General features: G+C 37.6%; 112 protein-coding genes, 1 tRNA gene, 1 pseudogene and 1 other annotated feature (2 of these 115 running past the window's edge). Of the genes and pseudogenes, 88 read left to right on the top strand and 26 right to left on the bottom strand.

Annotated features, from left to right (window positions below; all coding sequences use genetic code 11):
• The 23 genes from IGL31_RS11010 to IGL31_RS10900 form a co-directional block, all read left to right on the top strand.
• Positions 1-90, top strand: the 3' end of a protein-coding gene (locus tag IGL31_RS11010; RefSeq protein WP_010723676.1) for a phage portal protein. The gene continues 1,410 nt to the left of window position 1, outside the view; 90 of the gene's 1,500 nt are visible here — the last part of the coding sequence; its start codon lies beyond the left edge, outside the window; it ends in the stop codon at positions 88-90.
• Positions 91-94: 4 nt separating this feature from the next.
• Positions 95-1,021: a minor capsid protein gene (locus tag IGL31_RS11005; RefSeq protein ID WP_010723677.1), complete on the top strand. Its 927-nt coding sequence runs from the start codon at positions 95-97 to the stop codon at positions 1,019-1,021.
• 126 nt (positions 1,022-1,147) lie between these two features.
• Entirely contained in the window at positions 1,148-1,750 is a 603-nt protein-coding gene (locus IGL31_RS11000; protein ID WP_010723678.1) for a DUF4355 domain-containing protein, read from the top strand.
• A 12-nt stretch (positions 1,751-1,762) separates the two neighbouring features.
• Positions 1,763-2,686, top strand: a complete 924-nt coding sequence (locus IGL31_RS10995; protein WP_002322711.1) for a phage major capsid protein — start codon at positions 1,763-1,765, stop codon at positions 2,684-2,686.
• A 17-nt stretch (positions 2,687-2,703) separates the two neighbouring features.
• Positions 2,704-2,967, top strand: a complete 264-nt coding sequence (locus IGL31_RS10990; protein ID WP_002323699.1) for a hypothetical protein — start codon at positions 2,704-2,706, stop codon at positions 2,965-2,967.
• Between the two features lie 11 nt (positions 2,968-2,978).
• Entirely contained in the window at positions 2,979-3,308 is a 330-nt protein-coding gene (locus IGL31_RS10985) for a phage head-tail connector protein (protein ID WP_010723680.1), read from the top strand.
• A complete protein-coding gene (locus IGL31_RS10980) occupies positions 3,305-3,631 on the top strand; it encodes a hypothetical protein (RefSeq protein WP_002293014.1) in 327 nt (108 codons plus the stop codon). The genes IGL31_RS10985 and IGL31_RS10980 overlap by 4 nt, the downstream gene beginning before the upstream one ends.
• On the top strand, positions 3,615-3,953 hold the full coding sequence (locus IGL31_RS10975) for an HK97-gp10 family putative phage morphogenesis protein (RefSeq protein WP_002318275.1): 339 nt from the start codon (positions 3,615-3,617) through the stop codon (positions 3,951-3,953). The genes IGL31_RS10980 and IGL31_RS10975 overlap by 17 nt, the downstream gene beginning before the upstream one ends.
• Entirely contained in the window at positions 3,953-4,345 is a 393-nt protein-coding gene (locus tag IGL31_RS10970) for a hypothetical protein (RefSeq protein WP_016631462.1), read from the top strand. The genes IGL31_RS10975 and IGL31_RS10970 overlap by 1 nt, the downstream gene beginning before the upstream one ends.
• 10 nt (positions 4,346-4,355) lie before the next feature.
• Positions 4,356-4,868: a phage major tail protein, TP901-1 family gene (locus IGL31_RS10965; RefSeq protein ID WP_002322707.1), complete on the top strand. Its 513-nt coding sequence runs from the start codon at positions 4,356-4,358 to the stop codon at positions 4,866-4,868.
• A 45-nt stretch (positions 4,869-4,913) separates the two neighbouring features.
• Positions 4,914-5,282, top strand: coding sequence for a tail assembly chaperone (locus tag IGL31_RS10960; RefSeq protein ID WP_002293018.1), 369 nt, complete (start codon positions 4,914-4,916; stop codon positions 5,280-5,282).
• Positions 5,283-5,335: 53 nt separating this feature from the next.
• On the top strand, positions 5,336-5,623 hold the full coding sequence (locus IGL31_RS10955; protein ID WP_010722883.1) for a hypothetical protein: 288 nt from the start codon (positions 5,336-5,338) through the stop codon (positions 5,621-5,623).
• A gap of 16 nt (positions 5,624-5,639) precedes the next feature.
• The gene (locus IGL31_RS10950) at positions 5,640-8,759 is read left to right on the top strand and encodes a phage tail tape measure protein (protein WP_010722884.1); all 3,120 of its coding nucleotides are present in this window, start codon (positions 5,640-5,642) and stop codon (positions 8,757-8,759) included.
• Between the two features lie 11 nt (positions 8,760-8,770).
• A complete protein-coding gene (locus IGL31_RS10945; protein ID WP_010723236.1) occupies positions 8,771-9,559 on the top strand; it encodes a distal tail protein Dit in 789 nt (262 codons plus the stop codon).
• The gene (locus IGL31_RS10940) at positions 9,556-12,387 is read left to right on the top strand and encodes a phage tail spike protein (RefSeq protein ID WP_086300262.1); all 2,832 of its coding nucleotides are present in this window, start codon (positions 9,556-9,558) and stop codon (positions 12,385-12,387) included. Before IGL31_RS10945 ends, IGL31_RS10940 begins: the two co-directional genes overlap by 4 nt.
• Positions 12,388-12,400: 13 nt before the next feature.
• Positions 12,401-14,146 (top strand): BppU family phage baseplate upper protein, encoded by a 1,746-nt coding sequence (locus tag IGL31_RS10935; RefSeq protein ID WP_002337189.1) that lies wholly within the window; start codon positions 12,401-12,403, stop codon positions 14,144-14,146.
• A 12-nt stretch (positions 14,147-14,158) separates the two neighbouring features.
• Entirely contained in the window at positions 14,159-14,917 is a 759-nt protein-coding gene (locus IGL31_RS10930; RefSeq protein WP_002323935.1) for a hypothetical protein, read from the top strand.
• 15 nt (positions 14,918-14,932) lie between these two features.
• The gene (locus IGL31_RS10925) at positions 14,933-17,101 is read left to right on the top strand and encodes a BppU family phage baseplate upper protein (RefSeq protein WP_086300263.1); all 2,169 of its coding nucleotides are present in this window, start codon (positions 14,933-14,935) and stop codon (positions 17,099-17,101) included.
• Between the two features lie 11 nt (positions 17,102-17,112).
• A complete protein-coding gene (locus IGL31_RS10920; RefSeq protein ID WP_086299722.1) occupies positions 17,113-17,559 on the top strand; it encodes a hypothetical protein in 447 nt (148 codons plus the stop codon).
• Position 17,560: 1 nt separating this feature from the next.
• Positions 17,561-17,689, top strand: a complete 129-nt coding sequence (locus IGL31_RS10915) for an XkdX family protein (protein ID WP_083314616.1) — start codon at positions 17,561-17,563, stop codon at positions 17,687-17,689.
• A gap of 61 nt (positions 17,690-17,750) precedes the next feature.
• Positions 17,751-18,164, top strand: a complete 414-nt coding sequence (locus tag IGL31_RS10910) for a phage holin family protein (RefSeq protein ID WP_002333628.1) — start codon at positions 17,751-17,753, stop codon at positions 18,162-18,164.
• Positions 18,164-19,138, top strand: a complete 975-nt coding sequence (locus IGL31_RS10905) for a peptidoglycan recognition protein family protein (RefSeq protein WP_086299721.1) — start codon at positions 18,164-18,166, stop codon at positions 19,136-19,138. Before IGL31_RS10910 ends, IGL31_RS10905 begins: the two co-directional genes overlap by 1 nt.
• Before the next feature lie 119 nt (positions 19,139-19,257).
• Complete coding sequence (locus IGL31_RS10900; RefSeq protein WP_086299720.1) at positions 19,258-19,953, top strand: DUF3800 domain-containing protein; 696 nt, start codon at positions 19,258-19,260, stop codon at positions 19,951-19,953.
• Between the two features lie 737 nt (positions 19,954-20,690).
• Here the strand turns inward: IGL31_RS10900 and IGL31_RS10895 are convergent.
• On the bottom strand, positions 20,691-20,948 hold the full coding sequence (locus tag IGL31_RS10895) for a hypothetical protein (protein WP_002295273.1): 258 nt from the start codon (positions 20,946-20,948) through the stop codon (positions 20,691-20,693).
• Positions 20,949-21,109: 161 nt separating this feature from the next.
• On the opposite strand from IGL31_RS10895, the gene bsh reads away from it, so the two are divergent.
• Positions 21,110-22,084: a choloylglycine hydrolase gene (gene bsh / locus IGL31_RS10890; protein ID WP_002287105.1), complete on the top strand. Its 975-nt coding sequence runs from the start codon at positions 21,110-21,112 to the stop codon at positions 22,082-22,084.
• Between the two features lie 538 nt (positions 22,085-22,622).
• Here bsh and IGL31_RS10885 read toward each other — a convergent pair.
• Both IGL31_RS10885 and IGL31_RS10880 read right to left on the bottom strand, forming a co-directional pair.
• Complete coding sequence (locus IGL31_RS10885) at positions 22,623-22,922, bottom strand: DUF5960 family protein (protein ID WP_104889143.1); 300 nt, start codon at positions 22,920-22,922, stop codon at positions 22,623-22,625.
• Between the two features lie 14 nt (positions 22,923-22,936).
• A complete protein-coding gene (locus IGL31_RS10880; RefSeq protein ID WP_002293622.1) occupies positions 22,937-23,158 on the bottom strand; it encodes a hypothetical protein in 222 nt (73 codons plus the stop codon).
• Between the two features lie 691 nt (positions 23,159-23,849).
• Between IGL31_RS10880 and IGL31_RS10875 the strand changes: the two genes are divergently transcribed.
• Positions 23,850-24,122 (top strand): hypothetical protein, encoded by a 273-nt coding sequence (locus tag IGL31_RS10875; RefSeq protein WP_002297679.1) that lies wholly within the window; start codon positions 23,850-23,852, stop codon positions 24,120-24,122.
• A gap of 14 nt (positions 24,123-24,136) precedes the next feature.
• The gene (locus IGL31_RS10870) at positions 24,137-25,060 is read left to right on the top strand and encodes a LacI family DNA-binding transcriptional regulator (protein WP_081156705.1); all 924 of its coding nucleotides are present in this window, start codon (positions 24,137-24,139) and stop codon (positions 25,058-25,060) included.
• A 139-nt stretch (positions 25,061-25,199) separates the two neighbouring features.
• On the opposite strand, the gene IGL31_RS10865 is transcribed toward IGL31_RS10870, so the two are convergent.
• The gene (locus IGL31_RS10865) at positions 25,200-25,952 is read right to left on the bottom strand and encodes a MerR family transcriptional regulator (RefSeq protein ID WP_002297683.1); all 753 of its coding nucleotides are present in this window, start codon (positions 25,950-25,952) and stop codon (positions 25,200-25,202) included.
• Between the two features lie 222 nt (positions 25,953-26,174).
• On the opposite strand from IGL31_RS10865, the gene IGL31_RS10860 reads away from it, so the two are divergent.
• The 3 genes from IGL31_RS10860 to nadE all read left to right on the top strand — a co-directional run bounded on the left by IGL31_RS10860 (position 26,175) and on the right by nadE (position 29,483).
• Entirely contained in the window at positions 26,175-26,537 is a 363-nt protein-coding gene (locus IGL31_RS10860; RefSeq protein ID WP_002287305.1) for a DUF1827 family protein, read from the top strand.
• A 637-nt stretch (positions 26,538-27,174) separates the two neighbouring features.
• Positions 27,175-28,647 carry a nicotinate phosphoribosyltransferase gene (locus IGL31_RS10855; protein ID WP_002287304.1) on the top strand — a complete coding sequence of 491 codons (1,473 nt, stop codon included), beginning with the start codon at positions 27,175-27,177 and terminating at the stop codon, positions 28,645-28,647.
• A gap of 11 nt (positions 28,648-28,658) precedes the next feature.
• Positions 28,659-29,483: an ammonia-dependent NAD(+) synthetase gene (gene nadE, locus IGL31_RS10850; protein WP_002307174.1), complete on the top strand. Its 825-nt coding sequence runs from the start codon at positions 28,659-28,661 to the stop codon at positions 29,481-29,483.
• 72 nt (positions 29,484-29,555) lie between these two features.
• Here the strand turns inward: nadE and IGL31_RS10845 are convergent, their stop codons facing one another.
• Positions 29,556-30,446 carry an ArsR/SmtB family transcription factor gene (locus IGL31_RS10845; RefSeq protein WP_002307176.1) on the bottom strand — a complete coding sequence of 297 codons (891 nt, stop codon included), beginning with the start codon at positions 30,444-30,446 and terminating at the stop codon, positions 29,556-29,558.
• A gap of 197 nt (positions 30,447-30,643) precedes the next feature.
• Between IGL31_RS10845 and IGL31_RS10840 the strand changes: the two genes are divergently transcribed.
• From IGL31_RS10840 to IGL31_RS10805, 8 genes are all read left to right on the top strand, one after another.
• The gene (locus IGL31_RS10840) at positions 30,644-32,161 is read left to right on the top strand and encodes an alpha-N-arabinofuranosidase (RefSeq protein ID WP_002324209.1); all 1,518 of its coding nucleotides are present in this window, start codon (positions 30,644-30,646) and stop codon (positions 32,159-32,161) included.
• On the top strand, positions 32,133-33,422 hold the full coding sequence (locus tag IGL31_RS10835; protein WP_002321046.1) for an ABC transporter substrate-binding protein: 1,290 nt from the start codon (positions 32,133-32,135) through the stop codon (positions 33,420-33,422). The genes IGL31_RS10840 and IGL31_RS10835 overlap by 29 nt, the downstream gene beginning before the upstream one ends.
• A 174-nt stretch (positions 33,423-33,596) precedes the next feature.
• Complete coding sequence (locus IGL31_RS10830; RefSeq protein ID WP_002287294.1) at positions 33,597-34,493, top strand: carbohydrate ABC transporter permease; 897 nt, start codon at positions 33,597-33,599, stop codon at positions 34,491-34,493.
• A gap of 13 nt (positions 34,494-34,506) precedes the next feature.
• Positions 34,507-35,370: a carbohydrate ABC transporter permease gene (locus tag IGL31_RS10825; protein WP_002287292.1), complete on the top strand. Its 864-nt coding sequence runs from the start codon at positions 34,507-34,509 to the stop codon at positions 35,368-35,370.
• Positions 35,371-35,375: 5 nt separating this feature from the next.
• Positions 35,376-35,939: a YesL family protein gene (locus IGL31_RS10820; RefSeq protein ID WP_002297690.1), complete on the top strand. Its 564-nt coding sequence runs from the start codon at positions 35,376-35,378 to the stop codon at positions 35,937-35,939.
• A 21-nt stretch (positions 35,940-35,960) separates the two neighbouring features.
• Positions 35,961-37,472 (top strand): alpha-N-arabinofuranosidase, encoded by a 1,512-nt coding sequence (locus IGL31_RS10815; protein ID WP_179189397.1) that lies wholly within the window; start codon positions 35,961-35,963, stop codon positions 37,470-37,472.
• Positions 37,473-37,483: 11 nt separating this feature from the next.
• Positions 37,484-38,443: a glycoside hydrolase family 43 protein gene (locus IGL31_RS10810; RefSeq protein WP_002297693.1), complete on the top strand. Its 960-nt coding sequence runs from the start codon at positions 37,484-37,486 to the stop codon at positions 38,441-38,443.
• An 85-nt stretch (positions 38,444-38,528) separates the two neighbouring features.
• Entirely contained in the window at positions 38,529-39,608 is a 1,080-nt protein-coding gene (locus tag IGL31_RS10805; RefSeq protein ID WP_002297695.1) for a GntR family transcriptional regulator, read from the top strand.
• A 469-nt stretch (positions 39,609-40,077) separates the two neighbouring features.
• On the opposite strand, the gene IGL31_RS10800 is transcribed toward IGL31_RS10805, so the two are convergent.
• Positions 40,078-41,478: a sugar porter family MFS transporter gene (locus IGL31_RS10800; RefSeq protein WP_086300266.1), complete on the bottom strand. Its 1,401-nt coding sequence runs from the start codon at positions 41,476-41,478 to the stop codon at positions 40,078-40,080.
• Positions 41,479-41,695: 217 nt separating this feature from the next.
• Here IGL31_RS10800 and IGL31_RS10795 point away from each other — a divergent pair, with 217 nt between their 5' ends.
• The 4 genes from IGL31_RS10795 to IGL31_RS10780 all read left to right on the top strand — a co-directional run bounded on the left by IGL31_RS10795 (position 41,696) and on the right by IGL31_RS10780 (position 46,919).
• A complete protein-coding gene (locus IGL31_RS10795) occupies positions 41,696-43,357 on the top strand; it encodes a xylulokinase (RefSeq protein ID WP_081156708.1) in 1,662 nt (553 codons plus the stop codon).
• A complete protein-coding gene (locus IGL31_RS10790) occupies positions 43,314-44,012 on the top strand; it encodes an L-ribulose-5-phosphate 4-epimerase (protein WP_002325392.1) in 699 nt (232 codons plus the stop codon). Before IGL31_RS10795 ends, IGL31_RS10790 begins: the two co-directional genes overlap by 44 nt.
• 15 nt (positions 44,013-44,027) lie before the next feature.
• Positions 44,028-45,452, top strand: a complete 1,425-nt coding sequence (gene araA / locus IGL31_RS10785; protein WP_002287282.1) for an L-arabinose isomerase — start codon at positions 44,028-44,030, stop codon at positions 45,450-45,452.
• A gap of 306 nt (positions 45,453-45,758) precedes the next feature.
• Positions 45,759-46,919 carry an NAD(P)-dependent oxidoreductase gene (locus tag IGL31_RS10780; RefSeq protein WP_002297699.1) on the top strand — a complete coding sequence of 387 codons (1,161 nt, stop codon included), beginning with the start codon at positions 45,759-45,761 and terminating at the stop codon, positions 46,917-46,919.
• Here IGL31_RS10780 and IGL31_RS10775 read toward each other — a convergent pair.
• Positions 46,896-47,036, bottom strand: a complete 141-nt coding sequence (locus tag IGL31_RS10775) for a 3-phosphoglycerate dehydrogenase (protein WP_086300267.1) — start codon at positions 47,034-47,036, stop codon at positions 46,896-46,898. The genes IGL31_RS10780 and IGL31_RS10775 overlap by 24 nt on opposite strands.
• Between IGL31_RS10775 and IGL31_RS10770 the strand changes: the two genes are divergently transcribed.
• Together IGL31_RS10770 and IGL31_RS10765 are read left to right on the top strand one after the other, a co-directional pair.
• On the top strand, positions 47,037-48,896 hold the full coding sequence (locus IGL31_RS10770; protein ID WP_086300268.1) for an LTA synthase family protein: 1,860 nt from the start codon (positions 47,037-47,039) through the stop codon (positions 48,894-48,896). It begins immediately after the preceding gene.
• Positions 48,897-49,005: 109 nt separating this feature from the next.
• Positions 49,006-49,440 carry a hypothetical protein gene (locus tag IGL31_RS10765; protein WP_002307190.1) on the top strand — a complete coding sequence of 145 codons (435 nt, stop codon included), beginning with the start codon at positions 49,006-49,008 and terminating at the stop codon, positions 49,438-49,440.
• A 258-nt stretch (positions 49,441-49,698) separates the two neighbouring features.
• Here IGL31_RS10765 and IGL31_RS10760 read toward each other — a convergent pair whose 3' ends face one another.
• Both IGL31_RS10760 and IGL31_RS10755 read right to left on the bottom strand, forming a co-directional pair.
• Positions 49,699-49,860: a hypothetical protein gene (locus IGL31_RS10760; protein WP_002287277.1), complete on the bottom strand. Its 162-nt coding sequence runs from the start codon at positions 49,858-49,860 to the stop codon at positions 49,699-49,701.
• An 18-nt stretch (positions 49,861-49,878) separates the two neighbouring features.
• The gene (locus IGL31_RS10755; RefSeq protein WP_002307191.1) at positions 49,879-50,901 is read right to left on the bottom strand and encodes a lactonase family protein; all 1,023 of its coding nucleotides are present in this window, start codon (positions 50,899-50,901) and stop codon (positions 49,879-49,881) included.
• A 127-nt stretch (positions 50,902-51,028) separates the two neighbouring features.
• Here IGL31_RS10755 and IGL31_RS10750 point away from each other — a divergent pair, with 127 nt between their 5' ends.
• Positions 51,029-51,382 (top strand): PTS glucitol/sorbitol transporter subunit IIA, encoded by a 354-nt coding sequence (locus IGL31_RS10750; protein WP_002294113.1) that lies wholly within the window; start codon positions 51,029-51,031, stop codon positions 51,380-51,382.
• Positions 51,383-51,393: 11 nt separating this feature from the next.
• A complete protein-coding gene (locus IGL31_RS10745) occupies positions 51,394-52,560 on the top strand; it encodes an AI-2E family transporter (RefSeq protein ID WP_002287273.1) in 1,167 nt (388 codons plus the stop codon).
• A gap of 91 nt (positions 52,561-52,651) precedes the next feature.
• Here the strand turns inward: IGL31_RS10745 and IGL31_RS10740 are convergent, their stop codons facing one another.
• Together IGL31_RS10740 and IGL31_RS10735 are read right to left on the bottom strand one after the other, a co-directional pair.
• Positions 52,652-53,272 carry an NAD(P)H-dependent oxidoreductase gene (locus IGL31_RS10740; RefSeq protein WP_002287272.1) on the bottom strand — a complete coding sequence of 207 codons (621 nt, stop codon included), beginning with the start codon at positions 53,270-53,272 and terminating at the stop codon, positions 52,652-52,654.
• A 191-nt stretch (positions 53,273-53,463) separates the two neighbouring features.
• Positions 53,464-53,760 (bottom strand): rhodanese-like domain-containing protein, encoded by a 297-nt coding sequence (locus IGL31_RS10735; RefSeq protein WP_002297707.1) that lies wholly within the window; start codon positions 53,758-53,760, stop codon positions 53,464-53,466.
• 203 nt (positions 53,761-53,963) lie between these two features.
• Between IGL31_RS10735 and IGL31_RS10730 the strand changes: the two genes are divergently transcribed.
• The 9 genes from IGL31_RS10730 (at position 53,964) to IGL31_RS10690 (ending at position 66,080) form a co-directional block, all read left to right on the top strand.
• A complete protein-coding gene (locus tag IGL31_RS10730; RefSeq protein ID WP_002287269.1) occupies positions 53,964-54,614 on the top strand; it encodes a TetR/AcrR family transcriptional regulator in 651 nt (216 codons plus the stop codon).
• A gap of 15 nt (positions 54,615-54,629) precedes the next feature.
• Positions 54,630-56,357, top strand: coding sequence for an ABC transporter ATP-binding protein (locus IGL31_RS10725; protein WP_002287267.1), 1,728 nt, complete (start codon positions 54,630-54,632; stop codon positions 56,355-56,357).
• Positions 56,354-58,246: an ABC transporter ATP-binding protein gene (locus IGL31_RS10720; RefSeq protein WP_002287265.1), complete on the top strand. Its 1,893-nt coding sequence runs from the start codon at positions 56,354-56,356 to the stop codon at positions 58,244-58,246. Before IGL31_RS10725 ends, IGL31_RS10720 begins: the two co-directional genes overlap by 4 nt.
• A gap of 458 nt (positions 58,247-58,704) precedes the next feature.
• Positions 58,705-59,574: a VOC family protein gene (locus tag IGL31_RS10715; protein ID WP_002325397.1), complete on the top strand. Its 870-nt coding sequence runs from the start codon at positions 58,705-58,707 to the stop codon at positions 59,572-59,574.
• A 208-nt stretch (positions 59,575-59,782) separates the two neighbouring features.
• Positions 59,783-60,808: a serine hydrolase domain-containing protein gene (locus IGL31_RS10710; protein WP_086300269.1), complete on the top strand. Its 1,026-nt coding sequence runs from the start codon at positions 59,783-59,785 to the stop codon at positions 60,806-60,808.
• A gap of 38 nt (positions 60,809-60,846) precedes the next feature.
• Positions 60,847-61,797: a mannose-6-phosphate isomerase, class I gene (gene manA / locus IGL31_RS10705; RefSeq protein WP_086300270.1), complete on the top strand. Its 951-nt coding sequence runs from the start codon at positions 60,847-60,849 to the stop codon at positions 61,795-61,797.
• Between the two features lie 93 nt (positions 61,798-61,890).
• Positions 61,891-63,594 (top strand): PTS transporter subunit EIIC, encoded by a 1,704-nt coding sequence (locus IGL31_RS10700; RefSeq protein ID WP_025476806.1) that lies wholly within the window; start codon positions 61,891-61,893, stop codon positions 63,592-63,594.
• Between the two features lies 1 nt (position 63,595).
• Positions 63,596-65,629, top strand: a complete 2,034-nt coding sequence (locus IGL31_RS10695; RefSeq protein ID WP_086300271.1) for a BglG family transcription antiterminator — start codon at positions 63,596-63,598, stop codon at positions 65,627-65,629.
• Between the two features lie 10 nt (positions 65,630-65,639).
• Positions 65,640-66,080: a PTS sugar transporter subunit IIA gene (locus IGL31_RS10690; protein ID WP_002287254.1), complete on the top strand. Its 441-nt coding sequence runs from the start codon at positions 65,640-65,642 to the stop codon at positions 66,078-66,080.
• 199 nt (positions 66,081-66,279) lie between these two features.
• Here IGL31_RS10690 and IGL31_RS10685 read toward each other — a convergent pair whose 3' ends face one another.
• Together IGL31_RS10685 and IGL31_RS10680 are read right to left on the bottom strand one after the other, a co-directional pair.
• On the bottom strand, positions 66,280-67,407 hold the full coding sequence (locus tag IGL31_RS10685; RefSeq protein ID WP_086300272.1) for an ABC transporter permease: 1,128 nt from the start codon (positions 67,405-67,407) through the stop codon (positions 66,280-66,282).
• A 2-nt stretch (positions 67,408-67,409) separates the two neighbouring features.
• Positions 67,410-68,087, bottom strand: a complete 678-nt coding sequence (locus IGL31_RS10680; RefSeq protein ID WP_086300273.1) for an ABC transporter ATP-binding protein — start codon at positions 68,085-68,087, stop codon at positions 67,410-67,412.
• Positions 68,088-68,350: 263 nt separating this feature from the next.
• Here IGL31_RS10680 and IGL31_RS10675 point away from each other — a divergent pair, with 263 nt between their 5' ends.
• From IGL31_RS10675 to IGL31_RS10665, 3 genes are read left to right on the top strand one after another with little or no spacing between them, the layout of a single operon-like run.
• Positions 68,351-70,117 carry a PTS mannitol-specific transporter subunit IIBC gene (locus IGL31_RS10675; protein WP_086300274.1) on the top strand — a complete coding sequence of 589 codons (1,767 nt, stop codon included), beginning with the start codon at positions 68,351-68,353 and terminating at the stop codon, positions 70,115-70,117.
• A gap of 14 nt (positions 70,118-70,131) precedes the next feature.
• Positions 70,132-70,569: a PTS sugar transporter subunit IIA gene (locus IGL31_RS10670; RefSeq protein ID WP_002287247.1), complete on the top strand. Its 438-nt coding sequence runs from the start codon at positions 70,132-70,134 to the stop codon at positions 70,567-70,569.
• Between the two features lie 12 nt (positions 70,570-70,581).
• On the top strand, positions 70,582-71,733 hold the full coding sequence (locus IGL31_RS10665) for a mannitol-1-phosphate 5-dehydrogenase (protein ID WP_002287246.1): 1,152 nt from the start codon (positions 70,582-70,584) through the stop codon (positions 71,731-71,733).
• A 61-nt stretch (positions 71,734-71,794) separates the two neighbouring features.
• Here the strand turns inward: IGL31_RS10665 and IGL31_RS10660 are convergent, their stop codons facing one another.
• The 3 genes from IGL31_RS10660 to IGL31_RS10650 all read right to left on the bottom strand — a co-directional run bounded on the left by IGL31_RS10660 (position 71,795) and on the right by IGL31_RS10650 (position 75,461).
• Positions 71,795-72,493: a type 1 glutamine amidotransferase gene (locus IGL31_RS10660; protein WP_002287245.1), complete on the bottom strand. Its 699-nt coding sequence runs from the start codon at positions 72,491-72,493 to the stop codon at positions 71,795-71,797.
• Entirely contained in the window at positions 72,486-73,838 is a 1,353-nt protein-coding gene (locus IGL31_RS10655) for a Mur ligase family protein (protein WP_002287244.1), read from the bottom strand. Before IGL31_RS10655 ends, IGL31_RS10660 begins: the two co-directional genes overlap by 8 nt.
• A 222-nt stretch (positions 73,839-74,060) precedes the next feature.
• The gene (locus IGL31_RS10650) at positions 74,061-75,461 is read right to left on the bottom strand and encodes a TrkH family potassium uptake protein (RefSeq protein ID WP_086300275.1); all 1,401 of its coding nucleotides are present in this window, start codon (positions 75,459-75,461) and stop codon (positions 74,061-74,063) included.
• Between the two features lie 160 nt (positions 75,462-75,621).
• Between IGL31_RS10650 and IGL31_RS10645 the strand changes: the two genes are divergently transcribed.
• The 4 genes from IGL31_RS10645 to lepB all read left to right on the top strand — a co-directional run bounded on the left by IGL31_RS10645 (position 75,622) and on the right by lepB (position 78,526).
• Positions 75,622-76,359 carry an epoxyqueuosine reductase QueH gene (locus tag IGL31_RS10645; RefSeq protein WP_002287242.1) on the top strand — a complete coding sequence of 246 codons (738 nt, stop codon included), beginning with the start codon at positions 75,622-75,624 and terminating at the stop codon, positions 76,357-76,359.
• 124 nt (positions 76,360-76,483) lie between these two features.
• Entirely contained in the window at positions 76,484-76,963 is a 480-nt protein-coding gene (locus IGL31_RS10640; RefSeq protein ID WP_002294107.1) for a hypothetical protein, read from the top strand.
• A complete protein-coding gene (locus IGL31_RS10635; RefSeq protein WP_086300276.1) occupies positions 76,960-77,727 on the top strand; it encodes a DUF6681 family protein in 768 nt (255 codons plus the stop codon). Before IGL31_RS10640 ends, IGL31_RS10635 begins: the two co-directional genes overlap by 4 nt.
• 229 nt (positions 77,728-77,956) lie before the next feature.
• Positions 77,957-78,526: a signal peptidase I gene (gene lepB, locus IGL31_RS10630; protein ID WP_002294105.1), complete on the top strand. Its 570-nt coding sequence runs from the start codon at positions 77,957-77,959 to the stop codon at positions 78,524-78,526.
• Positions 78,527-78,629: 103 nt separating this feature from the next.
• Here lepB and IGL31_RS10625 read toward each other — a convergent pair whose 3' ends face one another.
• The gene (locus IGL31_RS10625) at positions 78,630-79,232 is read right to left on the bottom strand and encodes a class I SAM-dependent methyltransferase (protein ID WP_086300277.1); all 603 of its coding nucleotides are present in this window, start codon (positions 79,230-79,232) and stop codon (positions 78,630-78,632) included.
• A 104-nt stretch (positions 79,233-79,336) separates the two neighbouring features.
• On the opposite strand from IGL31_RS10625, the gene IGL31_RS10620 reads away from it, so the two are divergent.
• The 9 genes from IGL31_RS10620 to upp all read left to right on the top strand — a co-directional run bounded on the left by IGL31_RS10620 (position 79,337) and on the right by upp (position 86,910).
• Complete coding sequence (locus IGL31_RS10620; RefSeq protein WP_002307216.1) at positions 79,337-79,801, top strand: GNAT family N-acetyltransferase; 465 nt, start codon at positions 79,337-79,339, stop codon at positions 79,799-79,801.
• Positions 79,802-79,906: 105 nt separating this feature from the next.
• A complete protein-coding gene (locus tag IGL31_RS10615; protein WP_002289675.1) occupies positions 79,907-80,491 on the top strand; it encodes a thymidine kinase in 585 nt (194 codons plus the stop codon).
• Positions 80,492-80,493: 2 nt separating this feature from the next.
• Positions 80,494-81,567 (top strand): peptide chain release factor 1, encoded by a 1,074-nt coding sequence (gene prfA / locus IGL31_RS10610; protein WP_002289676.1) that lies wholly within the window; start codon positions 80,494-80,496, stop codon positions 81,565-81,567.
• The gene (gene prmC, locus IGL31_RS10605; protein ID WP_002325410.1) at positions 81,560-82,399 is read left to right on the top strand and encodes a peptide chain release factor N(5)-glutamine methyltransferase; all 840 of its coding nucleotides are present in this window, start codon (positions 81,560-81,562) and stop codon (positions 82,397-82,399) included. Before prfA ends, prmC begins: the two co-directional genes overlap by 8 nt.
• Positions 82,392-82,571, top strand: coding sequence for a hypothetical protein (locus tag IGL31_RS10600; protein ID WP_002300130.1), 180 nt, complete (start codon positions 82,392-82,394; stop codon positions 82,569-82,571). The genes prmC and IGL31_RS10600 overlap by 8 nt, the downstream gene beginning before the upstream one ends.
• A gap of 21 nt (positions 82,572-82,592) precedes the next feature.
• The gene (locus IGL31_RS10595; protein WP_010727358.1) at positions 82,593-83,618 is read left to right on the top strand and encodes an L-threonylcarbamoyladenylate synthase; all 1,026 of its coding nucleotides are present in this window, start codon (positions 82,593-82,595) and stop codon (positions 83,616-83,618) included.
• Between the two features lie 174 nt (positions 83,619-83,792).
• Complete coding sequence (gene glyA, locus IGL31_RS10590) at positions 83,793-85,037, top strand: serine hydroxymethyltransferase (RefSeq protein WP_002294099.1); 1,245 nt, start codon at positions 83,793-83,795, stop codon at positions 85,035-85,037.
• 162 nt (positions 85,038-85,199) lie between these two features.
• Positions 85,200-86,147 (top strand): alpha/beta hydrolase, encoded by a 948-nt coding sequence (locus IGL31_RS10585; RefSeq protein WP_002300133.1) that lies wholly within the window; start codon positions 85,200-85,202, stop codon positions 86,145-86,147.
• A 133-nt stretch (positions 86,148-86,280) separates the two neighbouring features.
• Positions 86,281-86,910 carry a uracil phosphoribosyltransferase gene (upp, locus tag IGL31_RS10580; RefSeq protein ID WP_002294095.1) on the top strand — a complete coding sequence of 210 codons (630 nt, stop codon included), beginning with the start codon at positions 86,281-86,283 and terminating at the stop codon, positions 86,908-86,910.
• A gap of 138 nt (positions 86,911-87,048) precedes the next feature.
• Here the strand turns inward: upp and IGL31_RS10575 are convergent, their stop codons facing one another.
• Positions 87,049-87,291 carry a hypothetical protein gene (locus IGL31_RS10575; RefSeq protein ID WP_002294094.1) on the bottom strand — a complete coding sequence of 81 codons (243 nt, stop codon included), beginning with the start codon at positions 87,289-87,291 and terminating at the stop codon, positions 87,049-87,051.
• A gap of 120 nt (positions 87,292-87,411) precedes the next feature.
• On the opposite strand from IGL31_RS10575, the gene IGL31_RS10570 reads away from it, so the two are divergent.
• Positions 87,412-87,484, top strand: a tRNA-Thr gene (locus IGL31_RS10570).
• Between the two features lie 118 nt (positions 87,485-87,602).
• Here the strand turns inward: IGL31_RS10570 and IGL31_RS10565 are convergent.
• Together IGL31_RS10565 and IGL31_RS10560 are read right to left on the bottom strand one after the other, a co-directional pair.
• Positions 87,603-88,241, bottom strand: coding sequence for a CPBP family glutamic-type intramembrane protease (locus IGL31_RS10565; protein WP_086300278.1), 639 nt, complete (start codon positions 88,239-88,241; stop codon positions 87,603-87,605).
• 122 nt (positions 88,242-88,363) lie between these two features.
• Positions 88,364-88,996 carry a pentapeptide repeat-containing protein gene (locus IGL31_RS10560; protein WP_002300136.1) on the bottom strand — a complete coding sequence of 211 codons (633 nt, stop codon included), beginning with the start codon at positions 88,994-88,996 and terminating at the stop codon, positions 88,364-88,366.
• 350 nt (positions 88,997-89,346) lie between these two features.
• Here IGL31_RS10560 and IGL31_RS10555 point away from each other — a divergent pair, with 350 nt between their 5' ends.
• Positions 89,347-89,646 carry a bacteriocin immunity protein gene (locus IGL31_RS10555; protein ID WP_002289237.1) on the top strand — a complete coding sequence of 100 codons (300 nt, stop codon included), beginning with the start codon at positions 89,347-89,349 and terminating at the stop codon, positions 89,644-89,646.
• Between the two features lie 494 nt (positions 89,647-90,140).
• Positions 90,141-93,428 carry a Cna B-type domain-containing protein gene (locus IGL31_RS10550; RefSeq protein WP_430619397.1) on the top strand — a complete coding sequence of 1,096 codons (3,288 nt, stop codon included), beginning with the start codon at positions 90,141-90,143 and terminating at the stop codon, positions 93,426-93,428.
• Between the two features lie 271 nt (positions 93,429-93,699).
• Here the strand turns inward: IGL31_RS10550 and IGL31_RS10545 are convergent, their stop codons facing one another.
• Positions 93,700-94,185 carry a prolyl-tRNA synthetase associated domain-containing protein gene (locus IGL31_RS10545; protein WP_010728102.1) on the bottom strand — a complete coding sequence of 162 codons (486 nt, stop codon included), beginning with the start codon at positions 94,183-94,185 and terminating at the stop codon, positions 93,700-93,702.
• 89 nt (positions 94,186-94,274) lie between these two features.
• Positions 94,275-94,509 (top strand) — a binding site (T-box leader).
• Between the two features lie 155 nt (positions 94,510-94,664).
• Between IGL31_RS10545 and IGL31_RS10540 the strand changes: the two genes are divergently transcribed.
• From IGL31_RS10540 to IGL31_RS10510, 7 genes are all read left to right on the top strand, one after another.
• On the top strand, positions 94,665-95,306 hold the full coding sequence (locus IGL31_RS10540; RefSeq protein ID WP_002289240.1) for an amino acid ABC transporter permease: 642 nt from the start codon (positions 94,665-94,667) through the stop codon (positions 95,304-95,306).
• A gap of 18 nt (positions 95,307-95,324) precedes the next feature.
• Entirely contained in the window at positions 95,325-95,960 is a 636-nt protein-coding gene (locus tag IGL31_RS10535; protein WP_002299692.1) for an amino acid ABC transporter ATP-binding protein, read from the top strand.
• Positions 95,961-95,977: 17 nt separating this feature from the next.
• The gene (locus IGL31_RS10530; protein ID WP_002289242.1) at positions 95,978-96,793 is read left to right on the top strand and encodes an amino acid ABC transporter substrate-binding protein; all 816 of its coding nucleotides are present in this window, start codon (positions 95,978-95,980) and stop codon (positions 96,791-96,793) included.
• A 685-nt stretch (positions 96,794-97,478) separates the two neighbouring features.
• Positions 97,479-98,915 (top strand): glycoside hydrolase family 1 protein, encoded by a 1,437-nt coding sequence (locus IGL31_RS10525; RefSeq protein ID WP_086300279.1) that lies wholly within the window; start codon positions 97,479-97,481, stop codon positions 98,913-98,915.
• Positions 98,916-99,103: 188 nt separating this feature from the next.
• Complete coding sequence (locus tag IGL31_RS10520; RefSeq protein WP_086300280.1) at positions 99,104-101,551, top strand: DNA translocase FtsK; 2,448 nt, start codon at positions 99,104-99,106, stop codon at positions 101,549-101,551.
• Between the two features lie 229 nt (positions 101,552-101,780).
• The gene (gene rlmN, locus IGL31_RS10515; RefSeq protein WP_002293986.1) at positions 101,781-102,848 is read left to right on the top strand and encodes a 23S rRNA (adenine(2503)-C(2))-methyltransferase RlmN; all 1,068 of its coding nucleotides are present in this window, start codon (positions 101,781-101,783) and stop codon (positions 102,846-102,848) included.
• Complete coding sequence (locus IGL31_RS10510; protein WP_002307236.1) at positions 102,838-103,044, top strand: hypothetical protein; 207 nt, start codon at positions 102,838-102,840, stop codon at positions 103,042-103,044. The genes rlmN and IGL31_RS10510 overlap by 11 nt, the downstream gene beginning before the upstream one ends.
• On the opposite strand, the gene IGL31_RS10505 is transcribed toward IGL31_RS10510, so the two are convergent.
• Positions 103,041-104,144 carry an iron-containing alcohol dehydrogenase family protein gene (locus IGL31_RS10505; protein ID WP_002303623.1) on the bottom strand — a complete coding sequence of 368 codons (1,104 nt, stop codon included), beginning with the start codon at positions 104,142-104,144 and terminating at the stop codon, positions 103,041-103,043. The genes IGL31_RS10510 and IGL31_RS10505 overlap by 4 nt on opposite strands.
• Positions 104,145-104,696: 552 nt before the next feature.
• Between IGL31_RS10505 and aac(6') the strand changes: the two genes are divergently transcribed.
• On the top strand, positions 104,697-105,245 hold the full coding sequence (gene aac(6') / locus IGL31_RS10500) for an aminoglycoside N-acetyltransferase AAC(6')-Ii (protein ID WP_002293989.1): 549 nt from the start codon (positions 104,697-104,699) through the stop codon (positions 105,243-105,245).
• Between the two features lie 295 nt (positions 105,246-105,540).
• Here the strand turns inward: aac(6') and IGL31_RS10495 are convergent.
• Positions 105,541-105,615, bottom strand: a pseudogene (locus IGL31_RS10495) (ribonuclease P); the annotation flags it as partial.
• 179 nt (positions 105,616-105,794) lie between these two features.
• On the opposite strand from IGL31_RS10495, the gene IGL31_RS10490 reads away from it, so the two are divergent.
• Positions 105,795-107,459: a peptide ABC transporter substrate-binding protein gene (locus IGL31_RS10490; RefSeq protein WP_002299119.1), complete on the top strand. Its 1,665-nt coding sequence runs from the start codon at positions 105,795-105,797 to the stop codon at positions 107,457-107,459.
• A 69-nt stretch (positions 107,460-107,528) separates the two neighbouring features.
• Here IGL31_RS10490 and IGL31_RS10485 read toward each other — a convergent pair whose 3' ends face one another.
• Positions 107,529-107,876 (bottom strand): DUF3899 domain-containing protein, encoded by a 348-nt coding sequence (locus IGL31_RS10485; protein ID WP_002293992.1) that lies wholly within the window; start codon positions 107,874-107,876, stop codon positions 107,529-107,531.
• 83 nt (positions 107,877-107,959) lie between these two features.
• Here IGL31_RS10485 and opp3b point away from each other — a divergent pair, with 83 nt between their 5' ends.
• The 5 genes from opp3b to IGL31_RS10460 are packed head-to-tail and all read left to right on the top strand — an operon-like array spanning position 107,960 to position 112,986.
• The gene (gene opp3b / locus IGL31_RS10480) at positions 107,960-108,901 is read left to right on the top strand and encodes an oligopeptide ABC transporter permease (protein WP_002293573.1); all 942 of its coding nucleotides are present in this window, start codon (positions 107,960-107,962) and stop codon (positions 108,899-108,901) included.
• Positions 108,902-109,945: an ABC transporter permease gene (locus tag IGL31_RS10475; protein ID WP_002293994.1), complete on the top strand. Its 1,044-nt coding sequence runs from the start codon at positions 108,902-108,904 to the stop codon at positions 109,943-109,945.
• 5 nt (positions 109,946-109,950) lie between these two features.
• Positions 109,951-111,021, top strand: a complete 1,071-nt coding sequence (locus IGL31_RS10470; protein WP_086300281.1) for an ABC transporter ATP-binding protein — start codon at positions 109,951-109,953, stop codon at positions 111,019-111,021.
• On the top strand, positions 111,011-111,964 hold the full coding sequence (locus IGL31_RS10465; protein ID WP_002289330.1) for an ABC transporter ATP-binding protein: 954 nt from the start codon (positions 111,011-111,013) through the stop codon (positions 111,962-111,964). The genes IGL31_RS10470 and IGL31_RS10465 overlap by 11 nt, the downstream gene beginning before the upstream one ends.
• Before the next feature lie 11 nt (positions 111,965-111,975).
• Complete coding sequence (locus IGL31_RS10460) at positions 111,976-112,986, top strand: RNA-guided endonuclease TnpB family protein (RefSeq protein WP_086300282.1); 1,011 nt, start codon at positions 111,976-111,978, stop codon at positions 112,984-112,986.
• Positions 112,987-113,270: 284 nt separating this feature from the next.
• Here IGL31_RS10460 and IGL31_RS10455 read toward each other — a convergent pair whose 3' ends face one another.
• On the bottom strand, positions 113,271-114,092 hold the full coding sequence (locus tag IGL31_RS10455; RefSeq protein ID WP_002293995.1) for an NUDIX domain-containing protein: 822 nt from the start codon (positions 114,090-114,092) through the stop codon (positions 113,271-113,273).
• A gap of 96 nt (positions 114,093-114,188) precedes the next feature.
• The gene (locus IGL31_RS10450; RefSeq protein ID WP_002289337.1) at positions 114,189-114,467 is read right to left on the bottom strand and encodes a hypothetical protein; all 279 of its coding nucleotides are present in this window, start codon (positions 114,465-114,467) and stop codon (positions 114,189-114,191) included.
• Positions 114,468-114,734: 267 nt separating this feature from the next.
• Between IGL31_RS10450 and metG the strand changes: the two genes are divergently transcribed.
• Positions 114,735-115,343, top strand: the 5' portion of a protein-coding gene (gene metG, locus IGL31_RS10445) for a methionine--tRNA ligase (protein WP_002289325.1). The gene runs 1,401 nt beyond the window's last position; only the first 609 of its 2,010 coding nucleotides appear in the window; its start codon is at positions 114,735-114,737; its stop codon lies beyond the right edge, outside the window.

Raw genomic sequence — 115,343 nt, 5'->3', positions numbered from 1 at the left:
GTAAATAAAGAAACGCAAAAGCAGATTGGCATTTTTGATTCGGATGGTGAAGAAGTAATTAACAACAAAAAAGATGAAACAGGGGAGTGATTAAATGAACTCCCAAGAATACTGGATCAAACGGGAAAAGGAATGGCAAAAGCAACAAATTAAAGATGATAAAAAGCGCATGGCAGAAATTAAAAGTCGCATGCAATACGCACAAGATGCGATACAAAAAGAAATAGACGCGCAGTGGGACAGTTTCTCCAATGGTCAGAAAATCACTCGTAGCGAAGCGATGAAGCGTGCTAGTGAAATGGATGTCAAAGCATTCGCTCGCAAAGCAAAGAAGTATGTCAAAGAGAAAGATTTTTCTCCTACAGCAAACCAAGAATTAAAGCTATACAATCTTACGATGCGTGTAAATAGATTAGAGCTCTTAAAAGCTAATATCGGGCTTGAATTGATTTCACTGTTTAATGAATTGGATAAGTACTTTTCGAATGAATTAACAAAAGCTGGTTTAGCTGAATTGAAGAGACAAGCCGGTATTTTAGAAATGACTATTGCTTCAAGTGGATATGCAAAGCTGATAGAACTAGTAATAAACAGCTCCTTTTTGAGTGATGACGTGTCTTTTAGTGATCGCTTATGGATGTATCAATCTGAATTGAAATCAGAATTAGATAGGTTGTTAGTCAGAAGTATAACGATGGGGAAAAATCCCAAGCAACTTGCATCTAAATTGGCAGAATATTTAACAGCTGAAGGACGAGAAAACACTAAGTTCAACACTCAACGTTTGATGGTGACTGAAACGACTAGAGTTCAGGTAGGGATCCAAGAACGAAGTTACAGAGATGCAGGCATTACCCAGTACATCTATATAGCAGAACCAACAGCGTGCAAACTATGTATACCGTTAAATAATCAAGTTTTTGATGTTACCGATATGCAGCCGGGAAGTAACGCTCCTAATATGCATCCATTTTGTCGATGCAGTACAGCACCTTATATAGAACGAATATCAAGTCGTTAATACAAATTAACGGCTTTTTATTGTGCCTTCTTACAGCTTACAGGCGTTAAAGAGGAAGCTATTTTCGGCTGACCGGCGTAACTGGTCAAATTTATCGGGTAGCGGCGTAACCGTGGAGGATTAATCATGAAAAAACGTTTATTTATGCCAATGGACTTACAATTTTTTTCTGAACCAGGAGATGGTGGATCTGGTGATGAGGGACAACAAGGAAACCTACCAGCTGGCTCACAAGAGACACCGACCGAAGCAAAAGAAGAAAACAATACTGGCAAAACATTTTCTCGTGATGAAGTAGCGAAAATGATCGCTGCTGAGACGAATAAAGCAAAAGCAGCGTGGGAAAAAGAACTAGAAGCAAAAAAAGAAGAAGCTAAAAAGCTGGCAAAAATGAATGCGGAAGAAAAACTACAGCATGAGTTGGAACAAAAAGAAGCTGAAATCGCTGAATTAAAGCGTGGACAGGCACTATCTGAAATGACGAAAGAAGCTTCTAAAATGCTGACAGATGCAAATTTACCACACGATGATGATTTACTTGGTCTGATTGTTTCTGATGATGCAGATGCCACAAAACAAGCTGTAGCAGTCATCACTAACTTTGCTTCTTTGATTAAGAGAGAAAACGCAAGACAAACACCACCAAATGAAGGTGGACAATTTACAGCATCGAAAAATACTAAAGAAACAGTGGCTAAACTAGCTGCTAAAAATCGAATTATCAAATAGGAGGAAAACTTAATGAAAAAGAAACAACTTTTACCAATGAACTTGCAAATGTTTGCTCAAACATGGGATCCAGATAATGTCTTGGTATATGAAACGAAAGAGGGAAAAATTCCTGATAAATATAATACGCTCATTTTGAGTGAAGTTATGGAAAATTCTAAGATCATGCAGTTAGCAAAATACGAAGAAATGACTGACAAAGAAAAGAAATTTGAATACTTTGCAGAAGGACCAGGCGCATACTGGGTGGGTGAAGGTGAAAAAATTAAAACGTCTAAACCTAAATGGATGCAAGCTACGATGACTGCAAAAAAACTCGGTGTCATTCTTCCGGTTTCTCGTGAATATTTAAATTATAAATTATCAGATTTCTTTGAGGAGATGCAGCCAAAAATTGCTGAAGCATTCTATAAAAAATTTGATGCAGCTGCCTTATTAAATAAAGAAAACCCATTTCCTCAGTCACTAGACGGATCAGTTATTAGTGCGGGGAATGTGGTTGAAGGCGGATTGACTTATGATAATATCCTAGCCTTAGAAGACAAGTTAGCAGAAAATGAATTTGAACCTAATGCGTTTATTTCAAACCGAAAAAATCGTACAGAATTACGTTCTGCAGCTCAAACAGTCGGGTCAAATGTTGAGTTTATTTATGATCGCTCTGCTAATACAATTGACGGATTACCAGTAGTAGACCTTAAGTCTTTAGATAAAGGAACTCTTTACGCTGGAGACTTTAATTACATGTTTTATGGAATCCCATATAATATTTCATTTAAGATTTCTGAAGAAGCCCAATTGTCTACTTTAACTAATGAAGATGGAACCCCAGTTAATTTGTTTGAGCAAGAACTGATTGCTTTGCGTGCAACAATGGATGTTGGATTTATGATTGTAAAAGATGAAGCATTTGGGAAGATTTCCCCAAAAGCGTAACGCCTGCTACCGGTATTGTGCCAAATCAAAAGACATGGACCGGTAAAGTAGGCGATACTAAAACATTTACTATTTCAGCTGTGCCTGCAGATGCTAGCGATGCAGCTGCTGTTGTTGCAGCTACTACAGCAACTTCCAGTGATGGAGCTATCGCAACAGTGACCAAAAATGAAAATGGTGGTTTTGATGGAACGATTGCAGCAGAAGGGTCAGCAACATTCACATTTACTTCTGGAGAATTCACTACTTCAATCAATGTGACAGGTCAACCTGCTAGTTAGGAAGTAAAAATATGACGATTGCAGAGGATATTAAAAAACTTCTTAAAGGAACACTAGATGAAAAGCTTGAAGTTATTGAGCGAAGAACGAGTGAGCGTATGAAAACCTTGTTAAATACGCAAGAAGTTCCTAAAGAATTTGAAACAGTTGTATATGAAGTATCGTTGAAAAGATTCAATAGAATTGGTCAAGAAGGTATGCAGTCATATTCTCAAGAAGGTTTATCTATGGCTTTTCCTGATTCGGATTTTTCAGAGTATCAAAATGAGATTGACGAATTTAAGCGTAAAGATCAGGAAGAGTTGTACAAGCCAAAGCGAGGGAGGTTTAAATTTATATGAGATTTACAGATGAAATTATATTTGTTAAACGTTCATCTGACTCTAAATATGATCCAGATCTCGGTGAGTGGGTTGAAGGAAAACCAGAAAGAACAAGAACAGAGGCAAACGTGACAGATATTGGCACTGATAGAAGTGTGACTATTTTTGGTAGTGTGGAAGAAGGGGCGAAGGTCATTAGGACGCAGCCTCTTTTTTCTATCCCTACATTTGACTATATCGAGATTGAAGGAAAGACTTGGCAACAAAAAACAGCTAGAAATCCAGCATATAGAAATAGTTTAATTGTGCAAGAGGTGGTTCTTGATGAAGGCACAACTTGAATATAAAGGAATCGATCAGCTGATGCGACATCTGAAAAAAGCAGCAACGCTTAATGACGTTCAAAAAGTCGTGAAAAGTAATACTGCTGAAATGACTGAACGAATGCAAAAAGGTGCGCCAGTGGATACAGGTTACTTACGAAGATCAATAAACATGAATCTTTTAGAAGCTGGTTTAACTGGTATTGTAGGACCGACAGCAGACTATGCTCCTTATGTAGAATATGGAACTCGCTTTATGTCGGCCCAGCCTTATGTTAGACCAGCTTTTAATTATCAAAAAGTCAAATTTATGGCTGAAATGAAAGCCTTGGTGAAATGATGATTAAGACAAGAGATCAGTCGATTTTTGATGAACTTTTTAAAATATCCCAAAACAAACTTGGATATAAAACATACGATTACAAAACTTTAGAGGATGTTGGTTATCCCTTTGTGGAATTTGAGAACACTCAGACCATCCATGAAGTAAATAAAACTGACATTAAAGGGTCTGTGATTGTGGTTTTATCCGTTTGGGGATTACAGAAGAAACGAAAGCAGGTGTCAGATATGGCATCTGCTCTTTTTAATGAAGCTAGATTGATAGAAGCCACAGAAGGCTATTATTGGGCTTTAAATTATCAAGCAAGTGGAATTCAAGTGATGGACGACACAACAACCAATACGCCCCTAAAACGAGCGGTTGTCACACTTGAATTTAGAATTAGATAGGAGGAAGAACATGGAAGCATTAAAAGGTATTGATGTCATTTTGCTTTATCGCTTATTGAAAAAAGAAACTCAGGAAGCTGCTTGGAAAATGGCATTTCAAACAGAACATGAAAATGGTTTATCAAGAGATTCAGACTCTACAGTGACAAAAGACGGAAACGTTCAAAGTTTAAGCCCAGTTGAATATGATTTTTCGGCTACTTCAATAGTTGCCAAAGGCGATTCTCATGTAGATGAAATGAAACAAGCCTTATTAAATGGCGATATCATTGAAATTTGGGAAATCAACAAAGCAGAACAGGGCACAGATGATGATGCAAATAAGTACAAAGCTACTTATTACCAAGCATATGTGTCTGAATTTACTCCATCAGCTGCTGCAGAGGATAACGTTGAATTAAGTTTATCATTTGCAGTAAATGGTGTTGGTCAAGATGGTTATGCAACCTTGACAGAAGATCAAGCCGATGTTGTTCAATATGCATTCAAAGATACCGTGAAAGCAACTTCGACAGGAGCATAAGAGGGCTTAGATGCTCTCTTTTTTATTTTAGGAGGATGAAAAACATTGAAATTAAAAATTAAAGGTAAAGAATATTCGTTTAAATTTGGCACTAAATTTGTACGTGAATTAGACAAAGTGATGCCTTTCATCGATGGAAATATGGAATTCGGAATGGGACTCTCAGCAAAAGTCTTACCGGAATTACGTTCTTATAATGTCAACACGTTGTCACGAGTCTTAGAAATAGCAAATAGAACAGAAGAAGAAACTATTACGTTGGATGAAATGGATGATTACATCGATGAAGTTAAAGACATCGAAAAATTGTTTGATGAAGTCCTAAAAGAATTGGCGGAGTCGAACGCGGGAAAGTTAGCGGTCCGAAACCTGAATCAGAAATTGAAAGAAGCGGAAAAACAACAAGCGGAATAGATTCTGCACTGGCATACGAACAAATTCTTATCAATTCTTTTCGATATTTGGGAATGACCAATATCTCAGATATCGAAAGAATGACGTTATATGAATACAACATTCGTATGACTGCAGCCCAGTTATCTTGGCTTGACAAAGAAAAGTTGATTCACGAATTAGCGTGGGCAAATCAGCAAGTCCAAGCGGAGAAAAAAGTAGGCAAAAAGACAGTTCCTGTATATCGATCCTTTGAAGAATTCTTCAATTATCAAAAAATCGAAGATTCAATCATGGGAGTTTCCGAACTTTCAAAACAAGATAAAGAATTCCAAAGCTTACTAACTAAAGCTAACTCTTGAGGAAAGGAGGAAAATCATGGAACAATTTTCTGTTGAAGCCTTATTAAAAGCCACAGATAGTGGATTTGTAAAGACTTTTAAAGATGCACAAGATGCTGTTAAAACTTTTGAAAAGAAATCAAATAGTATGACAACCGCTGTTGGTAATGTGATGCGGAGTACTGGTGCTTCGATGACAAAGTACGTAACTGCGCCACTAATAGGTATAGGTGTAGCAGCTGGTAAAGTTGGTGGCGATTTTGAAGCACAAATGAGTCGTGTAAAAGCTATCTCTGGTGCGACGGGTGATGCTTTCGAACAAATGAAACAGCAAGCGATCGATTTGGGTGCTAAGACTGCTTTTAGTGCTAAAGAATCTGCTGATGGTATGGAAAACTTAGCTTCTGCTGGATTTAACGCGCAAGAAATCATGAAAGCAATGCCGGGTCTTTTAGACTTAGCAGCTGTATCTGGAGGGGATGTGGCTCTAGCTTCTGAAAATACTGCTACTGCTTTGAGAGGATTTGGTTTAGAAGCAAGTGAAGCAGGACATGTCGCTGATGTATTTGCTCGTGCTGCTGCGGATACCAATGCTGAAGTTGGAGACATGGGAGAGGCATTGAAGTATGTTGCTCCTGTAGCCAATTCAATGGGTATTTCTTTGGAAGAAACTGCAGCAGCTATTGGTATTATGAGTGACGCAGGCATTAAGGGTTCTCAAGCAGGTACAACGTTGCGAGGAGCATTGTCTAGGTTAGCAAGGCCAACAAAGGCTATGCAAGATACAATGGATAATTTAGGTGTTTCGTTTTATGATGCTGACGGTAAAATGAAACCTTTAAAAACTCAAGTAGAATTACTTAAAAAAGCTTTTGAAGGCCTGACGCCTGAACAACAACAAAATGCTTTAGTAACACTATATGGGCAAGAATCATTATCAGGGATGATGGCTTTGATTGATAAAGGACCTGATTCATTGGGCAAATTAACAAAATCTCTGAAAGATTCTGATGGTGCAGCTGACGATATGGCTCGGACCATGCAAGATAATATGAATTCTTCCATCGAGCAAATGTTTGGAGCTTTTGAGTCAGCAGCTATTGTAATTCAAAAGATTCTAGCACCATCCATCAAAAAAGTAGCAGATGCCATATCCGGCTTAGTAGAAAAATTTGTAAGTGCTCCAGAATCAACTCAAAGATTAGTAGTGGCCATAGGAGCAATCGCTATTGCAATTGGGCCAGTATTGTATGCATTAGGAATGCTGGTTAAAGCGTTTCAAACCATGAAAGTGGGGTTAGGTGTATTAGGTAACGGAATCTCTTTGTTCAAGAAATTAGGTTCCGCCATAGGTTTTCTTACCAGTCCAGTCGGATTGGTTATAGCTGCGGTAGCACTACTTGTTGTAGGTTTCATCTATCTTTGGAATACGAGTGAAGATTTTAGAAACTTTTGGATTGGCTTATGGGAGGGAATCAAGTCTGCTGTAAGCTCGGCAGTAGAATGGATTCAGAATGCATGGAAATCTACAGGAGAATGGTTTAACAATTTATGGAAGTCCATTAAAGAAGGTGCAGACAATGTTTGGACTACAATTCAAGAAGCTCCTGGAAAAGCGGCGGATTGGATCAAGAATAAATGGACTGAAACAAAAGAGTTCTTTTCAAATTTATGGTCAAATATTGCAAACTCTGCTTCAGAGATGTGGAATAGTTTAAAAGAAGGTGTTGTCTCAGTTATTGATGATTTAGTTTCAAGTGCTAGTGAAAAATGGGAAGGGTTTAAAAATACTATATCTACTTCATGGAAAACAATTACAAGTAAAATTAAATCTGGTTTTGATTTTATACTAAAATATATTGGTCCATTTGTAAGTAGCTTTTCAGACGTGTTCTCTAATATAGTGAAAGCAATAACAAGTATATTTGCTGAGGTTAAAAACATAATAGTAAATGCTTGGGAAATCATTAAGTCTTTAATAGCTGCGCCGCTACTGTTTATTATAGATTTAATTACTGGTGACTTCGAACAAATGAAAGAGGATTTAGATCTAATCTGGAACACACTTGTCCAATCAGTGGTAAATATTTGGACATCTGTAAAAAATATATTTACGGAATATATCGGTGCAATAGTAAATAGTGCCGTTAGTTTATGGACTGGATTCATACAAAGTATTTCTAATATTTGGAATGAAGTAGTTTATCAAGCGACTATGATTTGGATTGATTTGAAACTATTTTTTACTAATTTATGGATTGATATTAAATACAGTGCAATTCAAATGTGGATAAATCTAAAATTCTCCATAATTCAAACTTGGATTGATACAAAATATGGTGCAATTGAACTTTGGAATAATCTAAAACAATGGTTTTTCCAAACGGTTAATAATATCGTGCAAACTCTTATAAAAAGTTGGAACAGCTTAAAGCAAGGAACGATAGATTTATTTAACAATACAGTTCAAGGTGCTAAAGACATTTGGACTTCATTCAAATCTTGGATTGGTGATTTAATTACTGGAACCAAAGATAACGTTATTCAAGGTTGGGAAAACCTAAAACAAGGCACTATAGATACTTTCAACAATTTAGTAAGTGGCGCTCAAGAAGTGTGGGATAATTTAGTAAATGCTGTTAGTGATACTGTTGATAGAGTAACTGGCTGGTTTGATAACTTGAAAAATATCGATTTACTAGCAGCCGGAAAAGCCATCATGGATAGTTTTCTAGAAGGGTTACAAAATGCATGGAAATCTGTGCAAGATTTTGTTGGAGGTATTGGTGATTGGATTCGTGAACACAAAGGACCTATCCAATACGATAGAAAGCTATTGATTCCAGCTGGTCAGGCTATTATGAACGGTCTGAATAAAGGGCTGACAGGAGGATTCAATGACGTACAGAATACTGTTGGAAGTATGGCAGACTTTATCGCGGAACTTTTCAATGCAAATCCTGATGTAGATATAGCTGCAAATCTGAAAAATGCAAATAAAAACATTGGTGCACAAGTTGAACATAAAGTAAATATGGGTGGCTCTACTAAACCAGCTGTATTTAAATTCAATCTTGGAAGACAATCATTTAGATTGTTTGTGGACGATATTTCACAAGCTATGGGCGAAGGTGCAGACATTAATCTGGAATTTTAGGAGGGAATATTTTGGATCAACGAGAAAATAAAATGTACTCATTCAAAGATACAACCATTAATCTCACTAGTTCTAAACTATTCCTTCCGACGTCTGCCATGATGTACGATGGAATGTATTTAGAAGATTTGATTGAGGGTTATCAAACACTTACGGTGGAAGGTAGAGAAATGCTTTCTGTAGAAGTTGAACAGCAAGAGATACAAATTGGTTCAATCATTACAAATCAGAAAATACCTTCAAGAACACTAAAAATAACATATAAGCTGGAAGATAGAGATCCAGAAAAACTACAGTTTAAATTCAAAGAACTGTTGAATTATTTATACCGGAATGAAGACGTGGAAATTAGGTTTCATGATGAATTAGATTATTATTACTACGGTCGCTATACATCAACTGATACTGTTCCAGGAGACTCCAACTCGATTATTTCGAGTTTTAATGTATTCTGTGCGGATCCACTAAAGTATACGAAAGAGTGTGTTAGTGATGGCTATATTGGAAATCCGATACAGTTTCCTATAACACCAAGAAAAATTGAAGTTACTTTATCCATGAATAATTCAATCAAAATTACAAACGGAGAACAAAATATCACGATAACTGACGCGGCAATAAAAACAGGAGACGTGTTGGTTTTTGATTTTTCCGATGAGCAGGTAACTGTAAACGGAGAAGATTGTACTTCTATGATTGATTTAGAAAGTGATTTTGAGAACTTTTATCTTAAGCAAGGTCAGAAGATAACTAGCAATAATGGGAAGCTTAAAATATTTTATAGGGGGGCGACAATTTGAGTGAGACAGTTTATTTCTTTGATCACTTGCAAAAACTTATTAAAAGAAAAAATACAAGAAGTTTGATTGAAGTCTCCCAAGAAAAAGAAATTAGTTCTGATAAGAGTGATCTAATGAAAGATACTCTTTACGTTACGACAAAATATGATAAAGAAATAGAGGATGCAAGATATATGGCGATTCGTGAAAACGAGTCGTCTTTTTCGTTGTATCGAATTACTAAAGTTAGCGACCCATTTGAAACATTAGAGTTTACAGGGTTAGGATTTGCGACAAATGAATTAGATGCTTACATCATCAAAGATATTAGGCCGAGTGGGCAGCCCTTAAAAAATGTTCTTGATCGATTGATTGAATTTACTGAAGGAAATTGGCGCGTTGGTCACGTAGAAGCAATGTTACCAACAGTAACTGCAACTTTTTACTATGTCTCTGTAAAAGAAGCGTTGAAAGAATTGCAAACCTTAGGTATGGAATTTGTCTTTAGGTGTTCTTTGAATTCTGATGGAATAAAGGATAAATGGATCGAAGTATATGAACAAATTGGCGAAGAATCGAATACACGTTTCGTATATGGTAGTAAAGCATTAACAGTTGTAAGAGAGATAGATAGAAGCTCAATCTCAACTTCAATGATAGGTCGTGGGCGAGGCGAAGAGGTTGGTGACGGTTACGGTAGAAGAATTGAATTCACTGATGTTGAATGGAAAAAGTCGAATGGTGATCCTTTAGATAAGCCTAAAGGCCAAAATTGGCTTGAAGATCCGGAATCAACTCAAAAGTATGGGATACCACAAAAAGATGGATCAATGAGAAAACGAGAAACCGTAGTAGTGTTTGATGATATAGATGATCCAACAGATTTACTTAAAAATACTTATTCAACCTTAATCGATTCTGCTAGACCGTTAGTACAATTCAAAGCTGAAGTCACTGGAGGAGATGTGATAGGAAATACAGTGACTATTCACAGATACGATAAAGGTTATCACTATAAAACTCGTATTTATAAAACTACATTCAATCGGCTTACCGGTCAAACGAATATCGAACTAGGGGATAATTTAACACAAGATGTTAGAAAACAAACGGCTTCTATTGTCAATAATATTAATAGTTTAGAATCTAGCAAAATGACATTTTACGAATCGACAGAGATTGGAAAATACCAAGATGACATTATGCGAGGCGCAGGAGATAATGGCGGTTCTATTTATTGGGTAAATGGAATTGAAGCTGGTGTTAGTGATAGTAGAGAAATCTATGAAACTGTTTATATGGATGGACCTAACATTCCTGGATCACGTTTTTTTATGGTCCAAAATAACTCAGGAATATCTTTCAAACAGTGTAAAAAAGGTGAATGGAAAACAATCCAAGATGTACACAATGGCGATAGCACGACTGCGTGGACGTTGGATGGAACTTTCAATGCTAATTTTATTCAAGCAGGAATTCTTTCAGGTATTCTCGTGCAAGGGGTAGCTTTAAAGACATTGGATGATAAAGATTTCCAATTAGTGGCAGAAGGAGGACAACTTTCTTTTGAAAAAAAGGTCATTTCAACTGGGCTTGACGATGTTCACGGAGAATCGCTTGGATCCATCGTAGCAACTTATGGAGGCGGAAAAATAAATGGGTTTGCTGTATGGAAAGAACCAAACTATATTTTTTCCATTAACGCTGGGGACGGCGGCGATCGAGGGAATCCTGTTTTTCAAATTCCAGCAGACGTTACTGCTGATAAGCGCAAATATAATCTTTACGGTGATGGTAAATTTTCAGAAGGAAATATAACCATAGATGGCCGTCTAGATGTCAAAGAATTATATGTGAACGGCGTTAAAATCGATACAAACGGTGGAGACAATACTGGAGGAAACGACAACGGGTGGAATGGACAATATCCACCAGAAGTGACTAGTGACCGGGATAAACGTTATTGGCAGATTTGGGCAATGGCAATAGGTGCTGGCTTTACTAAACAAGCTGCTGCAGCCTTACTTGGAAATGCACAAGGAGAATCAGATGCTAATCCAACCGCCGATGAGGGCAATGGCGCACCAGGGTTCGGTTATGGTGTATGGCAATGGACCGATTCTTCTGGCGCAACTAGCGGACGTGTTTACATGATCAATTTAATGACAAAGGCTGGCATCAGTGATGATCCAGACACGATCACGGCGCAGTTCAAATTGTTGATGTGGCATGCACCGAATGGTCAATGGATCGCAACTAGTGCTTATCCTTACACATGGACACAATTCATGAATCTGACCGATATCAACACAGCAGCACAAGCATTCGTGGCTAACTTTGAACGTCCACGTGATCCACATCCAGAACGGACGACATGGGCACAAGAATGGTATGACAAGTTCAAAGATTTAGAAATTCCTGCATCGAAAGGGTATATAAAACCAATTGCGGATCCAATCACAGTGACGAGCGAATTTGGCTGGCGCACTTCTCCAATTACAGGCGCGCAAGAATTTCATAACGGTATTGACCTTGTAAATGGAAATCCTAATACACCTATTTTTGCATCAGCAGACGGCGAAGTGATTGTTGCAGGTGATGCAAATTACTTTGACTGGTATGGAAATTGGACAGTGATCAAACACGCTGATGGAATGTATACAGGCTATGCACATCAAAGCCGTGTGGATGTTGCAAAAGGTCAAAAAGTAACTGCTGGTCAGCAAATTGGGCTGATGGGGACAACAGGACCATCAACTGGAGAACATCTTCATTTCCAATTTATGGATGAATTTTATCCATCTTCTTCTGGTCATTTCCATAATGCAAGAGACTACATCGATTTCTAAAGGAGGGATAGTCGTGGCAGAAACGCAGCATAAAATGGTCCTATCCACCACCGAACCAAATAACGGAATAAATTTGGTTCGGATTAGGCAAGGGGATGTTTTAACTCAAAAATTCGTTGTTGAAGTAGTGGAACATGGAAAACTAAAAACATTCGATGGCCTAGTGCCATTTTTTATTAACACAACAAAATTTGGCGAAAATCAACCTGTTGAACAAAAAGTACAAGAATACAGTCCAGCACAAGCAAGGCTTGTTTATACGTTAAGTGAGCCTGACTGGCAATGGGGCGGTGAAAACACCGCACATTTCAGTTTCCGATCACTTAATGGTGATGGAACTTGGAGTGAACAATTTAGCACACAGGATTTTATCTATCGAGTCATTTCTGGAATATCTAGAAGCCAGTTACGTGACTCTGGATATGTGTGGACCTTTGAGGATTTGCTAAGAAAATTCAAAGATTACATGGATCAGGGCAAAAATGACTGGGAGCAGTGGTTAGAAGATAATCGTGAAATACTGGAAAATATCGATCCAGGTGGTACGATCATTAACATTTTGAATGAAGCAAAAGGAGATTATGACAGTTTAGCCGCTCGCTTAGACGACATTCAAAATAAAACATTCAATGTTCCTAAAGGTGCAGAACAAGTGCCAATCAAAAGAGACAAACTTTTCTACGACAGAGGCGCGTATAACTGGGTTCGTCCTACTAACTTAGATACAGTGATCGCGCAAGCGGATAAAACTAAGTTTAACATGGGATTCATGACGGATATCCACGTCGATTCACACGAGCAATTCTTAGATCACTTCGACCGGAAAGACAAAACAGAACGTCGTTGGAGCATTGTCGGACAATTTAGAACGCTAGAAACCTTTACGGACGCGATGGTATACGGCGGGGATAATATCGATGGATACAGTGGAGGAACAGCGTCGGGCATTTATCCTTATACCGAACAAGAAAGACGCGCGAAGAACTTACACGTGTTGAAACGCTTTGCTAGCGTAGCGACAGCAGGCGCAGAAGTTCCGATCATTCTTTGCCGTGGTAACCACGAAACAGGTAAAATCCCATACGCAAACGACGGACGTTCACGGCTCGATTCGTTGACAGGATCGGATATTGCCGTAGCATATGATAGCCGTTACGGCCCTAATTTGTTCCCTAACAAAAAAGTTGCGATTTACCGTATCGATACCGATGACTTCGAAGATCATACGAACTCACAAGGAAAATTCATCGAGTTTTCTGGATATTACAACGGTGCTGAGTTTCCTCATGGAAAACTAGGGCAAAACCAATTGCATGCCTTTGGACAATGGTTAGAACAACTTGATAGAAGCTATCACGTTGTAATTGTAGGACATGTACCTATGGAAAGAGAAAACGACGTAGCAAACGTGACGAAACTAGGAACCTTACTAGACGGCTTCAAACAAGGAGCAAGCGTAACTATTGATTACAATACAATGAACGGTTACAACCCGAGTCCTATGGGACAAAAGACTTACAACTTCGCAACAAAAGGACGCGGAACAGTTGCGGCAATCTTTGCGGGGCATTGGCATTATGAAACAGTGAAATATTTAGGTACAACGCAAATCATTGTAGGAACAAAAGCCTTCCCTTCCGAAGAGGAATACAACACAGCGAATGAAGCGGGTTTCGCAAATGTGCAAATTGATACGGCAAAACGTACGATCAAAGTACAAGGTGTGGGCCACTACACTAATCGCAATTTCACGTATTAGGAGGTTTAATCAGTGGAAAAAGAAATTAAAAAATTGCAAGAATCTGTCAAGTGGATTTTACAACAATTAGCAATTCATTTCGATGGTACGCCGCAACAAGCTCATGTCGATGCTACACCGTTAAATGCCGGTTTTTGTACGCCTGAAATCGCAATGAACGCGCGTGGTATTGCTTTGAAGGATAATGAGCTAGGCTGGAAGTATACTAACGTGTACGACGTTCCACCGGGCTTTTACGCTACCACTAATCAATGGTACAAAAACGGACAAATCACGATGTTTGGCGATGGTTCAATCATGTTACTAGGTGTTATGCAAGAACACAATAAACGGAAACTGCTTTGGGCTTCGGACGGTTACGGCGGAAATATCTATATCGCACGTACGCATAACAATGACAACGGTTATAATAGCCCGGGTTTCCGAAAAGTTGTGACAACCTTCGAGCTATTCAAAGGCGAAAAACATGGCGTGGGTACGACGATAGACTTAAAAGATAGCATGAAACACTACAGTTCCGTCCGCATTCATATTCAAGGTTGGGGCGGTCAGGTGTACGAAGCAAATAACGTGACTGGGCCAGTTGTCATGTTCACTAACTTATATGACGATGCAGGCGGTATGGAAATGTATGAGTTGAAATTAGAACGTGTGACGGATACAAGCTATAAGATCGTTCGTTCCGCCCAAGTAGCAATCACTGAAAATATGAATTACCACAAAAATACAAACGCAGAAATTCAAATCATCAAGATAGAAGGCGTTAAGTAGGAAGGAGGGATTGATTTGGTAGACAGAAAAGTTGGTGAGATCACCGTACCTACAGAACCAGTTAGTCGTGCCACCAAGATTACAGGCTTTACTTTTAAATCTTATGATAAAAATGCTGGTGTTTTACAATTTAATATTGAAAATCAAGACGGAAGTCCGACCGATTTAATCGATGCGACTGTTCGTCTTTTTATGCACATCTATCAAGGGGAAGAGAAAAAGGAGTTCCCAATTTTTGATAATCAGATCATTACTGAAAGCTACATGCAAGGGATTGTAAAATACCGGATTCCTGACATGTTACTTTCTTACGAGGGTAAAGTTGATGCCAATGTTTATATTGATTTTCCAGATGGTAGTCATACGGACAATTTGGCGTTTACTTTTAATATTGAGAAATCTATCATTGATGGCGATGTTCAATTGAATGGAGAATATTATTTTAAAGACTTTCAACAACTACTTGATGGGGTCAAACAAGAGGCGACAGATGCTGTTAACGCAGCATTAACAAATGTGGATTCTACGATTGAAAAGGCAAACCAACAAATAAATGAATTTGTAGAGGGAGCCACACAAGCAATTGATCAAACTGTTGACGAGGTAACAGAGCAACTACAAGCTACTCAAACTAAGATTGATACCGTTTCTCAAAACGTTACATCGGCACAAAACAATCTTAAAGCAGTTGAAGACAAAATGAATCAAACCAATCAGGAGATTGGCGATCTCGGCAAGCTGAAAAAGATGTACTCCAATAGCATCGACTTCGGGAACTATGATTATTCGGGGAATCCGAATTTAATGAGTGTAATTAAAGCTTCTGATTTTCATCTAGAAGGTGATACTGTTGTAACAGATGTTTCTACTAATGCTATACACGTAATCTCGAAAGGTGCTGAACGACTCAACGCATTTACTTCAAATAACGCACCTAGTTTAATTAGTGGTAAAACGTACACCATAAGTGCAAAAGTTAAAGTAGATGAAGGTACAACTGGAGATATTAATACAATAAGAATATCTTATCGTAAAACTAACAATGGTACTATTTTATTAAGTGTTACTGCTAAAGATATTGAAATAGGTAAAGAAATAACGGTAAAGGCTACAGGTGTAGTAAATTATGAACTCACAGATTTATCAAGGTTTTATTTAACTATTGATCTTGAAGGGTATAGTAGTCGGATAAATGGTGGGGTAATAGTCAGTGACATTAAGATTGAAGAAGGCTCAACAGCCACACCATATCAACCTAACTTACTTGATGACCCTTACTGGGTAGGTAAAACATCGTTGGGTAAGAATATTGCAAATAAAGGTACGACGTTCCCAATCAAATCTAGCGAGTACCAAATATATAAAGCTAACATGGAAGAAGAGTATATATTAGGTCAAACATATACTATCACGCTTAAAGGAACAAAACCCGCGAGTCAAACATTTGTAGCGTATAATGATGGGGTTATTAGTTTTGGAAACCTAAAGCCAGTTGAGGGATTGACAGACGTATGGTCACTAACATTCACACCAACGAAAATCGCTTCAAATGCGCCTAAAGAATTTCGTATTTTTCAGTATCCGCAATCAACAGCAGGCGCATGCCAAATTGACTGGCTAAAGATTGAAAAAGGCAACACCCGAACTCCCAATATTAGTGAGTATAAATACTTCGGTGAAGGATTGAAAGACAGCAACAATCCGAACGACTACAGCTGGGACATCACACCTGAATATACTGAAAAAGGCTTGAATGATTCTGTGAGCTTAACCGAGCCTGAAACTGTTTTAGGGCTTAAAAACTTTGAGGATGGTTTGCAAATAGCGGGAAAAGAAGTTGCTATAGTTCCAGAAGATACCGGATGGGTAAATCTAACAGCGATCAACGGCCACTCCTGGAATAAACAGGGACAAATTAGGAGAATTGGAAAACTAGTGATGTTCCGTGGATCATTAAAAGGTAGCACGCTAAGTACACAAGATTTTTGTACGATTCCAGAAGGATTTAGACCAAGTAATCCAACTGATAATTATGAGTATCAATTCTTGTTACCACCACAAAGTAGCAATACTTTAGACAATGGCGGGATGGCTTATATCCGACCGAACGGCGTTTGCGGTCTACCTTCATTTAGGGGAACAGTCAACTTGTTTTTAGCACCAATTCAATACTATATAGACTAGGAGTGAAATGAATGAAAAACATTTGGAAATACGGGCGTACTGGCGGAGAGTACGCAGGAAAAGTGTTGGACGACATGCTTGTATCCGTTCCTTACACAGATCAGCCACCACTTGAAGGGGTACGTGCTGATGGTGAACCACTAACGATTGCTGATCAGATGTTTGATCCTAAATTGAACCAATGGATTGTTTTAGCAAACGCACTAGATCACAACGATTTAAACAATCTCAAAGCGATGTACAAGGCTCTGGAACATGAAAATGACAACCTAAAACAGCTAAATGCCAAACTCATGCTAAACGATGTAGCAATTAAACAGGAAAATACTGCATTGAAAGAAAAAGCTGATAGTTTAGCACAAATCAATTCAAAGACAATGCTTGCTTCGCTTCAAAACAGCAAGGATATTGCAGAAATTAAAGAGCAATTAAATCCAGAGACAGAAGGAGGCGAGTAGTATGTTTAGTTTTAGCGATGTGAAAATGATGTTTGACTGGGGCTGTTTTACAGAAGAACAGGTTCGTGAATTTGTTCCATTATGTATTACGGATGAAGAAGCGGATGAGATTATTAATAGCGAAGAATAGAAGCGTGCTCAAACGAGTGCGCTTTTTGTATGGCCAAAAATAGAAAGTGAAGGGTGGAAACATGGTGATCATTGATAATTTAGTTTTGTTATCAGAGTTTAAAAATCTAGTAAGCAACGTTTATATTCAAATTTTTGTTTGGATTGTCATTGCGGATATCATTACAGGAGTTTGTAAAGGACTTGCTGGAAAAGAAACAAATAGTACTAAGGGACTAATGGGGGTAGTAAAGCATTTGCTGGTCGTGGCGCTTGTGCTGATTGCGTATCCCTATCTTAAAATCATGAACTTTGAAGGAGTCGCAACAGCTTTTGTGCTTTCATACATTGCTGTTTATGGAATCTCGGTGATCGAGAATTTAGGTCAGCTAGGAATCCCGATTCCAGATTTTGTGAAAGATCGATTCAGCAAATTAAAAGATTCATCTGAAGAACAAGGAAAAGACAAAAATAATACTTTAGGAGGAAAACAATAATGGTCAATATTATCAATAATTCAGTATGTCGTGGTGTAGCAGGTAAACGTGTAGGAGATGTGAAGGGTGTAGTCATCCATAATACTTGGACAAACACAACAGCAGAACAAGAAATGAATCGTTTAGCAGGAATGACAGATAAACAGTTAGAAGCAGGATTTGCTCATTATTACTGTGATGAAAACACGATTATTCGCACAGAAGATACTTATAATCGTGCTTGGCACGTCGCTAATTCTGACGGTAATAATAGCTATCTCGGATATGAAGTGCGTGGGAATCGGGAAACGCCAAAAGCAGTCTTCCTACAAGCGGAGCAAAATGCTTTCTGGCAAGCAGCGGAGGATCTTCGTTTTTACGGATTGCCAGTTAACCGAGATACAGTCAAATGCCATCATCAATTTTCAGCAACTGAATGCCCTAAGCGTTCACTGATGGAACATTGTGGCTATGATTCTACGTTAGCAGTTCCTGCAGCCATCACTGCTCAAATGCAAGATTACTTTATTTCACAAATCAAGAAATACCATGATAATCCCGCATTGAAACCTGATGGCAGTACAGAAGATCAGAATCATGATGATAAAGTATCAGCAAGTACGCCAACGCATCAAGGGAATGCCTATGGAAAACTAGATATTTTCAAGAAGGTATCAGACAAAACTGTTCGTGTGGCTGGTTGGTTGGTTCCTGATAAACCACAAGGTGCAATTGGAACTTATGCTTACGTACTTGTGATGGAACACGGGACACCTAAAGAATTAACACGTATCCAATCTCAAGGAATTGCTCGTCCAGATGTCAAAAAGGCATACGGCTATCAAGGTGGCGACGCGCTAGGTTTTGATGTTACTTTTGATTCTAGTTGGATGAAAGGAAAGAAAATTGATATCATCTTACGTCGATGCAATCAGTCTAATGGTGAAGGCGCAGTGAATGATGTGCGGATTTCTGATATCTATTTGACGCTATAAATAAAAATAGCCCCTCGTTGAGGGGCAGTACATATATTAATTATCAATGTATTCTCCTAGATAATGATAGGTTGACAGATAACATAGATATTCATATCCTTGTAATTAGGAGGTGCAAAATGGAAATTTCAATTTATATTGATGACTCAGGTCAATTACACTCAAACTATTATTCTGATTATTTTGTTTACGGTGGATTTTGGTGTTTGGATTCTGAGAAATCTAAGATAAAATCAGCTTTTTCAAAAACTAAAAGACAATTATTTCATACTAGTAAAGAAATAAAAAGCAGTAACATGGAACACTGGGAAAAGAAACGTTTTCTAAAAAAAATTGTTAAAGAAGATGTTCATCCGATTTATGTAGTTACTAAAGTATCAAGTTTAACTATTGATTTTTTTAATTGTGAAGCCGTTCAATTGCATAAAAATTATATTTTGAGAAGACTAGTAGAAGATGCCCTGAAACAAATAAAGAAATTAGGGTATGGACACATAAAAAAAGTTAATCTTTACATTGATAATCAAAGCCAAACTAATGTATGTAATCGTGATAGTTTTAAAAATTATATTAACAAAGTATTTAAAGGGTGCTATAAAAACAGTGAATACTTTCTAGAGTCTGATGTAGATTTTAAAGTCGAATACATGGATTCTAAGTCTGAGCCATTGATACAGGTAGCAGATTTACTTGCAAATTGTAAGTTCCAACGTTTCCAAAATAAATCTAAAGACCTAAAGATTTTGTTAGATAAAAAAACAGATACGTGTTGTAGAAAACACCCTAATTTTTTTTCTAGCGAAAGTATTGCGTAAAAAAAATATATATGCTATTATTCAATTGCAGCAGTGATAGCTGATAAACAAGATTATAGAGCTACTATTTAGTAAGTGATATGTATTGTCACCTCTTTCTTGTTGGCCGCCTTAGGCGGTTTTTTTTATTATATTGGTAGCTTTTTGAGCAAAATTTATGATCAGCCTATTAAATGTAGTTAAAAGCCTTAGCCAAGGATGGTTGAGGCTTTTTTGTTTCTATAGACATATTACTTTAATTCAAGTAAATTAAATACGTTGTCGCGGAAACCCTCTTTATTGTTCATTAACTTATGAATGATTCCTCCAATGGTACATTTAGCTCAGTTGGTCAGAGCAAACGGCTCATAACCGTCCGGTCGTAGGTTCGAGTTACATATAGTAATTAAGTTAGTTGTGTGTTAAAATTACTTAGAAGAGTATTCATGTAAATAAAAGCTTTCTTCAGCCACTTTCGGGTGGTTATTTTTTTATACACAATCTTATGTCTATTTCCTTCATAAGTTATGATGACATCTGTTCAGAGCTACTCGAAAGAGTAGCTTTTTTAGTATTGATTTTTTACAGGATGAGATTATAATAATAATCGTAATAGCTGATGAATCAATTTCCCAATCTTTTTACGTATTTAAACAGCGAAGCGTCTTCGGACGCTTCTTTTTTGTACCACAATCAATATTTATATTTGGATCACCTCTAGATAGTTTCTTTGGACTCATAATGAGTCGTTTAACAAATCAGAGTAATAAGTCATTGATTTCTTTAAATTCTTTATCAAGTTCTTTTTCATCATATTTTTCATATTTATCAGCTTCATGAAGAACTTTTTTAATTTCGTGAATAGCCTTTCGTTCAACTAACCATTTTTTTAGGTTATGTTTTTTTTCTGGATTTTCAGATAACGTATCAAGTTCGTCTAACTCTTTATCCAGTTTATTGACAACAGAAACAATTTTGTTTACAACTTTTTCTTCTTTGTTTTCTAAATTTGACATTTATCTTCACGTCCTTTTTATTTGATAATTTAAGTATAGAACTTTGATATAGTTTATACAAATAGAAACGCTTCTTCGTGTATTCTGTGCTTTTCTTTTGGAATGAGGAAAACTTTGGAGTAATATGAACGTGGACAGAACAATATTAGGAGGAATAAACTATGTGTACGTCTATTACTTATGTAACAAGTGATCATTATTTTGGAAGGAATTTTGATTATGAAATATCTTACAATGAAGTAGTCACTGTTACTCCAAGAAATTATAAGTTGAATTTTCGAAAGGTAAATGATTTGGATACTCATTATGCAATGATTGGTATTGCCGCTGGTATAGCTGACTACCCTCTTTATTACGATGCGACAAATGAAAAAGGATTGAGTATGGCTGGGCTAAATTTTTCTGGGTATGCTGATTATAAAGAAATACAAGAAGGGAAAGACAATGTATCTCCTTTTGAATTTATTCCTTGGATTTTAGGACAATGCTCAACAGTAGGAGAAGCTAAAAAATTGTTAAAAAATATCAATTTAGCAAATATAAATTATAGTGATGAACTTCCTTTATCCCCTTTACATTGGCTATTAGCTGATAAAGAAAAATCAATTGTCATTGAAAGTATGAAAGATGGACTTCATATATATGATAACCCTGTGGGTGTTCTTACCAATAATCCTTCATTTGACTATCAATTATTTAATTTAAACAATTATCGTGTCTTATCGAGTGAAACTCCTAAAAATAATTTTTCAAATCAAATAAGTTTGAATGCCTATAGCCGCGGTATGGGAGGGATAGGATTGCCTGGAGATTTGTCCTCAGTTTCTCGTTTTGTTAAAGCGACTTTTACGAAGCTGAACTCTGTATCTGGAGATTCAGAGTCAGAAAGTATTAGTCAATTTTTCCATATCTTAGGTTCAGTAGAACAACAAAAAGGTTTGTGTGATGTTGGTGATGGAAAATATGAATATACAATTTATTCTTCTTGTTGCAATGTTGACAAAGGAATCTATTATTATCGGACATATGAGGACAGCCAAATTACTGCAATTGATATGAATAAAGAAGACTTAGATAGTCATAAGTTAATTAGTTATCCAATTATAGAAAAACAACAAATTAAATATATAAATTAGTTAGTATGTTGTGGTTGAGTATTTAATATAGATATAATACAAAAAGGCAAAGATATTTTCAAAACATTTTTTCTTGATGTGATATCCTTGTCTTTTTTGTAATGTTTTTAACTTATTGCTTTTGCAAAATTTATTTACCTGTTTTCTGGATCAACGATAGTGTATATTATGCTATTCTTTTTTGGATTTTAGGACGTTTAAAGAGGCACTTTTTTACATAACTTAATCCATAGACCTTTTAAGTATGCTGTGAGATAATAATAAAGAAGAGTTTAAAGCGCACCCCAAACCACTTCCCCATAAGTGTATTACGCTTTAAACTCTTTTATATTTGAATTCACTAAGAAGCATACCATATTTTTGAAAAAAAGTGAGAAAAAAGGCTTATAATTAGGATTTAGAGTAATTAATTAGATGTTTATTTTATAGGACTGATACTATAGATTACAAATAGTATCGTATTTCGCAATCTTAAAATTATCTTCTTACTATAAATAAGATAATAAAATTTGTATTTGTCCTTTTTAGGTAACTTATTTTAATCTATATACCTTTCTGGATCAACGAAAGTATACTTTATATAGTCATAACGCCGATGATCGCTCCGTGCGTCTGGCACGTCAGTCACGATATCAAACAAAAAATATACGTCTTTCTTCATTCTAGTTTTTGCAGCAGGGATTTTAAAGTAGTTCTTATTAGAATAGTAGAGATTGATTAATAAGCTATCTTCGATTGCTAAAAAGAAAACTTCTGAATCCCATACTTTATAAAAGTCTTTGATAAATCTATTCGAAGGATCAAATTTAAACCATAATTGCGTCTCATTAAAAAGCATAACCATTACTCCAATCAGTTTTTAAACTTAGTTTCTACCTCTAATATATATCGAGTTTTTATTTTGCCTTCAGAGAATACCGTTTCTTTTTTTGCAGTTACAGGTTGTTTATTTTCGGAAAAAGCTAATATAGCTAAAATTGAAACATCCATCTGGAATTTATCTTTTTCGTTGCTTTGTTCATAAAAATCTGCATATTCATCACTGATATTTTTTCTAATAAATTCTTCCATCATAAAAATCACCTCAAAACGATTATACGAACTTATGTTCTGACTGTAAAGCGATATTTGAGGGGCAAAAAAGGGGCAAAAAACTCTTACTAGTCCGTTCTAGCCTAATAATTTTAAGTATTATCAACGTTGTTTTTTCTTGATATAATGGGATTTTTGTCCAGTACGTACAAGCTAAAAACGTTTGTCTTGATGGGCGGTATGATGTAAGAAAAAGCAACTTGCTTATCTACAACTGATCATTAGTGAAAGACAGATAAAAAGAGGCTGGAACAGAAGCGTTTAACTCCAAGAAATAAGAAGAAATTCACGAAAATTGCTTTTCAAATTTTTGTGAATTTCAGCTTATTTCCGAAGGAGTTGCTTCTGCTTCCGCCGTTTATACGTGTTTAGAGCGTGAGACAAAAGTGTTCTTTACTTTTGTCCCACGCTCTTTTTTGTGTGTAATTATAGTGAAAATAGTTATTTTTAATAGTTATAATATTTTATAGTTATTTATTTTATCTATTAAAAGTAAATATCCATTCACTAATAATAAAGATATATTTACAGTATCATTATAATGTATTCAATTTAAAATAAGAGACTTTGGTAATAATGAAAGAGGAATAAAACTTTTCTTTGGCAAAACAAACTCCTTGCTATGAGACGCGTTTCATACACTATACTCAAAGTATCAAAAGGAGGGCTTGCAATGAATACTTATGTAGAGATAACAGATGGCACAACGAACAATTATTTTTATGCGTTTGTCGAGTTCAAGGGATCCGTATTAACGTTGTACAGTTTTCAAGGGTTGAATAGGAATATAGTAAAAGAAATACCAATGAATGAAATCGAAACTTTGACAAAAGATATATATTGGGGCGGGCAGCGGATTAGTTTTTCGCATGAAGGAAAAATGTATCAGTTTTTTGAATGCGGTCCAGCTGTGGTAGACTATTTACAAGAAAATCTTTTTGTATAGGTGGCGAAGCAGTAGTGGCAAACATTCGAGATATCGCAAAGCTCACAGGTTATTCAGTTTCTACTATTTCACGTGTAATCAATGGACATCCATATGTAGATGAGGAAAAAAGGAAAGAAATACTTGCGGTCATGAAAGAAGTCGATTATATCCCTAATGCAAATGCCAGACAGTTAAGTTATGGAAAAACGAAAAGCATTGGAGTGATTCTGCCTTATACCAATCATCCGTATTTTGATCAGTTGATCAGTGGGATCATTGAAGCAGCGTTTGATTATGATTACAAAGTGACACTTTTACCGACGGGCTATCAGAAAGAAAAAGAGCGAAGGTATCTTGAAGAATTTGCAGCTAAAGCTTTCGATGGATTGATCATTACGTCTCGTGCCAATACACTAGATGATTTATTGGCATATCAAAAATATGGACCTCTAGTTTTTTGTGAAGAAATCAAGGGAAAACAGGCAAGTTGTGTCTTTATTGATCGAGAACAATCAATTACAGAAGGTCTTACTTATTTGAAGCAGCAAGGTATAAAGCAATTGGGCATTACGTTGGGGCGAAGTGGCAGGCTAAGTTATAACTCAAAAATCACTTTGCAGCTATGTCATCAACTTTTTCCATCTTTTGATGAATCACTTGTTTTTTGGGATTGTATAGATGCAGAGAAAGGAAAACAAGCAGGCTTCTTTTTTAAAGAGCTTGGAGTTGATGGTGTCTTTACAAATTCGGATATGGTTGCAGCAGGCATCTTGCAAAGCTATCTGCAAGATAAGACACCAGTGGTGATTGGACGCGATAATTTGCTAATCAGCGAGCTTCTTGGTTTCACAACCATCGACCACCATCTGGAAGCTTGCGGAGAAATGGCATTTCAATTGTTTCTTACAGAAAAAAAGGATAAAGTGAAAATACCTTATACGTTTATTCAACGATGAATATATTTAAAGTAGGATGAAAAAACTTGTGAAAGAATGGAGCAGACACCAAAAGTTAGCATAAAAATCTAACTTGGGTGTCTGCTGTTTTGTTATTAGGTCATTTTACGTGTACTTTTTTGTTGGATCATGTAAAAGATTACGCCTTTTTTTGGATAATTTCATTTAAAGCTTTTGCTGCACCATGACCACTTCGCTCGTCATAATATGCAGTGAACCGTTCATCGGCTTCGTACATCATTCCTAGTCCTTTATGCGCTTTTGGCTGATATTCAGGCCAGCTGTAAGATAACCACTTCTTATGAGCTTGGAAGATACGGTCTGCTAAGCTTTCATCTTCTGGTTCTTTTAAGTAAAGAGTGAGATCAAATAACATCTGCTTTTCAACAGTTTGCATTTCTTCATACGTTTCTTTATCCATATTCATCCATTTTTCATTGGATGCTGTAACCTTTTTTTTTCCGTATTTTTGTCGAATCTCTTGTCCATAGGATTCTTCATTTTCTTTCAACTTTTGTTGTTTAAACCCTTCAAATTTTTCTTTGTCACTCATTTTTCTTCCTCCTTCGTACATATCAAGTGTCTGTTGGACAGTTGTCAAGAGGGTATCGATTTGTGCCCGTTTTTCCAGCAACATTTGCTGATGCTTGATTAAAGCTTTCTGGTGGTCAAAAGATGGATTGTCTAAGACCTCTTGGATATCCTCCAACTTGAATGCCATTGTTCGATAAAATAAGATGTGTTGCAGACGATCGACTTCTTTTTTGCCATAAATCCGATAACCTGAAGAATTGATCCTAGCTGGTTTTAGCAGTCCAATCTCATCATAAAAGCGCAAGGTTCTCGGACTGACTCCTGATATCTCTGACATTTTCTTTATTGTGTACTCCATTATTTTTCCTCCTGACAAATGTAAGCATAATCCTTTACGTAACGAGAAGGTCAAGAAAAAATTGTATTTTTTTCTCATGAAATTATGTTATACTATTAAGTGATAAAAGGTAAATCCTTTTGTCTTTAAAGGTTCAATTGTAACCGATTCCTTAATGCTAGGAAAGATGGTAACATAACTTAAGATTGGATCTAAATCGACTATATAGAAAAGAGGAATGAGATGAAGCTAATCGAAACACCTGTGAATAGTAATTTAAATATTAAGACATTTTATCCTAAAGTAGTGGAATTCTTTTTTGGGAATACGGCTATTAATTATTACAAATTATTTTCGTTAGATCGAACACAACTGCTATTGGTAGACACATATGATAAAAAGCAAGTCGTGATGATCAATACGAAGAAAAAAATCACAAGGCAAGAAATCGACTATGCGATTCATCACGTTTTAAAAATGACACGAGAAGATGTCAAAGTCCATGTAGGAGTGAAACAAGAGCTAGAACGTGCCGGAATACAATTCAAACGTCCAAATAAAGATATTGTAGTGATAGAACAAAAAAATACGAAGGATTCTATTTAATAACGACTAATAATCATCTTTGTGGTAACCTGCTCCATATCTAACTTATACAATAAAAAACAAGGCGAGACTGATTGATGTCTCGCCATTTTTGTTTCCATTCTATTGACAGCTGCTTTCTTACTTTTGTTTTTTAAAAAAACGTGTGATATTTTTTCCGCGAGTTTTTTCAACGCAAGGTATATCTTGTCATAATTCGCCTTTCCAAAAAAATTCAATACATAATAAGTTATATCCGTTTCTTTGGGGATAAGAAGCAAAAAAGGAAAGATGTATTATTTGCTTAAAAAACTTTTGCCATTGATTATGTTGTAGAGACATTTGGTTATATTCGTTCAATCATCGGTATCTTAACGGCTACGATTGTAGTAGGAAAAGCTACTTATTTTATCAAGTAAGAAAAATAGAAAACGCTAATTTCTTCGTGTCTCGGATACATTGAATAAAATAAATATTCTTTCTCGTTTAGGTTAAATACCAATAAGAAAGGATAGTTTTAGCAGATGGAGTTCATTTTTAGCAAGAAATATCCGTAAAACATGTGCTTTTTCAGAAAAAATGGAAGATTTCTTTTCCTATTAATTTTTTTTGTTATAATGGGTAGGAAATGAAAACTTGCCAAGAGGAGTAATACAAGATGAATAATACTTACCCAGACGACAGTTTGACGCTGCATACGGATCTATATCAAATCAATATGATGCAGACATACTGGGAATTAGGTCGAGCTGATTTACATGCTGTTTTTGAATGTTACTTTCGAGAAATGCCTTTTAACCACGGATACGCGGTTTTTGCAGGATTGGAACGGTTAGTCAATTATTTAGAGAATCTGACGTTCAATGATTCCGATATTGCTTACTTGCGTGGATTAGAAGTCTATCCTGAAGGTTTTTTGGAGTATTTACAAAATTTTGAATTTAAAGCAACAGTTCGTTCTGCTCGTGAAGGAGAACTAGTTTTTGCAAATGAACCATTGATCCAAGTGGAAGGGCCTTTAGCGCACTGCCAATTAGTAGAAACAGCACTGTTGAATATGGTCAATTTCCAAACGTTGATCGCGACAAAAGCAGCTCGTATCAAATCTGTCATCGGAGAAGATCCACTATTGGAATTTGGAACTAGACGGGCACAAGAACTGGATGCAGCAGTCTGGGGAACTAGAGCGGCATATATCGGCGGAGCAGATGCAACAAGCAATGTACGTGCTGGGAAGATATTTGGGATACCAGCTAGCGGGACCCATGCTCATTCGTTAGTCCAATCTTATGGAAATGATTATGAAGCATTTATGGCCTACGCTAAAACCCATAAAGACTGCGTGTTCTTAGTCGACACTTATGATACGTTGAAATCAGGTGTGCCAAGTGCGATTCGCGTGGCGAAAGAATTAGGTGACAAAATCAACTTCCAAGGCGTACGCATCGACAGTGGAGATATGGCCTATATATCTAAGCGTGTTCGGGAACAATTAGATGCAGCCGGATTTACGGAAGCAAAAATCTATGCTTCGAATGACTTGGATGAAGCAACGATTTTGAATTTAAAGATGCAAAAAGCTAAAATTGATGTATGGGGTGTTGGGACAAAATTGATCACAGCCTATGATCAGCCAGCCCTTGGTGCAGTATTCAAGCTAGTATCGATCGAAGATGATGAAGGAAAAATGATGGATACGATCAAGTTATCAAGCAATGCAGAAAAAGTAACTACTCCAGGGAAAAAACAAGTGTGGCGCATCACTCGAAATTTTGATGGGAAATCTGAAGGAGACTACGTGACATTATGGGATGAAGACCCTCGAGAAGAAGAAGCTATCTTCATGTTCCATCCAGTGCATACGTTTATCAATAAAACTGTTCGAGACTTTACAGCTCGCCCAGTTTTACAAGATATCTTTATCGAAGGAAAAAGAGTTTACGAATTACCTGCACTAAACGAAATCAAAGAATATACAAAAGAAAATCTAGATTCACTATGGGAAGAGTATAAACGAGACTTGAATCCGCAAAAATACCCAGTCGATCTGTCTACTGAATGCTGGAACCATAAAATGGCTATCATGGAACGAATGAAAAAAAGCGTAGCAGAACTTCATACAGAAGCATAGGAGGAGAATAAATGAGCCTGCAGACAGAAATTATCAATGAATTAGGTGTCAAACCAACAATTGATCCAAAAGAAGAAATACGTAAAAGTATTGACTTTATGAAAGCATATTTGAAAAAATATCCGTTTCTTAAAACTTTTGTACTAGGTATCAGCGGCGGCCAAGATTCTACTTTAGCAGGCCGTTTGGCGCAACTAACGATGGAAGAAATGCGTGAAGAAACAAAAGATGAAAACTATCAATTTATCGCTGTTCGTCTTCCTTATGGTGAACAAGCAGATGAAGAAGATGCAAAAGCTGCTCTTGACTTTATCCAGCCCGATGTTAGTCTGCGAGTAAATATCAAACCAGCTGTTGATGCACAAGTACAAGTATTAAGCGAAGCAGGTGTGGAAATCAGCGATTTTAACAAAGGAAATATCAAAGCACGTCAACGTATGATTACGCAATATGCCGTAGCTGGAGAAAGAGCAGGAGCCGTATTAGGGACAGATCATGCTGCAGAAAACATTACTGGATTCTTCACGAAATTTGGTGATGGTGGAGCCGACATTTTGCCATTATTCCGTTTGGACAAACGACAAGGGAAACAATTGCTTCAAGCATTGAATGCACCGGAAAAATTATACACAAAAATTCCGACTGCAGATCTTGAAGATGGGAAACCAATGATTGCAGATGAAGTCGCACTAGGTGTCACATATAATGAAATTGATGATTATCTAGAAGGAAAAGAAGTTCCCGCTCAAGCACAAGAAAAAATCGAAGCATGGTGGAACAAGACACAACATAAACGACATTTGCCAATTTCCGTTTTGGATGATTTCTGGAAATAACAATAAAGCAAAAACAGCCGTCCCTTCATAGGGATTGGCTGTTTTTGTTTTATAAAATAGAAAAGAAAAATATCAGCTGTAGTAAACTTTTAATTTGATATCCTGATCGTAATTACCGAATCCTTTACCAAATAAAGTACAGCCCCCCACATGTTTGGCATCGTCTTTCACTTCGATTCGCAAATGCCAAGTGTCTTGCTCTTTAGGGATGTCGTTGATCGTGATGTTTGACAAGGGTTCTCCATTCATATTCGTCAAGTGTTTGGTAATTCGGATCGTCTTCAGCAAGCCGTATTGATTAAGATTATCTGGATACCAATCAGGCGTATATTTACCGCGGATATCAGCAAAATCTCCAGGGCTCGTCCATGTTCCTAGCTCCACACCATTTAGGCTGAAAGTGATATCTGAAGGCCAATTGTCATTTGAAAAAGGAAATTCAGAAGAAATTTCCACAGAAACTTCCAACATCTCCAATGTATCCTCTGTATTTAAAAAATTAGGTGCCTGATACTCGACAAATCCGCTGGTAAACCAGAGAATGCGGGCATCCATCCTTCGAGGATCCATAAAATAGCGTGGTTCATCCACTTTCCCGATAAAATCATGGATCGTAGCTAAACCGCATGTTGGTTCAATTGCATAATTTGTATAGTGACCAATAGGTATCGATGTTTCTTTCGTATCAAAAGCATTGAATATTTTTTCTGGAAAACTGATATCGATTTTATCGACACGAAGGCTCGAAATTTTTTGTTGTCCTACTTTTTCTGTTTTGATGATGTTTGCTTCCTCTAGCTTTTTCACGTGCATCGTTGTGATAGCACTGCTCACTCCAAGTTCTTTTGCCAAATCTTTGACATTCATCTTCTTTTTGGAAAGTAGCTGGATGATCCTGATCCTTGTTTTACTAGCTAATGCTTCATATACCGGTAAGGATTCTTCGTTTATTTGTAGTTGCATATATATCACCTCTTAAAAGGTTTTTCTTATATATTAACATATTTGTTAATAAAAGTTATATTAAATTATTTGTTTTAATCATTATTAATATTTCTGTTAATTAAAATCGATAAAAAATAAGTAAGTTTAACATTTATATTATTGACAACGCTTTCAACAAGGTGTATTATTCATGTATAAATTAAAGGAGGTCAGTTATGGAAGCCACAATGTTGATTAGTAGTGTCAAGCGTGTAGGCAAAGTTGATCCGCGGTTGTATAGTTCATTTATTGAACATATGGGACGAGCAGTATATGAAGGGATTTATCAGCCAGATCATCCATCAGCTAATAAAAGTGGATTTCGCCAAGACGTCATTCACTTGGTAAAAGAATTGAACATTCCCATGATTAGATATCCTGGTGGAAATTTTGTGTCAGGATTTCGTTGGGAAGACAGTATTGGGCCCATAGCAAATAGACCTAGAAGGTTGGATTTAGCTTGGCGGACAATTGAAACGAATGAAGTTGGGATTCATGAATTTTATAACTGGTGTCAGCATGTGGGGGCCGAAATCAATATGGCTGTCAATCTGGGTACTCGTGGAGTAGATGCAGCTCGTAATTTAGTCGAATATTGTAATTTTCCTAAAGGAACTTATTGGAGTGATTTAAGGCGTTCGAATGGTCAAGAGAGCCCTTTTGGAATTAAGACATGGTGTTTAGGGAATGAAATGGACGGTCCTTGGCAGATTGGACATAAAACAGCGGAAGAATATGGACGGTTAGCAGAGGAAACGGCTAAGGCGATGAAACTCGTAGATGATTCAATTGAGGTGGTTTTATGCGGAAGTTCGAATCGGCAAATGCCTACATTTGGTGATTGGGAGTTAACAGTTCTTGATCAAGCGTACGATCAAATAGATTATTTGTCTCTTCATCAATATTATGGCAACCAAAAAAATGATCTTTCTCATTATCTTGCACGTTCCTTAGACATGGATCGGTTCATTTCTGAAGTGACAGCGATGTGCGATACAGTCAAGGCGAAGAAACATAGTAAGAAGCAGATCAACCTGTCCTTTGATGAATGGAATATTTGGTATCATTCAGCGGAACAAGATGAGCAAGCAGAGCCTTGGCAGATTGCTCCTCCTTTACTAGAAGATAACTATAATTTTGAAGATGCATTACTATTAGGCTGTCTATTAATCACTTTATTGAAACATGCAGATAGAGTAAAGATTGCTTGTCTTGCTCAATTGGTAAACGTTATTGCACCAATCAGGACAGAAACAAACGGAGAAGCTTGGAGACAGACGATCTATTATCCATTTATGCAAGCTGCTGTGTATGGACAAGGAGAGGTGTTAAGCCCACAAATTCGTTCAGCAAACTATGCGACGGAAGATTTTGAAGAAGTGCCGTATTTAGAAAGTATAGCCGTAATAAATGACAAAGAACTTGTCATATTTGCAGTTAACCGTGGAGAAGAAGAAATGAATCTAACTGTTCACTTGTCTGAATTATCAGTAGAGGGAGTGATTGATTTTTCTGAAATGAGTGGATTTGATACAAAAGCAACTAATCTTCCTAAAAGTGAACAAGTAAAACCAAGTCATTCAACAAATGTAAAAGCTGAAGATGGGAAAATCAATTGTTTATTGAAACCGCTATCTTGGAATGTGGTCAGATGTCGTTTATCAGATGAAGGAGGAACAAAAAATGAAAGGTAAAAAATGGTTAATTGGCTCTTTGTTGGTAGCTGCAACAGGTATTTTAGGAGCTTGCGGTGGCGGAAGTTCAGCAGAATCTGATTCTGATAAAGAAGTGACTTTGACTTTTTGGAATGGGTTTACTGCATCTGATGGTGAAATATTGCAAGAAATCGTTAATGAATTTAATAAAACAAATGATAAAAACATCAAAATTGAAATGGATATCATGACTTGGGCCAATTTGAATGAAAAACTTCCTACAGCGATTTCTTCTAAAAAAGCACCTGACTTTATTGCATTAAATTATCCAGATTTTGCACAGTATGTAGAAAACGGAGCGGTACAACCATTAGACGATTTCTGGGAATATGATGGAGTAGATAAATCTGATTTTAAAGAAACGGCTATTGAATTAGGTGAAGTAGAAGGTAAACAGTATTTTGTCCCCATGCAGGTACAAGGAATGTATATGTATTGGAATAATGATTTGTTTAAACAAGCTGGATTAGATACTGAACAACCACCTACTACTTGGGAAGAATTGACAGAAATGGCACCAAAATTAACTGATAGTAGTAAAAATGTATCAGGTTTTGTCTTCAATAAGGATGGAACTGCACCGTTATATAACTGGATGTTAGCAAATGGCGGTAAATTAGTGAACGATGATTATACTAAGTCTGAATTTGCGTCTCCTGAGAACCTTAAAACGTTAAAAGCGATCCAAAAAATGATCCATGTAGACAAGACTGGTCCAGAATCGATTTCTGGCGCCGAAATGGACAATTTAATGAATGCTGGTCAACTAGCCATTGAAATCAATGGGCCATGGTTAAATAACGGATTGAAAGCAAACGAGATTGATTATAATGTGACTACCTTACCACAAGGGAGTGATTCAGACAAAAAAACAGCTATTTTAGATGGCGTAGGATATGCCATTCCGGCAAGTACAGATAATAATAAAAAAGAAGCTGTCTATGAGTTTTTGAAATATTGGAATACAACTGAAATTGGTAAAAAATGGAGTATCGAAAATGGTTTTCCTGCCTACTTGGATTCAGTAGCAAAAGATGAAGAAGTAAAAAATGATCCTATTGTATCTGAATTATCGAAACAAATGGACTATGCAGAGCCATATTTACCAGGTTTTACCCAAATCTCTGCGATCAATAACGATATCATCAATCCACTGATTGAAAAATTATTAGCAGGAGAAGATCCTGAGACACTCATGAACGATGCAGATGATGCCATCAATCAATTACTGCAAAAATAGTACAGAACTTTATACAGGATAGACTGTTGGCAAGATACAGATATCTGAACGATCGACCTAGTATTTGCAGATAGGTGTTATTGCAAAAATCACAGCGATTGTTCGGATATCTTATTCAGATTCGTTTAAACCAAGATTGTATATTTTATCAAAATGAAAGATGAGGTGGACTATATGAACGGATTCACCAAATATTGGAATCGTCCTGATCGTGCTGCGTATTTGTTTTTAACTCCATCTTTTTTAGTTTTATTATTATTTACTGTCATACCGCTTTTAGGAACATTTGCTATTAGTTTTACAGATTTGAATATTTTCTTTACATCAAGAAATTTTGTAAGTTTTGAAAATTTCACACGTATATTTAGTGATGAACGAGCAGTTAATTCGTTGATTCATTCTTTATATTTCACCGTACTCGAAACGCCAACACAAATTATCGTTGGTTTATTAGCAGCAGTAGCATTATCTAAAAATACCAGATTCAATCGTTTTTGTCGTTCGACATTTTACATTCCAGTTATTTGTTCATTGACGTCAATTGCGATTATTTTTTCTATGTTGCTTGATCCGAATGTAGGGGCGATTCCTTACTTGTTTTCACAAGTCGGCTTGCCGATCCCTCAATTTTTTCGCGATCCAACCCTTGCTATGCCGACGGTAGCCATCATGACTGTTTGGAAGAATTTTGGTGTTACTATGACGATTCTCTTGACTGCTATTCAGGGAATCTCTCCCTCTTTGTATGAATCTGCTCAAATGGATGGTGCAACAAATCGACAGCAGTTTTTTAACATTACGCTACCTCAGATCGTTCCCTCCTTAGGTTTTTGTATTTTAACGAATCTGATTGGTTCGATGCAAGTGTTTGACCAAGTATATGTTGCAACCGCTGGTGGCCCACAATTTAAGACAGAAACAGCTGTTCAATATATTTACAGTCGAGGATTTACAGCACCTTATGAATTGGGCTATGCATCAGCACTGTCTTCGGTTTTGTTTATCATTGTTGCAACTATAGCTATCTCCACTAATGTGTACATGTCACGGAAAGAAAAACAAATGAAATAGGAGGGAAACCTGTATGGCACCAGAAAGCTCGATTACAGTTACTGTGAATAGTCGAAAAGCAGTTAGTGGTAAAAAAATCATTCGAACGATTAGTATGCTAGTTATATTGTTGGTTATTGCGTTTCCTTTTTTGTGGCTGATTATTTCTTCTTTTAAACACGAAAAAGACATTATCTCATTTCCGCCTAGAATATTTGCAGATAGCTATACCCTAGATAACTATATTAAGGTTTGGACAACGATCCCTTTATTAGATTACATCAAAAATACAGTGATTTTTGCTGGAGGGACAGTGATCACTTCTGTATTCTTTGATTCTCTTGCGGGGTATGCATTTGCTCGTATGCGTTTCAAAGGAAAATCAGTTTTGTTCTATTTCGTTTTGCTGACAATGATGATCCCATTCCAAGTCTTCATGATTCCTCTATTTATTGAAGTCAATTTGCTTGGCATGCTTGATACTTATGCAGGTTTGATCATTCCTCGTATGACAACTGCATTTGGTATCTTCATGATGCGTTCCTTTTTTATTACTTTACCAGATTCTTTGGAAGAGGCAGCACGCATTGATGGATTAAGTGAGTTTAATATTTTTTTGAAAATCATGTTGCCATTGAGCAAACCTACTCTTTTATCATTAGGGATTTTCACGCTGATGAATAGTTGGAATGACTTGCTTTATCCATTGATATTGACAAGTAGTTCAAAAATGAGAACTTTACCAGCAGGGTTAGCTTTATTTACGGGGCAGAACATTTCTTTTTATGGACCTGTAATGGCTGGAACGGTTATTTCAATGCTGCCATTACTAGTGGTTTATATTTTTGCACAGAAATATTTTGTTCAAGGAACAGCTATGTCTGGAATGAAAGAGTGAGGAAGATGAAAATAGTTGAGACTAAATTTTATGGACAGTTGATTGTGGTTTCTGATTACATCTTATTAGGTATTCTCTGGGTAATCGTGTGTTTGCCTGTTATTACTATCGTGCCTGCTACATGTGCTGTTTTTTATGTAATGGCGCAATGGAAAGGTGAGGGATCAGGAAATATCATTTATTTTTTCTTTCAAGGAATAAAGCAACATTTTGGTAAGAACTTGTTCCTTAGTCTGTTAACGATCATTATTTATTTTCTTGTTAATCAATTATTAGAAGAACAGACAATCGTACTTTCAATTAGTGGATATGTAGTTTCACTTATTTATTCCATGTTTCTTTTATCCTGGATATATGTGATTTCTGAAAACAAAGATATCACATTTTTACAAATTTTTGAACAAAGTGCATGGAAAGTATTTTTTGATTTTTTGAGAAATATTCTTTGTTGCGTATTGTTATTAGGATTTGTACTGCTCATATTTCTTTTCCCTCCTTTTATTTTTATCTTTGCTGGTGGCGTATGGAAACTTGTATCTATTATCTTGACTATAGGAAATGAAAGGTAGGGAAAGCTGTTGGACGAAGAAGTGAAAGTAAAAATCAGAGAGGATTTTACGGTAGGAGAGATCAGTTCTCGGCTGTTTGGCTCATTTGTTGAGCATATGGGAAGTGTCGTCTATACAGGGATTTATGAACCGGGCCATGAAACAGCTGATGGTGACGGGTTTAGACAAGATGTCCTCTCTTATGTAAAGGAATTAGAATTAGGTGTCATTCGCTATCCTGGAGGAAACTTTACATCTGGTTATGATTGGGTGGATACTGTAGGTAGGAAAGAACAACGACCAAAAAAAATTGATTTAGCATGGCGAGGTATAGAACCAAATTCTTTTGGACTCCACGAATTTTTTAAATGGATCAGTCATGTACAAGCGAAACCGATATTCACGGTGAATTTAGGAACAAAAGGAATCGATGAAGCAAAAAATTTAGTAGAATATTGTAATTTTCCAAAAGGAACCTTCTGGAGTGATTTAAGAATAAAAAATGGGCAAAAAAAGCCTTTTGGCGTTAAATTATGGTGTTTAGGGAATGAGCTAGACGGGCCATGGCAAGTGGGGGCTAAGAGTGCTTATGAATATGGTAGGTTAGCAAATGAAGCCTCAAAAGTCATGAAGTTAGTGGATGATTCAATTGAAACAATCTTAGTTGGAAGCTCTACGCCACGTTTACCATCGTACCCTGAATGGGATCGTATCGCATTAGAAGAAGCTTATGAGAATGTAGATTATTTAGCTTTGCATAACTATATTGATAAGTATGATGAAGAAGACTTGACTAAACCTCCTAAAAATGAGCGTGATGATACAGCGACATACCTTGCAAAAGCTTATCGATTCGATCGTCAAATTGAAGAAATCGTTGCTACTTGTGATTATGTAAAAGGATATTTGAGAAGTGAGAAAACAATGTATCTAGCGTTTGATGAATGGAATGTACATGCCCAACCGGAAAAAAGACATAGGGATTTTGAAGTCGGTAGTCCCATCGATTGGTGTTACTTTACTATGGAAGATACATTATTATTTGGTTCATTAGGGCTAGCTATTTTACGACACGCAGATCGCGTAAAGATTAGTTGTCAATCATTGTTAGTAAACACAATACCTTTAATACTGACAGATGCTAAAGGACAAGCATGGAGGAATCCAACTTATTATGTGATGCAACACTTATCGAAATATGCTAAAGGTCAAGTATTGGAACAACAAATCATTTGCCCTGTTTATGATTGTGAAAAGATAAAAAATGTACCTTATATGGACAGTGTGATCGTAGATAACGGCAATCAGCTGACTATTTTCTTGATCAATCGCACAAATGAACAACAAAAGATAACGATTGAACATGATTTCAATTTGCTAGATCAAGGAGAGCACTACACATTAACCAGTAGCGATCTGTTGGACAAAAATACACGTGAAGAACCAGAAAAAATAAAACCTGAAATAAACTATTTTTCAATAGAAAAACATGACGAATTAAATGTAGGGATAGAAAAATACTCTTGGAATGTAATTAGAATAAAGAAAATGTGAGGAAATTTGTTATGATGAAGACACTTTATAATAATCCTATCGTTCGGCAACGGGCAGATCCTTGGGTATATAAACATACAGATGGTTATTATTATTTTACAGGATCGGTTCCAGGCTACCAAGTGATTGAATTAAGAAGGGCAAAGTCACTGAATGAATTAGAACATGCTGAAAGCCTGATTGTATGGCAGGCTCATGAAGAAGGACCGATGAGTGAATTGATCTGGGCACCTGAAGTCCATTATATCAATGGAAAATGGTATATTTACTTTGCTGCAAGCAATCATAAAACTATACGTGATGAATCTCATCATCACCGCATGTTCGTACTTGAAAATCAGCATATAGATCCAATGAATACAGATTGGATAGAAAAGGGACAAATAAAAACGAAAAGGGAAACTTTCAGTTTAGACGGAACAACTTTCTCTTCTCAAGGAAAGCTATATTATGTGTGGGCCCAACAAGATCCTGAAATTACTGGGAATTCTAATCTTTATCTATCCGAAATGGATAATCCTTGGACGTTAAAGGGGAAGCAGATCCTCCTTTCTATACCTGAGTATGAATGGGAAAAACGGGGTTTTTCAGTAAATGAAGGTCCAGCAGTCCTTACTCGCAATGGGAAAATATTCATTACGTATTCTGGTAGTGCAACAGATGAAAACTATGCCATGGGCCTGCTGTGGGCTGATGAGCACAAGAATCTTTTATTAAAAGAATCATGGCATAAATTATCGGAGCCAGTATTCGTTTCTTCTGAAAAAAATAAGCAATTTGGTCCTGGTCACAACTCGTTTACGGTTTCAGAAGACGGGTGCTTTGATATTTTGATCTATCATGCTCGACCAGAGAAGAACCAAAAAGGGGATCCGTTAGACAATCCTAATCGGCACGCGAACGCGCAATGCTTTACGTGGAATGAGCAAGGATTTCCAGAATTTGGTGAACCTGTTCCGTATGCCTTATGAGCACAAGAAACCTTGATTTTTGCTTGAATAAACCTTGCAGACTCGTTATGATATATGTACGTACAAATAAAAAGGGGCAAGGCAAATGGCAAAATATCAAGACATTGCAGAAGAGATAAAACAAAAGATCCTTCGTGAGGAATACGAAGTAAATACAACCATTCCCTCAGAATTCAAGCTGCAAGAAATATATGACGTCAGCAGACATACGATTCGGCAAGCAATCGCTGTGTTGGTAAATGAGGGCTATCTGCGTAAAGAAAAAGGATCGGGCACATATGTAGATGACAGCTATAAGATAGAAAAAACACCATTGAACAGAACAAAAACGATCGGTGTCATCACCACATATCTCTCTGATTATATTTTTCCGTCGATTATCCGAGGAATCGAAAATGAATTACGAGAGTCTGGGTATTCATTGCTTTTAGCCAGTACGAATAACGATCACGAATTGGAAAAAGAGTGTTTGAAGAAAATGATTGCTTATGGGGTAGATGGTTTGATCGTTGAGCCTACGAAAAGTAATCAGTATAACCCAAACTTAGCACTTTATGTTGCTTTGAGAGAACAAGGCATTCCGATGGTGATGATCAATGCTGCTTATGAAGAGTTAAATGCCTCTTATATTTGTTTAGATGATGTGAAAGTCGGTTTTATGGCAGCAGAATATTTGATAAAAAAAGGACATCAGCGTCTGTTGTTCATCACAAAAATCGACGATCTTCAAGGAAAATACAGGATGAAAGGTTTTATCAGCGCGTGTGAACAGTATAATGTGCGTTTTTTGACGGAAGATATCATTACTTTCACCACGGAAACACGAGAAACAATCGCTGAAAAAACAGTACAACGGTTGAAAGAAGAACAAGCTTTAGATGGCATCATTTGCTATAACGACCAAATAGCTAGTTTATTGCTAGATAAGCTGACAGAAAATGGCTATCAAATTCCAGATGATCTATCCATCGTAGGAACAGACGATTCTTCTTTAAGCCATTTAGGAAATAAAAAATTGACAACATTGACGCATCCAAAAGAAAAGTTGGGACAAGATGCCGCACGGTGGATCGTCACAACGATTGAAAAAGGCCAGGCACAGCCGAATATTCTTTATGAACCTGTACTAGTTGAACGGGAAACAGTGAAAGAAAACGAAAAATAAGAGACGGGTTTTTACCGCCTCTTATTGCTCCTACGGTTACTCGTCGCAATGTTTGTGAGAGCTTTTGTCATCGCTCAAGGCTGAACGTTTCTTTCACCACCTCTCCACTAAACGGTGTTCTCCTACCAACTGGTCACAAGTCACAATATTCATCAAACATGAGAAGCTGTTTTTTGAAATTGTTCCTTGTGACTCGGAGCTGAACGGCAGGCTCACAACCTCTTCCTTAAACGGTGTTCAAAAGCTTGCATCTGCGGTAATAAGCCTAACCAAACGAAAAATAGGAGAAGCTATTTTTGTTTGGATGTTCTTATTATTTGATGCAGGACAGCTTTTTCACAACCTCTGATTCACGGTGTTCCAGAAGTAGCTTCTTCGAAAATAAGCTGAAATTCCACAAAAATTTAAGAAGCAATTTTCGTAAATTCCTTCTTATTTCTTGAAGCTGACCACTTCTGTCACAACCTCTTTAAGAATGATGGATAGAAATACGTTTAGGATAAGTTTTTTTAGATGCACTTTGTTCGATTTCCTCTAAAGATTTCCCACGAGTTTCTGGTACGATCTCTTGAATAAATAAAACCCCTAAAAAGCAGATGATCCCAAAAATACCGAAAACGATTTCTTGAGACATAGAAGCAGTCATCACAGGAAAAAGCAAGCCGACTAGGAAAGAACCAATCCAATTAAAAGAAGAGGCCAGGCCAGATGCTCGCCCGCGGACAGCTAGTGGGAATATTTCGCCTACGATTACCCATGTCAGTGGAGCCCATGTGCAAGAATAAAATGCGACATAAATACATAAAAACAAGAGAATCAACAACGAATTTGTATGAGCATCCAGTACAGTTCCTAAAACAGCTGGTAGGATGAAAGAAAGTCCCATCACGCTACCGCCTATTTTCAATAAAGTTCGCCGATTGAACTTGTCTGCAATAACCAAAAAGAGCAAAGAACCAGCAACTAAAATGATTCCTTGGATGATCGGCCACATCAATGCATCGCTCGCTGCATGCCCAGTCGCTTTTTCTACGATCAGCGGAATATAGTAAAAAATAGCATTAGCTCCTTGAAATTGCTGGAATACTGCTACACCAATACCGGCAATGACTAAGGAACGATATTTTTCTAAAAACAAAGTATGCCAAGAAGTTACGGTTGTCTTTTCTTGTTTGACATTCAGCTGGATTTGTTCGAATTCCTGTTCAGCTTCGTTTGGTGTTCGAATATAGTTCAATACTCTTTTTGCCTCTTCCAAGCGGCCAGATTGCATAAGAAAACGCGGTGACTCTGGTAGAGCTAAAACACCGAAAAATAAAATCAGCGCGGGGACAGCAGCGAGTCCTAACATCACGCGCCAAGCCATCGTTTCAGGCAACCCTTTTAGCAAATAATCTGCAACATAGGAAAGGAGCATACCAGAAGCAATCATCACTTGATTGATCCCTGATAATCTTCCCCTTAGTCTAGCAGGAGCCATTTCAGACATATAAGCAGGAACTAGGGCAGATGCAGCGCCAACAGCTAAACCTAGAAGAATCCTTGCTGCAATCAGAAAATAAGAACCATTGTGAGGGGCAGATGCAGAAAGGACAGAACCAGCCATAAAAATAAGTGCAGAAAGAAGAATCATTTTTCGTCGTCCAAGCTTATCAGAAAGAAGACCAGATAAAGAGCCGCCAAGGATCGCACCTAACATGACCGAAGACGTGATCCATCCTATCAAAGAAGCTTTACCTGCCAAACCCCAATCATGCTGTAAAAAAGGTAAGGCGCCGGTCATAACACCAATATCATATCCAAATAGAATGCCGCCAAATGCGCCAAAAAAATAAATAAACGATGAGGAAACTTTTTTTTCTTTTTTCATAAGTATTCTCTCCTTCTAGAATTTCGAGAAGGCGGTTGATCAGATTTTGTAAGCAATTTCATTTTATAACTTATGTACGTACAAAACAAGTGTTTTTTATTGTGTTCTTGAAAATAACCGCTTGACATGTACGTACAAAAGTATACAATAATCATTGTAAGCGCTACTAAAAAGACGGTTTGATCAGGTTTGACGAGAAGGAGGGAGTTAAATCATTATGAAGGAAGTAAATGCGCAAAGTATGTTAGATGTCATAGATGGTCGTACATCTTTAGGGATTGAGTTTGGATCAACTAGGATCAAAGCTGTATTGATTGATTCATCTTTTACTCCTATTGCCGCTGGTAGTTATGAGTGGGAAAACAAACTAGAAAATGGTATCTGGACCTATTCATTAGAAGATATTTGGAAAGGACTGCGCGTCAGTTACCGAAAAATGGCAGCAGAAGTATTCGAAATCTATGGCGAGAATCTTACGACAATCGGGTCGATTGGGTTCAGTGCAATGATGCACGGTTATCTAGCATTTGATAGCAAGGAACAGTTACTAGTACCATTTCGTACTTGGCGAAATACAATCACTGAAGAAGCAGAACGAATATTAACGGAAAAATTTCAATACAATATTCCGCAGAGATGGAGTATCGCTCATTTGTATCAATCTATTTTGAATAAAGAAGAACATGTGAAAGAAATTAATTTTTTGACAACGCTTGCAGGCTATGTCCATTGGCAGCTTACTGGTGAGAAAGTACTAGGCGTAGGAGATGCATCAGGCATGTTTCCTATCGATCCTTCAACGAAAACCTACCATCAAGAAATGAAAAATATTTTTGGTCAGTTAATCGAAAAAGCGCACGTAGCGATTGACTTGGATCACATTTTGCCTAAAGTTCTAGTAGCAGGAGAAGAAGCTGGCAAGTTAAGCGAATCAGGGGCTTATCTGATCGACCCTACGGGAAATTTGAGACCAGGAATCCCGGTTTGTCCGCCAGAAGGGGATGCAGGAACCGGTATGGTCGCTACGAACAGTGTAGCCAAACGGACAGGGAACATTTCGGCTGGTACTTCCGCCTTCGCTATGATCGTATTAGAAAAAGAACTAGAAAATGTCCATCCGGAAATCGACATGGTCACTACACCTTCAGGAGAACTAGTAGGCATGGTTCATACGAATAACTGCTCTTCGGATATCAATGCTTGGGTCAGTATTTTTGAAGAATTTACCAATTCTTTGGGTATGGAGATAAGCAGAGATAAATTATTCACGGTATTATTCAACAAAGCGCTAGAAGGCGATACGGATTGCGGGGGATTACTTTCTTATGGTTATTTTTCTGGAGAAAACATTACAGGAGTAAATGAAGGAAGGCCATTATTTGTACGTACACCAGGTAGCCGTTTTGATTTAGCGAATTTCATGCGGATCCATTTAGCCAGTGCTTTTGGTGCAATGAGAATCGGAATGGATATATTGAAATCTGAGAATGTCCAAATTGATCGTTTAGTGGGGCATGGGGGGATTTTTAAAACACCAGAAGTTGGACAGCGGATTCTAGCATCTGCTATGGAGGCACCAGTTACAGTGATGGACACAGCCGGAGAAGGTGGAGCGTGGGGAATCGCGTTATTAGCAGCCTATATGATGGATCGACATGGGAAGTCTTTAGAAAACTTCTTGGCAGAAGACGTGTTTGGACAAGACCAAGGAATCACTATCACACCTTCAGCAGAAGAAATAGCAGGCTATCAGATATTTATGAGACGTTACCGTGAGGGGATCGACATTGAAAAAACAGCGATTCATCAATTGCAAGAAAAAGGAGTGATAGAAAATGCTGGAACAACTGAAAGAAGAAGTGTATCAAGCAAATCTTGACTTGCCTAAACATGGACTCGTCAAATATACATGGGGAAATGTGAGCGCTTTTGATCCTGAAACACGATATTTCGTTATCAAACCTAGTGGAGTCAGTTATGAAGAGATGACAGCAGACGACATGGTCGTTGTGGACTTGGACAATCATATCATTGAAGGTAAACTCAATCCCTCTTCGGATACGCCTACTCATGCTGTTTTATATCGTTCATTTCCTCAACTCGGAGGAATCGTCCATACTCACTCGACATGGGCGACGATCTGGGCACAAGCAGGATTGGATGTTCCTGCGATGGGGACGACGCATGCAGATACTTTTTATGGATCGGTACCTTGTGCTCGATTTTTGACACAACAGGAAATCGACAGCGGGTACGAATATGAAACAGGAAAAGTTATCATAGAAACATTCAAAGAACGCAAAATTGATCCCTTAGCAATTCCAGGGGTACTTTTACACGGACACGGTCCATTTACTTGGGGGAAAGATGCGCAAAGTGCGGTAATGAACGCAGTCGTACTAGATGAAGTATGCAAGATGAATTTATTTACCAGACAGCTCAATTCATTTTCAGAAGAGCTGCCTCAACGGATTTTAGATAAACATTATTTACGAAAACACGGAAAAAATGCGTATTACGGACAAAACAAATAAAAGGAGTGGCTAATTATGTTGAATATTGGAGAAAAAGAATTTTGGTTTGTTGTAGGATCACAGCATTTATATGGGGAAGAAGCACTGCGAGAAGTAAAGAAACATGCACAAGAAATGGTCGATGAACTGAATGAAAATGGCCAATTGCCTTATCCAATCCGCCTTCAAGAATTAGCAGTTACTGCTGATACGATCACAAAAATCATGAAAGAGGTCAATTATCGAGAAGAAGTAGCAGGTGTGATCACTTGGATGCATACTTTCTCACCAGCAAAAATGTGGATCCGCGGGACAAAGCTTCTACAAAAACCATTGCTTCATTTAGCTACGCAATATAACGAAAGCATTCCTTGGAAAACAATCGATATGGATTTCATGAATTTAAATCAATCTGCTCATGGCGACCGCGAATATGGGTTCATCAATGCTCGATTAAATAAACAAAATAAAATCGTCGTTGGCTACTGGAAACGACCTGAGATCCAAAAAGAGATTGCTGATTGGATGGATGTTGCAGTAGCCTATAATGAAAGTTTTGGAATAAAAGTGGCTCGTTTTGGTGACAACATGAGAAACGTGGGTGTCACAGAAGGAGACAAAGTGGAAGCACAGATTCAATTTGGTTGGACTGTTGATTATTTTGGTATCGGAGATCTTGTACAAGTAATCGATCGCGTATCAGACGAAGAAGTCGATCAATTATTTGAAGAGTACAAGGAATTGTATACCTTCGACTATGGTGATTATGAAGAAAAGACATGGGAGGAACATGTAAAAGTACAAGCTCAGCAGGAAATCGGTATTCGCCGTTTCTTAGAAGAAGGAGGCTATAACGCTTTTACGACTAATTTTGAAGACCTGTATGGAATGAAACAACTACCTGGACTAGCTGTACAACGTTTGATGGCAGAAGGATACGGTTTTGCCGGGGAAGGCGACTGGAAAACTGCAGCGATTGATCGGTTGCTGAAAATCATGGCTCGAGGGAAAGATACAGGATTCATGGAAGATTATACTTACGAGCTAGCTAGTGGCCAAGAAGCAATCTTGGAATCCCATATGATGGAAGTAGATCCGACGCTTGCTGCGACGAAACCAAGAATCGTTGTTTCTCCTTTATCAATGGGAGATAGAGAAGATCCGGCGCGTCTTGTATTTGATGGGAAAGCAGGAGAAGGGGTAGTCGTATCGATGGCAGATTTCGGTACGCATTATAAACTGCTGATCAATGAAGTAGAAGCCTTTGAACCAACGACTGAAGCACCTAATTTACCTGTTGCACGTGTGTTATGGAAAACTAAACCGAATTTCCATGAAGGTGTCCATTCATGGATTCAGGCAGGTGGCGGTCATCATACCGTTGTCTCGCTAAATCTAACAACAGATCAAATTGAAACGTGGGCAAAATTAGTTGAGTTGGAAACAGTGGTTATTAGATAAAAAGAGGTTGTGAAAAAGCCGCTTAGTTTTAAGAAATAAGAAGAGATTGACGAAATTTGCTTTTCAACTTTTTTGAAATTTAGTCTTATTATCAATGTCAGCTAACGGAACACCATTTATCAAGATATCTCACCCTCAATATTTTGCTCTCGAAAATAAGGCTTATGGCAGTAACTTGTCATAGCCTTATTTTTATCACTAATCCTACTCTGCTCTAACTGCTCTTTTTGCTTCTAGGAAGTCAAATGGTAAACAGTTGTCTAATTGCAGAAATTTCGAGATACTTGTTAGTAAGGAGGGGGTTTTATGTATCACGTTCATTTGATTGATGCTATTCCAGAACAAGAGATAGAAAAGTTACAAGGGGAATATTTCAAAATAATAGATGATTTGCCAGCCGAAGGAATAGTTATTCGTAGTACGAAAGTGAAAGATGAATGGCTTACACCAGATTTGCTAGCAATTTCAAGAGCTGGTGTTGGGGTGAACACGATCAACGTTGAAAAAGCTTCTGAAAACGGGACGATTGTCATGAATACACCAGGTGTAAATGCTAATGCAGTAAAAGAGCTTGTTTTGTGCTGTTTGCTCTTATCTTCCCGTCCGATAATCGAAGCAAGTCGTATGGTACAAACACTAACAGGTCCTAATATTTTAGAACAGGCAGAAAACAAAAGAAGTGCTTATGTGGGACGAGAATTGCAAGGCAAAACCATCGGTCTTCTTGGTCTTGGAGCGATAGGCACAAAAGTAGCGCTAAGTTGCTATAGCTTAGGGATGGATGTCTTGGGTTATTCTATCCGCGATGCCCAGTTGGATTATGTTCGGCAAGCAGATTTAGAAACAGTTCTTTCTACCTCGGATTACATCGTAGTCATGCTGCCGTTGACAGAAGATACAAAAGGATTGATCGATCAGGCGAATATAGAAAAAATGAAAAAAGATGCTGTACTTATCAATGTAGGAAGAAGTGAAATTGTTGATAAATATGCTGTTATGCAAGCATTGGAAAAACAACATCTGGCTAAATACGTGACTGATTTTCCAGAAGAAGAGTTCTTAGAAAATGACCGTATACTTATGTTGCCTCATCTAGGGGGATCGACTCAGGAAGCTTTGGCAGACAGCGGACGTTTGGCAGTTGAAGCCTTAAAAGATTATCTTTTGTTCGGTACGGTTAGAGAAGCGGTCAATTATCCATCCGCACGAATGTTTTTCCAAGCGCCGTTTCGATTCACTATATTTTATCAAAAGAAAACCAATATATTAGCAGAGATATTTTCTCTGCTGAATGAGAACGAGCTAGCGATCGCAGATATATCGCGTAACCATAAGAATGAGCATGTCTACATATTGATTGACATAGACAGTACTGATTTTGAACAGCTCAATCAAGTGAAACAACAGCTAGAAAAAATTTCTGGAGTACGAAAGGTCCGCTTATTAAAGAAACCAGAAAGGCCATAAAGAAAGAGAATATTTGGATTTCATTAATTCTTCTTTCCGTTCTTTACTTTCGAATTTCGTACAACTAAAATAAGAGAAGCAACATTCTTTTATTGATAGAAATGAAGGAGTAAGCATTTGAAAAGATATATAAGCAGACTTTCGACCAAACAGAAAAAGATTTTAAAAGGAACAGCAGCAATCATCAGTATCTTTTTTCTTGTTGTTTTTAGTAATTTGTTTTTGCAGTGGTGTCAAAATGATCTATCCGTAGACCTTGCGTTGAAATTTGCTTTTTCTTGGCATACGGAAAAATTCTTCTTAGCCTGTCTCGTCTTGCTGATCATTCTTATTTTTCTGATTGCACTAGCAGGATCTGTCCCTTTAGGTTCCCTTACGTATGTCGTAGCCATCGGTGTATTAGGTTTTGCAAATTATATGAAAATGAGTTATCGGCAAGAACCGATTTATCCAGACGATTTGAAGATGATCACTGAAATCGGATTGCTGAAAGATATGACCGGCACTATGCTGTTTACAGTGATCTTAGCTGCCGCAGGAACCGTGCTAGGATTGTTTTGCTGGTACATGTTTCGAAGCCTGAAAAAAGGAAGGCGATTCCAATTGATCCGATTAACGACACTGCTTGTGGCAATTGGACTGCTAGGGTATATCAGTAATTTCAACAATCCCGATAATTTGTTGCGAAAAGCATATAATAAAACGGCACTATGGATACCTTACAGCCAGAAAATGAACTACTATAACACTGGTTTTATCGGTGGGTTTTTGTACAATCTGAAGGTAGAACCAATGGATGAACCTGAAGGATATTCGAAAGAAAAGATCAAAGAAATCACTGAAAAATACCAGAAGCTAGCCGATGAAAAAAATAAAACTGTAGAGGAAGAGTCGCCGAACATCGTGTTCGTGATGAGTGAAAGTTTCTCAGATCCTAGTCGATTAAACGGCGTAGAAGTATCTGGTGAGCCATTGGCAGATTATTATGAAGTAGCTGATCAAACATATAGTGGCAATATGCTTTCTCAAAACTATGGCGGTGGAACAGCAAATATCGAATTTGAAGCATTGACTGGTTTTTCTATGGCGTTATTTAATGCGCAACTCACCACCCCTTACACGATGCTTGTACCAAAAATGGATCAGCTTCCTTCTATCGTTTCAGCGTTAAACGCACAATCATACCAGACGACAGCGATCCATCCATACAATACTTCGATGTATAAAAGAGAGGATGTTTATCAGACATTAGGATTTGACCAGTTCATCAGCGAGCGTACGATGACCTATACGGATACGATAGAGAATAATCCATATATTTCTGATGAGTCAGCTTACAAAGAAGTAATGACACTTCTCAAGGAAGAAAAAACACCTCAGTTCATTCATTTAGTCACGATGCAGACACATATGCCTTACAATGGAAAGTATGATAGACTGGGCTATTCTGCAGAAATTTCAGATGGAAGTGGGACGCTTGACTTAGAGAATTATCTGCAAGATATTTCCTATAGCAGCACGGCACTGAAGCAGTTCACGGAAGAATTGAAGAATCTTTCTAGAAGGACTTTAGTTGTTTTTTGGGGGGATCATCTTCCAGGGATCTATTCAGATACGATCCAAGCAAAAAATGACAAACAAACATTGCATGAAACACAATTCTTGATGTTTGACAGCAAAGGGAAATTAGAAAAGCAAACGACTCACGATGCAATCACCAGTCCTTTTTATTTTGCAGCGAATCTAATGGAACAGACGAATCAGACAACAAATGGCTTTTATCAGCTGCTTTTATCATTAGAACAGGAACTTCCGGCGTTTGAACGAGAACTGTACTATCAAAACGGACAGTGGTATAAAGAAGCGCAATTCAATCGCTCGCAACAAGAGATTTACGACGAATATCAATTGATCCAATATGACATTGTCGCAGGGAAAAAATATAGTTTAGCAGATGGTTTCTTTGAGCACGAATAAGAATGACGAGCTGTATAGAAACCATTAAATTTTTTCAAGCACTTGTCATTTGAGGATAAAAACAAGTAGAATAAATAATAACAACAATGGAGAAAGTAGGAAAACGAACATGTTACCGAATATTGGCTATTATGTGCAGTCCATCGATCAAATCGTCAAGGAAACAGAAGCAATCGGAGAAGGAATGCATCCGAAATATGAAGTGATCAGAAACGCAATCGATGAAGGAAAAACAAGTGACCTGGACAAATCGACTCTTGAAGAGATCATCCTGTTATTTGAAGAAGGAACAAAAAAATATCGGGCAATGCTTAAGAAAGTCAGTACATTGCGCCCACCAGCAAAAGCAATGGGCATTCATAAAAATTTTGAAAAAGCTTATCTTTCATATGTAGCAGGCTGTGAAGAAATGATTCAAAGTATTGATCTTGAGTCAGGGGTAGATAAAGATTTATTCAATACATCTGAAGCAAAACAAGACCAAGCGACAGACCAATTGACAGCTGCCATCCAAAAAATGACTAATTTGTTGTTGAAAAAATAAAAGAAATCTTTGATAACAATAAAAACTAGAGTTATCTAATATAAATGTAATATTACCTTTATGATAGAGTGATCAAAATCCTTTATGATAATGACATACCTATAACCAACAACAACCTTGTACTTACTCAAAATCGAGTAAATACTCCTTTTCCGTCGAGTCTAACCATCTCGGCGGTTTTTTATTTGTAGAAAAGAACATCAGGATAGACGGAAAAGTCTTGTCCTGATGTTCTTTTCAGATAGTATGGAAAGCTGATTAGTTTTCTACATTCTGTACATATTGTTCAAAGTAGTTCTGTAAATCGGCTTTGAGTTTCTGATATTCCTCTTCGCTATACTCTTTATCTTCGATTTTCCCATCAAAGAAAGGAATATTTAGTTCTTCCCGTAGTCTGTCTAATACGTCTTGCTGATTCATTTCATTCTCCTTTTCTTACTAACGATCAAAATAAACACAGACACATTCTGGTGCATAGACATCTTTTTTCAGTAATTCCAGTAATCCTGTTTCAGGATGACGGCGATATAATGTCAGATTATCGGTATTCTGATTGGCACACACGACAAAATTATTGCTTGGATCTAGTGCGAAATCGCGGGGAAAATCCCCTTCTGTTGAGATGATTTGCTTGTTTTGAATGTGGGAACCATCTTCAAAAACTGCAAATACAGCAATCGAGTTATGTCCTCGGTTAGAAGCATAAAGGAACTTGCCATCATTTGAAATGCGGATAGCTGCCCCTCCATTTTCACCGTCGAATTCTTCTGGCAAGGTCGATATTTTCTGTAATTCTTCAAAAGCACCTGTTTCTTTATTATAAGAAAGCACGCGGACTGTGCTGTCTAATTCACCAAATAAATAAGCGAATTGTCCATTTGGATGAAAGACAAGATGGCGAGGGCCTGTTCCTGGCTCTGCAGTGAAGGTAGTTACAAGATTCAATTTGCCGTTTTCGGACACATCATAAGTATACACACGATCTGTACCAAGATCACATACGACTAATCGTTGGTCAGGAGTCAGATCCGTATAGTGGACATGCGCATGATCTTGGTTTTTATGAGGACCTGTCGCTTCTTGATGGAATATTGAATCTGCTGCTTTCAGTTCGCCATCTCCTAATATATGGTAGACATTTACTTCACCTTTATGATAGTTCGCCCCGTATAGTAATTGACGTGCTTCATCAACCGCTACATAACACAAAGGAGCGCCAGACTCTGTTACCGCATTCAAAAAATGAAAATCCTTATCGTACGCACCGGCACCACCTAATCCATCCACACTAGTAACTGTGTAAAGATTGCCAGCTTTACTTTTTGCTACATAGGTAGGGCTATTTTCTTCAACAGCTAATGAAAGGTTGGCTAATTCTTCTTTTTCTGTATCAAGGTCGATCGTATAGATTCCTTTACTTTCGCGACGCGTATAGGTTCCTAAAATTATCTTTTCGATCATATGAGCTGATTCCTCCTAATTGTAATGAAATAGTTTTCGTTTTTATTCTATCACATAATTATTCCACACGGCTAAAGAATGAGAATGTGTTATACTGTTTTTGAAAGCAATTAAAGGAGAGAGTGCAATGATTCAGGCAAAGATTACAGAAATTGGGACAGAAGCAATAAACAAGGAAGAACCCATGCTGATTTTGTTCGATAAAACAGCAACAGCTGCCTTACGAAAATATTCGGTGATTCAAGAAGTATCAAAAGACGAACCTTTTTCTTTGAAAGCAGGCGGAACAATTGCTTTTGATGATCAGGTATATACGATCGATTATGTCGGTCCGATGGCCAATGGGAATTTAGAGACAGTAGCTCACGTATCATTGATTTTTGATGCTTGTCCAGAAGAAGGACAAATTGCAAATGGAATCTATCTTCATCCGCATAGACTGCCTGCTATTGGTTTGGGAAGCCAAATTTTTTATAACTAACAGGAGGAATTATGGAAGGAAAAAATAAGAAGAACAGACCGGTGTCGTGGTTTTGGCGCTGGTTTTTAAATAATCAAGTAGTCACAGCCTTACTTGTTGTATTGTTAATATTGCTGATCGTCTTTTTATTTACAAAAGTTTCATATTTGTTTGCACCAATCTGGCAATTTTTAGCAATCGTAGGTCTGCCTATCATTTTAGCAGGAATCTTGTATTACTTGATGAATCCGGTAGTTGATTACTTTGAAAAGCGAAAAGTACCAAGGCTTTACAGTATCATTGGGCTGTTTGTTTTGGTTGTTGCACTAATCGCATGGGGGAGCGTAGTGATCATCCCTAAGATTCAGGAACAAACAGTGAGCTTCATCAGTAACTTCCCTCAATATGTAGATACGATTGATAATAAATTAACCGAGATTTTGCGGGACCCGCTGTTCAACCAATTTCGCGAACAGTTGGAAACAGCAGGTGATAAGTTCATGAATTCGGCAGGCGATATGATCCAAGATATATCTAAGAGTACAGTTCAGAGTCTTGGAAGTTTTGTCGGCGCGGTAGCGACTATTTTAGTGGCTCTGCTGACGATGCCGTTTATCTTATTTTATCTATTGAAAGACGGTAAACAATTAGCACCTTATTTTGTCAAATTTTTACCGACACGCATGCAAAAACCGACGTTGAATGTGCTGAGTGAAATGAATAGTCAAGTTTCTTCTTATATAAGAGGACAACTAACTGTGGCTTTTGCTGTGGCAATCATGTTTATGATTGGTTTTGCAGTCATTGGTTTAGAGTATGCTGTCACGTTGGGGATTATTGCGGGTTTTTTGAACCTGATCCCTTACTTAGGATCATTTTTAGCGATGATTCCGGCTATCTTTTTAGCCATTGTAGCAGGTCCATTCATGATCATCAAAGTACTGATCGTTTTTGCAGTAGAGCAGACAATAGAAGGACGCTTGATCTCTCCATTAGTACTAGGGAATCAGTTAGCAATCCATCCAGTAACGATTTTATTAGTTCTGCTGACTTCTGGGAAATTGTTCGGAATCATCGGTGTGATCTTGGGGATTCCTGTTTATGCAGCAGCTAAAGTAGTGATTACTCATGTTTTTGAATGGTACACAACAATCTCTTCTCTTTATGAAGAAAATCCGTTGAAAAAGCAGAAAGAATAACAAAAAGAGACAGATGGGAAAATATCCAAGGCACAAATGCTGCTTTGAAGATTTTTTCCTCTGTCTCTTTTGTATGCATTTATCTCAATTTTTAAAATGATTTACCTAAAGCAGCAGCTTTATCTAATGCATTTTGCATCAACTCATCTGCACGGTCAGGGTCATAATCGATTCCTTCGATGAATAGCTGATCTACTTGATCGATGCCTACAAAGTTTAAAATACCTTTTACATATTGAGAGGCAAAGTCTTGTCCGTTGTATACACCGCCATTAGATTGGATGTGCAGTGCTTTTTTACCTGTCACTAATCCTTCTGGCCCGTTTTCTGTATAGCGGAACGTTTTTCCAGCTACATTGACGGTATCGAACCAAGCTTTTAATTTTGTTGGGATATTTAGATTCCATAAGGCGTTTGCGATAACGATTTTATCAGCAGCAAGGAACTGATCAGTCAATTCATTGAAACGAGCAATTTTTTGTTGTTGACTTTCTGATAAGGAAGTGAATTCTGCACCAGCACGTAATGCTTCCCAACCTGATAATAATTCTTCATCGATTTCCGGAATATCATCGCGATAAAGTTCCAAAACAGTCACTTCATCATCTGGATGATTTTCTTTATAACTTGTTAAAAAAGACGTCAATGCCTTAACTGTGCGCGATTCTTCTGCAGTTAGGGGATGACCTTTGACTACTAAAACAGATGCCATATGCTTACCTTCTCCTTTTATTGCTATGATTGTTATAACTATGACTAACAAAATCAGTTTACTCGAAAAAGAAAAGGCTATCAAGTCATATTGATAAGGTTGAAGAATAAATAACTAAAAAAAGACAGGATATAAAAGAGGCTGTGACACGATTTTTTGTCACAGCCTCTTTTGAATCTAGCAAGCAATGTTCAAGCAACGCTTGACTGAAGAGCTTCCATCCCGCCAATGATATAAACAGCACGAAATCCGCTAGCAGTAAGTTGATCGGCTAATGCTTCTGATCGTCTGCCTGTGTAGCTTAGAATATAATAAAGTTTTTTTGGATCTAGATTTTTTAATTGTCTTGGCAAGATAGCAGCGGGGATAGAAAGCGAGTGGCTTAAGTGGTTTTTTGTGTAATCTAAGGTATTTCTTGTATCTAAAACGATGCTGTCAGCATCGAGCGGCAATTTATTGAAGTCTTGGACACTAATTGATTGGGCCATTTATCTCATCCTTTGTTTAGTATGTGGCTATTTTAATGGGCAACTCTCATTAATTCAAATGGAAGGATTCCTCTTATCACTTTTTTAATGTATCGGATAATAATGAAAAAAACTATGCAAATGTCTTGCAAAACAGGTGGGAGGTGTTATAATGACATAGCGTCATATGACAATGTGTCATCTTAAAAGAAAGGAGGATCCATATGCCGACACAGACATTTTTCCATTTGCCTAAAGAAAAACAAAAAAGACTAATCGAGGCTGCGAGAATCGAGTTTTCTAGAGTACCTTTGAAAGAAGCCTCGATTGCTAATATCGTCAAATTAGCGGATATCCCTAGAGGCAGTTTCTATCAGTATTTTGAAGATAAAGAGGATCTTTATTTTTATTACTTTGAGACAATGAGACGTGACAGCTCTAAAGATATGTTACAACTAATGAAAGAATCCGATGGTGATCTATTCAAAGGATTCGAATCCTATTTTTCTAAAATGATTTATGAGATTTTGGAAGGCGAGAATGCTTCTTTTTATCGTAACTTGTTTATGAACATGGATTACCGTGCCTCAAGAAAAGTCGCTCCTCATACGAGTCGCCAAAAAACGCCTCACGATCCGCATAAAGAACACAAACAAGATGCAAAAGAGTTGCTTGAATTGATTGATCGGACGAAGCTGAAAGTAAAAAATGATCATGAATTGGAATTACTGATCCAATTAGTGATGAATACTGTATTTACAACAATTGCGCATTCGTATCGCTTATTTTCAACATCTGAAGATTACTCAGTAGAGCAAGCAATCAGTGAATTCAATTTGAAACTTTCTTGGCTGAAAAACGGAGTATATAAATAGAAAGAAGGGAACTAGATGCTAAAAATCGTAAAACGGATCTCCTTGACTTCAGCAATTGCAGCTGCAGTTTTCATGGTGATCCAAGTACTGGCAGATTTATATTTGCCGACACTTACCTCCAATATTATTGATAAAGGGGTAGCGCAAGGAGATGTCGATTATATTTGGCATACAGGTTTTGTGATGATCGGCTTTTCTTTGATCAGTATCTTAGCTGCTATCGCAAATACATTTTTTGCTACTCGTGAATCACAGAAACTGGGTAAGCAATTGCGTACGGATGTCTATAAAAAATCAGAGAGTCTGACAAAAGATGCGTTTGATAAATATGGAACGGCCTCTTTGATCACAAGAACGACCAATGATGTGACTCAAATCCAAATGGTTACACAAATGTTTTTACGTATGATGATCAATGCACCAATCACGTTGATTGGCGCGAGCATACTTGCTTATCAAAAAGATCATCAGTTGACAAAAATCTTCTTAGTTGTCATCCCAGTAATGATTATTTTGATCGGCGGAATCATGTACTTTGCTGTTCCATTATTCAAAAGTATGCAAAAGAAAACTGACCGTTTAAACCTGGTATTTCGAGAAGGATTGACAGGGGTCAGAGTGATTCGAGCATTCGATAAGACACGCTTTGAAGAAAATCGTTTTGATTTAGCGAATAAAGATTATACAAATACGGCAATCAAAGTTAATACGATCGTCGCATTGATGATGCCGATGATGACATTGATCATGAGCGGTACAAACGTAGCAATCACTTGGTTTGGTGGACACTACATAGCAGATATGACTTTGGAAGTCGGTAATCTGATTGCATTTATGACTTATGCGATGCAGATCTTGATCAGCTTTATGATGCTTTCCGCTATTTTTATCATGGTGCCTCGTGCACAAGCTTCAGCTGACCGTATCAATGAAGTGTTGGATGAAAAAATCGGTATCCATGACCCTGAAAATCCTAAAACAGTTTCTTTTGCTGGAAAAAACGCAACATTGGCCTTCAATCATGTCAATTATCGATATCATGGAGCAGAAAAACTTGCATTGGAAGATATTGATTTCCAAGCCAAGTCGGGCGAGATCGTCGCAATCATAGGGGGAACTGGTTCAGGTAAAACGACCTTAGTCAATTTGATCCCTCGATTATATGACATCGAATCTGGTTCGATCCAAATAAATGGAACGGACATTAGTGACATGACTCAATATAATTTGCGAGAATTAATGGGCTTTGTTCCTCAAAAAGCAGTTCTGTTCTCTGGAACGATCCGAGACAATATGCAGTATGGTAAGCCGGATGCAACAGATGAAATGATTTGGAAAGCATTAGAAATCGCACAAGCTAAAGATTTTGTTTCAGAGATGGAAGATGGCTTAGATAGCCATGTGGAACAAGGAGGAGGAAACTTCTCTGGTGGACAAAGACAGCGTCTGGCAATTGCACGGGCATTAGTCAAAACAGCAGATATCTATGTGTTTGATGATTCCTTCTCAGCGTTGGATTTCAAAACGGATGCCAATCTTCGCCAAGCATTGAAAACGAATATGAAAGAAAGTATCACCGTTTTAGTTGCTCAACGAGTAAGTACAGTAATGGATGCAGATATGATCCTTGTGCTAGATGAAGGAAAACTGGTTGGCAAAGGAACACATGAAGAACTATTAGCAACAAACGAAACTTATCAAGAAATCGTTCATTCACAACTAAGAGAGGAGGACTTAGCATGAGTAAAACAAACACACGTCCCTCTCATGGACCAGCAGGCGGTCCAGGACATGGTGGACCTGGCAGAAATCTCGGTGTAAAAGGTGAAAAGCCTAAAAATTTCTGGGGAACGGTACGCCGATTGTTTGGCTATATGTCTAAACGTATGGTTGCGATCATCGCTGTATTTGTACTAGCAATAGCAGCCGTGATCTTCCAAATCCAAACACCAAAGGTCTTGGGGAAAGCAACCACAGAAATATTCAAAGGTGTAATGGCTGGCGCTCAACAGATGCAACAAGGCCAACAAGTAACAAAATTTCCGATAGACTTTGATAAAATCGCGCAGATCATTGCGACAGTAATCGTGATGTATTTGATTTCTGCTGTATTCAACTTTTTACAGCAATTTATTATGACACGTGTTTCCCAACGAACAGTTTATGAATTACGTCATGATTTGGAAGCCAAAATGAATCGTGTACCGATTTCCTATTATGATACACATACAAATGGGGATATCATGTCTCGAGCAATCAATGATATGGATAACATCGCAAGCACGCTGCAGCAAAATTTGACTCAATTTGTAACTAGTGCAGTCACATTGATTGGGGTCATCGTGATGATGCTTTCAATCAGCTGGCAATTGACGTTAGTCGCGTTATTGATGATCCCTTTAAGCTTGATCATCGTGATGATCGTAGCGCCGAAATCACAAGTGTTTTTCGCAGATCAGCAAAAAAGTTTAGGTTTATTGAATAACCAAGTAGAAGAAACATATGGTGGTCATACCATTGTTAAAACATTCAATCATACTGAAAAAGACCAGGAAGTATTTGAAAAAGAAAATCAGAATCTGTATGCCGCTGGTTGGAAAGCTCAATTTATTTCGGCAATCATCATGCCGTTGATGAATTTCGTTAAAAATCTAGGCTATGTGTTCGTCGCTGTACTAGGCGGAGTAAAAGTTGCAAATGGGAACATGACATTAGGGGATGTTCAAGCGTTCTTGCAATATACAACACAGTTCTCTCAACCAATCACTCAACTTGCAAGTTTGATGAACACTATCCAATCAACAGTTGCTTCAGCCGAACGGGTATTTGAAGTGTTGGATGAAGAAGAGATGTCCAATGAAAAATCTGGCCTTCCAGAAGAAAAAGATACACCATACAAAGTTCGTTTTGAAAATGTTCAATTCGGCTACACACCAGATAACTTGCTAATGACTGATTTTAACTTGGATGTCAAACCTGGTGAGATGGTCGCTATTGTAGGTCCGACTGGTGCAGGGAAGACGACACTGATCAACCTTCTTGAACGGTTCTACGATGTTTCTGGAGGTAGTATTCGTTACGATGGTGTAGATACCCGTGATCTTTCACGTGATGAATTGCGCGCACAGTTTTCAATGGTACTGCAAGATACTTGGCTGTTTACAGGAAGTATCTATGACAATATCAAATATGGGAACGACGATGCAACAGACGAACAAATCATTGAGGCTGCTAAAGCTGCTCACGTAGACGATTTTGTTCGTAAATTGCCAGAAGGATATAACACTGTATTAAACGAGGATGCAAGCAATATTTCGCAAGGGCAGCGTCAGCTAATCACAATTGCGCGGGCATTTTTAGCAAATCCGGATGTCCTGATCCTTGATGAAGCAACATCTAGTGTAGATACACGAACAGAAATACTGATTCAAAAAGCGATGAACCGCCTATTGGAAAACCGGACAAGTTTCGTTGTTGCTCACCGCTTGTCTACAATACGCGATGCAGACAACATTATTGTGATGAATCATGGTTCGATCGTAGAAACAGGAAACCACGATACATTGATGGAAAAAGACGGATTCTATGCAGATCTTTATAACAGTCAGTTTTCTGAAGAAGAAGCTTCATAGAATAGTACAAATTTATTATTTTTTTTAGGGGCTGTGACAAAAGTCGTGTCACAGTCCCTTTTTCCGAATAAACGGTGTTCAATCAGCTGTCCTTCGGTATTAGCTCAAAAAACGGCAAAATATGAGAAGCTATTTTTCCGTTTTGTATCTCTAATACTCAGGTCAAACCGCTGATTTTACAACCTCTTTCTTAAACGGTGTTCAAAAGCTTGCATCTGCGGTAATAAGCCCAACCAAACGAAAAATAGGAGGAGCTATTTTTGTTTGGCTGTTCTTATTACTTGATGCAGAACAGCTTTTTCACAACCTCTTTTTATAAGAGTTTTTACTCATTAATTTACAAAAAACAAGCAAAATGCGAATTTTCTCACATTTTTTTTAACAAAATCAAAGTTATTGCTTGAAAGAAGAAGAATCCATCGTTAAAATAAAGCTTGACGTAGAGGGGAGCAAGAAATATGAAAGATTTTCAATTGGGGGCTGCCACCTATTTAAAAAGTGTAGCCATTCGGGTGAAAGACCGAGATAAAATGATTGATTTTTACAAGAACGTTGTTGGCTTTGATTTGAAAAGAGAAGAAAACGAATTAGCCATTTTAGGAACAGAAGAAGCTGGAAGTGAAATGTTGCTGCTGGAAGAAAGTCCTAGAGCGAATGATCACATGGGGGAGATCAAAAAGCTGAACCGTTTTTCATTGATTATCCCTAGCACAGAAGAAATGGCAGATATCCTTTGTCGTATCCGTAAAATGAATTATCCAATCAAAGAAGCTTTAGAAGATCATGGACGTATGGGGATTTTGCTCGTAGACCCAGAAGAGAATGAATTGGAAATTTACCATGAAGAGAATAAGAACGACCAAAGAGAAATTCCGGAAACAATGGATCAAGAAGCATTATTAAGAAAATCTGAAGAAAAATTCAGTAAACTATCAACAGGTTCTTATTTTGAAAAAATCCATTTAAATGTTACTAACTTAACAAAAGAACGCCAATTTCTTAATCATGTACTTGGTTTGAAGGTACATAATGAAGAAGAGGGCATCCATGTATTGAATGAAGGAGATTTCCATGTTGGTTTGACAGAAGCTAGCGGAGGCGCAATTGATTTGCCTACAGATGAAGTGATTGGACTTGATTTTCTGAAATTCATGATCGATACTGAAAGCATGGAAGGACTGATTGCTCACTTGCAGCAACTATCAGTTGATTTCTTCTTAGACAAAAAGCACACAGTACTCACAATCTATGATGCTATAGGAATCGAATGGTGGTTCGTCAGTGAGCCAAAAGAAAAGAATAAAACTGACATTCGATGCGACGCTTAACTTTTTCTTTCTTAACGATTGTCGCATGTCTCGTCATTTTATGAACGGTCATACTATCGCTTATTCTAGAGATAGAAAGAGAAAATAGTATACCGGAGGAAACTGCGCGGTTTTTCGCGCAGTTTTTTTGTGTAAAAAAGGTTGATTCCTCATAGATTAAGCTTTAAGCTTGGACTGTAAGAATCTGATAGAAAAGCAGGAGAAAAAGATGTATCCACACACGAAACAGCTTATTTTGAAAAAGATGGAAGAAGTATTTTATCCAGGTGTAGCAGTCGCCTTCATAAAAGAAAATCAAGTAGAAACATTTACAGCCGGCTTTGCCCAAGTCGTTCCTGAAAAGCAGCTGATGACAGAAGATCTGTTGTTTGATGCAGCCTCACTGACGAAAGTCGTTGCAACCACTTCATTAGTTTTACGTCTATTAGAAGATGGAAAGATAGAACTCGATCAACCGCTTCATAAATATCTTCCTGAATTTGAAAATCAGACAATCACTTTGCGTCATTTACTGACACATACTTCTGATATCAAAACATGGATACCAAACAGAGATAAGCTATCTCAGGAAGAATTGATCGCCGCTTATTTGAAGCTAGAACCAGGTGAGCAACTAGGAAAAGAAGTAAAATATACAGATGCCGGTACGATTCTTCTTGGGTTGATGCTAGAGGAAATTTACCAAGAAACTGCAGTGGAAATCTTTCAAGAACAAGTATTGGAACCATTAGGAATGATGAACAGCTTATTTCTTCCTTTTCCTTCCAAAAAAATCGTTCCCACAGAACAACTGCCTTCGGGTGAGGTTTTGCGTGGACAAACTCATGATCCGAAAGCAAGAGTTTTGGCTGAACATGCAGGTAACGCGGGTCTCTTTATTGATTTGAAAGACAGCATTACTTTTGTCCAAATGTATTTGAACAAGGGAAAAATCCGTAATGGTCGTTTTTTAGAAGAAGAGACGATTGATTCTTTACTGCAAGATCAAACACCGAAAAAAAATGGCTATCGTTCTTTAGGATGGGACTTAAAAAAGGATGTAGAAGACGGTCATGCGATTCTTTTTCATACTGGTTATACAGGTACGTTTTTCTTGATTGATATAAAAACACAAGAAGCGTTGATATTTTTGTCAAATCGCGTACATCCTGTCGATCATCGTGCGGAGTATCTCATATGTCGAGATGAAATTGTTGAAAACTTTTTGAAAGAGAAAGCGGTATTACCGAAATAATGCTATAATAGCTATGAAAAATGAGAGGAGTTTGAATTATGCAGGAACCTATGTTTTTAAAACCAGTTTTTCAAGAAAAAATTTGGGGAGGAAGTCGTTTACGTTCAGTCTTTGGTTTTGATATCCCTAACGATAAAATCGGAGAAGATTGGGCGATCAGTGCGCATCCTCATGGTGTCAGTGTAGTAGAAAATGGCGAATTCAAAGGGAAAAGATTAGATGAACTATGGTCAGAACACAAGGAATTGTTTGGCCATCCTTCAGAACCAGTGTTTCCATTATTGATCAAGATCTTAGACGCAGAAGATGATCTATCTGTACAAGTACATCCAGATGATGCCTATGGGATGAAACATGAAGGTGAATTAGGAAAAACTGAATGCTGGTATATCATCGATGCTGAACCTGGTGCAGAAATCATCTATGGTCATCATGCAAAGACAAGAGAAGAACTAGCTGAAATGATCAAAGATGGGCGCTGGGATGACCTTTTGAAGAAAGTACCAGTTAAAAAAGGTGATTTCTTTTATGTACCAAGCGGAACGATCCATGCTATTGGTAAAGGAATCATGATTTTAGAAACACAGCAAAGTTCTGACACGACTTACCGCGTGTATGACTACGACAGAAAAGATGCGCAAGGACAAACAAGAGAGCTGCATATCCAACAATCGATCGATGTAACAACTGTCCCTGCGAAAACACCAGAATTACAAATCAAAGAAGTCCGAAAAGGGAATTCATCGATCATCACTTATTTAGAAACTGAGTTTTTCAATGTATATGAGTGGGATATTAAAGGAATCACATCTTTCAAAAAACAAGCCCCTTATACATTGATGACGGTAATCGAAGGAGCAGGAGACCTTGTCGTTGACGGAAAAACATATCCATTAGAAAAAGGAACAAGCTGTATTATTCCAAATGGCGTTTCTGAGTGGGCGGTCCAAGGTGAACTAGCAATCATTGCGTCTGAACCAGGCAAATAGTTCCCATATAGCTGAAAGCAACAGACGGTTTTTCGTTTGCTGCTTTTTCTACATAAAATCCGTCCATCAATAAATAGAAGTATGGTGAAAAAGATGGAATACAAATGGAAAGCAAACAACAGCAGTCGCGTGTCTATGAAACAACTGAGAAAAGCTGGACATCACTTAAATGAAATGATCATGCCAAATCTAAGTCTGTTTATCGCTTGGGGAATCTTGTCATTAGCAACAAAAGGTGTGTCTGGCGATTTGCACACCACATTAGAAGAGGTATGCCATTGGATGATCCAGCTGCTTTTACCCATCTTGATCAGTTATTCAGGCGGGAAATCGGTAGGGGGACAAAAAGGGGCAGTCGCCGGTGCAATTGCTTCTTTAGGGTTGATCGCTCGTTCCAATGCTCCACAAATCGTAGGAGCGATGATTATCGGGCCGCTTGCCGGCATCGTATATGAACAATTTGTTTCTAGATTCCATGTGAAATTCAAGGCTGGATATGAAATGCTTGTCAGCAACCTACTAGTAGGACTGACTGGTAGCGTTATTTGTATAATTGGAATCGTTTTTATTGAACCAGTTTTAAATAGTGTTCACTTGTTGCTCGCCTCCGTTGTGTCTTGGCTAGTCACAATGAATCTGTTACCACTTGTCAGTCTGATCTTAGAACCTCTAAAAGTACTATTTTTCAATAATGCAATCAATCATGGTGTATTGACACCTTTAGGAATCGAATTCTCACAAACAGTCGGGTACTCTTCCTTATTTTTGATGGAGGCAAATCCTGGACCTGGTTTAGGGATCTTACTTTCTATCCTTTGTTTTGCAGAAAAACAGGAAAAAGTAAATGCGAGTGGAGCATTGATGATCCATGCGATTGGCGGGATTCACGAAATCTATTTTCCATTTGTCTTGCTGCGACCGTATCTATTTTTAGCTGTAATGGCTGGTGGGGCAAGCGGCACGTTGATATTTCAATGGTTAGATACGGGATTAGCTGCACCTGTATCGCCTGGGTCACTACTCGTGATTTTTGCCAATGCGCCTTATCCACAACTAGCTGGGGTAAGTATAGGGATAGCAATCAGTACATTTGTGACCTTCATTTGTGCAGCGATACTATTGAAATTACCAAATAAAGAAAAAGAGAACAAAACGGTCAAAGAAAGGGGAGAAATCTTGGAACCATCTATCATTCATTCCGTCATTTTTGCTTGCGACTCAGGTATGGGATCAAGTGCTATGGGAGCCGCCCTGCTGAAAAAGAAATTAGCAGCAGAAAAAATCGATCTTTCTGTCGGATACAGCTCTATCTATGAATTGAATAACCAGGTAAATCAGCTGGTTATCGTGCAACATGAACTAGCGGATCTTGCAAGAGAAAAAGTACCTCAAAGTCAAATCTATGTACTGGATCACTTTTTGGAAACAGATATCTTGCTGTCACGAATAAAAGAAGCGATCCATTTTCCAAAGCGGGAAGAAAAAAAAGAGATAGCAGATATCACAGAACAAAAAACGTCGCCTGCTAATATTGTATTTTTGTATAAAAACAACAGACGCGGCTCACAAACTATGGGCATGACGATTTTAAGTCAATTAGCAAAAAAAGCGAAAAAACAGTTTGTTATCTCAAAAGAATCAATAGAAAAAATCAAAATCCAAGAAGAAACGATTTATATCGCACAAAGAGAACTAGCTGTAACTGAACAGCTAGAAGAAAAGATCCCTCGGCTAGTTCTAGTTGAACATTGGGTAGCTACGAATGAATACGAAAAACTCGTGAAGGGAGAAATATAAGATGTATTTATCGCCCAGAGAAAAACAATTATTAGCAGAATTTCTCAGTAGCCCGTCACCTGTATCTATCCAAAAAATGATGAATTTATTGAAGGTCAGTAAACGGACTGTTTACCGCGAATTAGATAATCTTGAAGTCTCATTGAAATCGGTAAATGCTTCTTTGAAAAAAGCAGCTAGAGGCTCATTTGTCATTGAGGCATCAGAAGAAGTATTAGAGCAATTAAAAGAAAATACAGATGGGAAAACTAATGACTTATCCACTGCTAAACGACAACACGCGATTTTAGCCGAGTTGTTACTGACGACAGAGCCGTTGAGTCTTGCTCATTTCATGGAATCATATCGCATCAGTAATACCACTTTTTATGCAGATATCAAACAGTTGGAAGAAAGTATTCGCCAATTGCCTTTGGAAATCATTCGGAACCAGGGATACGAGATCGAAGGACCGGAAAAATACCGCCGGCTTCTGACCGCGAATGTATTAGAATTAGAAATCAATGAATATGAACTTTTTCATAGTATTTCTTTCGATGCATCACTGAATTATTTTTTTCGATTCGTTGATCCGCAACATCTATCTCTTGCACGCAAAGTAATCGGGGAAGAATTGATCCAAAAAAAGACCAATCTAAGTGATAGAAAGCTTGAACATTTGGTTTTGATGCTGACATTGACGATGGAGCGTGTGACGAAAAATCATTTACTGACAAATGAGACATATAATGGTCTGGCAAACAAAGAATTACTACAGACAGCTAAACGATTGTTTTCACGGATCGCTTCTGAGACAAAACAACTTTATCCAGTAAATGAGATCGTCTTTTTTGCAGGATTATTAAATGACTTCACGAACTCATTTGATCAGAATTTCTTTGAAGAGACGTTCGATACACAGCTTGCTTATTTAGTAAAACAACTGATTCAAGAAGTAAGTGAAGAGACGAATGTCCATTTTTATGAAGATGAAACTTTGTACAAAATGCTGTTGACTCATTTATCTGGTGTGTTTTCAAGAGCCGTTTTACAAGAAGAGACACTGACCAATCCGATTTTAGAAAAAATCATGGTTCAATACGAGGAAGTTGCGAATGCAATCCGTAAAGCAGTAGAGCGGATTTTTCAAGAAAAAAAATTATCCGAAGAAGAGATCGCTTATATGGTCCTTCATTTTGCGAATTCATTGGAACGAAGTCCGAAAGAAAGCAATATCAGTATTGCAGGATTTTCGCCAAGTGGATTAGCTTCTACTAGCATGTTGGAACTACGATTGAAAAGGTATTTTCCCTTCATCCAACAAATTCATTTCTATCGGATTGCTGATTTAAAAAAAATCGATTTACAAGAAGAATATGATGTTGTTATTTCTACATCTATTTTACCAGGATACGGTGGAAAATATATTTTAGTCTCCCCGCTACTGCTGGAAGAGGAAGTCAAGCAGCTAAAAGAAGCTTTTTCGCATATTGAGAAGAAAAAAAGGCAAAAAATTACGTATAACAGCAATAACGAGTGGATGCTAGAAGATACTTATGAGGAAACGATGCATTTCATGGAGCAAATCAATCAATTACTTGATCGTTTCTTTATTCAAGAACTAGATAACCCTGATACGGTCTCCGAAACGATTCGCAGCTTATTTCCTTATTTTCCTGAAGGACTAGTAACGGATGAAGAGGTGGTTCATCGCCGGCTGCTTAAGCGATATGAACAAGCACCTATCGGTATTCCTCATACAAATATGGGGTTATTCCATACATCCAGCTCATTGATTTCTAAACCGATCTTTTGTATTTTCAATTTGAAACATCCGTTGACCATTGAAGGGATGGATAGACAGCCAGTCGATTTGTCCCGTATGTTAGTTATGCTGGCGCCTTCGCCAATCCAAGAAAAAGACGGGATTCTTTTAGGAAAGATCAGTGGAGCAATCATCATGAATGACTTGAACACCGAGATCTTCCGCTCAGGAAATAAAGAAATCGTTTATCAGTTGCTAGCGAAAATCCTGATTGAAGAAATAAAGAAATGAAGGTGAAAAGATGATCCAGCTACCAGCAGAAAAAATATTGCTCGATCAATCCTATCAAAATTGGAAAGAAGCGTTGACCGAGATCGGCCAGTGGATGACCCAACAAGGGGGAATCAAACCGGCATATATCCAATCAATGATCGAAAGACAAGAAAAAGCGAGTGTCTATATCGGGAATTTCGTAGCCTTGCCACATGGGACTGACAAAGATGAAGAAGTAGTAGAAGAAGGAATCTATTTAGTCCAAGTGCCTGATGGTGTGGACTTTGGAACAAAAGAGGAACCAAAAATCGCGACACTCTTATTTGTAGTGGCTTTAAAAAAAGAACATCAGTTAGCGGTGCTCCAAGATTTAGCCTTTTTCTGTTCAGACATCGACCAAGTAATGGCGCTCAGTGATGCGGAAACCATTGAAGAAGTCCAAATGATTTTTGAACATGGACATATATAACCAATGTTCACAGTAAAAAAAGCTGCCTTGCATCAAGTAATAACTTCAACCAAGATAAAAATAAGAGGAGCTATTTTTGTTGGGAGGTTCTTATTACTGCGGATGCAAGCTTTTAAAAACTATTTATTCTAGAAAACCGTTTATTTGAAATAGGGGACGGTGACAAGGTTTTTGTCACCGCCCCTATTATTTTTGTGTTTTAATAGCTCTTTTTTATATAGATAGCGCCCATACCTATGAATAATAAAACGATACTCCATATACCAAGTGTCAAGATACCATTCATGAAAGTAACCTGTTCTGAAGCTAGTGGCGAGAAAATATCTCCTCCTATGATCACATTTTGAAAATCAATATAAGAAGTTGGCAAGTAATGACTGATTGATTCTATCCATCCAATCGAAGAAAACAAGCGATACTCTGCTAAGAAAAGACAAAGAAGTGTACCTAAAAGATTGACTAGAGAATGTTCAAATAAAGCAGATAGAAGAAAACTGATTGTACTTAAAAAGAGCACCCACAACAACAGGAACAGAAAGCTCTGGAAAAGATACGCATACATCGGAAGGATTCGTATCTCCTGACCAATGATCGTTCCTACAGGATAACGGAAGTCTCCCAAACCATTTTTGATTATTACTAGTATAGAGACGATCAAAAATGGCATCACGAGACTTAGCATAGCTGCACCATAATAAACGGTAAAACGGATGCTATGTTTCTTTACCATACTATCCGGTAATAGATTGACTAGAGAGATTACCTGCTTTCTTTTTTCATAAGAGATGATGGAAGAAAGAAACAAGGCGGTTATACATAAAATCAAAAAACTAGAAATCATTCCTGAAAAAATATTTTCGTAGTAATTCGCTAAAGGGAGATGCGCTGGCAAGTCAAAAATAGAATATCTTTGGATCTGATATTCTTTCATATAACGGAGCAACTCGACACGTTTTTGTTGTTCAATGATTGGAATTCCTTGTCTTTGACCAGAAATCAGTCGATCCAGTATATCTTTTTCATAATGATAAGTTGCTTCAACCATTTGCTGGACATTCCCTGTGTTTTTTGCATGTAAGATTGCTTCGATCAGTTTGTTGCTTTTCTCTAAACTTTCCACAAATTCTTTCTCATTCTCATCTTCTTTCAACGTTTCAATCAAACGTTGCATCTCTTCATAGTTATGATTCAGTTCATCGAATTCTGTATAAGCAAGTTTATGATCAAAAAAAAGTGGGAATGCAAAGAGCACGACCAACAATAGAGGAAATAAAAAGTTTACTTTGTTTTTTAGTAAGAGATTGCGTTCAAATGTAAGTAAAGACATAGTTATACCTCATATAATTTACGATAAATAGCTAAAATCTCTTCCATATTTGAGGATTCTGTGACGATTTCTCCATTTTTTAGAAAACATGCTTTAGAACAAATCGATTGGATATTCGCGATAGCGTGGGAAGAAAGAAGAATCGTCTTCCCCTCTTTCTGCCATTGTCTGATGAGGCTATTCAAGATATCAATACTTCCTGGGTCTAATCCGTTCAACGGTTCATCGAATAACATGACAGATGAATCACTGATCAAGTAAGCAGCAAGCAAGACATGTTGTTTCATTCCTAGAGACATTTTTCCAATCGACAAAGTAAGGTACTCAGTCATCTTCAATCGTTGGAAAACAGTTTGGCATTCTACTTTGCTCTGCCAATAGTATTTGATCAAAGTCAAATAATCAACAGCCGATAGATAGTCGGATAACTGATTCGTTGATTCTAGAAAAAAGAAAGACCGGCGATAATCTGTATAAGCAGTAGGAGAGATGTTGTGAAGGGACAATTGATCATAAGTTGTTGGCAGCAGTTGGGCAATGCCATTCAGCAAAGTTGTTTTGCCAAATCCGTTCGGGGCAATCAAAGCAGCTACTTCTCCTGATTCTACTAAAAGATTCAATTGTCGAATCACACGTTTTTTACCACGTTTCATGTTCATGTTTTTGATCAGTAATGTCATAGATAGGCCTCCAATATAAAATTTAATAACATAATAGAATGAAAAACATCTAAATGAAATGCTAACAAAAGTTATTGTTTGCATATTATAAAAAAATTAAAATAACAGTTTTATTTAAAATTGAAGTTTTCTGATACCGAAATCTTTTTATTTTGCTGACATACTCAAACCTTTGGCACAAAGTTTCGTGCCAAAGTACGACTATTTCTCTTTTTAGTAAGCGGATACAATTAGAGTATCAAAAGGAGAGAGGGAGAGACAAAATGGAACGGACGATTCCCAAAAACAACATTTCGCTAAAAGCGAGGGTACAAAAATTAGGCAGTACTTTATCAAGCATGGTCATGCCAAATATTGGAGCACTGATTGCCTGGGGTGTATTAACGGCTCTATTTATCCCAGATGGTTATTTACCAAATGAGGCTTTCGCTACCATGGTAAGCCCAATGCTAACTTATCTGATTCCTTTATTGATCGGTTATACTGGCGGAAAAGTAATTGCTGGTGACCGCGGATCAGTTGTTGGGGCAATTGCAACGATGGGTGTGATTGTCGGAACAGATATTCCAATGATGCTAGGCGCGATGATCATGGGACCTCTTGGCGGATATGCTATCAAGAAATTTGATCAGCTATTCCAAAAACGGATCAAATCCGGTTTTGAAATGCTAGTCAATAATTTTTCAGCAGGTCTTATCGGTTTTGGATTAGCGTTATTAGGTTTTTCTGCGATTGGTCCAGTTGTCGATGCATTGACTCAAGCAATGGCAAAAGGTGTAGAGATCATTTTATCTGCCCATTTGATTCCATTGACAAGTATTTTTATTGAACCAGCAAAAATCTTATTTTTGAATAATGCAATCAATCATGGGATTTTGACACCATTGGGAACTGAACAAGTAGCAGAGGCTGGAAAATCTATTCTATTCTTGCTTGAAGCAAATCCTGGTCCAGGACTTGGCGTATTACTTGCTTTTACTTTGTTTGGTAAAGGAGCAGCAAAATCTTCAGCACCAGGAGCCATGATCATTCACTTTTTAGGCGGGATCCATGAAATCTATTTTCCTTACGTTATGATGAAACCGTTATTATTCTTATCAGTTATAGGCGGAGGAATGTCAGGAAGTTTCATTTTCCAATTGATGGATGCTGGACTAAGAGCGCCAGCTTCTCCAGGGTCGATCATTGCGATTCTAGCGATGACACCGTTCAATTCTTACCTTCCTGTTATTTTGGGCGTGATTGTTGCCGCAACTGTTTCGTTTGGTATTTCTGCAGTAATTTTGAAAGCGGATGCGAAAGATACAAATGAAGACTTCGAAAAATCTGTTCAAGAGACAAAGGCAGCTAAGCAAGCTTCCAAAGGTGCCCAAGGTATTCCTCAAGGAGCTACATTCTCTGGCGTACAAAAAATCATTTTTGCTTGTGATGCAGGGATGGGATCAAGTGCGATGGGCGCTTCGATCTTGAGAAAAAAAGTACAGGAAGCAGACTTGCCTCAAACGGTGACCAATCAAGCAATCAGCCAACTGACAGATGACTCGAATACATTGATCGTTACTCAGGTCGAACTACAAGAAAGAGCAAAACAAAAAGCACCGAGCGCGCGTTTTGTCTCAGTAGAAAACTTTTTGAATTCACCTCGATATGATGAAATCATTCAAGAATTAAGCAGCAAGCAGGAACCATCAGTTTCTGAAATTGAGAATGAGCCAGCAGAAGAGTTTCTTTCAGCAAACATCAAACAAATCAAAGAGATTCTACTTGTCCACGATGATCGTTCCGGATCAGCAACAATGGGGATGACCGTGCTCAAAGATATATTAGACAAGAACCATTTAACTATCCCGTTAAGAAAAGTCAATATCCAAGATTTAAAAGATGAACCTGATTCACTGATCGTAGCCAAAGAAAGTTTAGCGGAAAAAGTACAGATGGCTGCGCCTCAATCCATTCATTTATCAGTCAACAGCATGGTCAATCCGCAAAAATACGAATCGATTGCACAATATTTGAAACAGACAGCTTAAGGGAGGAAAACAGCATGCAAAGTTTGCCATTCGACATGATCGAGCTCAATCGATCTTTTAAAACCAAAGAAGAAGCGATCCGCTATTGCGGTCAGATGCTTGTAGAAGCAGGGTGTGTTGATGAGGAATATATCGATGCCATGGTAGATAGAGACAAAATGTTATCTGTTTATATGGGGAATTTTATCGCGATTCCTCATGGAACAGATGAAGCAAAAAAATATGTGAAAAAATCCGGCATCTGTGTCGTTCAAGTACCAGATGGTGTAGATTTTGGTACCGAAGAAGAAGAAAAGATTGCGACTGTTTTGTTCGGTATTGCAGGAGTCGGAGATGAGCATTTGCAACTTGTACAGCAAATCGCACTTTATTGCAGTGATATGGACAATGTTGTCCAGCTAGCAGACGCGCTCAGTAAAGAAGAAGTAACGGAAAATCTAGCAATTGCTTAAGGAGAGAGAAAAATGAGAGCAGTACATTTTGGTGCAGGAAATATCGGTCGAGGATTTATTGGAGAGGTTTTGGCAGCTAATGGATTTGAGATTACTTTCGTAGATGTGAATCACACGATCATTGATGCTTTAAATGAAAGAAAAGAATACGAAATCGAATTAGCAGATGAATCAAAAGAAAAAATCACTGTAAAAAATGTCAAAGGAATCAACAATCAAACAAATCCAGAAAAAGTAATCCAAGAAATCGCTGAAGCAGATTTAGTTACTACCGCCATTGGCCCGAATATCTTACCTTTTATTGCTGAGTTGATTGCAAAAGGTATCCAAGAAAGAGAAAAGGAAGGAAGCACAACATCTTTAGATATTATTGCCTGTGAAAATATGATTGGCGGTTCTGCATTTCTAGAAAAAGAAGTGTATAAATATCTTCCGGAAACATCATTTACTGACAAATATATCGGCTTTCCAAATGCAGCAGTCGATCGAATCGTCCCATTACAACACCATGAAGATCCTTTATTCGTCCAAGTGGAACCTTTCAAAGAATGGGTCATTGACGATAGCCAAAGAAAAAATAAAAAAATCCAATTAAAAGGGGTTTTATATGTAGATGATCTAGAACCATATATCGAACGCAAACTATTTAGTGTCAATACTGGTCATGCGACTGTCGCTTATACAGGTGCCTTGTTAGGTTACCAGACCATTGATGAAGCAATGCAAGATGCGTTAGTTGTGGCACAATTAAAATCAGTTTTGCAGGAAACAGGAAGTTTGCTGATTGCCAAATGGGGGTTTGATGCAGAGCAGCATCATGCGTATATTGAAAAAATCATTCATCGCTTCCAAAACAAAAATATCTCTGATGCGATCACACGTGTCGCTCGGACACCATTACGTAAGTTAGGTTATCAAGAAAGATTTACACGTCCAGTGAGAGAACTACAAGAACATAACTTGACTTGCCCACATTTGACGGCAACAATGGGGATTATTTTTAATTACTATGATCCTGAAGATGAACAAAGCCGTCAATTGCATGAAATGAAGATCCATGAAAACTTGGAACAATTGATTCAAGAAGTCACAGGAATCAATGATCCGAAAACAATCGGGAATATCAAGCAAAACGTGAACCGTTATGCCAAGCAAGTCGCTTAAAATAGGATACGAAAAAGGGGAATGTGACGAAATTTTTGTCACATTCCCCTTTTTCGAATAACTAGGCTGTTTGTCCTTCAAGATAGGGCAGATCCAATTCTTTACCGTAACGTTGTTCTAAAGCTAGGCGGATCAAACGAGCTGCCAGGTTCTCATTTCTTGCAAGGATAGGTCCATGGAAATAAGAACCGAAGACATTTCGGTAAATGACACCTTCAGATTGGTCTTCACCATTATTTCCTTGACCTTGTACCACTTTCCCCAAAGGTCGTTCACCTTCACCTAAGAAAGTCCGACCATTGTGGTTTTCAAATCCATAATAAGTTTCATTGAATTCTTCGTTATGGATAACGATATCACCGATAAACCGGTTATTTTCCTGACTTAACGTGTAGTGATCCAGTGCACTGATTCCTTGGATCTTTTCTCCATTAGCTCCCATGTAGTAGTGACCTAGCAATTGGTAGCCACCACAAATGGCTAACATGACGCCATCATTTTCGATATAGTTGATCAAAGAATCTTTCTTTTTCTGGATGTCTTTTGAAATGATTAATTGCTCAAAGTCTTGACCACCGCCAAAGAAAACCAAGTCATATTTATCAGCATCAAAAGGTTCATGTATACTAACGATCTCCGTATGGCAAGAAACCCCCATTTTTTCTGCTATATATTTCAACATCAAAAGGTTTCCGTTATCACCATATGTGTTCATCAAATTTCCATAAAGGTGGGCGATATTGAGTTCATAATTAGCCACGGTTCATTCCTCCTTTGATAAATCCTTGAGCAGCTAGTTCTTTACGAAGCTGCAATACAGCAGTGTAAGTAGCTAAAATATAGACATGCTCAGTTGGCAATTCTTTGATTTTTTCGATTACTTCTGGTAATTCTTTTGTTTCTGTCAATTTATTTTCTGGAATCCCGGCAACTTTTAGACGTAAAGTCATATCTGTATGACGGTCTCCTCCAGAAATAACAGCTGGGATATCCATATCGGCAAAGTTTTCAAAATTACCATCCCAAATCCAGCTGACATCGATTCCGTCTGCGTAATTGGCATTTAATAAAGCCACTAAAGAAAATGGATAGGGAGCTAGACCAATCATATCGATTACTTGATTGATACCTACAGGATTTTTGACAAGTACTAATGTACATTTTTTCCCATTGATATTGATGACTTCTTGTCGGCCGAACACTTTCTCGTCATATCCTAAACCTTGTTTGATTTTATCAGGATCGACATTGAAGTACTCTGCCACTGCAGTAGCTGCTAAAGCATTGTAGACATTATACATACCGCCAACTTCGATTCCGTATTCATGACCATCGATCACGAAATCTGCTGACACATTGTCCATCCGTACCATATCAGTTAATCGATAATCCAATTCAGGACGTTTGAAGTCACAATTTGGACAGTAATATTTCCCTAAGTTTGCATAAGTGATCATTTTATAATGCAAGATGTGATGACAATTTGGACATAAGACACCGTCTGTATTGTAATGAGCCATTTGTTCACGATCTTCTTCATGGTCAAAGCCATAATATTTTCTAGGATTGACTGTTTCGATAGAATTGAAGATTGGTGAATCACCGTTACTGATAATCGTTGCATTTGGTGACTTTGCGGCACCGTCTACAATCATTTTATAGGTCGTATAGATTTCTCCATACCGATCCATTTGATCACGGAAAATATTTGTAAATAAGAACAGTTCTGGTTTCATATATTCTGTGACTTTGCTCAAACTTGCTTCATCTATTTCTAGGACAGCAAACTTTTTCTGTCCTTTTTTTGGTTTTGCCTGCAAGAAAGTCGATACAATTCCCTGTACCATATTCGCACCAGTAGGGTTGGTTAGAACTTCATCGAATTGCTGGCGCAAAATATTGACTGTTAAAGCGGTAGTCAATGTTTTACCGTTTGTTCCGGTGACAACGACGACTTGGTAGTCTTTTGCCAAACTATCTAGTATATGTGGATCGACTTTCAGCGCTAGTTTACCTGGTAAACTTGATCCGCCTTTAAAAAAAGTTTTTAATGCCCATTGCGACGTTTTTCCAACTGCAATCGCAAAATGACTGCGTATTCCCATTATGTAACCTCCAAAAACGATTTGCTGACGAATAAATTCAACTAATCATACCATATGTTGAAAAAAAGGTTAAATTGCTTTTCTTATTCTTAAGAAAAGGTTACGGCTGAAAGTGCATGAAATCGGACAAAATCGCATGATTTAACAAAAAAACAGCTTGAAACAAAATGATTGTTTCAAGCTGCTGTGATTTTATTATTCCCTCTTACCTATATTCCCATTTTAACCGATAATAATTTTCTCGCTTGGATATTCATAGCCTAGATCTCGTGTTTCTTTTGGTACGAATAACATCAATGTATATAGCATTCCGATCCGCCCAATAAACATCAGTGCAGCAATCGTGATTTTGCCCACAACAGACAAGTCTCCGGTAATCCCTAAAGATAAACCAGTTGTTCCAAACGCAGAAGTTACTTCGATGATGATCGAGATCAGCGTTTGTTCTTCTGTAGCAGATAAAAAAACGATACAAAAGAAACACATACCAAGAGAAAGCATAAAGACAACGACTGATTTTCGCACATCATCTTGATCGATTCTCCGTCCAAAAATATTGATGTTATCTTCACTTTTGAGGAAGGAATATAGATACAAACCGATGATTGCTACAGTAGTTGTTCGAATCCCGCCGCCTACAGAACTAGGACTGCATCCGATAAACATCAGTAAAGAAAAAATGATCAGTGTTGTGATTTGAAAATCACCCAAATCGTGAATCTGCAGACCAGCATTACGAGTCGTAATCGAATAAAACATCGAATTGATCCATTTGACACTCATATTGGAATCTTGGAATAAATGGTCCTTTTCCAATAGATAAATCAAGACAGTTCCCGAAACAAACAAGATAACAAAAGCTAACACAGCTAATTTGGTAAACAAGGAAAAACGAAACGGAAGCTTCGCATTGGAACGTTTGTATAATAGCCATTCCCGGCACTCCATCAATACAGGAAAACCAATTCCTCCGACAAAAATCAAAAACATGATCAGGATCAAGAAAAAATAGTCATGTGCAAAGGGCTTGATGGAATCCCCAGTGACGTCAAACCCAGAGTTCGTGACAGCCGATATCGCCTGATAAAAACCGTAAAAAACGGCATCACGCCAACGATCAAAATAGCCTCTGTAATAAAAATAAATAGAAAAGAATGTCCCAAAAAGTAATTGAAACCAGATTAAAATAGAAAAAGTGATCCGAATCAGTCGGACGATACCAGACAAACGCGGTTGATTCATATCCGTCATGATCAGCTGTCGTTGTTTCAGTGTGATCCGTCGTTTAGAAAAAATGACAAAAGCAGTAGAAATCATCATGATCCCCAAACCACCAACTTGAAATAATATTTCCAGCAGTATAATACCGTTATCATTGAACACAGAATTGATATCAAAAGTCGATAGTCCAGTCACACTCACTGTACTGATTGCCATGAACAGCATGTCCACAAAAGAAACATAGCTATCTGGTTCGCGAAAAATCGGCATATAAAATAGAACGAGTGATAAGACCGTCATCAATATATAATAAAAAACGATGATTTGGATCGATGAGAAATGATTGGCAGCAAACTTCTGTCCTCGCCGCTGCAGCCTTCGAAAGAATAAATCAACATGCACAGTACTATCCTCCTGACAATAGTCGTTTCTACCAGTATACAAGGGGAATTAGGAATACTCAAAGAAATTATTAAACAGATAACAATACAGCTTTCGATTAAAATAGAAATAGCTTATAATAAGGCAAATCCTATAAAAAAGAAGGAGGAGGAATAACAAATTGATTAATGCTCAACAAATCGTAGAAAAAATGAAAAATCAAAAAATAAATTATGATACAGTTCTGAAAAAAATGATCATGCAATGGGAGAAAGAAGAAGTAAAGCCTAAGATATTAATACATACATGCTGTGCTCCTTGCAGTACGCACACATTGGAATTCATGTCTCAATATGCAGAGATCACGTTATTTTTTTCAAATTCGAACATTCATCCTAAAAGTGAGTATTTGCGAAGATTACATGAACAAAAACGATTTGTAGACCAATTTAATGAGAAAACTGACCATCATGTAGCGCTAATCGTTGATGAATACCGTCCAAATGAATTCACCAAAATGGTTTTAACAAACCATCTTGAAAACGAAAAAGAAGGTGGTGCTCGCTGCAGTGCATGTTTCAATATGCGATTAGATCTTGTTGCGCAAAAAGCGCAAGAACTAGGATACGATTACTTTGGAAGTGCCCTGACCATCTCGCCAAAGAAAAATGCAGCTTTGATCAATCAGATCGGAATGGATATCCAAAAGATTTACGGGACACAATACTTGCCAAGTGATTTCAAGAAAAACAAAGGCTATGAACGCTCTTTGCAAATGTGCAAAGAGTATGATATTTATCGCCAATGTTATTGTGGTTGCGTGTTCGCTGCCAAGCAGCAAGGATGCGATCTGAAAGAAATCAATCGGGAAGCAAAAGCTTACTTAAAAACATCAACCGTAGTTTTTGAGGAAAATTAAAGAAATCTTTCGGAAAAACGTAAGAAAAAAATAAAGAATTTATGGTAGAAATAAGGTAGACTGTATAATTTGTCCGTAGTAAAGTAAGGAAACAAGAATAAATTTCAATGAAGGAAGAGATAAGATGCGAAAAGTAGCACCTATTTTGAAGCCAATCGCTGTATTAACAATCTCGACGATTGTCGCGACTACTACAGGTATTGTGAATAGTTCCAGCTACCGTGCACCAAGTTCAAGTTCTAGTACTGTAGAAGAAACAACACCAACTACTTCAGTCTCGACATCTGAACCAACAACAACGGAAAGTTTGAATGAAACCACTACGACAAGTACATGGGACGATACAACAACTAGTTCGTCGTATGATGAGACATATACAACTGACAGCTCAAGCGAAACAAGTAATACGGTACCAGATGGCACTCCATCGGATTCAACCAATCCAAGTACAAGTCCGGATACAAGTGCTAGCTCCGAAACGATACCAAGCAGTACGACTGTAGATGATAACACGCAAAATGATGATGCAGCACGTACAGCACAGCAAAACCAAGATTCAGGAAATACCCAAACGTATAACCAGCAAGCAGGTGATTCTCAATGACATTTTTACTAGACCTTATCAACGGGGTGCATAAATTCCTTGGCTATTTAGACATCAGTCCTAAATATCTTAACCGTGGATATACGATTTTAAGTGTGATTCCCACGCTTTATTTATTGAGAATTGTTTATGGACTTTGGCAAAACCAAAACTATCTTCAATTTTTCTTATATGGACTTGCATTTCTAGTGCTTGTTTATTTTACTGTTTTAAATGTATTTTATTACTTTTTAGATAAAAACACGAAAGCCGATGTCACTCAGCTTTTTGTGAAGTATTTACCTGATGAAGCGTTCAACATCCAGACAGAAGAATCGATAGATAATGGAAATTCGATCGATAAAGTGAATACACAAGAGGTCATGGTTTCTTATGACGAAGATTATCAATTGAAATTAGCCGAGAATATGCGGTATTTGATTGGAAATGGTGAGATCAAAACAAATGAACTCGGTCGCATGGATGGATTTCTGGTCGACAGAAATACATTGTATCCTTATTACTATGTCAAGAAAACAGGAGAGAAAGAGTATGTTCTAAATATTGGACGAAGCTACTCGGACATGGAAAAAGTAGGGACCATTCGACTTGACTCAACAGAAGACACATTGGAACCTGTAGGATTGTTCATCGTCGGCGGTGATTTTGTCAAAGACGGGTTACGCTATCATGAGTCTTATCGTCTGAAATTGATTGCAAAAAAGGCACAGTCGCAGGAAGAACCAGTGGTTTATAGTCGTAGCCAAAGAAGAAGACATTCATAATGTGATGAAACGCCGTGTATCAGTGGTTGCGATAAAAACGTTTATTCGGAATAAGGGGGATGTGACACGTCTTTTGTCACGTTCCTTTTTTATATAACGAGAAAGATAAGACGAACACATCACTTATTCTTTCCTTTCATTTATAAACATTGTAGAATAAAGAAAGTACAACGAAGTATTGTGAAAAAACGTAATAAATAACGAGAAAAATACAAGTAGGAGGTAAGCTGTGAAAGAATTTTTGAAAAATTGGGGGATTTTGATCCTTGTATTAGCGGCTATTTTATTAGCTAGAGTGTACGTGTTTACACCAGTTACTGTAAACGGGCATTCGATGGACCCTACATTAAGTGATGGACAACGATTGATTTCATCTAAGATCTCAAACTATGAACGAATGGATATTATTACTACAAAGGAACCGGGGGATGAAGAACGGATGATTGTTAAACGGATCATCGGTATGCCTGGAGATACAGTCAAGATGGAAAATGACCAGTTGACCATTAATGGCAAAAAGTATGATGAACCTTATCTGGATGAGTTCAAAAAAGAATTTTCAGAAGATAAGTTACAAGGAGAATATGCTTATAGCTCAGGATTCCAAGCACAAGCAGAAAGTTCATCCACCTTTACGAGTGACTTTGAATATACTGTGCCGAAAGGAAAGTATCTTGTTCTCGGCGATAACCGCTTGATTTCAAAAGACAGCCGAATGTTTGGGTTAGTCGACAAAGATATGATCCAAGGAAAAGTTGTTTTCCGTTATTGGCCTCTTTCAGAAATTAAAATCATGTGATGAAAAAATAAAAAGAAGCTGTGACATGTTTTTTGTCACAGCTTCTTTTTCCGAAAATTCCTTCTTATTTCTTGGAGTTGCTCACTTTTTTTGCAATCTCATTTTAAGCTTTTTGGCTGATGGATAAGAAAAGCGAAGCGTTTTTGTTCATAAATAGCTTTTCCCCACGATGGAAGGTATGACTAGTAGCAGAGACAAAGCCCATTTTTTCCAATCGATTATTCAATTCTTCTTGGCTAAAGCCATTATGGACTTTCGGATGACTAATTTGTTCATTCTTGTCAAAGTCTACGATGATCAATTGACCGCCAGGAGCTAAAATTTCATAAAGTTTTGTAAGAATATTCTCCGTATCAGGAATGTGTAAAAGTACAAGTGATAGAAGGATGAGATTAGCTTGGACAGCAGGAAATTCGACAGAAGCATCAGCGTGGATCGTTCGGACATTTTTCAGATCTGCTGCTTGGATCTTTTCTTCTGCCATTTTCAGCATAGTTTCCGAAGCATCGGCAATGATCAGTTCTTTGAATCTTTCCGCAAGCGGTAAACTAACAAGCCCAGTTCCGCCTCCATAATCCAGCAGGACTTTTTGGTGGCTGTCGCGCGGTAGATAAGTAGTTAGTTCTTCGCGAATAATCTTGGCTAATGCTTGACGGTCAGGGGAATCATAATGGTTAGCGATGGAATCAAAAATATTTTTTGTCATCAAATAGCTCCTTACGTAAAACTTTGAAATTTTAACTTATTATAGCACGTGAAAAGAAAGAAAGCATGCTATACTCAATTCAAAAAGGGAGAATCTAGAAAGAAATGCCGATATCGTTTGTAAAAGATAGAGAGGAAAAAGGAAAGTGTGTCCGAGAAATATTACTAGACTTGCCTGAGTGGTTTGGGCTTCCTGAATCAACGGAAAAATATATCGAGGAATCAAGTAAACTACCTTTATGGTGTGAAAAAAGAAAAGAAGAATATTTAGGCTTTATCACTCTTTCACAGACAAGTGAAGATACTGCCGAAATCTATTGTATGGGAATAAAAAAAGACTATCATCACCAAGGATTAGGAACAAAACTTTTTAAAGAAGCAGAAGGTTACGCAGCAAAACATTACAAATATTTGCAAGTGAAGACTGTAGACGAGGGGCACTACTCTATATATGATCAAACTATTTGTTTCTACGAATCATTAGGATTTTCAAGGTTGGAAGTTTTTCCAAATTTATGGGATGAATGGAACCCATGTTTAGTTCTTGTCAAAAAATTGGAACAAAAGTGAGCAATAGATTTAATACTAATCTGTGCTTGATGAAAATTCTCACTGTAAAAAATGCTGAAAATCAAGTATAATACCATAGGAACAAACTGGAAGGTGAAAAAGAGCATGGCACAACTATTTTTTAAGTATGGCGCAATGAATAGCGGCAAGACGATCGAGATCCTAAAAGTCGCACATAATTATGAAGAACAAAATAAGCCAGTTGTCTTAATGACAAGCGGTATTGATACAAGAGATGGTTTAGGCGTTGTTTCAAGCCGAATCGGACTGAAACGTAATGCGATGCCGATATTTGAAGAAACAGACGTATTTGACGTAATTCAGAAAATGGAAAGCAAACCCTATTGTGTGCTGATCGATGAAGCGCAATTCTTAAAAAAGAAACATGTCATTGCTTTTACGAGAATTGTGGACGAATTGGATATTCCGGTTATGGCATTTGGTTTGAAAAATGATTTTCGAAACGAGTTATTTGAAGGATCAAAATATTTATTGCTTTATGCAGACAAAATCGAAGAAATGAAAACAATCTGTTGGTTCTGCCACAAAAAAGCAATCATGAATTTACATTATATTGATGGAAACCCTGTTTATGAAGGCGATCAAGTGCAAATCGGCGGAAATGAAGCTTATTACCCCGTTTGTCGAAAACATTACTTTCACCCATCAATGATTACAGAAGGAGAATAAGCATGTACGATCAATTACAAGCAATTGAAGACCGTTATGAAGAGCTTGGAGAACTTTTAAGTGACCCAGAAGTGATTTCTGATACAAAGCGTTTTATGCAGCTTTCAAAAGAAGAAGCAAACACGCGCGAAACAGTCGAAGTTTATCGTCGTTATAAAGAAGTAGTACAAGGAATCACCGATACAGAAGAACTGCTTGGTGAAAAATTGGATGATGAAATGGCTGAACTAGCAAAAGAAGAATTATCTGAATTAAAAAAAGAAAAAGAAGTCTTAGAAGAAAAAATCAAGATCTTGCTTTTACCAAAAGATCCAAATGACGATAAAAATATCATCATGGAAATCCGTGGAGCAGCAGGCGGAGACGAAGCAGCATTATTCGCTGGCGATCTTTTCAATATGTACCAAAAGTATGCTGAAGCACAAGGCTGGAAAACAGAAGTGATGGAAGCTAACGTTACCGGAATCGGTGGATATAAAGAAGTGATCATGATGATCACCGGAGACAACGTATATTCGAAATTAAAATATGAAAGTGGTGCGCACCGCGTCCAGCGTGTTCCTTCAACTGAATCGCAAGGGCGTATCCATACTTCCACCGCAACAGTTGTCGTGATGCCAGAAGCTGAAGAAGTAGAGATCGATATTGAAGACAAAGATATCCGTACAGATATCTATCATGCTTCAGGTGCTGGCGGACAGCACGTCAATAAAACAGCATCTGCTGTACGTTTGACTCACTTACCAACAGGGATCGTTGTTGCTATGCAAGATGAACGTTCTCAAATCAAGAACCGTGAAAAAGCAATGAAAATCTTGCGTGCTCGTGTGTACGATAAGATCCAGCAAGAAGCACAAAGCGAGTATGATGCCAATCGAAAATCAGCAGTCGGAACTGGGGATCGTTCAGAACGGATCCGGACGTATAATTTCCCGCAAAATCGTGTGACTGATCATCGTATCGGATTAACTATCCAAAAATTAGATCAGATTTTAGCAGGGAAATTAGATGAGATCGTTGATGCATTGATCATGTATGATCAAACATCAAAACTGGAAGCTATGCAAAATGGGTAAAATGACCTATCGAGAAGTCCTGTCACGGGCTTCTTCTTTTTTAGAGGATCATGGGAAAGAAGCATATAGTATCCAATTTTTATTTTTGGAACGAAAACAATGGAAAAAACTTGATTGGCTCCTTCATATGAACGAAGAGATTTCAGAAGAAGAACAGCGGTTGATCGAAACCGATCTGCGACTTCTGCTTGCAGATCATCCACCTCAGTATTTGCTAGGATATGCAGATTTTTATGATCATCGGTTAAAGGTAACTGAAGCAACACTGATCCCTCGACCAGAAACAGAGGAGTTAGTCGAATGGTGTTTAGACGAGACGCCTGATGTACCATTGGAAGTGATAGATATTGGGACAGGGACTGGAGCAATTGCTATTAGTTTGAAAGCAGCAAGAAGAAATTGGCATGTATCTGCTGTGGATCTTTCAGAAGAAGCATTAGAAGTAGCGAAAGAAAATGCTCAGAAAGAAGGAACGAAAATCAGTTTTTATCATGGAGATACATTAGGACCAGTAATGGATCAGCAATTTGATGTGATTATTTCTAATCCGCCGTACATCAGTCGGAATGAATGGGAACTGATGGATGAAAGTGTCCGGTCATTCGAACCTAAAATGGCCCTTTTTGCTGAGAACGATGGATTAGCTATTTATGAAAAAATAGCAGTTGAAGCACCAAGCGTACTAAAATCAAATGGAAAGATTTTTTTAGAAATCGGATTTCGCCAAGGTGAAGCAGTAAAAAAAATATTTCAGCAAGCATTTCCAGATAAAAAAGTGGCGATAAAAAAGGATCTTTTTGGCAATGAACGAATGATCCAAGTTTATGGTTGAAGTTGTGGATGAAAAATTTTTTATTTGTTTTTTTATTATAAAAAAACACTTATTTGACAAGGATGTAAACGACTTTTTGGTTTATCAACAAGTTTATCCACTATTGACAAATAGATTATCCACAAACAGTGGAAAACTTGAGGATAAACTCAGACAAAATAAGAATGTATGAAAAAGGGGTTGTGGATAAACTGTGGAAACGAAACGATATGATGAAACAGAATTGCAAGAGGCAGCCGAAGCACTGAAAGAAGGAGAACTTGTTGCTTTTCCTACCGAAACAGTATACGGATTGGGCGCCAACGCTCTTTTACCAAACGCTGTCAAGAAAGTGTTTTCTGTAAAAGGGAGACCGCAAGATAATCCATTAATCGTCCATGTCGCCTCTTTTGAACAAGTAAAAGAGTATGTGGACAACTTTCATCCGGCAGCAGAGAAGATTGTGAAGAACTTCTGGCCTGGACCACTAACTTTGATATTTAAGATCAAAAAAGACACTTTGCCCTCAGTTGTGACGGGAGGATTATCCACAGCTGCATTTCGTATGCCGGATAACAAAAAAACACTAGAAGTAATCGAACTTTCCGGTGTTCCGCTTGTCGGTCCAAGTGCAAATACGTCGGGAAAACCAAGTCCAACGACTGCAGATCATGTATATCATGATCTACAAGGAAAAATTACCGGGATTATTGATGACGGTGCTACGCGAATTGGTGTAGAGTCCACAGTTCTTGACTTAAGTGATCCAGCAGTGGCGCCTATGATCTTGCGACCAGGCGCAGTAACGAAAGAACAAATCGAAGCAGTCATCGAATCTCCTGTTGCTATTGATCAGCATCTTGTAAAAGAAAATGAAACACCAAAAGCGCCTGGGATGAAATACAAACACTACTCACCCGATACACGTGTTCTGATGGTCAGAGATGGCGATTGGTCAACTGCAGCTCAATGGGCAAAAAATAAGAAGATCCGTGCAGGTGTCATAGCAAGCCCCGAAATTGCGGATCAAGTGCGGACAGATACTGCAGCTGTTTATATGTATAACGACAACTCAGTAGAAGCGGCGGCTAAAGGATTGTTTGCAGGTCTAAGAGGATTAGATGAACCAACACTTGGATTAGATTTGATTTTTGTACAAGTATATCCAGAAACTGGATTGGGGAATGCTTATATGAATCGCTTGAAAAAAGCAGCAGGACAAAATTATTTTGAAAAATGATCAATTGGTTATTGTCGCATTCTTTTAGTATGATACAATGCTATCAAGTAAATCTTCTATCAGTGAACGAAAAACTAAGCGTAACTAATCGTAATAGAAGAGATACGAATATTTGGCAATTTGTTTTTGATGGGAAAAATAAAATTGTAGGAAAATAAAAAGGAGCTGTTGTTTGTGGTAGATTACAAAACGTTTGACCCTGATCTTTGGGCTGCGATCGCCAAAGAAGAAGAAAGACAAGAACATAATTTGGAGCTGATTGCCTCTGAAAACTTTGTCTCCGAAGCAGTGATGGCTGCACAAGGAAGTATCTTGACAAATAAATACGCAGAAGGTTATCCAGGGCATCGCTATTATGGTGGGTGTGAATTTGTCGATATCGTTGAAAATTTAGCGATTGACCGTGCAAAAGAATTATTCGGAGCGAAATTTGCGAACGTCCAGCCTCACTCCGGCTCTCAAGCCAACACGGCTGCTTATCTCGCTTTGGTAGAACCAGGGGACACGATCTTAGGAATGGATCTTTCCGCAGGCGGACATCTAACACATGGATCACCAGTCAACTTCAGTGGCAAAACCTATCACTTTGTTGCTTACGGTGTTGATCCGACAACAGAAGTTATTGATTATAATGTGGTACGTATTTTAGCTAGAAAACATCAACCAAAATTGATCGTAGCAGGTGCCAGTGCTTACGGACGAACGATCGACTTTGCGAAATTCAGAGAAATCGCAGATGAAGTAGGCGCAAAACTGATGGTAGATATGGCACATATCGCAGGATTAGTAGCAGCAGGACTTCATCCTAATCCAGTTCCTTATGCAGATATCACAACGACTACCACTCATAAAACATTGCGTGGCCCTCGAGGCGGCATGATTTTGACAAACGATGAAGCATTAGCAAAAAAAATAAATAGTGCGGTATTTCCTGGTATTCAAGGCGGCCCTCTAGAGCATGTGATTGCGGGTAAAGCAGTAGCATTCAAAGAAGCATTAGATCCTGCATTTAAAGAATATAGTGAACAAATCATCGCCAATGCAAAAGCAATGGTCAAAGTTTTCAATCAAGCAATTGGAACCAGAGTCATTTCAGGGGCGACAGATAATCATCTGATGTTGATCGATGTTCGCGAGTTAGGTATAAATGGAAAAGAAGCAGAGAGCATTTTGGACAGTGTGAATATCACTGTAAATAAAAACTCGATTCCTTTTGAAACACTAAGTCCATTCAAAACAAGCGGTATTCGAATCGGCACGCCAGCAATCACTACTCGCGGGTTCAAAGAAGAAGATGCTGTAAAAGTGGCTGAACTAGTTGTCAAAGCATTACAAGCAAAAGATGATAACGCTCAACTAGACGAAGTCAAAACAGGTGTACGCGAATTAACTGAAAAATTTCCGTTGCATAAAAAATAAAAATTTAAATTCCATTAGTAAACAGAAAAGTTCAATGCTGGGCTTTTCTGTTTTTTTCTGTTTATTTTTTGGGAAAACGGATTCTTTGACAATATCGGTGATGCTCTCTAGTATATGAGGTGTAATTTTAGTCTTCACACTAAATCTCAGGGAGGAAAAGTCATGACTGATCGTATCTCGTTAGAAAAGGAAGCAGTAGCATTCAGTGATGCAAATGCGCCTCATCCGCGTATCTATGAACTAGCACCGGAAGAAGGAAGAGCTTTACTAGAAGAAGTACAAGAATCACCTGTGAACAAATATTCCGTTGATATTGAAGACTTGATGGTGGATACTGGCGAATGGGGAAAACTCAATATTCGTCTCGTACGACCAGAAGGGAATATGGATAAATTACCAGTTATTTTTTATATTCATGGAGCAGGCTGGGTTTTTGGCAGTGCTCAAACCCATGATAAATTGATCAGAGAACTTGCGGTTCGTACGAATTCCGTCGTTGTCTTTCCAGAATATAGTCGATCACCAGAAGCAAAATATCCAACAGCAATTGAACAAAATTATGCTGTGTTGCAACAGCTGAATAAATTAGCCAAGTCAAAAAATCTGGATCTCGAGAATCTAATCGTTGCAGGAGATTCAGTAGGTGGTAACATGGCTACAGTCATGACGATCTTAACAAAAGAACGAAAGGGCCTCCCAATATCCAAGCAATTGCTGTATTATCCAGTCACAAACGCTGATTTTGATACAGATTCCTATCATGAATTCGGGGAAAACTATTTTTTGACAAGAGAAGGAATGATGTGGTTTTGGGATCAATACACGACGAATGAGGAAGAGCGTGCTGAAATCACAGCTTCGCCTTTGAGAGCAGACCTGAATGAACTAAATGATCTTCCTCCAGCAATGATTTTAACGGGAGAAGCGGATGTATTAAGAGATGAAGGTGAGGCTTATGCGCGCAAACTTCGTGATGCAGGGGTTCCTGTTACACAAGTACGCTTCCAAGGAATCATCCATGATTTTGTCATGGTAAATGCTATGGATCAGACAAAGGCAACGCGTGCAGCAATGGCATTATCTACTTCTTGGATCAAGAAAAAAGAATAAGCTTTGCTTGTCCACAGGAAAACTTCTTTTCAAAAACGGATTTTCTTAGGAAAAATGGCGAGTTTGACTAGTCAATCACTTGATTTTGTTTTACAATTAAAAAGAAACGACAGAACAAAGGAGAGCTTAAAAAATGGGCAAATTTCAAGTGATCGATCATCCATTGATTCAACACAAACTAACTATTATTCGGGACAAAAACTGCGGAACAAAGGTTTTTCGTGAAGTAGTCGATGAAATCGCTATGTTGATGGCATATGAAGTATCACGCGATATGCCGTTGGAAGACATCGTGATCGAAACACCGATCACTGAAACAACACAAAAAACGTTGTCTGGTAAAAAAGTAGCGATTATTCCAATCTTGCGCGCAGGTATTGGAATGGTTGACGGTATCTTGGAATTGATTCCAGCTGCTAAAGTGGGACATATCGGTCTTTATCGAGATGAAGAAACATTGGAACCACATGAATATTTCGTCAAACTTCCAGAAGACATTGATGCACGTCAGTTGTTTGTAGTAGATCCAATGTTGGCAACAGGCGGATCAGCAATCATGGCAATCGATGCATTGAAAGAACGTGGCGCGTCGAACATCAAATTTGTTTGTTTGGTAGCAGCACCTGAGGGAGTAAAAGCTTTGCAAGAAGCGCATCCTGATATTGACATCTATACAGCTTCTCTAGATGAAAAATTGAATGAACATGGTTATATCGTTCCTGGACTAGGGGATGCGGGTGACCGTTTGTTTGGTACAAAATAAGTAAATACGAAAAAGGGTGTGACACAGCTTTTGTCACATCCTTTTTTGGTCATTTTTAACGTTTGATGCAGAACAGCTTTTTCACAGCTTTCGTTTGCATATAAAAAAACCATCCCAAAAATGCAGAGATGGTCAAATTCAAATCTTTTTTAGTTCTTTGTAGTTAACGATTACTACACCCTTACTTTGCGTCATCAAGTTCGCATTTTCTGCAGTTTCATCAATCTCAACAACAGCGGAATTTTTCAATTGCTTTGAAATCGTTCCAGTTTGCGACTTGCCGTGAATTGTGAACATTACGTGAGTATTGATCTTGAATTTTTCACCAATTTCCGATGGTACGATAGTTGTATCAAATTTTCCAAAAGTTGCCATTTTCATAAAACCTGCCTTTCACATCAATTATACCACGTTTTATGAAAAATATCATGAAATTAAACTAATTTTCCATCGGACTCTTTACAATCAGCCAAATAGAGTATATAATTTCTTTTGGATAAGGCCAGCTTAGCTCAGTTGGTAGAGCAACGCACTCGTAACGCGTAGGTCGTAGGTTCGATCCCTATAGCTGGCATTAAAAGAGAAGACAGATGTATCAAGGATTTTTAATCCATTGATACATCTGTCTTTTTGTTTAAAGGAAATAAAGTATGCTTTCTTAGCAATAGAGCATGTATTATTTCTATAAAAATTTAGGAGAATAAAACGACTAGCAATATAGCTGTGAAATCAAATATCACATGAACTACCCAACTTGTAATGATCGAGTTGCTTTTAATGGCAGCTTGGTTGAATAACAATCTTGCCACCCCTTGTATCAAAAGGATGTGTGCTACAGTGTGTAAAATATTTCCATTATCATAAGTACTGTAATGGATAAATCCAAAGATGATTGCTGACAAGAAACTAGCGACAGGAATGCTGAACTTACTAGAAAAAATAGCGAGAAAATACACTGAGAACAATTCTTCTCCAAGTATCATGATAGGCAAAATAATAAATAATAACGGGCTGAAAGCCTCATTTATTGGATTGCCTGTTAAACCCCATTTCAAAATTTGTTGCAAAAATACCGAGACTGCGGCACTGATTACTACATTGATAAAAAAATATTTGGCTATATTTTTGACAGGAGCGACAGGTTTCGAGAACATATTTTTCGTATCTTTTTTACCAAAAACAAGTATAAATGCTATAAATCCAGTGATAGTTAAAGAAAAAATGCTAATGATGGATGGCGCAAATAGCAACCCTAACAAACCGAGTACAACGACAATAGTGCCCAATATCCCTTTTTTTAGTTCTATTTTTTTTCCTAAAATGTTATTCATGATAATAACTCCTACTATTCAGTTTTTGAAGATAGAGTCAGTATACATGAAGAGTTAAAATAGGCAATGTTTTTTTATGAATATTTGTATTGCTAAAAATTTATTTTATATATTCATTTTGATTATACTACTTTTATTTGTAAAAATTTTCTAGCAAAACCAAGTGCTTGCAACTGATTAAGCGTACAATTTTTTAGATGTTCCGGGCGTACTTCAATCATTTCAAAGGAGTTGCTACTTAAATCAATATTTTTTAAATCAGTATCAAAAAAGCTAGCATTTTCTAGATCATTAGTATAAAACATTGTTTTAGTGAGGGAACAGTCTACAAAATCTGCGCTTGATAAGACAGAGTGCTCAAAGTTACTTTCTTTTATGTTTGAACCAGATAAATTTACATAGTCCATTTTACAATTCTCGAATAACGTGTTCCCAATATAACTTTCCATCAATTTAGTACCTGTTAATTTACAATTGACAAATTTCACGCGATGCAACATGCTTTTTGTCAATATACAGCCTGAAAAATCACAGTTTTCGAATATACAGTCGGTAATCTCCATTCTTTGAAAATCATTGGAAGCAAAAAATGCATGCTTGAAAATAGATTTGTAAATAATTGGATGGCAGATTATTTGGTTTTCGATGACCTCTTTTTGTGAAAGGATATTATACAGTTCAAAATCTTCGTTTTCATAGATATGGAAAAAGGATCCTTTATTCAAGCTTGCTTCATTAACTTTAGGAAAAATCATATTTAATTACCTCCATTTTCATAAAGTCATATTAACAAAAGCTAAACCAACTCACATTAGCAGAAAATGAGATAGGTTTTCGCCTTTTTCGATAACGATAGTGTCGCTATCTCTTGAAACGTTCTTAGAATTGCCCTGAGAGACACAAATTAGGCGTAATTCTAATAAAAATCTTAGAATAAAAATTTTTACTGATTTAATTTAGAATGTTTTTAAAATAAAAATCGTTGCCATAACAGTGTATTGAAAGGTTTTAACAATCCAGTAATGATTTAAAAAAATCTAGATGTAGCGTATACTTTGTTTATAGAATGTAGTGGGAAGAAATATATTTTTGGGAGGAAATCGTGATGTCTAAAAGTGAAGAAATAGAAAACATGGTACTAAAATTATATGATCTCGTTTTAAATCCAGAGATCAAAGAAAAGGAACGTATACTTTTGATAGACGCAAAGACAGGCTTAGAAAAAGGTCAGTATTATCCTAAAGTCATAAATAATTTGGAACGTAGTTTACGTCCGTTAGCAATCAGGGGAGAATTGTCTAAACCAGTATCACCGTTTTATATGGAGATATCAACAATAGGAAAATTTGAAAAAGAATTAGGTCGAGGAATGGCTTCGGCACCGATTACTTTTGGGCATTTATAAAAACGAGTTATTCATCTCAATGAATTAAAAAGTATAGTCAATCACATAATGCAGGCTAGGTTCATTTATTTGAACAGAGTCTGTATTTTTTTATTCTAAATAAAGAAACAGATGTTTCTTTATATTGTATTTTATCCTTTAATTAACACAAAAACAGCTAGTATAAACTAATAATGTTAATTAAAAGTGTATTTTATGAAACTATCGTTATTTATTAATGTTGCATTTTTGTAAGTTAAAAATTGGAAATATAGATTGAAAAAATGAAAGTAATAAGTAAAATAAAATGAATATATGCGAAAAAATAATTTACATTAGGAAAAACCTTGTAAAAACAGTTTTTTGGCATATTTATTTTTTATAAATATTTGTAAAATAACTATCAATTTTTTAGTTAAAAGATTGGAAATGAGTGGGGGAGGAATTGAAGAAAGGATTTTTGAGAGATGATATAGTAGGTTTTATTTTTAGTTAAAATAGGGGAGATAGAAAAAATGAAAAAGTGTAGAAATATTATTTTATCAATGTTATTTATTATTACTAATATAACATCACTGATTCCTGTTCATGTCTATGCGGATGCAGGCAGAGATATCAGCAGTAATGTCACTTCGTTGACCGTGGACCCAACGAATATTACAGATGGAGGAAACATAAAAGTAAAATTCTCGTTTGACGAAAAAAAACAAAATATCCAACCAGGTGATTATCTTTGGATCAATTGGCCAAGTGAAGGAAATATTCGCGGTGAAGGATTCCAAAAAGAAATCCCATTAATGATTGAAAATAAAAATGTTGGAACTTTAACGGTCAGAAAAGATTCTGCGCAGGTTGTGTTTAATGAAAATATTAAAAACCTAGACTCAGTAGAAGGTTGGGGGCAATTTGAGATACAGGCCAGAAACGTAACCGATACCGGTGAAGAAAATACGGGACCATTCACCGTGACGAGCGGTGATAAAACAGCTACTGTAAATGTGACAAAGCCAGCTTCTGGTTCTTCTTCTAGCGTTTTTTATTATAAAACAGGAGACATGCTACCTGAAGATACTAAGCACATTCGATGGTTTTTGAATATTAACAATAACGGCACTTATGTTGAACAACCAGTTAAAATCAGTGATGAAATCCAAAGTGGACAAAGATTAGATCCAAGTACGTTTGAAATTAATCAAATACACTTAGGTGAACAGAAGGTTTATAGAGGAGAAGAGGGAATCCAACAATTTTTACAAGATTTCCCCGGCGCTACATTTAATTTTTCAGTAACTGATAATTACATTGAAATAACTATACCAAAAAACTTTGTCAATCTTAGGAAAATAATGGTGAGTTATAAGACGATCATAGAAAACCCAGAACAAATAAATTTTGAGAATCATTCGGAAGCTTGGTTTAAAGAATTTAATAAACCTGCTGTTGATGGAGAAAGTTTCAATCATACAGTTAAAAATATTTCAGCTTCTGGTGGAGTCAACGGTACAGTTAGAGGCGAATTGAAGATTTTCAAATATATCAATGACACAGAGATTGGTATCCCAAATGTGACTTTCGAATTAAGACGAGCAGATGAACAGCCTATTCAAGGACAGTCTAGTATCCTGTTGACTTCGAATGAACAGGGAGAAGCTAGTATCAAAGGCCTGCAAGTAGGAGACTATGTTGTAAAAGAAAAAGAAGCACCCAATTGGATTGATTTTGATCCACTAAGTTCAAATGAACTCAAATTCTCCATAAACGAAAATGATACAGAGGGAGTCAGTTTACCTATTTATAACAAGAAAAAGGTTACGAACATCACAGCAACTAAAATTTGGAACGGTGGAACCACTCCAAGACCGAGTATTTATTTTAAATTATTCAGAGCAAGTACAAACAATTGGGAACCAGTTCCTGATGCAGAAACAAAACGATTAGACAATGGAATAACTTCAGTGACTTGGGAAGATATCCAACAGTATGATGATAGTGGAAACGAATATACGTTTAAAGTGCAAGAAGTAGATCAAAACGGAAATGATTATGTCCCTTCAGGTTATCAAAAAATTGAAAACGGGCTAGTCGTTACAAATGAGAATAAAGAAGTCATTTCAGTCTCAGGACAAAAAACATGGGAAGACAATGAGAACCAAGACGGCAAACGACCGACGACGATCATAGTAAATCTATTAGCCGACGGTCAACCGATCCAACACAAAGAAGTAAGTGAAAAAGATGATTGGCGCTATCGTTTCACGAATCTGCCAAAATACAGAGACGGGCAAGAAATCATCTATACTGTAACGGAAGACAACGTGCCCGAATACAGTACGACAATTGAAGGGTATAACATCAAAAACAGTTATACACCGGGTAAAACTAGTTTAAGCGCTACTAAAGTATGGGATGATGGAAATAACCAAGATGGGCTACGACCTCAAAGTATCCAAGTCCAGCTATATGCTAATAACCAAAAAATAGGCGAAGCAGTAGAACTGAGCGAGGAGAATCACTGGACGACCACGTGGAACGAATTGGCAGAAAAGGCGAAAGGTCAAGCTATCACTTATCGAGTGGAAGAGTTGACCAAAGTAGCTGGCTATACCAGTGAAGTTAAACAAACAAAGGATGGAAACATCGTTATTACCAATACCCATGTACCAGAAACCAAAGAGGTTTCTGGACAAAAAACATGGGAAGACAATGAGAACCAAGACGGCAAACGACCGACGACGATCACAGTAAATCTATTAGCCGACGGTCAACCGATCCAACACAAAGAAGTAAGTGAAAAAGATGATTGGCGCTATCGTTTCACAAATCTGCCAAAATACAGAGACGGGCAAGAAATCATCTATACTGTAACGGAAGACAACGTGCCCGAATACAGTACGACAATTGAAGGGTATAACATCAAAAACAGTTATACACCGGGTAAAACTAGTCTAAGCGCTACTAAAGTATGGGATGATGGAAATAACCAAGATGGGTTACGACCTCAAAGTATCCAAGTCCAGCTGTATGCTAATAACCAAAAAGTAGGCGAAGCAGTAGAACTGAGCGAGGAGAATCACTGGACGACCACGTGGAACGAATTGGCAGAAAAGGCGAAAGGTCAAGCTATCACTTATCGAGTGGAAGAGTTGACCAAAGTAGCTGGCTATACCAGTGAAGTTAAACAAACAAAGGATGGAAACATCGTTATTACCAATACCCATGTACCAGAAACCAAAGAGGTTTCTGGACAAAAAACATGGGAAGACAATGAGAACCAAGACGGCAAACGACCGACGACGATCACAGTAAATCTATTAGCCGACGGTCAACCGATCCAACACAAAGAAGTAAGTGAAAAAGATGATTGGCGCTATCGTTTCACAAATCTGCCAAAATACAGAGACGGGCAAGAAATCATCTATACTGTAACGGAAGACAACGTGCCCGAATACAGTACGACGATTGACGGGTATAACATCAAAAACAGTTATACACCGGAAAAAACAAATATATCTATACCAGGTAGCCATATAACACCGTGGAAAAATTTTCCAGAGAAGACAGAGAGAGAGAAAATTAGAAATCTATTCTCTCAAAAATTGCAAATATTTGCTCATACAGGAGAATCCAGCGAACAAAGAAGCAATTATATTAGTAAGAGAGCTGTACCTAAACAGATAACAAATAAATCAAAAAGCATTCTTCCTAAAACAAGTAGTAAAAAATCTAGTTTTGCTGTAATCATTGGTTTATTGATAGTAACTATCTGTGCTGGGATATTCTTACAAAAATATAAAAAAGTTTAGTTAGAATATAATATTTTTTGTTAAATATGACTGAAATCAAAAGAATAAAATTCCGATTTATAATCGAAAAAAGAAGCATTTTTATATATGCTTCTTTTTTCGTAGAATCAATAAATATGGATTTGGCTAACTATGGAAGAATACTCGTATTAGTTTTCAGCGTTCATACTAGTTGTTACATTGTTTGATTGGCCAAAAGAATTTCTGATATATTTTGTGCTAAATAAAGAAAAAGACGCTTGAATTGGGAAATAAGAAAACTACTCTATCATTACAAATTTTCATAAACTGGCAGATGTTCTAAGTAAGCAAGTATTTTTTCAAAGTCGGAAAAATCTATGATCAACGTAGTGGTATTGATATTTGGATGAAAGCCTACGGTATCTTGACGATCAATAGCAGCATCGATCACGACTTGGATTTGTTTCTCTTTGTCGTGCATCAATGCTAATGGAGTTACTGTACCTGCTGGAACGCCTAGGAGGTCAGGAAGCTGTTCTTCAGAAACAAAAGATAAGCGCTTTTCTTTTAATTGTTCAGCTAGTTCTTTTAAATCGGCATGCTTTTCATCAGGCAAGATGACAAGATAGATTTGTTTTCCTTTTCTTGATTTCAATAATAGATTTTTTACTTGCGGACCAGGTAGGGAAAAAGGGACATTTTTGACTGACGTAATCGCAGGATGATCGACTTTTTGAAAAGAGATATCCAGTTTTTTTAGTAGTTCATAAGCTTCTTGTTCGGTTGCACGACTCATCGCGCATCACCCTCCTTTTTTTATTAGTGTATCATAAAAAAGAGTTGACAAATGAAAAATAATCATGTAAATTACACGTAAAGTTAAAATAAATGACATCGAAAAGAAGAGTAGCCGTTAGGTGTTTTTAGAGAGTCTCTGGTTGGTGGAAAGAGGCAGCAGTTAACCGTGAAACACATCTTGGAGTCGATTTTCTGAAGCGTATAGTAGGAAAATCCGGGGAGCCCGTTACAGCTGCGGTCGTTGCTAGATGACCAGATAAGGCTGGCTTTTCCGTGAGGAGCCGGTAAAAAAAGGTGGAACCACGTGATTAACGTCCTTTGATCTTCGGATCAAAGGACGTTTTGTTTTCATCTGAACGGCAACGACTGTGTGAGGTTTTTTCTGTAAGGAAAAAATAAACAGAGGTGGAACCACGTATAATACGTCCTCTTGGCATTTGCCAAGAGGATTTTTTTATTTTAAAGGAGGAAAAGAAGATGGAGTATTTGATTGAAGTTATGCCGCAATTATTAGTAGGAGCACTCACAACATTGAAATTATTTTTATTTACCTTGATTGGCTCATTACCATTAGGGATTGTTTTAGCATTAGGATTGTCTTTGCATTTTAAGCCGCTACGCTACTTGCTTCAAACATATGTGTGGGTTATGCGGGGAACACCGCTGTTGTTGCAACTGATTTTTATTTTTTATGGGTTGCCGACGATTGGGATCGTTTTTGATCGTTTCGAAGCAGCACTCATTGCCTTTATCTTAAACTATGCAGCTTATTTTGCAGAGATCTTTCGTGGAGGGATACAATCGATTCCTCAAGGTCAATATGAAGCAGCGCAAGTTTTGCAATTAAGTCCCTTTCAAACGGTGACGAAAATCGTCATCCCACAAGTGACAAAGATTGTTTTACCTTCTGTAGGGAATGAAGTTATCAACTTGGTCAAAGATTCTTCCTTGATCTATATATTAGGTTTAGGTGACGTAATGCGTGCTGGGAAAATCGCGATGGAACGCGACGCGACTTTACTGCCTTTGCTAGGCGTGGCAATCATCTATCTTACATTGACTGGTATTCTAACAATCGTAATGAAACAAGTTGAAGGAAAATTAAATTATTACCGCTAACTGATAGGAGGAAGAAATATGATTGAATTGAAGAAAGTGAACAAAGCATTTGGTGAAAAAAAAATAATCAAAGATTTGAATCTAATCATTCCAGATGGGAAAACATTAGCTATCGTAGGGCCTTCCGGTGGCGGTAAAACCACGCTTTTACGTATCTTGGCTGGCTTAGAAAGTTCTGACAGCGGAGAATTTTATTTAGATGGTGTACCGTTCAACCCATTCGAGCTTAAAATGAAAGAACAAGTTGTAGGAGTCGTATTCCAAGACTTCCAGCTATTTCCACATCTGAATATTTTTGAAAACATTACCTTAGCACCAAAAATGGTATTGAAACAGACAAAAGAAGAATACACCAAAAAAGCAGAAGAATTAGCGGCTTCATTAGGGATTAGTGATTTATTGAATAACTATCCTTATCAGCTTTCTGGCGGACAAAAACAGCGGGTAGCGATTGCCAGAGCATTGGCTATGAATCCACGGGTATTGGCTTATGATGAACCAACAAGTGCTTTAGATCCTGAATTACGCCAGCAAGTCGAGCGTTTGATCCTATCATTGAAAGAAGATGGGGTAACCCAAATTATTGTCACCCATGATTTAGTATTTGCAGAAAATGTCGGTGATCAATTACTAAAAGTTTCCCCAATTCATTAAGAAAGGAGAAGATAGAGATGAAAAAAACCAGTTTTCTATTCGCTTTGATCGCAGGTCTTCTTCTTTTTGCAGGCTGTTCGAACAAAAAAACTTCAGCAGATAATTGGGCGACTATCAACGAAGAGAAAAAAATCGTTATAGGTTTAGACGATACATTTGTTCCTATGGGATTTAGAGATAAAGACGGGAAGCTCACAGGATTTGATATTGATTTAGCCAAAGCAGTCTTTGAACAATATGGGATTACGGTAGACTTTCAGCCCATTGACTGGTCAATGAAGGAATTTGAACTGAACAATGGAACGATCGATTTGATATGGAACGGCTATTCCAAAACGCCGGCAAGAGAAAAGAAAGTGCAATTTACAAAACCTTATATGGAAAACGATCAAGTGCTGATCACACCTAAAGAATCAGGAATCACAAACTTTGGACAAATGAATAATAAGAGATTAGGTGCGCAAAATGGGTCATCTGGTTATGATGTATTTACGAAACAACCAGAAGTATTAAAAGAGATAGTCAAAAACCAAGATGCTGTTTTGTATGATAGTTTTAATGAAGCATTGATCGATCTGAAAAGCAGACGGGTCGATGGTCTGCTGATGGATAAAGTATACGCAGACTATTATTTGAAACAAAGAAACGAACTAGAAGACTTCAACATAACAAAAGGTTCTTATGAAAGTGAGGATTTTGCAGTTGGTGCACGAAAGTCAGATAGTACATTAGTGAAAAAAATCAATGAAGCCCTAGATCAACTAGAGAAAACAGGTGAATTCCAAAAAATATCCGATAAATGGTTTGGCGAAGATGTTACGCCGAGAAATTAACAAATAGGGGACTGTGACAAAAGACGTGTCACAGTCCCTTTTTCCGAATAAACAGTATTCTCCTGCCAACTCCTTGTGACTCGGAGCTGAATGGCAGGCTCACAACCTCTTGGTAAACGGTGTTCAAAAGCCAGTTTCTCGGTATTAAGCCAAATTTATGCAAAAATGTAGAAAGCCATTTTCACAAAATTTTTCTTACTACTCGAAACTAAGCGACTTTTTCACAACCTCTTTCTTAAACGGTGTTCAATCAGCTGACTCTCGGTATTAGCTCAAAAAACGGCAAAATATGAGGAACTATTTTGCCGTTTGTTTCTCTAATACTCAGGTCAAAGTGCTGATTTCACAACCTCTTGGTAAACGGTGTTCAAAAGCTTGCATCTGCGGTAATAAATCCAGCCAAGTAAAAACATAAGAAGCTGTTTTTATTTGGCTGTTCTTATTACTTGATGCAGGGCAGCTTTTTCACAACCTCTTATACACGGTGTTCCAGAAGTAGCTTCTTCGAAAAATAAGCCGAAATTTTACAAAACTTTGAGAAGCAATTTTCGTACATTACTTCTTGTTTCTTGAAGCTGACCACTTCTGTCACAACCTCCTTTACATAATTTTATTTTGTTGTGGAAGGGGTTTCGTGTTATTCTAAAAGAGGAACGATTGAAGGTTATAGGAAAGGAAGAGATGAATGGAACACAAAGAACTTACCTCATTTCCAAAAGATTTTCTGTGGGGCTCTGCTTCTGCAGCGTATCAAGTAGAAGGAGCTTGGCAAGAAGATGGGAAAGGAGAATCAGTCTGGGATCGATTTGTACGGATACCTGGAAAGACATTTAAAGGAACGAACGGTGATTTGGCAGTAGACCACTATCATCGTTATAAAGAAGATATTGCTTTAATGAAAGAACAAGGTCTGAAAGCTTACCGATTCTCTGTAGCTTGGACACGGATTTTTCCTAATGGACGAGGAGAAGTCAATCAAGCTGGGCTCGCTTTTTATGAGAGATTGATCGACGAATTGATTGAAAACGATATCGAACCTATGTTGACTTTATATCATTGGGATCTTCCACAAGCATTGCAAGATGAATATAATGGTTGGGAATCACGTCAGATCATTGAAGATTTCACTCATTATGCAGAAACATTATTTGAGGCATTCCGCGGGAAAGTCCATTACTGGATTAGTTTGAATGAACAAAATATCTTCACTTCATTAGGTTATTTGTTAGCAGCACATCCGCCAGGTGTGACAGACCCGAAACGAATGTATGAAGTTAACCATATTGCTAATTTAGCAAATGCATCTGTCATCAATAAATTTCACGAGTTAGAAATGCCTGGAAAAATCGGACCAAGCTTTGCGTATACGCCAAATTATCCAATTGACAGTAATCCTGAAAATGTTCTGGCTGCTGAAAATGCAGAAGACCTGATGGCCAATTATTGGATGGATGTCTATATGTGGGGAAAATATCCGATTGCTGCCATGAGGTTCTTAGAAGAAAAAGGATGGGCACCAACGATTGAAGCTGGCGATGCAGAATTGCTAGAATCTGCTAAACCAGATTTTCTTGGGATCAATTACTATCAAACGGCGACGAATGCATTCAATCCATTAAACGGAGTTGGTGCAGGAAAAATGAATACGACAGGAAAAAAAGGTTCATCAGAAGAAACTGGAGTTCCTGGAATGTATAAAAAAGTTGAGAATCCATTTGTCGAACGAACAAATTGGGACTGGGAGATTGACCCAGAAGGATTAAGGATCGGACTGCGTCGTATCACAAGCCGTTACCGCATGCCGGTACTGATTACGGAAAATGGCTTAGGAGAGTATGACAAGTTGACAGAAGATAAACAAATCCATGACGACTATCGAATCAATTACTTACAAAGCCACGTCAAAGCCATCAAAGAAGCAATTTCGGATGGAGCAGAAGTCCTAGGCTATTGCACCTGGTCTTATACAGATTTGCTTAGCTGGCTGAACGGTTATCAAAAGCGATATGGATTTGTATATGTTGATCAAGATGAAACACAAGAAGGATCTTTGGAACGATACAAGAAAGACAGTTATTACTGGTATCAAAAACTGATTGAACAAAATGGAGAGAACCTTTAGTTCACATACTTAAAACAAGAAGGTACGGCTGGATATGGCCGTGCCTTTTTTTGATAAAATCGTTTAGAAATTAAGAAAAACTGTAAAATAAGCTGAAAAATGAAAGAAAGCGTCAGTTCTTTCAAACAAAACTTTAGTTCCCTTACTTTTTTTTGTATAATGAAACTTGATGAAATGAGGGATAATAAATGGCACAAAAGAAACGGCCTACTAAAAAAAGGAAAAAGACGAAAAAAACGAAAAAGCAAAAACAGCAGCAGGAACAAATGCTGACGATTGGTGTTGGGTTTGCCTTGATTTTATTTGCTGTCTTCGGCTTTTTAAAATTAGGTTTTTTAGGAATATTGATTGCAAACGGCTTTCGGATCATTGCAGGAAATACTTACCAAATCCTCTGTCTTTTATTAGCCGTATTAGGATTTTGGATTGTCATTAAGAATACAGAGTTTTCAATTGGTAAAAACCGACGCTGGTTTGGCGGCATACTCTTTTATTTCGGTATCTTATTATTGTTACATGCCCATTTATTTGGCAAACTCCATACTGGGGAACCAAATATCATGGGGACGACATGGGATTTGTTAGCCAGTGATATAAAACAAAGTCAAGTAGACAATAACGTTGGTGGTGGGATGATTGGAGCAATCCTTTATCATTTTACTTACTTCTTGATTGCACAGCCTGGAAGTTATTTAGCAGCAGTGCTATTACTGGCAGGAGGAGCATTCCTGTTCAGTAATCTGGAAGGCTATCAGCTGTTAAATGGTATCCAATCAATTGGAGAACGAGTACAGGAATTATTGGAAGGTGATCCTGCCAAGCAAGCTCGAAAGCAAGCGGCAAAGGAAGAGAGAATGAAACAGCGCGCAGAAGCGAAAGAAGCAAGGCGCTTAGCTGCAAAAGAAGCTGCAGAAAAAGAAGCTGCAGAATATGAGAAGAAAAAAGCGGTGAGCCAGCAAAGGGAAAATACTGCTGATGAATGGCAGGAACCAGAAAATACAGAGCCGGAGCAGCTAAGTTTTGTTCCAATCGACAGTTTTCAAGAAAATATCCATCCTGCGAATCTAGAGAAACCAGTACCAGATACACCAAAACAGACCAATACAGCAGAAGGTTTTTCAGATGAGTTGCCAGAGGATGACGGTACCTCATTAGAATTTGAGATTGAAGCAGAACAGGAAAATCAAGACTATGAATTACCGACAGTTGATTTGCTTGATTCTATACCAACTGTGGATCAAAGTGATGAGTATAAAAAAATTGAAAAAAATATCGGCGTATTAGAACAAACTTTCCAAAGTTTCGGTGTCGATGCCAAGGTCGTCAAAGCCAGCTTAGGACCATCCGTCACAAAATTCGAAGTCCAGCCGGCTGTAGGGGTAAAAGTAAGTAAAATTGTGAACTTAACAGATGATATCGCGCTTGCTTTAGCGGCGAAAGATGTCCGGATGGAAGCACCGATTCCAGGTAAATCACTGATTGGTATTGAAGTACCAAATGGAAAGATCAGTATGGTTTCCTTTAGAGAAATCATCGAAGCACAACCAAACCACCCAGATAAATTACTAGAAGTACCTTTAGGACGTGATGTTTCTGGACGGGTACAAACGGCTGATCTTTCGAAGATGCCTCACTTACTCGTGGCTGGTTCGACTGGTAGTGGGAAATCAGTAGCAATTAATGGGATCATCACAAGTATATTAATGCGTGCTAAGCCCCATGAAGTAAAACTGATGATGATCGATCCGAAAATGGTTGAATTGAATATGTACAACGGCATACCTCATCTGTTGACGCCGGTCGTGACGAACCCTAGAAAAGCAGCGCAAGCCTTACAAAAAGTAGTACAAGAAATGGAAGAACGATATGAAAAATTCGCGGCAACCGGAGTAAGAAATATTTCTGGTTACAATGAATTTGTTCAACAGAAAAACTTGGAAAACGGAACGAAACATCCAACCTTACCATTCATCGTAGTGATCGTAGATGAATTAGCTGATTTGATGATGGTAGCCAGCAATGAAGTTGAAGATGCGATTATTCGTTTAGCGCAAATGGCTCGGGCAGCGGGGATTCATATGATCCTAGCTACTCAACGTCCAAGTGTGGATGTTATCACAGGAATCATCAAAGCAAATGTACCTTCCAGAATGGCATTTGCGGTATCAAGCGGTACAGATTCTCGGACGATCATTGATTCTAATGGGGCAGAAAAGCTCTTAGGGCGAGGAGATATGCTATTCTTGCCAATGGGTGAGAATAAACCGATCCGTGTGCAAGGAGCATTCATTTCTGACCACGAAGTAGAACGGGTCGTTCAATTTGTTACAGATCAGCAAGAAGCTCATTATGAAGAGAAAATGATGCCGACAGATGAAGTTGAAACGACAGGTGCTCCAGAACAGCCACAAGATGAGCTGTTTGAAGAAGCAAAAGCACTTGTCGTTGAAATGCAAACAGCAAGTATTTCCCTTCTCCAAAGAAGATTTCGGATCGGTTACAACCGAGCAGCACGTTTAGTAGATGAACTGGAAGCTCATGGAGTTGTTGGCCCGTCAGAAGGAAGCAAGCCTCGGAAAGTATTCATTGAGCAGGAAGAAACATCAGAACCGTTGCCGGACGATAATGACATGTAAAACTTGTGTGATGAAGGGTTGAAAAACGAATAACCAATAAAAAGACAAGGCATGATGATACCAAAAGAAAAAATGGTTTTTTTCCATCTTTTCTAATACGGTATGATGTCTTGTCTTTTTAGTTTTTGTGAGATTAAAGTTCTATTCGATTTATTTGTGAAGTATTGCATTAAGGAAATGAATCATGTATAGTATGTAGCGAAACTTTGAGAAAAAGAGGGAAAATACTTTGGAAAAACAGTCCATTTATGGCTTGACGAATGAAGAATTAATCAATTGGTTTATAGAAAACGGCGAGAAAAAATTCCGAGCTGCCCAAGTTTGGGAATGGTTGTATCAAAAACGTGTAAGTAATTTCACAGAAATGACGAATCTATCGAAACAATTGATCGAAAAATTATCGGAGCATTTTATCATCAATCCTCTAAAACAGATGGTCGTCCAAGAAGCTTCGGATGGTACAGTAAAATATTTGTTTGAACTCCCTGATAAAAACATGATTGAGACTGTACTGATGAGACAAGAATATGGCTTGTCAGTTTGTGTGACGACACAAGTAGGATGTAATATCGGCTGTACGTTTTGTGCAAGCGGGCTGCTCAAAAAGAACCGTGATCTGACTGCTGGAGAAATTGTTGCACAGATCATGATGGTCCAACATTATTTTGATGAGCGCAATCTTGGCGAACGCGTTTCACACGTCGTTGTAATGGGGATCGGTGAGCCATTTGATAATTACGACAATGTAATGGACTTTTTGCATATCATCAATGATGCCAAAGGATTGGCAATTGGTGCTCGGCACATTACAGTTTCCACTAGTGGATTAGCACACAAAATCAAGGAATTCGCTAATAACGGCTTGCAAGTCAATCTGGCTATTTCCTTGCACGCGCCGAATAATGAGGTGCGAACATCGATCATGCGGATCAACCGAAGTTTCCCAATTGAGAAATTGATGGAAGCTGTGGATGAGTATTTAGAGAAAACAAACCGTCGAATCACGTTTGAATATATCATGTTGAATCAAGTAAATGATAGACCAGAGCATGCGCAACAATTAGCAGATCTATTAAAAGATAAGAAAAAATTAGCATATGTCAACTTGATTCCATATAATCCAGTCAGTGAACATGATCAATATTCTCGCAGTCCAAAAGCTGATGTATTGAGATTTTATGATGTATTGAAGAAAAACGGCGTAAACTGTGTGATACGTAAAGAACATGGTACAGATATTGATGCAGCTTGCGGACAATTGCGAAGCAAGCAAATGAAAAAAACAGTTGCCAAATAATCGTAGCCTACTCGTTTTTTCAATTACCATAAAAGGAGCAGTTTTCTTAATTAAGGAACTGTTCAACTTAAATAAGAGAAAAGATTCTATAGCGAAAGCTATAAAGCTTTTTTTGACAAGAAAAACCCTCATCAAGCAAAGAAATGTCCTCAATTTGATGACAGCCTGCTTGATGGGGGTTTTAGCAATTATTTAACTGATTTTCTTATATCCTTGCTGGCTTTCTTGTGTAGCATGATAAGTTTCTACGTCAAGAATGGCCTGTTTAAATTTTTCTCGGGTGATTTCATAAGGCACATGTTTAATATCATTTGTTGCCATGGCTTTATCTAAGATTGCTTCTAAATCGGTCGTGACATTGAGATTCATGTCGGTTAACGATACTGGAAGTTGGTTCTTTTTCATAAACACATAGATTTTATCAAACAAATCGAACTGCTGATCCATCATCAATAAGGTCAGTACACCATAACTGACAGATGCTCCGTGAAGGTATCCCTCCATTTTTTCTAGAACAGTCGTACCGTAATAGAATGAGTGTGCCATAGCAGAATTATAGTTATTGTTAACTAAAACAGAAACCAATCCGGTAGTAACAATGATATCCGAAACGACTTGTTCAATTGCATATGAGGGACGATCGTCGGCACTATCTTTCAATGCTTGCGTACCATAAGTCAAGAGACGATCAATGCACATTTTTCCGATTTGGATTCCTAATCTATCCGTGTAGCCTAGATCATCGCCACGAGCAGAAAAAGTAGATTCGACTTCTTTGGATAAAGCATCGCCAATACCTGCCCATAAGTATTTATCAGGTGCTTCGGCAATAATTGCTGTATCAATGAAGGTGTGTACAGGTGGTTTTGAAGGAAAGAAGAGTCCGTCCATTACGCCTTCTTCGTTATAGATGACACATACCGCAGTGACGGGCGAACAGTTCGAACCAATAGTGGGAAAGGTGAAGACTGGTTTAGCTAGTTTTTCACCAATGACTTTTACAGTATCGCAAGCACGGCCACCACCGACTGCAAACAGGACGTCTGCTTTTTGGACACTTTCATGCTGGATCAACTGTTCAATATTTCCATAAGTTGAATTACCCCCGTACCAGAGACTGGCGACAACCTCTATTTCCTGTGTCAAAGCTACTTTTATTTTGTTTTCTGCCTTTGAAAGTGCAGTCTTCCCTCCAATCAGCACTACTTTTGTCCCATATTCTTTGACGATTCCATTTGCTTTTTCATACGCATCTGTTCCAATGGTATAATTTGGTAAGAAAACACTTTGACTCATATTCATTTCCTTCTTTCTTCGTTGAAACGGGTTAAAATTTTAAAGAGTGATCGATCTGACTGCGGCTGTAGATGGAGTAGAGGTGAACCTAAGACAGGATAAGTGATGAATAAGGTGGCATGAACACCTTGAAATCATCAATAAGTATCCTAAAAACGAACAAGTACAAAAACATTGAAAACGACAATAATGAATTTTTGTTCCTCTTAGTATTTCTACCGATTCCCTTTGCTTTTTTGTAATTATCTAAAAATTCTAAAAATTAAGATTATTATATGAAAACAGGTTTTATTTGTCAATTCATAATTGGTTTTTTTTAAAGCAAAAGATAATCTATATCATGATGAACAAACAGAGTTTTTTCCTCCAATTGATGGCTTTCCTGATCTTTCCTATTTTGAATAAAGTGTTTCTGTATAATTTTTTTATTTTATAAGTAAGATAAATAATGAAAGAATAGAGATACTGATTGGTAGCTAAAGATTTTTGAGCGAGAACATTTCGTTTTTTCAAAAGGACTGTTAGAATAAGCAAGAACAAGGGGGAAGACGTATGATAATCAGTGAATTTGACCGTAATAATCCAGTATTGAAAGATCAGCTTTCTGATTTACTGAGACTGACTTGGCCGGAAGAATATGGAGACAGCTCGGCAGAAGAAGTAGAAGAAATGATGAATCCAGAACGAATCGCGGTAGCAGCGGTAGACCAAGATGAGTTAGTAGGATTTATTGGTGCAATCCCTCAATACGGTATCACAGGTTGGGAATTGCATCCATTAGTTGTAGAAAGCTCCCGACGAAAGAACCAAATAGGTACTCGATTAGTCAATTACTTAGAAAAAGAAGTAGCTTCCAGAGGAGGAATCACGATTTATTTAGGTACGGATGATTTAGACCATGGAACAACGTTAAGTCAAACGGACCTGTATGAGCATACATTTGATAAAGTGGCTTCCATCCAGAACCTTCGTGAACATCCGTATGAATTCTATGAAAAATTAGGTTATAAAATCGTAGGTGTCTTACCAAATGCAAATGGCTGGGACAAACCGGATATTTGGATGGCAAAAACGATTATTCCTCGACCAGATTCTCAATAATAAAAAGAGGTTGTGACAGAAGTGATCAGCTTCAAGAAATAAGAAGGAATTTACGAAAATTACTTCTTGAATTTTTGTGAAATTCCAACTTATTTCCGAAGAAGCTACTTTTGGAACACCGTTTAAGGAAGAGGTTGTGAAAAAGTCGCTTAGTTTCGAGTATTAAGAAAAATTTTGTGAAAATGGCTTTCTACATTTTTGCATAAATTTGGCTTAATACCGAGAAACTGGCTTTTGAACACCGTTTATTCGGAATAAGGGACTGTGACAAGACTTTTGTCACAGTTTCTTTTTATTTATTCTTTTTTATCTTTGTATGGCAATAATAGACAATATAACGAAAATTATTTAATGGCTTTTGGAAGACCATGGAAAACCTTGTACAAAGCTATTTTTTTCTGAAAAATTCCTTGAAACCTCACGAAAAAATCATTATTTTATGAAAAAGACAAAAAAAAGTGTTGATTTTTTAATAATTATTCATTAAACTCTTAAACAACTTCAGAAAATATTAATTATTCTGAAAATTCCAATAAAGGGGTACGTAAAATGAAAAAGAAATTTACATTTGGTTTGGTTGCGGTATGCGGCCTTGTACTTGCTGGATGTTATGGCGGCAGTTCAGCCACAAGCAACAGTAGTTCAGCAAAAAGCGGTTCAGCAGATGGAGGAGGCGTATTTAACTTAGTCGTGCCTCAAGAAATGCCTACAGCTGACTTATCAGTTGCAACAGATACAATCAGTTTTACAGCATTGAATAACGTTTATGAAGGAATTTACCGTCTTGATGAAGACAGCAAACCACAGCCGGCAGGAGCTAGCGAGTTGGCAGAAGTCAGTGAAGACGGATTAACTTACAAAATCAAATTACGAGAAGACGCAAAATGGTCAAATGGTGATCCTGTGACAGCAGCGGATTACGTTTATGGCTGGCAACGAACAGTAGACCCAGCTACAGCTTCTGAATATGCTTACCTGTATGCGCCAGTTGAAAATGCAGAAGACATCACAGCTGGAAAGAAAGATAAATCAGAACTAGGGATCAAAGCAGTTGGTGACTATGAATTAGAAATCAAATTGACGAAACAAACACCATATTTCCAATATCTGCTTGCTTTCCCATCATTTTTCCCACAAAAACAATCCGTAGTGGAAGAAAATGGGGATGCCTATGCATCTGCAAGTGATAAAGCTGTTTATAATGGACCATTCACATTAGAAGATTTTGATGGACCAGGAACAGATACAGAATGGACTTATAAGAAAAATGACCATTACTGGGACAAAGATACAGTAAAACTTTCTGAAATCAAAGTCAGTGTAGTAAAAGAATCTTCTACTGCATTGAACTTATTCAAAGATGGCCAAGCAGATGACGTGATCTTGTCTGGTGAGTTAGCACAGCAAAACGCAAACGATCCAGCTTATACTTCTGTTAAAGAAGCACGGACAAGCTATATCGAATTCAATCAACGTGAAAAGAATTCACCATTCAACAATGTGAACCTAAGAAAAGCTATTTCTTATTCTATCGATCGTGAAGCTTTAGTAAAACAAGTACTAGGTGACGGATCAGTTGTCTCTACAGGATTGATCCCATCAGATATGGTAAAAAGTCCAACAACGAACGAAGACTTTGCAAAAGAAGCTGGAAAATTAGTTTCTTATGACAAAGATAAAGCAAAAGAATATTGGGAAAAAGCGAAAAAAGAATTGGGCGTTGATTCTTTAGAATTTGATTTGATGGCTTCTGATGATGATTCATCGAAAAAAGTAATCGAATATGTTCAAAACTCAATCCAAGAAAACTTGGATGGCGTAACAGTCAAACCAACACCTGTTCCATTCTCTGTACGTCTTGACCGCTCAACTTCGGGTGATTTTGACGCAGTACTAGGCGGATGGGCTGCTGACTATGCAGACCCAAGCAGCTTTACTGATTTGTTTGTCACAGGTAATTCATACAACCGTGGTCGCTGGAGCAATGCAGAATATGACGAAGCAGTTAAAGCAGCTTCATCAACAGACGCTGGCGATGAACAAGCCCGTTGGGATGATTTCCAAAAAGCAATCAAGATCATCTCTGATGATATGGGTGTCGTTCCGGTGTACCAAAAAGCAGAAGGTCACCTAGTGAATGAAAAAATCAAAGGTATCGTTCACCATGCGGCAGGCGCTTCATGGGATTACAAATGGACATACGTTGAAGAATAATCGTTAATACCGTGAGCATGAGAAAAAACGAGGCTGCGGCAAATGTCGCAACCTCGTTCTCATATTCACTTATCCTAACAAAGAAAAAAGCATGAAAATAGCAGAAAGAGCAATTAGTATTCCGGCAATGATCAGCCAAAAGCTGTACATACCGTAGCTGGCAGACGAGAGCGAGGAAAATTCTGGTTTTTTCTTTCGGTTCCTTGTTCGTGCAAGATGGACCGATCGCTGAAAATGATCGAAGAAACCCGAAGAAAAGACCCATAAAAAACCGCCGATAATCAGAAACGGCAATGACCATAAGAATAGATCATTAGATAATTGAATGAGTGTAAAGGAATGGTTGATGAGATTTTTTATTAAAATAACCAGAATCAGTAGAAAAGCTACTGCGTAGGGGATAGATTTTTTTTTCATTTGATTGCTCCTTTATTTTTGGTTCATTATCTAATAATGTAGCGAAACATCTGTCAGAAGTCAAAAGCTAGGGGGAAACATTAGTGAATAGTTATATCAAATATGTATTAAAACGTGTCTTTTTCATGATCATCACGCTTTGGTTAATTGCAACAATCACCTTTTTCTTGATGCAATTGCTGCCGGGCACGCCATATACGAATCAGGAACGTTTGAGTCCTGAAACAATCGAGATGCTAAATAAACAAGTCGGTTTGGATAAACCAGTTATCGTACAATATGGGATTTATCTTTCTAATTTGCTTCAAGGAGATTTTGGAATTTCCTTCCAATTTAAAAACCAGCCAGTCGCACATTTGTTAGCTGGAAGAATCGGACCATCCTTGCAGTTAGGTTTACAGGCAATTATCTTTGGAACAGTCCTAGGGACGATTTTAGGAACGATCTCTGCCATGAAGCAAAATACATGGGCAGATACATCTTCTACACTCGTAGCGATATTAGGTCGTTCCATTCCAAACTTTGTATTTGCTGTTTTATTACAATATATCTTTGCAATCAAATTACAAGTTTTGCCAATCGCAAAATGGGATGGCTTTGTGTACACAATCTTACCAACAATTGCGTTGGCCATGTCGCCGCTTGCTGACTCTGCTCGGTTTATCCGTACGGAAATGGTGGAAGTACTGCATAGTGATTATGTGGAATTAGCAAAAGCAAAAGGATTGAGCCGTTGGGAAATCGCCTTTAAACATGGTCTTCGAAATAGTTTGATTCCATTGATGACTTTATTAGGACCGTTAGCTGTAGCATTGATGACCGGATCACTGGTGGTAGAAAATATCTTTGCTATTCCTGGTATCGGGGAACAATTCGTTAAGTCAATCACAACAAATGATTATCCTACGATCATGGCTGTAACGATCCTTTACTCATTTATGCTGATTTTTGTTATTTTGATCGTGGATCTATTGTACGGTCTAGTTGATCCAAGAATTCGTGTTTCAGAAGGGAGCCGAGGATAAATGGAAATGATACCAAAGCGTTATGAAACAGTTGCAGATATCCCTGCGGATGAATTTCTTCCATTACAAAAAAATACCGAAGAAGAACGTGAACAGATTACTGCACCTTCTTTGAATTTTATCCAAGATTCATGGCGCCGTTTAAAGAAAAACAAAGCTGCCGTTATTTCAATGGTTTTACTATTGGTCATCATTTTGATCTCTGTGATCACAATCTTTGTTTCTCCTCATGATCCAACTGCCCAAAACGTGGCTTATATCAATTTGCCTCCTCGTATTCCGGGAATCAATATCGATGGATTGAATGGAAAAGCAATGGTCGGTGGTGAACTTGTTGATAAATATGCTCAAGCAAACGTCCCTTCAAACGTAAATTTCTTTTTAGGAACAGATGGTTTGGGACGTGATGTATTAAGCCGCTTATTTATGGGAACGAGAATCTCGTTGCTGATCGCATTTATTGCTGCATTACTAGATGTAACGATTGGTGTAGCTTACGGGTTGGTTTCTGGTTTGTTAGGCGGACGTGTCGATAACGTGATGCAACGTTTTTTGGAAATCTTGTCAGGAATTCCAAACCTCGTTGTCATGATTTTGATGTTGGTCGTTTTTGAACCAGGAATTTTTTCAATCGTGGCTGCTATGGCCATCACAAACTGGATACCAATGGCACGTATCGTTCGTGCACAAACAATGAAATTAAAAGATCAAGAATATGTTTTAGCTGGATTGACATTAGGTGAATCAAGAATGAAAATTGCATTCAAACATATTTTGCCGAATATCTCTAGTGTTATTATTATTCAAATGATGTTTAGTATTCCATCTGCTATTTTCTTCGAAGCCTTTTTAAGCTTTATCGGTTTAGGTCTTACACCTCCATCAGCTTCATTAGGAACAATGTTGAGCGAAGGGTACAAGACATTCCTGTATCTGCCTTATCTGTTATGGATTCCGGCAGTAACTTTATCGGTTATCATGATTGGCTTTAACTTACTTGCTGATGGATTGCGTGATGCCTTTGATCCTAAAATGAAAGAGTGAAGACGATGACGAAAATTTTAGAAGTGAAAGACTTAGAAATCTCTTTTGATACGTATGCTGGAAAGGTACGAGCGATTCGCGGTGTCAATTTTCATTTGAATAAAGGAGAAACATTGGCAATCGTTGGGGAATCTGGAAGTGGAAAATCAGTGACGACCAGAAGCATCATGCGCTTGCTGTCAAGCAACGCCAATATAGATGCTGGTCAAATCCTCTTTAAAGGTAACGATATCGTTGGAAAATCAGAAAGAGAGATGCAAAAAATCCGTGGTAAAGAAATAGCGATGATTTTCCAAGATCCAATGACCTCTTTAGATCCGACGATGCCCATTGGGAAGCAAGTCGCTGAGTCCCTTAGAAAGCATAATAAAGTTTCAAAAAAAGAGGGACAAAAAGCTGCATTAGAATTGCTTAAATTAGTTGGAATACCCGAAGCTGAGAAACGTATCAACAGTTATCCGCATCAGTTCTCAGGAGGTCAGCGTCAACGGATCGTGATCGCGATTGCACTGGTATGTTATCCGGAAATCCTGATTGCTGATGAACCTACAACAGCGCTTGATGTGACTATTCAAGCACAGATTTTGGAGCTGCTGAAAGAAATTCAGACAAAAATCGATACATCAATTATCTTTATCACTCATGACCTTGGTGTAGTAGCGAATGTCGCTGATCGTGTCGCTGTCATGTATGGAGGAAGAATCGTTGAAGTTGGAACATCGGAAGAAATTTTCTACAACCCGCAACATCCCTATACTTGGGGACTGCTTGGTTCAATGCCGACATTAGATAGTGCGAACGATCGATTGTATGCTATTCCTGGTTCTCCACCGGATTTATTGAACCCGCCAAAAGGAGACTCATTCTATCCAAGAAATGAATTCGCGATGAAAATCGATGCAGAACAAGAACCACCATTTTTTGAACTATCAAAAACACACAAGGCAGCAACTTGGCTACTTGCTCCGCAGGCACCCAAAGTGACACCGCCAGAAGAAATCCAACGTCGCTGGGCTATCTTTAAAGAGAAACAAAAACATACTTACGGTCAAGGAGGAATTGCTGATGCCAAATAAACTACTTGAAGTTAAAGGATTGAAACAGTATTTCAATGTAGGAAAAAAGAATGAAGTACATGCTGTAAATGACATCAGCTTTCACATTTATGAAGGAGAAACATTCGGTTTAGTTGGAGAATCTGGAAGCGGAAAATCCACTACTGGCCGTACGATCATTCGCTTGAATGAACCTACTGATGGTGAGATATTATTCGACGGTCAAGATATAACGAAGATCAAAGATAAAAAAGGTTTGACGAAATTCCGGCATGATGTTCAGATGATCTTTCAAGATCCATACGCTTCGTTGAATCCTCGTATGAAAGTCAGAGATATCATTGCCGAAGGAATTGATGTTAATGGACTAGCTAAATCATCTGAAGAGCGTGCAAAAAAAGTCGATGATCTATTGAGAACTGTTGGATTGAATCCAAGCCACGGTACTCGTTATCCTCATGAATTTTCAGGTGGGCAACGCCAGCGTATTGGTATTGCACGAGCATTGGCAGTAAAACCGCGTTTTATCATTTGTGATGAACCAATTTCTGCACTAGATGTGTCGATCCAAGCCCAAGTGGTCAATTTGTTGCAAGATCTCCAAAAAGAACATCAATTGACCTATCTATTTATTGCACATGATTTGTCGATGGTTAAACATATTAGTGACCGAATCGGTGTAATGCATAACGGCTTGTTATTAGAGATGGGAACAAGTGATGAAATCTATAATCACGGTGTTCATCCTTATACAGAAAGTTTGTTATCTGCTATTCCTCTACCAGATCCAGACCATGAGAGAAAACGCAGAAGAATCAAATATCAACCTGAACCAGATGACGGACAAGTACGTCAACTTCGTGAAATCGCACCAGAACATTTTGTCTATGCAACTGAGCAGGAAGTCCCATATTACGCAAAAAAACTAAAACGACAAAAGGAATCTCTTCTGGTTGCTAACTAGGAGGGACATAGATGCTAAAAGCTTTTAAATTCCGTATGTATCCGACAGAAGAACAAAAACAGCAATTGATTCGTACTTTTGGATGTGCTCGATTTACCTATAACCATTTGCTGAAAAAGCGTCAGAAAAGTTGGCAACAAACAGGAGTAGCCAATTTTTCGCTCACACCCGCTACATTAAAAAAAGAATACCCATTCTTAAAAGAAGTAGACAGTCTTGCTTTAGCAAATGCACAGCTTAATTTGGATCGGGCTTTTCGCAATTATTTCAAGGGACGTGCCAGCTTCCCAAAGCTTAAAACGAAAAAAAGTATGTGGCAATCTTATACGACCAACAACCAAACCCGTACGATCTATCTGGAAAATGGCTACTTAAAGTTACCAAAACAAAAAGAACTAATCAAGATAAATCAGCATCGGCCAGTTGAAGGATCGATTCGCTCCGCTACGATTTCTGCTCGATATAATGAAGAATTTTATGTCGCACTACTTTGTGATGTTTCATCAATAAAAAAAGAATCTTCAGCTAAATGGATTGGGATCGCCTATCATCCAAAAACATTGATCGAAACATCGCAGCCCATAGAAGTATCTTTGCCAAAATTTGACCAGACAGAAGAAAAACTTCAGCATGCACAGCGGAAATTAAGCGTAAAAGTCCGCTCCGCTCACCATAGAAAGACCAAGTTAGATCAGGCAAGCAATTATCAGAAACAAAAGAGAAAAGTAATGGATCTTTATCTGAAACAAAAGAACCAGCGAGAAGATTATCTCGAACAATTATCTGGGAAATTGGTCAAACAATATGACTACTTATTTGTAGAATCTTTTCCAAAAGAAGAGGCACATGCTGATTTTTCTATTCATGACTGGCATAAATTAATAACAAAATTGCGTTATAAGTCCCAATGGTATAATAAAAAATTTCTTTTGATCAATACCGACGGAGCAGAAGAAAGCAATTCCGTAAGAAAGAGCCAAGTAGTAGAAAAAATGGGCAGACATTCGGTTATCAAGGGATAAAAAATGAATGAAACTGATAGGAGCGTTAGGGTTCGCCTTGTTAATAAAAAGTCTTAATGACTTTTGTTTCTAGGAATTTTTCTTTTGAAGAAAAGCTCACTAATTATGACAAACCAATAAAACAATAGCAGAAAAAGTTCGTACGAGCTTTTTCTGCTATTGTTAATTTTTTATTCAGAAAGTTTACGAATACATCAAAATTCTGAAACAAAAAACGTAACTCACAAAGAGTTGTTTTTGCGTTCTTTCTTGAATGATTAGGTCTGAATCTTTTGCTCACAACCTTATTCATGGTGCCCCGGCTTGAGCTGATAGATTTTTGAAGGACGGCCGATTCCTACAGGACGTTCACCGATCTCATCGAAATATTGGAGCATAGCTTTCTTAAAATTGGAATGATCGATCGTTTTATAATCGATCCCTAAGAATTTAGCAAATACTTTTCGAGCTTCCGTAATCGTGAAATCTTTACCTAAAACTTGTAGAACTTGCGGCTCGTGTTCCATTTTATTGACTACACGGTTGAATGCTTTCAAGATGATTTGACTATGGTCAAAAGCCAAAGTATCTTTGCCAGAAGACTCTCCAGTGACTAAATCAAGCGAGATAGCCACTTCTCCGCTAGATAAATGGATCTTGTTACTATGACGTTCTAGTGTGAACCAGCGTACTTCCTTGGCATCATCTCCGGCGATTAGCGGTTCTTCTCCAATAAAGGCTAAGTAGCTGACTGTGACGACCCAGCCTCGCGGATCTCGATTAGGCGTACTGAATGTATGCAGTTGCTCAATATTTTCTTTTGAAATAACCACACCAGTTTCTTCCTTTGTTTCTCTTAAGACGCTTTCTCCAGTTGACTCATCCTTTTGGACAAAGCCACCAGGCAATGCCCATGAATTTCGATAAGGATGCCCTTTTCTTTGGATCAACAAAACTTTCAGCTGATCTTCTTCTTTGTTATAGCACATCAGTACGATATCGACAGTCAAAGAGGGCTTGTCATATTCTGGACGTTCCTGTTTTTGATACCAGTTAAGAAATTCTTCTTCACTAGCTTCATGTTCATAATATAATTTTTCTTCTTCTTTAGAAGCAAAACGGTTCATCTGACCACCTCCATTGACAGTAAAAGTACTTTTTACCTTATTGTAGCAGACTCTGAAAAAAAACCAAGGATTTACTTGAAAAATCTAGGTTATCATTTAAATATGAAAAATAAATGGAAGTATGAGATTGAATAAAAAGAAAAGCAGATAAAACGGCAATACTTTATACCGCTCTTCACGAATGGCAAAGAAGCCACAAATAACGATATATACGTCAATGATAAAACGCAAAATCCAAGCTGCTGTCATAAAACTGTTCAAATGCCCATGGAGGTTAAAATAACCATACATACGAATATAAAAATAGCTGAATATTAAATGTGCTAATGAAAGAAAAGCAATACTAAGTGTAAAAAAAAGATGTTTCTTCTGCATGATTGTTCCAGTCCCTTACTAAGATAGATAGTCTTTATTATACCACGTGTGAGAGGAGAAATAAAAAGCCGTTTTTTACTAGATATGAAACAAAACAAAAACCTGCATTTATTCAACCTATTCATCCTTTTAAAGGATAGATTGAACGTAGATAGAAGTCGTTTATCCAGACTTTTTCATTTTGAAAAAAAGCTAACAGCATGCTTTTTTTATGGTATACTAGCAAGGAAACGAATTCGCATCATGCGATAAAGGAGGAAGAGCCCCGTGGCAGAAAAGGAAACTTTTTATATCACTACGCCAATCTATTATCCAAGCGGCAAACTTCATATCGGCAACTCGTATACTACGATTGCATGTGACGCAATTGCTCGTTATAAACGGTTGATGGGCTTTGATGTGTTTTATCTCACTGGAGTGGATGAACATGGTCAAAAAATCGAAACAAAAGCAGAAGAACTAGGTGTAAAACCGCAAGAATATGTAGATAAAATGGCGGCTGATGTCAAGAAATTATGGAAAACGCTTGATATCAGTTATGATAAATTCATTCGCACGACAGATGATTACCATAAAGCAGCTGTTCAAAAAATATTTGATCGTTTATTAGAACAGGGAGATATTTACTTAGGTGAATATGAAGGCTGGTACTCTGTTTCTGACGAAGAATTCTTTACAGAAACACAACTTGCAGAAGTGTACAAAGATGACGAAGGTAACGTGATCGGTGGTAAAGCGCCAAGTGGACACGAAGTAGAATTGGTAAAAGAAGAATCATACTTCTTCCGCATGAGCAAATACGCAGACCGTCTGTTGGAATACTATGAAGAACATCCCGAATTCATCCAGCCAGAATCTCGTAAAAACGAAATGATC

Origin of the sequence: Enterococcus sp. MSG3290, from assembly GCF_050555565.1 — a bacterium.
In the GTDB taxonomy this organism is placed as follows: Bacteria; Bacillota; Bacilli; order Lactobacillales; family Enterococcaceae; genus Enterococcus_B; species Enterococcus_B faecium.
The sequence above is the reverse complement of the archived record's forward strand: the minus strand, read 5'-3'. Positions and strand labels throughout refer to the sequence as shown.

Excerpts from the sequence above, each read along its gene's own strand:
- IGL31_RS10750 (WP_002294113.1), top strand. The coding sequence starts at position 51,029 with ATGATTCAGGCAAAGATTACAGAAATTGGGACAGAAGCAATAAACAAG.
- nadE (WP_002307174.1), top strand. The coding sequence starts at position 28,659 with ATGAGCCTGCAGACAGAAATTATCAATGAATTAGGTGTCAAACCAACA.
- IGL31_RS10805 (WP_002297695.1), top strand. The coding sequence starts at position 38,529 with ATGGCAAAATATCAAGACATTGCAGAAGAGATAAAACAAAAGATCCTT.
- IGL31_RS10680 (WP_086300273.1), bottom strand. The coding sequence starts at position 68,087 with ATGACATTACTGATCAAAAACATGAACATGAAACGTGGTAAAAAACGT.
- IGL31_RS10825 (WP_002287292.1), top strand. The coding sequence starts at position 34,507 with ATGGCACCAGAAAGCTCGATTACAGTTACTGTGAATAGTCGAAAAGCA.
- IGL31_RS10985 (WP_010723680.1), top strand. The coding sequence starts at position 2,979 with ATGACGATTGCAGAGGATATTAAAAAACTTCTTAAAGGAACACTAGAT.
- IGL31_RS10490 (WP_002299119.1), top strand. The coding sequence starts at position 105,795 with ATGAAAAAGAAATTTACATTTGGTTTGGTTGCGGTATGCGGCCTTGTA.
- IGL31_RS10475 (WP_002293994.1), top strand. The coding sequence starts at position 108,902 with ATGGAAATGATACCAAAGCGTTATGAAACAGTTGCAGATATCCCTGCG.
- IGL31_RS10485 (WP_002293992.1), bottom strand. The coding sequence starts at position 107,876 with ATGAAAAAAAAATCTATCCCCTACGCAGTAGCTTTTCTACTGATTCTG.
- IGL31_RS10675 (WP_086300274.1), top strand. The coding sequence starts at position 68,351 with ATGGAACGGACGATTCCCAAAAACAACATTTCGCTAAAAGCGAGGGTA.
- IGL31_RS10875 (WP_002297679.1), top strand. The coding sequence starts at position 23,850 with ATGAATACTTATGTAGAGATAACAGATGGCACAACGAACAATTATTTT.
- IGL31_RS10810 (WP_002297693.1), top strand. The coding sequence starts at position 37,484 with ATGATGAAGACACTTTATAATAATCCTATCGTTCGGCAACGGGCAGAT.
- manA (WP_086300270.1), top strand. The coding sequence starts at position 60,847 with ATGCAGGAACCTATGTTTTTAAAACCAGTTTTTCAAGAAAAAATTTGG.
- IGL31_RS10790 (WP_002325392.1), top strand. The coding sequence starts at position 43,314 with ATGCTGGAACAACTGAAAGAAGAAGTGTATCAAGCAAATCTTGACTTG.
- IGL31_RS10755 (WP_002307191.1), bottom strand. The coding sequence starts at position 50,901 with ATGATCGAAAAGATAATTTTAGGAACCTATACGCGTCGCGAAAGTAAA.
- IGL31_RS10955 (WP_010722883.1), top strand. The coding sequence starts at position 5,336 with ATGACCAATATCTCAGATATCGAAAGAATGACGTTATATGAATACAAC.
- IGL31_RS10900 (WP_086299720.1), top strand. The coding sequence starts at position 19,258 with ATGGAAATTTCAATTTATATTGATGACTCAGGTCAATTACACTCAAAC.
- IGL31_RS10615 (WP_002289675.1), top strand. The coding sequence starts at position 79,907 with ATGGCACAACTATTTTTTAAGTATGGCGCAATGAATAGCGGCAAGACG.
- IGL31_RS10690 (WP_002287254.1), top strand. The coding sequence starts at position 65,640 with ATGATCCAGCTACCAGCAGAAAAAATATTGCTCGATCAATCCTATCAA.
- IGL31_RS10795 (WP_081156708.1), top strand. The coding sequence starts at position 41,696 with ATGAAGGAAGTAAATGCGCAAAGTATGTTAGATGTCATAGATGGTCGT.
- IGL31_RS10535 (WP_002299692.1), top strand. The coding sequence starts at position 95,325 with ATGATTGAATTGAAGAAAGTGAACAAAGCATTTGGTGAAAAAAAAATA.
- IGL31_RS10855 (WP_002287304.1), top strand. The coding sequence starts at position 27,175 with ATGAATAATACTTACCCAGACGACAGTTTGACGCTGCATACGGATCTA.
- IGL31_RS10995 (WP_002322711.1), top strand. The coding sequence starts at position 1,763 with ATGAAAAAGAAACAACTTTTACCAATGAACTTGCAAATGTTTGCTCAA.
- IGL31_RS10730 (WP_002287269.1), top strand. The coding sequence starts at position 53,964 with ATGCCGACACAGACATTTTTCCATTTGCCTAAAGAAAAACAAAAAAGA.
- IGL31_RS10975 (WP_002318275.1), top strand. The coding sequence starts at position 3,615 with ATGAAGGCACAACTTGAATATAAAGGAATCGATCAGCTGATGCGACAT.
- IGL31_RS10880 (WP_002293622.1), bottom strand. The coding sequence starts at position 23,158 with ATGATGGAAGAATTTATTAGAAAAAATATCAGTGATGAATATGCAGAT.
- prmC (WP_002325410.1), top strand. The coding sequence starts at position 81,560 with ATGGGTAAAATGACCTATCGAGAAGTCCTGTCACGGGCTTCTTCTTTT.
- IGL31_RS10820 (WP_002297690.1), top strand. The coding sequence starts at position 35,376 with ATGAAAATAGTTGAGACTAAATTTTATGGACAGTTGATTGTGGTTTCT.
- IGL31_RS10860 (WP_002287305.1), top strand. The coding sequence starts at position 26,175 with ATGAAGCTAATCGAAACACCTGTGAATAGTAATTTAAATATTAAGACA.
- IGL31_RS10950 (WP_010722884.1), top strand. The coding sequence starts at position 5,640 with ATGGAACAATTTTCTGTTGAAGCCTTATTAAAAGCCACAGATAGTGGA.
- IGL31_RS10865 (WP_002297683.1), bottom strand. The coding sequence starts at position 25,952 with ATGGAGTACACAATAAAGAAAATGTCAGAGATATCAGGAGTCAGTCCG.
- IGL31_RS10920 (WP_086299722.1), top strand. The coding sequence starts at position 17,113 with ATGAAAAACATTTGGAAATACGGGCGTACTGGCGGAGAGTACGCAGGA.
- IGL31_RS10555 (WP_002289237.1), top strand. The coding sequence starts at position 89,347 with ATGTCTAAAAGTGAAGAAATAGAAAACATGGTACTAAAATTATATGAT.
- IGL31_RS10905 (WP_086299721.1), top strand. The coding sequence starts at position 18,164 with ATGGTCAATATTATCAATAATTCAGTATGTCGTGGTGTAGCAGGTAAA.
- IGL31_RS10715 (WP_002325397.1), top strand. The coding sequence starts at position 58,705 with ATGAAAGATTTTCAATTGGGGGCTGCCACCTATTTAAAAAGTGTAGCC.
- IGL31_RS10965 (WP_002322707.1), top strand. The coding sequence starts at position 4,356 with ATGGAAGCATTAAAAGGTATTGATGTCATTTTGCTTTATCGCTTATTG.
- IGL31_RS10520 (WP_086300280.1), top strand. The coding sequence starts at position 99,104 with ATGGCACAAAAGAAACGGCCTACTAAAAAAAGGAAAAAGACGAAAAAA.
- IGL31_RS10450 (WP_002289337.1), bottom strand. The coding sequence starts at position 114,467 with ATGCAGAAGAAACATCTTTTTTTTACACTTAGTATTGCTTTTCTTTCA.
- IGL31_RS10800 (WP_086300266.1), bottom strand. The coding sequence starts at position 41,478 with ATGAAAAAAGAAAAAAAAGTTTCCTCATCGTTTATTTATTTTTTTGGC.
- IGL31_RS11005 (WP_010723677.1), top strand. The coding sequence starts at position 95 with ATGAACTCCCAAGAATACTGGATCAAACGGGAAAAGGAATGGCAAAAG.
- IGL31_RS10845 (WP_002307176.1), bottom strand. The coding sequence starts at position 30,446 with ATGCAACTACAAATAAACGAAGAATCCTTACCGGTATATGAAGCATTA.
- IGL31_RS10830 (WP_002287294.1), top strand. The coding sequence starts at position 33,597 with ATGAACGGATTCACCAAATATTGGAATCGTCCTGATCGTGCTGCGTAT.
- IGL31_RS10455 (WP_002293995.1), bottom strand. The coding sequence starts at position 114,092 with ATGAACCGTTTTGCTTCTAAAGAAGAAGAAAAATTATATTATGAACAT.
- IGL31_RS10525 (WP_086300279.1), top strand. The coding sequence starts at position 97,479 with ATGGAACACAAAGAACTTACCTCATTTCCAAAAGATTTTCTGTGGGGC.
- IGL31_RS10640 (WP_002294107.1), top strand. The coding sequence starts at position 76,484 with ATGCGAAAAGTAGCACCTATTTTGAAGCCAATCGCTGTATTAACAATC.
- IGL31_RS10585 (WP_002300133.1), top strand. The coding sequence starts at position 85,200 with ATGACTGATCGTATCTCGTTAGAAAAGGAAGCAGTAGCATTCAGTGAT.
- IGL31_RS10970 (WP_016631462.1), top strand. The coding sequence starts at position 3,953 with ATGATTAAGACAAGAGATCAGTCGATTTTTGATGAACTTTTTAAAATA.
- IGL31_RS10700 (WP_025476806.1), top strand. The coding sequence starts at position 61,891 with ATGGAATACAAATGGAAAGCAAACAACAGCAGTCGCGTGTCTATGAAA.
- IGL31_RS10695 (WP_086300271.1), top strand. The coding sequence starts at position 63,596 with ATGTATTTATCGCCCAGAGAAAAACAATTATTAGCAGAATTTCTCAGT.
- IGL31_RS10895 (WP_002295273.1), bottom strand. The coding sequence starts at position 20,948 with ATGTCAAATTTAGAAAACAAAGAAGAAAAAGTTGTAAACAAAATTGTT.
- IGL31_RS10655 (WP_002287244.1), bottom strand. The coding sequence starts at position 73,838 with ATGGGAATACGCAGTCATTTTGCGATTGCAGTTGGAAAAACGTCGCAA.
- IGL31_RS10720 (WP_002287265.1), top strand. The coding sequence starts at position 56,354 with ATGAGTAAAACAAACACACGTCCCTCTCATGGACCAGCAGGCGGTCCA.
- IGL31_RS10780 (WP_002297699.1), top strand. The coding sequence starts at position 45,759 with ATGTATCACGTTCATTTGATTGATGCTATTCCAGAACAAGAGATAGAA.
- IGL31_RS10775 (WP_086300267.1), bottom strand. The coding sequence starts at position 47,036 with ATGCTTACTCCTTCATTTCTATCAATAAAAGAATGTTGCTTCTCTTAT.
- IGL31_RS10540 (WP_002289240.1), top strand. The coding sequence starts at position 94,665 with ATGGAGTATTTGATTGAAGTTATGCCGCAATTATTAGTAGGAGCACTC.
- IGL31_RS10735 (WP_002297707.1), bottom strand. The coding sequence starts at position 53,760 with ATGGCCCAATCAATTAGTGTCCAAGACTTCAATAAATTGCCGCTCGAT.
- IGL31_RS10765 (WP_002307190.1), top strand. The coding sequence starts at position 49,006 with ATGTTACCGAATATTGGCTATTATGTGCAGTCCATCGATCAAATCGTC.
- IGL31_RS10740 (WP_002287272.1), bottom strand. The coding sequence starts at position 53,272 with ATGGCATCTGTTTTAGTAGTCAAAGGTCATCCCCTAACTGCAGAAGAA.
- IGL31_RS10885 (WP_104889143.1), bottom strand. The coding sequence starts at position 22,922 with ATGCTTTTTAATGAGACGCAATTATGGTTTAAATTTGATCCTTCGAAT.
- IGL31_RS10575 (WP_002294094.1), bottom strand. The coding sequence starts at position 87,291 with ATGAAAATGGCAACTTTTGGAAAATTTGATACAACTATCGTACCATCG.
- IGL31_RS10835 (WP_002321046.1), top strand. The coding sequence starts at position 32,133 with ATGAAGGAGGAACAAAAAATGAAAGGTAAAAAATGGTTAATTGGCTCT.
- IGL31_RS10530 (WP_002289242.1), top strand. The coding sequence starts at position 95,978 with ATGAAAAAAACCAGTTTTCTATTCGCTTTGATCGCAGGTCTTCTTCTT.
- IGL31_RS10625 (WP_086300277.1), bottom strand. The coding sequence starts at position 79,232 with ATGACAAAAAATATTTTTGATTCCATCGCTAACCATTATGATTCCCCT.
- prfA (WP_002289676.1), top strand. The coding sequence starts at position 80,494 with ATGTACGATCAATTACAAGCAATTGAAGACCGTTATGAAGAGCTTGGA.
- IGL31_RS10685 (WP_086300272.1), bottom strand. The coding sequence starts at position 67,407 with ATGTCTTTACTTACATTTGAACGCAATCTCTTACTAAAAAACAAAGTA.
- IGL31_RS10620 (WP_002307216.1), top strand. The coding sequence starts at position 79,337 with ATGCCGATATCGTTTGTAAAAGATAGAGAGGAAAAAGGAAAGTGTGTC.
- bsh (WP_002287105.1), top strand. The coding sequence starts at position 21,110 with ATGTGTACGTCTATTACTTATGTAACAAGTGATCATTATTTTGGAAGG.
- IGL31_RS10550 (WP_430619397.1), top strand. The coding sequence starts at position 90,141 with ATGAAAAAGTGTAGAAATATTATTTTATCAATGTTATTTATTATTACT.
- IGL31_RS10545 (WP_010728102.1), bottom strand. The coding sequence starts at position 94,185 with ATGAGTCGTGCAACCGAACAAGAAGCTTATGAACTACTAAAAAAACTG.
- araA (WP_002287282.1), top strand. The coding sequence starts at position 44,028 with ATGTTGAATATTGGAGAAAAAGAATTTTGGTTTGTTGTAGGATCACAG.
- IGL31_RS10465 (WP_002289330.1), top strand. The coding sequence starts at position 111,011 with ATGCCAAATAAACTACTTGAAGTTAAAGGATTGAAACAGTATTTCAAT.
- IGL31_RS10600 (WP_002300130.1), top strand. The coding sequence starts at position 82,392 with ATGGTTGAAGTTGTGGATGAAAAATTTTTTATTTGTTTTTTTATTATA.
- IGL31_RS10470 (WP_086300281.1), top strand. The coding sequence starts at position 109,951 with ATGACGAAAATTTTAGAAGTGAAAGACTTAGAAATCTCTTTTGATACG.
- IGL31_RS10560 (WP_002300136.1), bottom strand. The coding sequence starts at position 88,996 with ATGATTTTTCCTAAAGTTAATGAAGCAAGCTTGAATAAAGGATCCTTT.
- IGL31_RS11000 (WP_010723678.1), top strand. The coding sequence starts at position 1,148 with ATGAAAAAACGTTTATTTATGCCAATGGACTTACAATTTTTTTCTGAA.
- upp (WP_002294095.1), top strand. The coding sequence starts at position 86,281 with ATGGGCAAATTTCAAGTGATCGATCATCCATTGATTCAACACAAACTA.
- IGL31_RS10840 (WP_002324209.1), top strand. The coding sequence starts at position 30,644 with ATGGAAGCCACAATGTTGATTAGTAGTGTCAAGCGTGTAGGCAAAGTT.
- IGL31_RS10460 (WP_086300282.1), top strand. The coding sequence starts at position 111,976 with ATGCTAAAAGCTTTTAAATTCCGTATGTATCCGACAGAAGAACAAAAA.
- IGL31_RS10910 (WP_002333628.1), top strand. The coding sequence starts at position 17,751 with ATGGTGATCATTGATAATTTAGTTTTGTTATCAGAGTTTAAAAATCTA.
- IGL31_RS10505 (WP_002303623.1), bottom strand. The coding sequence starts at position 104,144 with ATGAGTCAAAGTGTTTTCTTACCAAATTATACCATTGGAACAGATGCG.
- IGL31_RS10760 (WP_002287277.1), bottom strand. The coding sequence starts at position 49,860 with ATGAATCAGCAAGACGTATTAGACAGACTACGGGAAGAACTAAATATT.
- IGL31_RS10915 (WP_083314616.1), top strand. The coding sequence starts at position 17,561 with ATGTTTAGTTTTAGCGATGTGAAAATGATGTTTGACTGGGGCTGTTTT.
- IGL31_RS10710 (WP_086300269.1), top strand. The coding sequence starts at position 59,783 with ATGTATCCACACACGAAACAGCTTATTTTGAAAAAGATGGAAGAAGTA.
- IGL31_RS10665 (WP_002287246.1), top strand. The coding sequence starts at position 70,582 with ATGAGAGCAGTACATTTTGGTGCAGGAAATATCGGTCGAGGATTTATT.
- IGL31_RS10670 (WP_002287247.1), top strand. The coding sequence starts at position 70,132 with ATGCAAAGTTTGCCATTCGACATGATCGAGCTCAATCGATCTTTTAAA.
- IGL31_RS10635 (WP_086300276.1), top strand. The coding sequence starts at position 76,960 with ATGACATTTTTACTAGACCTTATCAACGGGGTGCATAAATTCCTTGGC.
- IGL31_RS10980 (WP_002293014.1), top strand. The coding sequence starts at position 3,305 with ATGAGATTTACAGATGAAATTATATTTGTTAAACGTTCATCTGACTCT.
- IGL31_RS10725 (WP_002287267.1), top strand. The coding sequence starts at position 54,630 with ATGCTAAAAATCGTAAAACGGATCTCCTTGACTTCAGCAATTGCAGCT.
- IGL31_RS10745 (WP_002287273.1), top strand. The coding sequence starts at position 51,394 with ATGGAAGGAAAAAATAAGAAGAACAGACCGGTGTCGTGGTTTTGGCGC.
- IGL31_RS10565 (WP_086300278.1), bottom strand. The coding sequence starts at position 88,241 with ATGAATAACATTTTAGGAAAAAAAATAGAACTAAAAAAAGGGATATTG.